This window comes from Methylobacterium organophilum (assembly GCF_022179465.1).
Classification (GTDB): domain Bacteria; phylum Pseudomonadota; class Alphaproteobacteria; order Rhizobiales; family Beijerinckiaceae; genus Methylobacterium; species Methylobacterium organophilum.
In genome coordinates this window covers 114275-228465 of the sequence record NZ_BPQV01000008.1, presented here as the reverse complement: position 1 = coordinate 228465, position 114191 = coordinate 114275, and the positions used below count along the sequence as shown (strand labels likewise).

Genomic DNA, 114191 nt, shown 5'->3' with positions numbered 1-114191 from the left:
CATGCCGCAGGCGACGACGCCTCCCCTCCGCTTCGGGATCTGGGCCCCCGTCCACGGCTCGCGCGCCGCCCGCCACGATCCCGACGAGCCGCACGACGCCTCCTGGGCGCGCAACCGCGCCCTCGTGCTGGAAGCGGAGGCGCTGGGCTACGATTCCGTGCTCGTCGCCCAGCACACGGTGAACCCCTACGACGAGACCCGCGATCAGCTGGAAGCCTGGACGGCCTGCGCCGCCCTCGCCGCCGTGACGCGGCGGATCGAGATCATCGGCGCCATCAAGCCGGGGCTCTACCACCCGGTCGTGCTCGCCAAGATGGCGCTCCAGATCGAGCATGTCAGCGCCGGCCGCTTCGGCCTGAACCTCGTCAATGCCTGGAACCGTGCCGAATTCGAGCGGGCCGGCCTGCCGTTCCCGGACCATGACGAGCGCTATGCCTATGGCCGCGAATGGATCGCCCTGGTCGACCGGCTGATGCGCGGCGAGCGCGTGCGCTTCGAGGGGCGGCATTTCCGGGTGGAGGACTATCAGCTCAAGCCCGCCGGCACCTATCGGGCGCGGCCCACGATCTATGTCGGGGGCGAATCCGAGCCGGCCCGCGCGCTGGTGGCCGATCACGGCGACGTCTGGTTCATCAACGGCCAGCCCCTCGAGGCGGTCGCCGACCTCATCGCCGACCTGGCGCGGCGGCCGGCGGCGGCGGGCCGCCTGCGCTACGGCCTCTCGGCCTTCGTGATCGCGCGGGAGACGGACGAGGCGGCACAGGCCGAGTTCGCCCGGCTGCTGGCTCTCAGCCGCCGCGACGAGGGCCTGCGGGCCGAGACCCGGGCGCGAACCGATGCGGCGAGCGTGATGTTCGCCAAGACGGATGCGGCGGCCGCCCACCATGTCGGCACCAATGGCGGCACCGCCGCCGGGCTGGTGGGCAGCTACGCGGCGGTGGCCGCGCGCATCCGCGCCTTTCACGCGGCGGGGATCGAGCTGTTCATGCTGCAGTTCCAGCCCTTCGAGGCCGAGATGCGCCGCTTCGCCGCCGAGGTGCTTCCGCGGGTGCGGGGCTGAGGCGGCGGGAAGGGCCGGATCCGATCGTGGCCTTCGGCGCGAGACCCCGCGCCCTCAGGCCGTGCCGACGCGGTACTCGCGGGGCGGCCGGGTGCCGTTGAGGGCGAAGGCACCGACGCTGCGCTCGCGGTAGATCCGCGGGTTGTGCGAGGTCAGCGTGCGGGCGTTGCGCCAGTGGCGGTCGAGCCCGTGCTCGGCCTTCACGGCGGAGGCGCCGAGCGCGTCGAACAGCACGGTGGTGGCTTCCAGGACGAGGTTCGTCACCACGGTGACGGCCTGGTTGACCTCGATATCGGCCAGGGCAGCGGCCGGTTCGGCCGCGTCCCGCCCCTGGGCCTGGGCCGCCTCGAAGGCGCGCTGCACGCTCTCGGCCGCCTTCAGCACGATGGCGCCCGCGGCGTAGGCGTTCCCGCGCACCCGGCCGACCACCGCCTGCACCTGCGGGTCGTCGGCCGTGCGCCCGGCATTGCCGTGACTGTAGACCCGGGTCCGGGCCGCGACGAGCCGGGCCGCATCCTCCGCCGCCGCCCGGCCGATCCCGGTCAGCGTGGCCAGATGCACGAGCTGGAAGAAGGCCATCGCGTAGGGAAAGCGCGCCGCCTCCGGCTTGATCAGCTCCGGCGCCAGCACGACGCCCTCGAAGCGGGCGGTGCCGCTCGCGGTGAGCGCCTGTCCGAAGCCGTCCCAGTCGTCTTCGATGGTGACGCCGGGGGCGCGGGTCGGCACCGCCGCGACCACGGGCGCGCCGTCCTCGTCCTGCGCCGACAGGTGGATCCAGTCGGCAAACAGCGAGCCCGTCGTGTAGAATTTCCTGCCGTCCAGCACCCGCTCGCCGCCGCGGTGGCGCAGGACCGTGTCGAACTGCCCGACCTTGGCCGGTCCCGTCTCCGACACGCCGCTGCCGACCGTGTCGCCCGCCGCGAGCCGGGCGATCCAGCGGGTCCGCCATTCGGGCGAGGCGGCGGTCAGCACGTCCTCGGTGAAGCCGAAATGCGCGCGCAGCGCGTTGGTGACGTTGGAATCGGCCGCCGAGAGTTCGATCAGCAGATTGAAGAGTTCGGGCAGGCTCGCGCCGATCCCGCCCGCTTCGGCGGGGACGCGCAGGGTGGTGAAGCCAGCTTCCTTGAGCCAGCCGAGCTCGGCATGGGGCCGGCGACGCTCGGCGTCCCGTGCGACGGCGCCGGCGCGGATCTCGGCGAAGACCGGCCGGAAGCGCGCCGCGAGCTCCTCGTAGCGTCCGCTCGGGCCGGCCCCCCAGCCCGCATCGATCTGCGACATCGTCCGGTTGTCCTCTGCTGCCCGCCCGAACCGCCAGGGCGGCCATCGGGCGCGGAAGGGCAACGAAATCGGCAATTCTCGCCGCAAGCTCAAGACAAACCATCCGGATTGCGGCGCACGCACGCGATTTTGAAAGATCTTTCTTTGGTGGGAGATCGATGAAGTTTGTTGTCCTTTTTCATCAGGATCAACGAAAACGACATTCTCGGTGCCGCCTCTCTTCAAAGGAAGAGCTTCGAGAAGGCACGGACCCGGCCGAGGCTGCGCGCCTCGGCTCTTCCTCAGACGCGATGCGGCGCCGCGGCGGTGTTGCCCCTTCAACGTGCCGCCCAGGCAGGCATTCGATGGTTGCGATCCGGAGCGGAGAAGCAAACCTGCGAAATCGTCTGCGTGTTCGAATGCATGTTCCGCATGAGCCGAAATATAAGGTAAATATTTCTATTGACTGAAATTCGCGCGGCCGAGATTATTGCTCAAGCTTTCTCCAGAATATCGTATGCAGATCCAAGCATCGGTTGAAACGATGCTTGTCAGTCCTCTGCACGACGAGCCGGCCGCGTCGCTTCGTGCGCGCGGATGCGGCGGCCGGAAAGCGCCGTGACAGGCCGCTCGGGATGCGCGGTCCGTGAAGGTGGAGACCTCTCAAGTGACAAGCCGCCGTCATCGCTCGATGCCCGATTTCGAGGACCGGAAGGTCGTCGACCGCTACATGGACCGGCTCGATACGCGGGGCGTGTCGCGCCGCGACTTCCTGGCCCTCGCCTCGGCCGGCCTGTCGGCCGGCGCCGCGGCGACGGCCCTCGGCCTGCCGAGCGTCGCGGTGGCCGATCCCTCCGGCAAGATCGCCTATCTCGCCTGGAGTGCCAGCACCGAATACAACCAGCTCGTCAGCAAGGGCGCCGAAGCCGCCTCGAAGGCGCTCGGCCAGAATTACGTCTTCCTCGACGGCCAGATCGACAGCACCCGCCAACTCAACCAGTTCGAGCAGCTGACGACGACCCGCGCCGCCGGTGGCTTCTTCAACATCCTCGACGGCAGTGCGCTGCGCCGGGTCTCGAAGGTCGCCGAGGACACGAAGACCTATTTCGGCGCGATCTGGGACAGCGTGGCCTGGTACACGCCGTTCGACGCGGGCGATTACTACACGCTCTACGCCGTGCCCGAGGAGGACGACGCGCATCGGCGCGTCTCGGCAGAGGTTCTGAAGGCGGTCACCGAAAAATTCGGCGGCGGCGACGTCGTGGCCCTCACCGGCACGCCGGGCAATTGGTGCGAGGCGGCGCGCAACCGCGGGCGCGACGACGCCTTCAAGGATTTCCCGAAGACCAGGCTCGTCGACACGCTTCCCGGCAAGTGGCTGCGGGAGGAATCCCTGCGGGCGACGGAGGATCTGCTGTCGCGCAACAAGAACATCGTCGGCATCATCACGCAGAACGACGACGAGGCGCAGGGGGCGCTCGCGGCCCTGCGCAATGCCGGCATCAAGCCGGGCAAGGATATCTTCGTCGGCGGTGCCGACGGGACCTCGCTCGGCTCACAGGCGATCAAGCGCGGCCTGCAGACCGCCACGAGCGGCAACAGCCCGGTCTATACCGGCGCGCTCTTCGCCGCCCGCATCTTCGACGTGACCCATGGCTGGCAGCCGCGGGCGGCCGAGCGGCAGCTCTACTGGCGCGCGCTCACGGTCACCCGGGACAATATCGACAGTTATATCGACCGCTACGTCGACAACAAGGATGTCGAGCCGTTCGACTATCGCAAGCTGTCGCATGTCCTGCACCCGAACGACTGGGATCCGCAGGCCGATCTCTACCCGATCGACGTGGAGCACCATTGGCGCGGCTATCCCAAGCCCGACGGCTGGACGCTGCCCAAGGCCTATGCCGAGGCCAAGGCGCGGGGCGAGCTGGAGGCGGTGAAGGCGGAGTATGCCGACCGCAACAAGATCAAGTTCGACGGCCCCTCGCCCAACCGCAAGGCCTGACCGCCGCCCGGGGACGGGCCTCTGACCGGAACCCCGAGGCGCGCGATGGGCTCGGGACGTGAGCGGCGCTCGAACGACAGGAAGACGACGGGATCATGAACGATCGACGCGCCGGGCCGCTGTTCGAGGCTCGGGGGCTTTCCATGCGCTACGGGCCCGTTCCGGTGCTCGACGGCATCGAATTCGATATCCCGCGCAACGCGGTCGTGACCTTCGTGGGCGAGAACGGCGCCGGCAAGTCGACGCTGTTCAACATCCTGAGCGGGATCACCGCCGCCCAGCACGGGACGATGCGCCTCGCCGGCCTCCCCTACGCACCGCGGGATTACGGCCGGGCCGCCCGGCTCGGCGTATCCCGCGTGTTCCAGGAGCAGTCGCTCGTCCTCAACGTGCCGGTCTACGAGAACCTGCTCCTCGGTTGGGAGGCGGGCTTCGCACGGGCCGGCCAATTCCTCGACCGGGGCGCGATGATCGCCGCGGCCGAACGGATCGCCGAGGAGGCGGATCTCGACATCGATGTCCGCCGCCGCACCGGCGCCTACGATTTCTCGAAGCGCCAGTCGATCGAGATCGCGCGGGCCTGCTTGGCGGGCCGTCTTCTCGGCGGGGTCGAGACGCCCCTGGTCCTCCTCGACGAGCCGACCTCCGCCCTCGACCGCCGCGACGAGGAGGCGTTCTTCCGCCTCGTCGATCGCGTCCGGAAGCGCGGCTCGCTGCTCTTCGTGTCCCACCGGCTGACCGAGGTGCTCGGCGTCTCCGACATCATCTACGTCCTCAAGGACGGGAAGCTGGTGGCGAAACGCGATCCCCGCGCGACGAGCGAGGCCGAACTGCACAGCCTGATGGTCGGGCGGGCGCGGGTGGCCGACTATTATCACGAGCACCGCCAGCGGGTGGTTTCGGAGGCGGAGAAGCCGGTTCTCACGGTGCGGGCGCTCGAACGGGCCGGCGCCTTCGCGCCCATCGACCTGCGGGTCCGCCCGGGCGAGGTCGTCGGCATCGGCGGCCTGCTCGATTCCGGGAAGGGTGCGCTTGGCAAGGCGATCGCCGGTATCGATTCGGCCGATGCGGGCACCGTCGCGCTCGGGGACGCGCCCGCCAGCGCGGCGGAGATCGGGCGCTTCGTCCGTGACGGCCTCGGCTACGTCCCGGCGGAGCGGCTGGTGGAGGGGATCATCCCCTCGGCGAGCGTGGCCTGGAACATCTCGCTCGCGAGCGGGGGCGATCTCTTCGCCAATGCCCTCGGCTGGTGGCGGCGCCGCCGGGAGGTGGAGACGGCGCAGCGGCATGTGCGCGGCCTCGCCATCCGCTCCGCCACGCCGGATGCCAGGACCGCGAGCCTCTCCGGCGGCAACCAGCAGAAGGTCGTGCTCGCCCGCTGGCTCTGCCGCTCCCTCAAGGTGCTGGTGCTCGACAATCCGACCCGCGGCGTCGATGCCGGCGCCAAGGAGGAGATCTACCGGCTGATCCGGGATCTCGCCGAGCGCGGTGTCGGGATCGTGCTGATCACCGACGAACTGCTCGAACTGATCGGGCTGTCGAACCGCATCCTGATCCTGCAGCGCGGGCGGCTCGTCGCCGACCTGCCGGCCCCGGCCGAGGCCAAGCCCCGGGAGCAGGATCTCGTCGCGCTGATGCTGCCGCAGAGCGGCGACGCGCCCGCCTTCGCCGCCTGACACCGGCTGATCCGGAGACCCATGATGACCGCCGAGACCGTCCGTCTGACTGCGCCCGCGTCCCGGAGGTGGCTGTCCCTTCCAAAGGTCGACAGGAGCGTGGGGCTGCCGATCGCCGTGGTCGTGCTGCTCGTGACTTTCTTCTCCCTCGCGACCGAATCCTTCGCGACCTGGCGCAACTTCACCGCGCTGAGTGGTCAGGCCGGCGCCCTGCTGATCGTCTGCCTCGGGGGCAGCTTCATCATCCTGATGGGCAGCATCGACCTTTCGGTCGGCGCGATCGTGCTGTTCGTCGCCGCCGCCAGCGTGCAGATCCTCAACCACACCGAGATCGGCGGCGGGATCTTCTTCGTCGCCGCCGCCATCGGCGCGGGTCTCGGCCTCGTCAACGGCCTCGTCTACGCGGTCGGCCGGGTTCCGTCCTTCGTCGTGACCCTCGGCACGTTGTCGATCTTCAGCGGGCTTGCCCTGCAGATCCTCCAGGGCCGCGCCATCCAGTTCGATCTGCCGGGTTTCGAGGAGATCGCCATCGGCCAGCTCGTCCCGCGCCTGCCCAACATCGCCCTGTGCGCGCTGCTCGCCTGGGGCGGCGCGGTCCTGGTCGCGAACCGCACGCGCTTCGGCCGCTACATGGCCCTGATCGGCGGCGGCGAGACGGTGGCGCGCATTGCCGGCATCCCGGTGCGGCGCTACAAGATCTACGCCTTCGCCCTGGCGGGCCTGCTCACCGGCATCGGCGCGATCCTGATCGTGGCCCGCCTCGGCGCCGCCGGTCCCTCGGTCGGGCAGGATCTGCTGCTGAGCAGTCTCGCGGCGATCGTGGTCGGCGGCACCTCGCTGGCGGGGGGCGTCGGCGGCCCGCACCGCACCCTGATCGGCGTGCTCATCATCACCATCATCGACAACGGCCTCAACCTGATGGGGGTGAGCCAGTATTCGCAGATGGTCGTGAAGGGCGCTGTCGTCATCGCCGCGGTGCTGGTGAGCCGCGAGCGCTCCCTGGCCGCCCTCGTGAAGTGAGGCGACCCGCCATGACCAAGCGCCTCATCCTCAACGGCTTCTCGATGAACGCCGTCTCCCACGTCTATCACGGCCTCTGGCGCCGCGAGGACACGCGCCAGACCGCGTTCAACGATCTCGCTCCTTGGGTCGAACTCGCCAAGCTCCTGGAGAAGGGCCGCTTCGACGCCTTGTTCGTGGCCGACGTGATCGGCGTCGATCCGGCCTACAAGGGCAGCTGGGACACCTATCTCGAAGAGGCGGTGCAGATCCCGATCAACGATTCCGGCGCTCTCATCGCCGCCCTGATCGGGGCGACGGAGCATCTCGGGCTGACCTTCACCAGCTCGATCCTTCAGGAGCACCCGTTCAACTTCGCCCACAAGGTCTCGACCCTCGACCATCTCAGCCGCGGCCGCATCGGCTGGAACATCGTCACCAGCGTCAGCCACAACGCGGCGCAGAATTACGGCTTCGACCGCATCGTCCCGCATGACGAGCGCTACCGCTGGGCCGACGAATATGTCGACGTCGCCTACAAGCTCTGGGAGGGCTCCTGGGACGACGATGCGGTGCTCAACGACAGGAAGGGCGGCCGCTACGCCGATCCGAGCCGGGTTCACCGCATCCACCATGAGAGCGCGCGCTACCGGGTGCTCGGCCCGCACCTGTCGCAGCCCTCGCGCCAGCGCACGCCGGTGCTGTTCCAGGCCGGCTCGTCCCAGGCGGGCCGCGCCTTCGCCGCGCGCAACGCCGAGGGCACCTTCATCGCCAGCCTCACGCCGGAGGGTGCGCGGCGGCTGGTGCAGGAGATGCGCGCCCAGGTCGCCGCCGCCGGGCGCGACCCGAGCGACCTCCTGTTCATCCAGGGCCTGTCCTTCGTCGTCGGCAGCACCGAGGCGGAGGCGCAGCGCAAGGCGCGCGACCTCGACGCGTATCGCAGCACCGACGGCCTGCTCGCCCATATCAGCCGCGACCTCGGCATCGATCTCGGGCTGCTGCCGCCCGACAAGCCGGTCGACGAACTCGACATTCAGGGCGTCCAGGGGCTGGTGCGCTTCTTCGAGGAGGCCAATCCCGGCAAGCGGGCGACGGTGGCCGATCTCGGCAATGCCTATGCCTACAACACCCGCATCGTCGGCACGCCAGAGAGCATCGCCGACGATCTCGCCCGCTGGCAGGCGGCGGGCATCGATGGGGTCAACGTCATCTATCAGACGACGCCGGGCTCGTTCGTCGACTTCATCGAACACGTCGTGCCGGTGCTGCAGGCCCGTGGCTTGGCTCAGACCGAGTACGGCCCCGGCACTTACCGCGAGCGCCTCTTTCCCGGGCGCGGCCCGCGCCTCAACGCACGCCACCCGGCCGCGCGCTATCGCGGGGCTTTTGGTGATCGAAAGGGCGAATCGACTTAGGCGGAATTGAGAAAAATAAAAATATTGGATGATGTATATATTCAGATGTCGTCTTCATCGACGGGAAAATTTTCAATTTTATCTATAGAATGATTTGCAATAATTTATTTTGCCTTCGAGCAGATGGCCGATGATAGCCCCTCAGGACGCCGCATCCGTTGAGGGACTCTCGTCAAGCAGGTTCGGCTCGTGTCGCTGACCGATGCCTGCGAGCGCCTCGAGGACGGGAGGTGCCATGACAACGAGGATCGATCGCATACGGCCCTGGGCGGCTTGGCGCTTCGAGCCTTCGCCAACCCGTCTGTCACAGCCCGGGAACTGGCATGGGCCGTGGACCGCAAGCCGGGTCGAATTCAAGAGCGGTGACGCGGCGGTCGCATGGCGCCCATCGCAGGGTCACGCACGCGTCATTCACGGTCGGACAGATGATCATGCGCTGGCGGGCAGGGCGCCCATATCAGTTTTCAACGCTTCGATGATCGCCTCACGCCTGCTCGGTGTCATAATCATGCGAATGGCCAGCGGGGCATCCCAAAACACGGTGACTTCCTTCTCTGTCAGCACCGCCCAGAACGTCACTTTTGCGGCGCGGACCTCGAGTACCCGATCCGAGAGCCAGGTGGCCGCGGGTCGCCCGGGTATGAGGACGTGCGAAAGCCGCTCCTCCCATGAGGCGGTATGCGGGGCGAGCCGGGCGTCGATGAGGGCACGTCGGTCACAACCAACCGGCCATGCGACAGGCAGGCGGCACAGAATTTCCCGGCTCAAATCCTGCCTCCCGGGCGACGGGTCATGACCCGTCCCAGGCGCCTTTCGAGACCCAGCCATAGTCCTGCCGTTGCCAGGGTCCCGACGGCGACGACCCCGATGGCCGACAGGCCGGCATAGACGCAGGCGCCGATCAGCACAGTGTTGAGGGCGACGGTCATCGACTTGACCGACGTCTCCTCGCCCTCCGTCCGTCGCACGAAGGCGACGATCTCGCAGAGCCGGGCGAGGTCCGGTCCCGGCAGGCCGATCTGCGCCTTGCTGTCGGCGAGAGCGGCCGGACCGACCGCGATGGGCACGTCGGACTTGGCATGGGGCTCGGCCCCGTGCACGGCATGCAAATGGATGACCCGGTGACCGAGAAGTCGCTGCTGGGCGAGATAGCTCGCGGGCGTGTGCACCGCGCTGCGGACGAAGTGGCGCGAGGCGCCGATGCGTATGGCGAGGTCGTCCCGCCCCTCGTCCCGCGCCGGGCGGAAGAGGACGGTCTCGCGCAGTCCGAGTTTGGCCATGCGCTGTCCGAACTCGCCGGGGCCGAGGCCGGACGTGTCCCACTCCACCCCGTCGTCGAGCAGGATCTCGTCGGCCTCGCGAATCTCGAGAAGCGCACGGAAGTTGCGCACCACGATGCCCTGATCGGCCAGGCGTAGAACGATCTCGGCCGCGGCGATGCGCCGATGCACCAGCACCGGGCTAAAGAAATCCGGCCGCAGCACCGCCTGTGCCAACGGCGCACCCCCCGAGAATGCGGCCGAGGCGCCGACGCACAGCATCAGCGGAGTGCTCGCATCCGCAAAGGCCGTGGCCGCCTTGGACCGCGGCGCTTCGGAGAAAACCGTCACTGCCGCTTCGGCCGCTCCCCGGAGGGCGGTCCGGTCCCCGCCCAAGGCGACGGCGAGGCGCTCGAACAGGGCGACCTCCGTCCGGCACAGGTTGCGGCGGGTCAACTTGTCCCAGACCCGGAATAGCCACAACATCAGCGCGGCGGGCAGGTGATCGCCGTTGATGAGGGCGAGCGCAGACAGGATCGTCAGGATTGCTGTCGCGTCTGCCCTCCGCTGCCTGAGCTGCCGGAGAGCCTGGCGCGCCGTCGGCCAGGAGGCCGCCGCCAGTACCACGGCACTGATCGGCATAAGCGCCGGGACCATTGCCGCCCCGATGGCGAAAGCGAGATTGGCGTTGATGAGCAGGCCCTTGACCTCCGGGTTGGAGAAGGGCGTGACCACGCGCCGCCGCAGGATGGCCTCGATCGACTCGGCCTCCGCCACGAGGTGGGGAAGGCCGCTCGGGTCGCAGCGCAGGTCGAGGAAGCCACGCGTGGCCGAGTGCCGGTCCACTGCGATCACGGCGCCGCGCCGTTTGAGGAAGCTCGCGACGATCGCAAGCGCAGTCCGGTCGCGCAGCACCCCGTGGCTCAACCGGACCCGGCCGCTGCCAAGATGATGCACGCGCCACGTCGAGAGCGATGGGCCAGACCGCCACAGGGTGACAGGCTCTTCCCAGATGCGCTCCGAGACGTGCCGGAGGAAGGCCGCGCTGCGCAGGCTCTCCCGTTGGCCGGCCTCCCGCATGATCCGGGCAAGATGGTGCATGTCCTCGCCCGAGGCTGCGACCGGACCGGAGAACCGCAATTCGATCCGCGCCGCCGTGAGATCGAAGCGCAGCCCCTCCAGCCGCTCGATCCGAAGGCAGCGGTTCAGGAAGTTTGGCAGGGCCGGGCCACAGGCGAGGCGGCCCGTGAGCGGCCCGGTCAGGATGAGGCTGGCCCCCGCCACGCGGACAGAGAGCGGGGCGACGGCGGGGGCGCCGCGGGTCGGCCAAGTCGTCGGCACGGCGGTCGTCATCTCAGATGAAGGCGACGACGAGGGCGGCCAAGCCGAGAAATTTCATGCTCTGGTTCTCGTCGATGTTGATGAGGCCCATCGTCGAGTCGAGCAAGAACGACACCTCTGCAGAGAGCTGCCCGCAATACTCACGCAGGGAGGTGATATCCTTGCCGATGAGCTTAAGCTGGGCCACCGTGTCGGGGCCGGCCCAGTGCCGCCCGTTCGCGATGATGAACGGGATGAGTGTCGACAGCGTCACCGCGGAATCGCGCAGATTGGCGACCAGCGCGTTGCGCCGGCCGAGACGCTGCACGATGCCCTTCAGGTCCCGGAAGCTGGTCTTGCCACGGAGGCCCATGGGCCGGGCGAAGCCGTTGCGGGGATGCGCCGTATCGGAAAAGATCTCGGTCGTCAGGGCGTTGAGGTCCTGTTCGACCGTCCGCAGGGTGCTCGCGAGCTGGCCGACGATGGTGTCGAAGAGCTCGACGAGCATGTCGGCCGAGTTGTTGACCCGGGGCAGGCCGCTGCGCCGACGCGGCTCGGCATAGCTGCGGAAGGCTGGGAAATTCCCCTGCCGCATGCTGATCAGGCGCTCGTGGTCGGCGATCAGGCCAACGGGCAAATTCACCGCCACGTCACCCTCGAAGGACGGCAGCCAGCAGATCAGGTTGAGGTCATCCTGCTCCACGAAGATGCGGCTCGATTCCTCGATCTCGTGCAACTCGTCCGGGCTGAACAGCTCGACGTTCAGCACCGACGAGACGAGGGCCCTCTCCTCCGGAGTGGCGGCCAAGAGATCGACCCAAAGGGATTGAGCGAGTCGCTGACGCCTCTTCTCCTCCGAAAAGTGATCGAGGGGCTGCAGACAAGTCTCGCCGCGGGCGAAGGTCAGGATCACGACGCGTCGGTCCTCTCGGGTAAAGGGATGTCTGCCCCGGCAGGGGCATTATCGAAGCAGGTTCATCACTCCCGCTGCGCCCGCCCGGCGCTGAAGCGGCCGCAGGGAGTTGCCGAGGGCGCCGAGCGCTGAGGCGTTGTTGAAGAACACCGAGTGCCAGATATTGAAACCGGCCAGGAACACGCCGGCGATGCAGATGCCGTTGGCGCCCCGGATCAGGTTCCAGCTCTGACCGACATTCGTGTGCAGCTCGCGGGCGATCGAGAACATCTCTCCCATCCGGCGCAGGTTGCCCTCCAGGAAGACCACCTGCGCGGTGTCGGTGGCGATCCCCGCCGCGCCGCTGAGGGAGACCGAGACGTCGGCTTGGCGAAGGGCGAGGGCGTCGTTGATGCCGTCCCCGACGAAGCAGACGCGGCGTCCCTCCCGCTGGAGTCCGGCGATCACCGCCGCCTTGTCCTCCGGAAGGACCTCGGCGAAGTAACGCTCCATTCCGAGCTGGTTGGCGAGCTGACGCGTCGGCCTGTCATGGTCCCCCGACAGGATGATGAGTTCCTTGATACCTCCCGCGCGCAGGCTCTCCACGGCATCCGCCGCCTCGGGACGCTGCGACGGACGCAGGTCGATGAGGCCGGCGGGCTCATCGTCGAGGCCCATATAGATCAAGGTGTGACCGGCATCGCGCCGAGGCGCCATGGCGTGATCGAAGGATTCCGGGAAGACGAGGCCCTCCCGGTCCATGAAGCGGCGGCTGCCAAGCCGGACGCGACGGCCCTCGATGATCACCGTGAGGCCGAAGCCAAGGGCGTATTGCGAGGCATCGAGCACCGGCAGAGGCGCACCGTCCGTGGCCTGGTAGCGATCGACGATGGCCCGCGCGATCGGGTGCGAGAAGTTCTGTTCGGCCGCGGCCGCGAGACGCAGCATCTCGGTGGGCGCGTGGGCGCCGCAGGACACCACCTCCCCGACCTCGGGCACCGAGCGGGTGAGCGTCCCGGTCTTGTCGAACACCACCGTATCGATCTGCGGCAGGGTCTCCAGGGCGCGGCCCTGCTTCACCAGGATGCCGGAGCGGATGCAGGCCGAGAGCGAAGTCACGACGGCGAGGGGCGCCGCCATGCGGATGCCGGTGCCGAGATCCGAATTGATGACAGCGAGCGCCGCGCTCGGCCCGATCATCGCCCCGGCGAGCGCCGAAACGCCGAGCGCCGGCACCACGATCGAATCGGCCAGGGACTCGCCGCGCGACTGGAGTTTCAGCTTGTGCGAGACGGTCTCGCGGAGAATGTCGGCGATCTTGCCAGCCGTGGTGTCCTTGCCTGCCCGCTCGACCCGCACCCGGATCTGGCCGGCGACCAGCAGGGTCGCGGCGAGTACGGAATCTTCGGCGGCGCGCTCGACGGGCGCCGCCTCGCCGGTCAGGGCCTGCTGGTCCAGCATGCCCTCGCCGGACTGGACGACCCCATCGACGGGAACCGCCTCGCCGGTATGGACGACGACCACGTCGCCCGCCTTCACGTCCTCGATCCGCACCTCGGCCGTCGAGCCGTCCGCCCGTTCGAGGCGCACGATGCTGGGCTGTCGGCCCAAGGCGTCGACGAGGAGCCGCGCCGACTGTGCCTGGGTCTTGCGCAGCAGGGTCCGCCCGACGCTCAGGAAGAAGGAAGTCATCGCACCGGCAAAGATCTCGCCGGTGAACAGGCAGGTGGTGAAGATGATGCTGTCGAGGACGTCGACGCCCAAGCGCCGCTCCTGGACCAAGACCTGGATCGCCCTGTGGTAGCTCGGCACGGCCGTGGCGAGCATGAGGGCGGTGCCGACCGGCAGGAGGGCGGGGGCTACGAAGGTCGCTCCCCCCGAGAGCGCGAGCGAAGCGGTGGCGACCGGCAGATCGAGCCGATGCAGGATGGGGCGGACGGCGTCTCTGCTCTTGTCTTGAACCGCCCGGTGCAACCCGTGCACGATTTGCTGCGCATGGATCAGCGCCGGGTCGAACCGGATGGTCAGGCTTCCACCAAGCCCGTCCACGCGAAAGGCGACGATCCCGAGCAAATCATCCAGCGCCTTGGACACCCTGTCCCAGGCCGCCGGACGACACCGCAGGCCCGGATGACGCAGCCGAAGGAGGCCGGGCTTTTCATCCTGGCGGATCCAGTCGCTGATGAGGCGGCCGTAGCGGAAGAACGAGGTCCGGCGATGGGGCGCGGCTTCCGCATCCTCAAGGTCGACGTCGAGTTCGGGCAGGTCCGCAGGCCGCGCGCGGTAGGTGGCGACCACCTTCCTCCGGGCGCCCGGCTCGTGCCGGACATCCACCTCATGGCGCTGCCGGTCGATCGTGACCGACCGGACCGATGGCGCGGCCAGCGTCACGCGCAGAAACTCGGCCAGGCGGCTGGCCGAGGAGAACCACTGGCCTCCCCCCACAACGAACCGGTCCGGCCCGACGACCCGGACCGAGAAGCAGACGGCTCCCGGATCCGCGAGAGAGCTCGTGAAGAGGGAGGACATCGTGTCGGACCGCTTCGTTGGGTGTTTTTGCAGCCACGCCCGATCACAGCACGATCGGGTGTGGCTGCAACGCACTGATAGGAAATGATTTTTCGTTCTGAACTTCGCGTCCCTTCGCGGGCGATGCGTTCAGTGTTCTCCGTCGAACTTGCCCGCGAGAGCATCGACATGCTGCCGGGTGTCGCTGTGCACGGGGTGATCGTGCGCCTCGTGCCCGGCATGGACGTCCGCGCGCGGAGCAAGCGTGCTCGTCGGCGCCTGCTTCAGCAGGTGGCGGCGAGAGCGGGACGAGAGGGCATCATCGCTGCCGTCGGACAGGCCGCGCTGGACCGCACTGCCTTCCGGCAACAGGTCATGCACGTAAGTGGCGGCGAAGACCGCGCCATAAGCGAGGGCGTAGCTGACCGAATACACGCCCGAGCCCACGACCCGCTTGGTCGTCGCTGCGGCTCGGTGCGCGGATTCGCGCGCATGGACGGTCGGAGCGTCGAGGGCGCCGGCAGCAGTCTCGAGCGTCTCCCCGAGAATCGTGAAGGGGTCCTCGGCGGTGGCAGTCGACGAACTCATCAGTGGTCCTATCCCAGGTGGTGGAGGTCCCGAGCGACATCGCTCAGGCGAGGAGGGCTCCGAAGAGCCATTCCGTGAGCGCGAGAGCCGCGCCGGCTATCAGGGCGGCCGAGGCGGCGGTAAGAAGCAATCCGGCGGCAATCAGCAGCCCATCCCGCCGGATCAGGCCGATCGCCAGGATGAAGACCGTGAGCGACAAGGGCGCGTTCGTGCCGGGAATCGGCAGGGCGATCAGCAGCGCTAAGATGATGACGGCGACACCCACCATGCGCTGGCCGGCCTTGCCGTGGAAGATCGCGCCCCGCGGTCGCGTGAAGCCGTCGATCCTGCGAAGCAGCGGCAGCATGGCCCTCACCGCGCGCTTGAGCGGCTTAGCCTGGATACGCCTGTCGAGAAGCGATTCCGGCAGCCAGACGCGGTCTCGGGCGGTGACCATCTGAGCGCCTATCATCGCGGTGGGAATGGCGATGACGAGGGACAGGCCGGGAATCGGGACCGGGATAATCTCGGGAACGGCCAGGGCGGCAAGGGGAATCCCGAAGGCAGATGTCTCCAGCCCACCGAGCAACTCGCGGACCGTGAGGGTTTCCAAATCGCCCCGGCGCAGGACGGCCTCGAAAAGCTTCGTCAGCTCGCTCGCCTGAACGGGGCTACGCGATGAAGCCGTACGCAGAGCCGGCGGTGCAAAATCAGCAGTTGCAAGTGCTGGCCCCATACTAAGTCCTAATAGAGAGCGATTTGGCACGCAAATGCGTGTATAAGCGCAAACCTCTCATCTATCGATCAAAATATTTTTACGTCTCGGCGAGGCTCGGACAAGCCTAAGAGCGGGTAAATTATGACATTTTTATAACAAATAGTTGGGGCGAATTCTTTTGTACTAGAGGTTGTTGCGGGCCTGGGGGCGCCCGCTTTGCCGGTTCCCGGGCGCGTCTGTGAAAAGCGCTGATCGGACGCTCACCGCTCCAGTGAGCGTGCGGCCCACTGATCGGCGGGTCGAGCTTCATGCTGTCATGGGACGTGTTCGATGCGACGCTGCGGCCTGCGGGCGGAAGAGTCTTCGCCGAGCGAGTCCTCCGCCCGTCTCCCAGTTCCATCACACCCAGCTTCAAGCCGGATTGTCGATGCGCGTTGAGCGTTCGCAGCGACTTGGCAGGGAGATGGTGGGCCCGGCAGGACTCGAACCTGCAACCAGACCGTTATGAGCGGTCGGCTCTAACCATTGAGCTACAGGCCCTTTGGGTTCCTTCTCAAGGCCTTGGCGCCGAGACCGGGGGTCGGCGGCGAGGTCGGCGACGGAAACGGCGACGGGAACCGGGTTCGTGGTAGCCCGTGTGCCCGGCGCCGGCAAGGGACGGATCGCCCGCCGGGGGCCTCCCGTCAGCGCTGGCCGAAGGCGCTGTCGGTGAAGAGGTGCTTCAGGCCGTGCGGCTGGGAGCGCCAGTATTGCTTGGGCGCGCGCACCTGCGCCCCGAGTTCGGCCGCCGCGTGCCAGGGCCAGCGCAGGTCGTAGAGCAGGGCGCGGGCGAGGGAGACCGCATCCGCCTGGCCGTTCTGCAGGATCGCCTCGGCCTGGGCGGGTTGCGTGATCAGGCCCACGGCGATGGTGGGAAGCCCGGTCTCGGCCTTGATGCGCGCCGCGAAGGGCACCTGGTAGCCCGGCCCCACGGGGATTGTCTGCGCCGTCGAGAGGCCGCCGGAGGAGACGTGGATCGCCGCGGCGCCCCGGGCCTTCAGGGCCTCGGCCAGGGCGAGGGTGCCCTCGAGGTCCCAGCCGCCCTCGACCCAGTCCGTGGCCGAGACGCGCATCCAGACCGGGCGTCCCGCCGGCACCGCGTCGCGCACCGCCTCGAAGCATTCGAGGGGGAAGCGCATCCGGTTCTCCAGGGCGCCGCCATAGGCGTCGCCGCGGGTGTTGGCGAGCGGCGAGAGGAATTGGTGCAGCAGGTAGCCATGGGCCCCGTGCAGCTCCACCCCGTCGATCCCGAGGCGCATCGCCCGCCGGGCGGTGGCGACGAAGCCGTCGCGGATGCGCTTGAGGTCGGAGAGGTCGAGGGCGTGCGGGGCCACCTCGCCCGCCCCGTGGGGGATCGCCGAGGGCGCCTCCGTGCGCCAGCCCTGGGGATGCTCGGGCGGGATCTGCGCGCCCCCGTCCCAGGGGGCCCGGCTCGAGGCCTTGCGCCCGGCATGGGCGATCTGGAGGGCGACGGGCACGGGCGCGTATTCCCGCACCGCGCCGAGCACCCGGGCGAGCGCCCGCTCGGTGGCGTCGTCGTAGAGGCCGAGATCCCAGGCGGTGATGCGCGCCTCGGGGCTGATCGCCGTCGCCTCCAGGGTCAGGAGCCCGGCCCCCGAGGCGGCGAGCTGGCCGAGATGCATCACATGCCAATCGGTCGCCGCCCCGTCCCGGGCGGAGTACTGGCACATCGGCGCGACGAGGATGCGGTTCTCGAGCACGAGATCGTCGAGCCGCAGGGGCTCGAACAGGCGCGGGGCGGACATGGCGGCTCCATCCTGAGGAGTTTAGGCGGTGTATGGGGGTATCTGGGGAAGTGCGCGCAGAGCTTCCAGTTCGGCGGCAACAAAACCGGATGAGAACGAGCTTTTGGATAAGGTCGAATCAAGTGGCGAAAAATTAGCTCACAATTTCTGTAAATATCAATTAATGTCTTATCGCGATTAAGTAGAATGTGTGCCAATTATAAATCAAAATAAATAAATATCTTAGACAACTATTTCCATAATAGTAAAAACCTTGCCAAATAAACAAATATATTTATGGCTATTTTTCAAATGATTTCAGATCTGGTTCCTGCTCGCAAAATTCAATTGGGATTAAGCGGCGCTGTTGCTACGTTTCCCGTTCTAGAATATGCTGTCGATAGAAGGGGGATGGACTTGTGGCCTCAAACAGGTGTGGATCACTTTTCAGAGGTAGCGTGTCCGCTGTTTTCCGGTATGAAATTATGTCACGAATCAAAAATGATGGGCAATTTCTGGGGGTATCGTGGGTGCTCCGTTCAAGCTCGCGTCAAGCGAGGAGCGTTTTAGGCTAATTCATGCTGATGTGCTTCGTGGACTTAAGCAAGTAGAGGGAATACCTTTCAATTTAATTATAACATCTCCGCCATACAATATAGGAAAGTCTTACGAAAGGGATAGCAGAAGATCTGTTGAGGAGTATATTGATTGGCAGTCCAAAATCGCTGAAACTCTCGTTTCCATGCTTGCTGAAGATGGAAGTTTGTGCTGGCAGGTCGGAAATTGGACAAATAAAAATCAAGAGGTGATACCTCTAGATTGCATGTTTTATGACATTTTTAGAAAATTTGGATTAAAGCTCAGAAACAGAATTATTTGGCGTTTCAATTTCGGTCGAAATGCCGTGCATAGATTCTCAGGAAGATACGAGACTTTATTGTGGTTCACCAAGTCCGATAAATACGTATTCAATCTTGATGATGTCCGTGTGCCTCAGATTTATCCAGGCAAACGTAATTCATCAAGGAAAGGTGAGGGTAAGGCTGGATTGCCCAGCGGCAACCCGCTTGGGAAGAATCCATCTGATTTTTGGGAATTTTCTCCAAAAAAAGATTTTTTAGAGAATCCGATCTGGGAGATCCCAAATGTAAAAGCAAACCATGTGGAAAAAACTTTGCATCCATGCCAATTTCCGGTGGAGTTGGCTGAGCGGTGTGTGCTTGCGTTTACAAAACAAGATGATCTTATTTTGGATCCGTTCGTTGGAACTGGAGCTAGTATTATAGCCGCCACCAAATGTGGGCGACGTGGTGTTGGCATTGATCACGATGCTGAGTTCATCCAGTTATCAAACCAACGGCTTACTGCTCTGGAGCGAGGTGAGCTTCGTTTAAGGCCTTTAGGAAAACCCATATATGAACCAGGTCGTTCAGGAAGAGTATCTCGTGTGCCGGAAGAGTGGACAGCCATAAAAGTGTGATAGGGAGAGGGCTGCTGTGAGTATCCAAAAAAAATCTGCAAAAACAAAAAAAGCTAAACTTACTCCTCAGCAGAAAAAAGATAAAGCCCGTCAACGTGAGCATATTCGGCAAATTCGACAGGTCTTTCGCAATGCCGGCTTTTCACATATCCCTGAAATGGAAGGAAAAATTCTAAAATTTGAAGATGCAGAAACTGATTTCGATGATTTTTTTGTGCATGAAAATGTAATCGTGTTGATTGAGTACACTACTAGTAATGAAAGTCATGTCGCAGATCATCTTCTAAAAAAGAATTATCCCTTTAGCAAAATAAATAAATCACAAGAAAAATTTGTAGCTTATCTGCGATACCAATTCTCCCATGTAAAAGCGTATTTTCATGAAAAATATGACAATCATCATTTTAAGGTTGTTATTCTGTACGCGTCGCGTAACGAACTTAAGCCGACGGCTAAGCAGAAATGCACATCTGTGATATACTTCGATTACGAGTATTTAAAGTACTTTTTGAGTGTGTCTGGGACTGTAAAGCGATCATCAAAATATGAGCTTTTAGAGTTCATGGGGGTGCAAGCCAAAGAATTTGGCGAGCGCGCTATTAAGCCTGGGAGTATTTCAACTTCGGCATTCCAAGGCTCCATCCTTCCGGAGCCTAATTCACATTTTCCAGTTGGATACAAGGTGGTGTCGTTTTATGTTGACCCAGAAACTCTTTTAGAGCGCGCATATGTGCTCAGGCGCAACGGATGGAGATCCGAGGGAAATATCTATCAAAGGATGATAAGCAGGGCAAAAGTTGAGGCCATCCGAAGGCATCTGTTGGATAAAAAGGGTGTTTTCATAAATAATATTATTGTTACTCTTCCTGATAATACTAATCTCTTAGATGCCAATGGAAAAACTATTGATGTGTCTTCTATAAAAAAGACAGAACCAGCGACAGTTTCTATCAGTTCCGGCTATAATTCCATTGGATTGGTCGATGGGCAGCATCGAGTCTTTTCTTACTATGAAGGAGGGCCTGAAGAAGCAAAAATTGCAACTCTTCGGCAGCAACAAAATTTGCTTGCTACCGGTATATTATTTCCGCTGGGCACTTCAGATGAAGACAAGGCGATTTTTGAAGCCAGGCTTTTTCTTGATATCAACTCTAATCAATCAAGTGCCAAAGCAGAATTGAAACAAGAAATTGGGTTAATACTCCGGCCATCGTCGGCTGAGTCGATTGCCAGATCTGTGCTTAATAAAATAAATAACAGCAATGGACCTCTGGCAAAAGAATTTCAGAAATATTTCTGGGAGAATAATAAGATAAAGACAACAACTGTTGTCAGCTATGGCCTGAGGCCTCTTGTTCGCATAAAATCAGAAGATGGATTTTATGCTAATTGGGCGCACGAATCAAAAGATAAGATAACTGAAGATAAATTTGATAGAGCTGTTCTTGATGAATATATTGCCCATTGTGTTGCAGAAATAAATATGTTTATAAGTGCTGCTAAGTATAATCTGCCGAGCGATAAATGGACGGCTGATAAAAAAATCGATGGAAGACTACTTACTACTACGGTTGTAAATGGAATGATCTCTTGTATTCGACAGCTAGTCGCGCACAATAAAACCGGTAATTTTGAGTATTACAAAAATAAACTTAATGGCATCTCAAAATTTGAGTTCCGAAAATATAAATCCAGTGGCTATAATGCAATGGGCGTAGATCTTTCTAGGGAATATTTTGGAATAAATGGCCAAGATCAAATTAAATAGTAAGATTTGTCAGATCTCCTCAGTTTGCTGATTGACAATCCCCCGCTCCTTCAAGCTCGCCCCAATCTCCTCCAAAGCCGCCGGATCATCGATCGTCGGCGGCATGGAAAAATCCTGGCCGTCGGCGATGCGCTTCATGGTGGCCCTGAGAATCTTGCCGGAGCGGGTCTTGGGGAGGCGGCCCACGGTGACGGCGAGCTTGAAGGCGGCCACGGGGCCGATCTCGTCGCGGACGCGGGCGACGAGTTCTTGCTCGATCGCCTCCGGGCTCTTCCGCACGCCGGATTTCAGCACCACGAAGCCGCAGGGGGCCTCGCCCTTGAGGGCGTCGCGGATGCCGATCACCGCGCATTCGGCCACGTCCGGATGGGCGGCGAGCACCGCCTCCATGCCCCCGGTGGAGAGGCGGTGGCCGGCCACGTTGATGATGTCGTCGGTCCGCCCCAGCACGGTGACGTAGCCCTCCGCGTCGACCACGCCGGCATCCGCCGTGTCGTAGTAGCCGGGATAGGTGGCGAGGTAGCTCCGGCGGAAGCGCTCGTCGGAGCCCCACAGGGTCGGCAGGCAGCCCGGGGGCAGGGGCAGCTTGAGGGCGATGGTGCCCATGGTGCCCGGGGGCACGGGCTTGCCGGCCTCGTCGAGCACGTGCAGGTCGTAGCCCGGCATCGGCAGGGCGGTGGAGCCGTATTTCACCGGCAGGGGCTCGATGCCGAGCGGGTTGCCGGCGATGGCCCAGCCGGTCTCGGTCTGCCACCAATGGTCGATGACCGGGCGGCCGAGGGCCTTTTCCGCCCAGGCCACCGTGTCCGGGTCGGCCCGCTCGCCGGCCAGGAACAGGGCACGGAAGCCGGAGAGGTCGTAATCCTTCAGCCGCTCGGCGCGGGGGTCTTCCTTCTTGATCGCGCGGAGCGCCGTCGGCGCGGTGAAGAGCACGGCGGCCTTGTGCTCCGCGACCAGACGCCAGAAGGCGCCGGCATCGGGCGTGCCCACCGGCTTGCCCTCGTAGAGCACGGTGGTGCAGCCGTGCAGGAGCGGCGCGTAGACGATGTAGGAATGGCCGACCACCCAGCCGATGTCGGAGGCGCAGGCATAGACCTCGCCGGGCCTGACCCCGTAGAGATGGGCCATCGACCAGGTCAGCGCGACGCAATAGCCGCCGGTGTCGCGCACCACGCCCTTGGGGCGGCCGGTCGTGCCCGAGGTGTAGAGGATGTAGAGCGGGTCGGTGGCGGCCACGCTCACCGGCGCGGCCCGGCGGGTCTGGGCGGCGATTGTTGCCTGCCAGTCGTGGTCGCGGCCCTCCGTCATCGCCGCCTCGGCCTGCGGGCGCTGCAGGATCAGGCAGGCCTCCGGCTTGTGGGCGGAGCGGGCCAGCGCCGCGTCGAGGAGCGGCTTGTAGGGGACGACGCGGCTCGGTTCGATGCCGCAGGAGGCGGCGAGAATCAGCCTGGGCGCCGCATCCTCGATTCGCGCCGCGAGCTCGTTGGCGGCGAAGCCCCCGAACACCACCGAATGGATCGCCCCGAGTCGCGCGCAGGCGAGCATGCCGAACAGGGCCTCGGGCACCATCGGCATGTAGAGCACGACCCGGTCGCCTTTCTCGACGCCGAAATCCTCCAGCACCGCGGCGAGGCGGGCGACCTCGTTCTGCAACTCGGCATAGGTGATGCGGCGCTTGCTGCCCGTGACGGGCGAGTCGTAGAGAATCGCCGCCTGGTCGCCGCGGCCGTTCGCGACGTGGCGGTCGACGGCGTTGGTGCAGGCATTCAGGCGGCTTCGCGGGAACCATCGGCCGGCCTCGGAGCCTCGGGCCGCGGCCTCGGAGCCGGCTTCGAGGCCTTCCGAGGCGTAGGCGCGGGTCGGGCGCTCGTCCCAGTCGAGCGCCTCGGCGGCCTTCAACCAGAAGCTCTCCGGATCGGCGAGCGCGGCGGCCTGGACGGACCGGTAGGAGCGGGGCTCCGGCGTCATCGTGTTTCCTCCGTGGAGGGCCGGTCGGCGCCGGCCTCTTGCCGCGGAATGTAGCGCCTTCGCGCCCGCTTCCCAACGAAAACGCCGCGCCGGGGAGGGCCCGGGCGCGGCGCGCGATACGCTCTATGCCGTTGAAGACGCTAGTGAAGTGTCTGGCTCGCGGGCCTGAGCCGCTCGATCTCGTCCTTCAGGAACAGCTTCTTGCGCTTGAGCTCGGCGACGCGGAGGTCGTCGATGGACGGGGCTTGCTGGGCGTCGTGAATCTCTTTTTCGAGAGCTTCGTGCTTCGCTTCGAGCTGGCTCAGATGCGTCTGCAAGGACATGAGTGGCGTCTCCTGTCATCGTTTCCGACGCCCCCAGAGTGCCACGGATTCGCTTTCCTGTCGAAATCAATCCGCCGCGAGACTGAGATTTCCGTTACACGAACGGCGCGTCTTTTCGGCAACGCTTCGGGCCGCCCAAGGCCGCGTCATCGTCGTGGGGTAAGCCCCTGTCCCGCCTTGCTCCGGGCGAGGCCTTGCCGCATGGTCGCCCCGTCCGGCGACCCCTGAGAGAGCCCTGCTTGTGAACATCATGGTTGAGGTTGCGAACGATGGCGGCCCCGATCTTGAAGCCGAGCTGAACCGACTCCGCGAGGAGCACCGGGATCTCGACGACGCGATCGAGGCGCTGATGCTCAGCGTCGCCGGGGATCAGCTGCAGATCCAGCGGCTGAAGAAGCGCAAGCTCGTGCTGCGCGACCGCATCACCCATCTCGAGGACCAGCTCACGCCCGACATCATCGCGTGAGGGGAGGGGGCGCGGACCGCCCCCTCGGAGCGTTCACTTCGCCAGATAGGCGGTCACGCTGGAGAGCCGCGTGCCGACCATGCGGACGGCCTTGCGCAGGCGCTCGTCGCTGACGCCCAGGGTCTCGGCCCAGTGGCTGCGCGACTTCGCGTCGTAGATGTCGATGTGGATGGCTTTCGGGGCGGTCTGGGGCTGGCCGTGGCTCGGCATTGTGTAGGGTTCCATGGAGGGTGCGCGGCCGCACAGGCGGGCCGTTTGCTCCACAACGCGGCAGGCTGCGCCCGGCTCCGTGCCGGCGCGCGCCGGCCACGAAAAAATCGCCGCCTTGCGGCCCGGGCGCGGCCCCTGTATCCGGCGCCTTTGGTCCGGCCCCGCGACAACCGGCGGTCCGGGCTTCCTCGAACCGAAGGCATCGACGAGGATGACGGGAGCGGTCCCGGTCGCGATCATCATGGGCAGCCAGTCCGACTGGGCGACCATGCGGCACGCCGCGGAGACGCTGGAGGCGCTGCAGGTTCCCTACGACGCGCGCATCGTCTCCGCCCACCGCACGCCGGACCGGCTCGTCGCCTTCGCGAAGGGGGCGCGGGCGGCGGGCTTCAAGGTGGTGATCGCCGGGGCCGGCGGCGCGGCCCATCTGCCGGGCATGGCGGCGGCGATGACGCCCCTGCCGGTCTTCGGCGTCCCGGTCGAGTCGAAGGCGCTCTCGGGCCAGGACAGCCTGCTCTCGATCGTGCAGATGCCCGCCGGTATCCCCGTCGGGACGCTCGCGATCGGTCGGGCCGGGGCGGTCAACGCCGCCCTGATGGCCGTCGCCGTGCTCGCCCTGACCGATCCAGCCCTGGCCGAGCGCCTCGATTCCTGGCGCGCCCGGCAGAGCGAGAGCGTCGCCGAGCGTCCCGACACCTCGGTCGTGTGAGGCCGGACAAGAACTGACTGACGGCACGGACATGAGCAGCGACAGCACCCCGGCGGTGAGGCCCGGCGGCACGATCGGCATCATCGGAGGCGGCCAGCTCGGCCGCATGATCGCCCTGGCGGCCGCGAATTATGGCCTGAAGGCGCATATCTACGCCCCCGATGCCGACAGCCCCGCCTTCGACGTGGCCGCGGCCCGCACGATCGCGGCCTATGACGATGCGCAGGCGCTCGCCGCCTTCGCCGATGCGGTCGACGTCGTCACCTACGAGTTCGAGAACATCCCGCACGAGACCGCCGCTGTGCTGGAAGAGCACGCGCCGGTGCGGCCGAGCGCCAGGGCCCTGTTCACCACCCAGGATCGGCTCACGGAGAAGACCTTCGTGAACGGGCTCGGCATCGCCACGGCCCCATTCCGGGCGGTGGACACCGTCGCGGATCTCGAGGCGGCGCTCGCGGCCCTCGGCCGGCCGGCCGTGCTCAAGACGCGCCGCTTCGGCTATGACGGCAAGGGGCAGCGCACGATCCGCGCCGGCGAGGACGCGGCCGATATCCTTGCCGCGTTCAAGGGCGCGCCCTGCATCCTGGAGGGCTTCGTGCCTTTCCGCCGGGAGATCTCGGTGGTGGCCGCCCGCGGCGTCGATGGGGCCTTCGCGGCCTTCGCCCCGGTCGCCAACGAGCATCGCAACCACATCCTGGCGGTGACGCAGGCGCCGGCGCCGGGGCTCGATCCCGAGACGACCCGGGCCGCTCTGGAGATCGCCAAAGCCATCGCCGAGGCCCTCGACTATGTCGGCGTGCTCGCGGTGGAGCTGTTCGAGGTGGAGGGGCCGGCCGGCCGCGACCGGCTCGTCGTCAACGAGATCGCGCCCCGCGTGCACAATTCCGGGCATTGGACCATCGAGGGTGCGCAGACCTCCCAGTTCGCCCAGGCTGTCCGTGCGGTCTGTGGCTGGCCGCTCGGCGGCACGGCCATTCCCGCCGGGCACCGGGTCGAGATGCACAATCTGATCGGGGACGAGGCCGAGACCTGGGCCACCCTGCTCGCCGAGCCGGGCGCCGCCCTGCATCTCTACGGCAAGGGCGAGGCCCGTCCCGGCCGCAAGATGGGCCATGTGACCCGGCTGATCCGGGAAGGCTGAACCCGCTGGGCGACCGCCCCGCTCAATAATGCGGTGGCGGCGGCTCGGGCAGGCCTGAGGGCGCGCGGATCGCAGCCTCTTCCAGTTGCTCGGTCAGCTTCTGCACCTGCCGCACCAGCAGATCGATCTTCCGCCACTGCGCGGTAATCGTAGCGTTGAGATCGTCGATGACCGCCTCCTGCTCGGTCAGGCGGATCTCCAGGCGGTCGAGGCGGCTCTCGGTGTCGGTCGGCATGGATGGGCTTCTAGATCCGTGTCCGATCGCGTTGCAATCGGGCACGCCTCTCGATCGCGATTCCGACGCGCACTCTGCCGAAGGGACAGGCCGCGTGGGGAATCAAGCCGGCTTGGCGGGCGTTTCGGTTTGAGAGGGGGCGATCGCGGCTCGGGTCTGCGGTGCATCCAGCACGTGGTCGCTCTCGTCCTTCAGGTTCACGCCCGAGAGGCCACGGGCGAAAGCCTGGGTGAGCAGCCAGTTCAGCTTGAACGCGGCGAGGTCGAAGGACAGCCCGGCGGGCCGCACATTCGAGATGCAGTTGCGCTCCGCGTCCGAGCGTCCGGGTCTCGGGCCGAAGGTAAGATAGAGGCCGAGGCTGTCGGGCGAAGACAGGCCCGGCCGTTCGCCGATCATCACCACGACCGCCCTGGCCTTCAGGGCCGCGCCGATATCGTCCCCGAGCGCGACCCGCGCCTGCACGGCGATCACGACGGGGGCGAGGCGCCAGCCGGCCTTGTCGAGATAGGGCTTGAGCGCCGCGAGCATCTTGGCGGCTCCCTCGTGCACGGCACGGGCGGAGAGCCCATCGGCGACGACGAGGGCGAGATCGACCGTTTCCGTCGCCGTGAGCGCCCTGCGGTCGTCCGGGGCAAGCCGCCGGCCGTAATCGGGCCGGCGCAGATAGGTCGGACGGTCCTGGGCGGAGGAGGCCGCCTGCACCGTCGGAAAGCCGAGAGCTGCGATCGCATCGGCCACGGCCTGTGCGTCGAGAGGCGTGTGCACCGCGTCCCGCGCCTGGGCGTGGGCGAGCCCGAAGCGCAGCACTTCCCGTGTCGGCAGGCCGCTTCCGACCCGGCCGAGCCCGATCCGCGCCGGTGTGAGGCGGGCGAGCCGTTGCCAGAGATCCTCGTCGCTCATCGCAGGCCCCTCACGCCGCGAGGTCGGGCACGGCGGCGAGCAGCCGCGGGCCGGCGCCGCCGGGCAGCAGCTTGCCCTCCGCGTCGGTGAGTCCGATGCGCTGCAGCCATTCCTCGAACTCGGGGGCCCGCTTCAGGCCCAGCACCTCGCGCAGGTAAAGGGAATCGTGGAACGAGGTGGACTGGTAGTTCAGCATCACGTCGTCAGCCCCGGGAATGCCCATGACGTAGGTGCAGCCCGCTGCGCCGAGGAGCGTCAGCAGGGTGTCCATGTCGTCCTGATCGGCCTCGGCATGGTTGGTGTAGCAGACGTCGCAGCCGAGCGGCACGCCCATCAGCTTGCCGCAGAAGTGGTCCTCCAGCCCGGCGCGGATGATCTCCTTGCCGTCGTAGAGATATTCCGGGCCGATGAAGCCGACCACGGTGTTGACGAGGAGCGGACGGAAGACGCGAGCCACGGCATAGGCGCGCGCTTCCAGGGTCTGCTGGTCGATGCCGTGATGGGCGTCCGCCGAGAGGGCCGAGCCCTGGCCGGTCTCGAAATACATCACGTTGTCCCCGAGCGTTCCCCGCTTGAGGGCAAGCGCGGCCTCGTGCGCCTCCTTCAGGATGTCCAGGGTGACGCCGAAGCTCGCATTCGCCTTCTGCGTGCCCGCGATCGACTGAAACACGAGATCCACCGGCAGGCCGCGATTCATCGCCTCCAGCGTCGTGGTGACATGGGTGAGGACGCAGCCCTGGGTCGGGATCCCGAGCCGCGTGATGATGTCGTCGAACAGCCGCAGCAGCCCGGACAGCGTCTGCACGGAATCGGAGACCGGGTTGATGCCGATCACGGCGTCGCCGCAGCCGTAGGACAGTCCGTCGAGGATCGAGGCGGTGACGCCGGCCGCATCGTCCGTCGGGTGGTTCGGCTGCAGCCGCACGGCCATGGTGCCGGGGAGCCCGATCGTGTTGCGGAAACGGGTGACCACCCGGGCCTTCCGGGCGACCAGGATCAGGTCCTGGTTGCGCATGATCTTCGACACGGCCGCCGCCATTTCCGGCGTCACGCCCGAGGCGATGCGGGCCAGCGTCTCCGACGAGGCGGTGAGCAGGAACTCGCGGAAGTCCCCGACCGTGAGGTGGGCGATCTCGGCGAAGGCGGCAGCGTCATGCCCGTCGAGGATCAGCCGGGTGACGTCGTCTTCCTCGTAAGGGACCAGCGGACGGGCCAGGATCTCCTTCAGCGGCACCTCGGCGAGGCACCAGCGGGCCGCCATGTTCTCCTCGGCCGATTCCGCGGCGATGCCGGCGAGGCAATCTCCGGAGCGGATCGGGCTCGCCTTGGCCATCAGGGTGCCGAGATCGGCGAAGACGTGAGCGTGGGACCCGACGACGTGGCGATAGGGCATAGCGGCGCTTCTCCTTGGATCACGGAATCACAGGATCCCGTCACCCGATGCAACCTCGGCGATCCATTGCCGGGAGACCGCCGACGGCATAACTGGACCTCACAACATCACGAGTCGAGCCGGCGCTCGACGCCAACCTGCCGACCCGGCAAGGTGGCGCCCTTTCTTGAGGAAAGGGGATGTGGCCGTTCCGGCAACCAACGGGAACTCTGCATCCGCGTCGCTTGGCTCCCACTCTGGAAGGCGCCGCCGTGAGGGATTCGACTGCCCAGCAATTCGCAAGCGACAACTATGCCGGAATCTGTCCGGAGGCCTGGGCAGCCATGGCCGAGGCGAATGTGGGCCACGCTCCCGCTTATGGTGCCGATCCCTGGACGCAGCGGGCGACCGATGGCTTCCGAACGCTGTTCGAGACGGATTGCGAGGTCTTCTTCGTCTTCAACGGCACCGCGGCGAATTCGCTGGCGCTCGCCGCGCTCTGCCAGTCCTACCACAGCGTGATTTGCGCCGAATCCGCCCATGTCGAAACCGACGAATGCGGTGCGCCGGAATTCTTCTCCAACGGTTCGAAGCTCCTCGTTGCCCCCGTGAGCGAGGGCAAGCTCACGCCTGATGGCGTGCGGGGCATCGCCGGGAAGCGCAGCGACATCCACTTTCCGAAGCCCCGTGCCGTCACGATCACCCAATCGACCGAAACCGGCCGCGTCTACAGCGTGCAAGAGGTGGCGGCGCTCTCGGAGACCTGCCGCAGCCTCGGACTCAATCTGCACATGGACGGCGCCCGGTTCGCCAATGCCTGCGCCGCGCTCGAGGCGAGCCCGGCGGAGCTGACCTGGAAGGCGGGGGTCGACGTGCTGTGTTTCGGCGGCACCAAGAACGGCATGGGGATGGGCGAGGCGGTAATCTTCTTCGACCGCCGGCGCGCCGAGGATTTCGACTATCGCTGCAAGCAATCAGGCCAACTCGCGTCCAAGATGCGCTATCTCGCGGCGCCCTGGGTCGGGATGCTGGAAAGCGGGGCCTGGCTCGCTCATGCGCGCCACGCCAATGCCTGTGCCCGCCGCCTCGCCGACGCGGTGGCAGGCATTCCGGGAGTCGAACTTGCCGCCCCCGTCGAGGCGAACGGTGTCTTCCTCCACCTACACGAGACGGTTCAGGCTGCCCTGCGAGAACGGGGCTGGCATTTCTATGGCTTCATCGGCGGCGCGGCCCGCTTCATGTTCGCCTGGGACGCCGATCCCGTCCGGGTCGATGCCCTGGCCCGCGACATCCGCGATTGCGTCCTGCCGACGGCGGCCTGAGCGAGGGGAAGAGGTCCTGCCGGTCACGGTCATCGGGACGGTGATGACACCGAGTTTCCTGCGACCGTCCTCGTGTGCACGCTTCAGCTGCCCAAAGCCTGCGCAGCATGGCTGGCCATATCTCTTCGGATACGGCCTCGCTTGGCTTGCCGTGCTCGCGACGAACGGGCGATCAGACCAGATACCCGATCGTCGCGACGACCGCGGTGGCGACTGTGGCGAAGGCGATAGTCGTGGGGGTCAGGAACAGCGAGGGCCGGGACAGGGGCTCGGCCTCCACCGGACAGCCGAAGGCTTCGCCGGCCGCCTGCTCGAAGCGCAGCAGCGAGAGGTGACGCGCATGTGCGGCGGCGGAGGTCATGGCTGAATCTCCCTGGCTGGCGGGCCGGCCGCAAGCTTAAGCATTGGAGATTCAACGCGCAAACACCTGAGAGGTTCCTGAACGCCCCCGCTCGGCAACCTTTCGTTAGCCATGCCCTGCGCCATTCCGGACATGAGACCCTACGGTGTCCGGGGCCGCATCGGACCACGACATCCGCACGGTCTGCCGCTCGACTCCGCGGGGGGGATCGCGAGACGACTCCCGGTTCGAGTTGTCATCTTAGATTGCCGTTAACTCCCGCAATGCACGATAATTTGCATTATCTCTTTACGAATGGTTCACGATGAAGGTCTCGCTGAAGCAGAGTCTAATTGGGCTCTTCGCGATCATGCTCGTGCTGTCGGTGGCGCAGGGTGTGATGGCGCTGGTGAAGCTGGAGGCGATCGGCGGCCAGACGACGGCACTCCTCGACAACACCATCCCTTCGATGAACGAGGCGAACGCCATCAACATCCTCGTCGTGCGCACGCGCCTCTGGCAGTTCCGCTACATGACGGCGCTGGACGAGAGCGGGAAAACGCAGAGTGCGGCCAAAGTCACCGACATGATCCGCGAGCGCAATGCCAAGGTCGACGGTTACCGCGCGCTCATCGTCTCGCCCGAGGAACAGGCGATCTACGAGGACCTGCAGATCAAGCTGAACGCCGTCAAAACGGATTGGGATGAGCTGCGCGCCTTCCCTGCGGATCGCCAAGCCGAGGCGATGGCCTTCTTCACCGGGCCGATGCAGGTCCGTTACCTCGCCGTCACCGCTGCGGCTGCGAAGCTCGTCGAGATCAACCTCGCGGCGAGCCGCGCCGCGGATGCCGCGATCCGCTCGGAGCAGGCCTCCGCCTGGCGCACGACGCTGATCATGCTCTCCCTTGCTCTCCTGACGGCGCTCAGCGCCGCGGCCTATTCCTTCACGGGCGTGTCCCGTCCGATCGGTCGGATGACGGTGGCGATGCGGCGGCTGGCGGGCGGCGACACCGCGTTCGACATCCCCTACGGTCAACGCAGGGACGAGATCGGCGAGATGTCCGCCGCCATCCGGGTCTTTCGTGAGAACCTCCTCCATACCAGGCAGCTGGAGGCCGAGACCGTGTCGGCCCGCGCTTCGGCCGAAGAGCAGCGCAAGGCCGGGATGAGACAACTTGCGGACGGCTTCGAAGCGGCCGTGGGCGGAATCGTGGCGCGCCTCGGAGCCGCTGCTGGGGATCTGCAGGGCACCGCCCAGACCATGAGCGCCACGGCGGGGGAGACGGCGGCGCAATCGACCAGCGTCGCGGCCGCCGCGGAAGAGGCCGCCACCAACGTCAACGCGGTGGCCGCGGCGGCGGAGGAACTCGGCACCTCCGTCGATGAGATCGGCCGCCAGGTCGGCAGCTCCGCCGATCTCGCCCGGATCGCCGTGGGCGAGGCCAACCAGACCGCGCAGCTCGTGCAGGACTTGTCCCAGGCCGCCGCCCGCATCGGCGACGTGGTCAGCCTGATCTCGACCATCGCCGGCCAGACCAACCTGCTGGCGCTGAACGCCACGATCGAGGCGGCCCGGGCCGGGGAGGCGGGGCGCGGCTTCGCGGTGGTCGCCGCCGAGGTCAAGGAGCTCGCGAGCCAGACCGGCCGCGCCACGGAGGAGATCGGCCGCCAGATCGCGCAGATCCAGGGCTCGACCGACCAGGCGGTGGAGGCGATCGGCGGGATTGCCGGGCGCATCCGCGAGATCAGCAGCGTGGCGACCACCATCGCCGCCGCGGTGGAGCAGCAGGGCGCGGCGACGCAGGAGATCGTGCGCAACGTTGCCCAGGCGGCCATGGGGGCCGGCGAGGTGACGCACAACATCGCGGGCGTCGCGGGCGCGGCCGAGGAGACCGGGTCCGCCGCCACCCAGGTCCTGGCCTCGGCCTCCGCGCTGGCGCAGCAGGCCGAGCATCTCGGTGCCGAGATGACACGCTTCCTCGGGAGCGTCCGCGCCGCCTGAGGCGCGGCGCCCCGAAACCGCATCCGGCCCATGTGTTCCCCTGCCTGGGCCGGGTCCGGCGCCGTGATATGAGACGGCGTTCGAGCGAGCACCGGATCTGCCCTCCCGAGGGGAGCGCGGACGAGGTCCGAGACGATGACAAGCTCCGCCTCCCCCGGCGGAGGTCTTTTTGTTTCCGGTTTGTTCCGGTACAAGAAGAAGGATGAAGGCGCATGCAGCACGATCGACCCGAGATGCCCGGAGACCGCGCGTGAGCGACCCCGCCCGCGATCTGTTCGGCGCCGGCAAGGCGCCGGCCGACATGTCGGCGCAGGACAGGATCTCCGACCCGGCGGCCGAGCGGCGGCGCAAGCTCGCCCCCGTGCCGGCTGCGCCCGAATCGGCCGAAGCCGGCTACGACGCCTCGGCCATCGAGGTGCTGGAGGGGCTGGAGCCGGTGCGGCGCCGGCCGGGCATGTATATCGGCGGCACCGACGAGCGGGCGCTCCACCACCTCTTCGCCGAGGTGATCGACAATTCCATGGACGAGGCGGTGGCGGGCCATGCCAGCTTCATCGAGGTGGAGCTGGAGGAGAGCGGCACCCTCGTCGTCACCGACAATGGCCGCGGCATCCCCGTGGACCCGCACCCGAAATTCCCCGGCAAGTCGGCGCTCGAGGTCATCATGACCACGCTGCATGCCGGCGGTAAGTTCGATTCGAAGGTCTACGAGACCTCCGGCGGCCTGCACGGCGTCGGCATCTCCGTGGTGAACGCCCTCTCCGACGTGCTGGAGGTCGAGGTCGCCCGCAACCAGACCCTCTACCGCCAGTGCTTCTCCCGCGGCCACGTCCAGGGCCCGCTGGAGACGGTGGGCCGGGTGCAGAACCGCCGCGGCACGCGGGTGCGCTTCCACCCGGATGCGCAGATCTTCGGCTCGCTGAAGTTCGACCCCCGCCGCCTGTTCAAGATGGCCCGCTCCAAGGCCTATCTGTTCGGCGGCGTCGAGATCCGCTGGCGCTGCGCCCCCGCCCTCCTCGAAGGCCTGGAGGACGTGCCCGCCGAGGCCGTGCACCGCTTCCCCGGCGGCCTGCGCGACTATCTCGCCCGCGACATCGAGGGCAAGGAGCTCGTCACAGACGCGATCTTTGCCGGCAAGGTGACCAAGCCCGGCTCCCACGGCTCCCTCGAATGGGCCGTGGCCTGGATGGTGGCCGAGGACGGCGTCTCGCATTCCTACTGCAACACGATCCCGACGCCCGAGGGCGGCACCCACGAGAGCGGCCTGCGCGTCGCCCTGCTGCGGGCGCTGCGCGAGCATGCCGAGCGCGTGAACCAGGCCAAGCGCATGACGGCCGTGACCACCGACGACGTGATGGCGACCTGCGCCTCCATGCTCTCGGTCTTCATCCGCGAACCGGAATTCCAGGGCCAGACCAAGGACAAGCTCGCCACGGTGGAGGCCTCGCGCATCGTCGAGACCGCTGTGCGCGACGCCTTCGACCATTGGCTCGCCGCCTCGCCGGCCCAGGCCAACAAGCTGCTCGACTGGGTGATCGACCGGGCCGAGGAGCGCCTGCGCCGCCGCCAGGAGAAGGAGGTCGCCCGCAAATCCGCAACCCGGAAGCTGCGGCTTCCCGGCAAGCTCGCCGATTGCTCGGCCGCCGGCACCGCCGGCTCGGAGATCTTCATCGTCGAGGGCGACTCGGCCGGCGGCTCCGCCAAGCAGGCCCGCGACCGCGCCACCCAGGCGATCCTGCCCCTGCGCGGCAAGATCCTGAACGTGGCCTCGGCCTCCCGCGACAAGCTCGGCGCCAACCAGCTCATCTCCGACCTGACCCTGGCGCTCGGCTGCGGCACGGGGGCGAATTTCCGCGATGCGGACCTTCGCTACGAGAAGGTGATCATCATGACGGATGCCGACGTGGACGGCGCCCACATCGCCTCGCTCCTGATCACCTTCTTCTATCGGCAGATGCCAAAGCTGATCGACAAGGGCCACCTCTATCTCGCGATCCCGCCGCTCTACCGCCTGCAGCAGGGCACCAAGACGGCCTATGCCCGCGACGACGCCCACAAGGATCAGCTCATCAAGACCGTGTTCAAGAACGGCAAGGTCGAGATCGGCCGCTTCAAGGGCCTGGGCGAGATGATGCCCGCGCAGCTCAAGGAGACGACGATGGACCCGAAGAAGCGCACGCTGCTGCGCGTCGCGGTCCTCGACGAGGCCCGGGAATCCACCGGCGACACGGTGGACCGCCTGATGGGCAACAAGCCGGAAGCCCGCTTCGCCTTCATCCAGGAGCGGGCCGCGTTCGCGGACGGGGCGGAGCTGGATATCTGAGACGGCTCAGGCCCTACCCCTTCCCCACGCTCACCACCGGCGTGGCCTCGCGGTCGCCGACGATCATGATCAGCATGGTCTGGGCCATGCTGGCGCGGCCCTGCTCGTCGAAGGAGATGCCGGGGCGGCCGTCCTCCGGCTGCTCCAGGCGGGCGATGGTGTCGCGCACGATGCCGACCGCGCCCTCCACGATCTGGCGGCGGGCCGCGATGATGGCGCCCGCCTGCTGGCGCTTGAGCATGGCGCCGGCGATCTCCGGCGCATAGGCGAGATGGGTGAGCCGCACGTCCTCGACGATGACGCCCGCCACGCCGACCCGCTGGCCGAGCTTGCCGATCAGGTCGGCATGGATGGCGTCGCGATCGGCCCGCAGGGAGGCGACCCGGGTTGCTTTCTCCGCGAGCCGGCGCTTGGCGTCGCCGGCCTCCTGGCCGAGATTCTCCGCCTCCTCGTGGTCGTAGGGCCGGGTCGAGGCGATGTTGCGCAGGGCCGCCTCCGCCTGGAGCGAGACGAAGTCCCGGTAGCTGCCGACATCGAAGGTGGCCCGCGCCGCGTCCTGCACGCGCCAGATCGCGGCGGCCGCGATGGTGATCGGGTTGCCCATCAGGTCGTTGACCGTGATGATCTTGGTCTCCTGCGCTTCCGTCGCCAGGGAGACCTTGGCGACCGCGGTGAGCGGGTTGCGCCACCAGAAGCCGTCCCGGGCGATGGTGCCGTGATAGCGCCCGAACAGGGTGAGCACCGCGGCCTGGCGGGGCTTCAGGGTGATGAGCCCGGCGAGCAGCACCAGGCCGGTGAGGCCGGCGAGCACGGCGACCCCGAGGAAGGCCACGCCACCGCTGCCTCGCCCGAGCAGCGTGCCGAGGCCGCCGAGGAAGAACAGGGCGCCGAAGGCCAGGCAGGGCAGGGACAGCAGGAGCGCCCACCAGCCGTTGAGTGCGCGATAGGGCACGTCCTGCGTGGCGCGGGGCGCGGTGGCGGGGCCTGTCATGCGGGTCTCCCTACGGGTCTCGGGACGGAAATCGGTCAGGGCGGGGCCGCATCATGACCCGGCCGGCGCAGGTCTGCCGTGCGTGGGCGCGCCCGCGGCCCCGGTTGGCCAGCCGCCTTTCGCGCAACATATCGGAAGTCTCGAAGCGATCGGGACGCCGGAGGCCAGCGTGAACTCAAGCCCTCAGCGAAAGAGACTGCATCTCGGCGCCTTCATGCGCCCTATCGGCATCCACACCGCCTGGTGGCGCTATCCCGGCGGCTTCCCGGACGCGAACTTCAACCTCGAGCATCTGGTGCGCTTCGCGCGCAAGCTGGAATCGGGCAAGTTCGACGCCTTCTTCATGGCCGACCACCTCGCCGTGATGAACATGCCGATCGAGGCCCTGAAGCGCTCGGCGACCGTCACCTCCTTCGATCCGCTGACCCTGCTGCCGGCGCTGGCCATGGTGACGGAGCGGATCGGGCTGATCGCCACCGCCTCCACCACCTACAACGAGCCCTATCACATCGCCCGCAAGTTCGCCTCGCTCGACCATATCTCGAAGGGCCGCGCGGGCTGGAACCTCGTCACCTCCGGCAATCCGGACGAGGCGCTGAATTTCGGGCGCGACGCCCATCTCGACCACGCCACCCGCTACCAGCGCGCCCGCGAGTTCTTCGACGTGGTGACCGGCCTGTGGGATTCCTGGGCCGACGACGCCTTCCTGCGGGATGTGGAGCAGGGGCTCTATTTCGACCCCGACAGGCTCCACACCCTCGACCACAAGGGCGCATTCCTCAAGGTGAAGGGGCCGCTCAACGTGGCCCGGCCGGTCCAGGGCTGGCCGGTGATCGTGCAGGCGGGGGCCTCCGAGGCCGGGCGGCAGATCGCGGCGGAGACCGCGGAGATGGTGTTCGGCTCGGCCTCGCGGCTGGAGGCGGGGCAGGAATACTACGCCGACGTGAAGGGCCGCATGGCCCGGGCCGGGCGCGACCCGGCCCATCTCAAGATCCTGCCCGGCGCCTTCGTGGTGGTGGGCGTGAGCGAGGCGGAGGCCCAGGAGAAGAAGGCCCGCCTCGACGCCCTGGTACCGGTGGAGAGCGGGCTCGCCAATCTCTCGGTGCGGCTCGGGACCGATGCCTCCGGCTTCGACCTCGACGCGCCGCTGCCGGAGATTCCGGAGACGAATGCGAGCAAGAGCGGTCAGGCCCAGATCGTGGCCTATGCCCGCAAGACCGGCGCCACCGTGCGCGAGCTCGCCCAGCGCGTGGGTGGCTATGGTGGGCTCAGCTTCGTCGGCACCCCCGCCCAGATCGCCGACCACATGCAGGAATGGCTGGAGGGCGAGGCCTGCGACGGCTTCAACGTGATGTTCCCCTTCGTGCCGGAGGGGCTCGACGCCTTCGTCGATCAGGTCGTGCCGGAACTGCAGCGCCGCGGCCTGTTCCGGACGGCATACGAGGGCCACACGCTGCGCGAGCATCTCGGCCTGCCGCGCCCGGCGAACCGGTTCTTCCCGCCGGGCGCGTGAGCGAGGCCCGAATCCGCTTCGGGGGCGAGGCGGATCAGCGGCGGTTGGCGAGCCCGTAGAGGGCGAAGCCGGCCAGACCCGCGATCGCCAGGGCCAGCACCGGCACGCCGCCGAGGGTGCCGGCCGCCTCGCCGCCGCGATGCCGCACGGTCTCCAGGATCTCGGAGCCCCTCAGGATGCGGGCGGCGCGCCGCCGGTTCTCCGGCCGCACCGGGATCGAGACGACGAGCTCCTCCTCGTCCCGCTCGATCGTGATGCTGTTGCGGGCGAACCCCGACCGGACGAGCCGGTCGCGGGCCGCATGCGCGGCCTCAAGGGTCGGGAATTCCGCCGAGACTCCGACCGTCTCCTCGGACATCGTTTCCTCCGTTTTCGTTTCCGACGGTCGGAGGAAGCTCGGGGCGGGCCGCCCGGTTCCGGCAAAGGCCGCCTTAGGCGGCCTCCGCTTCCGCCTCGCAGGCATCGACGCGCACGGCGCCGGCCCCGGTCAGCGAGCAGATGATCTCGGTGCCGTCATCCAGCGCGAAGGCATGGAACAGGTGCCGCTCCAGCGCTTCCAGTCCTTCTCCAGGCAGTTCCGCAATCGCGTCTCGGGCCCGTTCTTCGAGATCGGGGAGATCACCGCGGCCTTCGACCAGTTCCTGGGCGGACTGCGTGAAGATCACTTCGAAAGACATCGCCGTCTCCTCGCAACGACCTTGCATGAGCTGCGGAAGACAGGCCCGGCTTGCGACTTTTTTGGGGCAGATGACTTTCGTGTGTCATTTCAGTGACTTGCGGAGACGCGGTTGAACGCTGCCAGGAACGCTTCCGCTTCCGGCCCCGTCAAGCCGCTGATGCAGAGATCTTCGTCCACGAAGACGGTCCAGATTCCGTCGGAGGTGACCTGCGTGCGGATGCGCATGGCGGCGGTCCCGGCGCGGTGCGGCGTCGTGAGGACAAGTCGCCCGCGGGAAACATGTTGCACGAAGCGTGCCGGTGCGCCTCGAGAAGCGTCGGACACCGCTCCGGATCCGTCCGCGGTGGTGTGACGCAGGAACGGATGGCCGAAAGACAGGGGCCGTGCGGGCGCTTTGCCGGTTATCCTGCAACGGACCGTGGTGGCAGGCGCCTCTTCGGAACGATCTCGCCGAAGAGGATGAGAGCCGCATGATGAATTCGATCCTCGTCGTCGCCCTGGTCTGCGCCGCCTCCGTCCAGGCTCCCGACTGCTCGCGCGAGACGGCCCTCGACGTCATCACGGGGCCGGCGCACTCGCTTCAGGAATGCCTGATCCAGGGCCCCGTGCTCGCGGCCAGCGCGGGCCATGGCGAGGACAAGACGACCTACGTGAAAACCCGCTGCGAACAGCGCCGCTGAGCCCCGGATCCTCCGCGATGTCCTCCGACGAGATCGGCCTCGACAAGGCCGCAGCCATCCGCCTGCGCGCCCGCCTCGCCGTGGTGGAGCGCGCCGCCTGGTTCGGCTTCGTGCAGGCGATGCGGGTCGCCGGACCGGAGACCGAGGCCGCCATCGAGGCGGAGCGGGCGCGCTGTCAGGAGGGGTTCGCCAGTGGCCGTTGGGCCACGGACCTGACCGGGGCGGAGCAGATCATGCTCGGCGAGGAGGTCGATGCCGGCCTCGCCCGTCTCGTCGCCGACGCCAAGGCGGAGATCGCCGGCGACGAGGGCTGAGCGCGCGTGCTCCTTCGGACGGTTCCGCGCCGGCGCTCCGGCGCCCGGGACAGGGGCGGCCGGAGCCTCTGCGGAAATGCTCCCGTGACTCGGGGCCGCCCGCACCGTATGAGGGCCCAAACGGGGCGGCTTTCGCGGCCCGGGCATCCAGATCGAACCTTTCTGAGCGATGAGCGGCGTCAACGAGATCCGGTCGACCTTCCTCGACTACTTCGGCAAGGCCGGCCACACGGTGGTTCCCTCGTCCTCGCTGGTGCCGAAGAACGACCCCACCCTGATGTTCACGAACGCCGGTATGGTGCAGTTCAAGAACGTCTTCACGGGGATCGAGAAGCGCCCCTACGTCAAGGCGACCTCCTCGCAGAAATGCGTGCGCGCCGGCGGCAAGCACAACGACCTCGACAATGTCGGCTACACCGCCCGCCACCACACCTTCTTCGAGATGCTGGGGAATTTCTCCTTCGGCGACTACTTCAAGGCCGATGCGATCGAGTTCGCCTGGACGCTGATCACCAAGGAATTCGCCCTGTCCCCGGAGCGCCTGCTCGTCACCGTCTACGCGGACGACGACGAGGCCGCCGGCCTCTGGCGGAAGATCGCCGGCTTCTCCGACGGCAAGATCATCCGGATCGGGACGTCGGACAATTTCTGGCAGATGGGCGATACCGGCCCCTGCGGCCCCTGCTCGGAGATCTTCATCGATCAGGGCCCGGCGCTGGCCGGCGGCCCGCCCGGCTCCCCGGACGAGGACGGCGACCGCTTCCTGGAGTTCTGGAACCTCGTCTTCATGCAGTACGATCAGGTCGAGCCGGGGGTGCGCAATCCCCTGCCGCGGCCTTCGATCGACACCGGCATGGGCCTGGAGCGCATGGCCGCGATCCTCCAGGGCGTGCATTCCAACTACGACACCGACCTGTTCCGCGCGCTGATCGACGCCGTCGCCCATGCGGTGTCCCGGGCGCCGGATCCGGCCACGGTGGCTTCCTACCGCGTGGTCGCCGACCACCTGCGCTCGACCTCGTTCCTGATCGCCGACGGCGTCCTGCCCTCCAACGAGGGCCGCGGCTACGTGCTGCGCCGGATCATGCGCCGGGCCATGCGCCACCTCGAACTGCTCGGCGCCCGCGAGCCGGTGATGTACCGCCTCGTCCCGACCCTGGTGCGCGAGATGGGTCAGGCCTTCCCCGAGCTGGCCCGTGCGGAATCCCTCGTCTCCGAGACCCTTCGCCTGGAGGAGAGCCGCTTCCGCAAGACGCTGGAGCGCGGCCTGTCGATCCTCGACGCGGAGAGCCGCGATCTCACCGCCGGCCAGAACCTGTCCGGCGAGACCGCCTTCACCCTCTACGACACCTACGGCTTCCCCCTCGACCTGACCCAGGACGCGCTCAAGTCCCGTGGCATCGGCGTGGACACGGAGGCGTTCTCGGCCGCGATGCAGCGCCAGAAGGCCGCCGCCCGCGCCGCCTGGGCCGGCTCCGGCGAGGCGGCCACCGAGACGGTCTGGTACGGCATCAAAGAGCGTACCGGCGCCACCGAGTTCCTCGGCTACGAGAGCGAGGAGGCCGAGGGCGTGGTCGGTGCGCTGATCCGCGAGGGGGCCGAGGTGGAGGCGCTGCGGGCCGGCGAGACCGGGCTCGTGGTCGTCAACCAGACCCCGTTCTACGGCGAGTCCGGCGGCCAGGTCGGCGATACCGGCACGATCGGCGCACCCGGCCTGAAGGCGCGGGTGACCGCCACCGAGAAGAAGCTCGGCGACCTGTTCGTGCATCACGTCACGGTGGATGAGGGCATGCTCTCCCTGGGCGATGTGGTCGAGCTGAAGGTCGATCACGGCCGCCGCGCCGCGATCCGCGCCAACCACTCGGCGACGCACCTCCTGCACGAGGCCCTGCGCCAGGTGCTCGGCGACCACGTCGCCCAGAAGGGCTCGCTCGTCGCGCCCGAGCGCCTGCGCTTCGACATCAGCCATCCCAAGCCGATCGAGCCGGCGGAACTCGCCCGGGTCGAGGAGATCGCCAACGCGGTCCTCCTGCAGAACGCCCCGGTGGTGACCAAGCTGATGGCGGTGGACGAGGCGATCGAGTCCGGTGCCCGCGCCCTGTTCGGCGAGAAATACGGCGACGAGGTTCGCGTGGTTTCCATGGGCAAGCCGGTGGACGACGACGGGGCGCTCGTGGAAGGCGGCCGCCTGCCGAACTTCTCCATCGAGCTCTGCGGCGGCACGCATGTGAGCCGCACCGGCGATATCGGCCAGATCACCGTGCTCGGCGAGAGCGCCGTGGGCGCCGGTGTGCGCCGCATCGAGGCGATGACCGGCAACGCCGCCCGCCGCCACCGGGCGGAGGAATCCCGCGCGCTCGCCGCGCTCGCCGGCCAGCTCAAGGCCCCGGTCGCCGACGTCTCGGACCGTCTCGCCGCCCTGATCGAGGAGCGGCGCCGACTGGAGCGCGAACTCGCGGATGCGCGCAAGAAGCTCGCCATGGGCGGCGGCGCCGGAGAGGGCGATGCCGCGCGCGAGGTCAACGGCGTGAAGCTGATGGCCCGGGTGGTCGAGGGCGTAGAGATGCGCGACCTGAAGGGCCTCGCCGACGAGGGCAAGAGCCGCCTCGGCTCCGGCATCGTCGCCATCGTCGGCGTCGCGCCGGACGGCAAGGCCGGCCTCGTGGTCGGCGTCACCGAGGATCTGACGGAGCGCTACGACGCGGTCGGACTGGTCCGCGCGGGCGCCGGTCATCTCGGTGGCAAGGGCGGCGGCGGGCGCCGCGACATGGCCCAGGCCGGCGGCCCCAACGGCGCCGGGGCCAGTGCGGCCCTCGACGCCATCGCGGAGGCGCTGGCCGCGGCCTGAACGCCCCGGCCGAGGCTTACCGCACCCGGGTCCAGGTCTGGCGCTTGCAGAGCACGCCGAGCACGCAGCCCGCCACCTCGATGGTGTCGGGTCCCTTGGGTGTGAGGCTGCCCGAATAGGTCTTCCCGTCCTTCGGGTTGTAGAGGCTGCCCTCGTAGCTGCCCGAGGCGGGGGTGCGCGCGTCGAGGATCTGGATGCCGACGAGCTTGCGGCTGCGCAGCGCCGGATCCGGGTTGTTCACGTCGAGCTCGCCGCCGCCGATGCTGGCCAGCGTGCCGCAATAGCCCGCGCCGCAGGGGGCGATCTTCACCCGCGAGCCCTTGGTCTCGGTGAGCCAGAGGCCGCTGGGATCCGCTGCCTTCTGCGCGAGGGCGGATCCCGCCGAGAGGCCGAGGCAGAGGGCGACGGCGGTGGAACGGACAAGGCCGACGGTTCCGGCGCGGCGGGCCATGGTGCATCCTCCCTCGAGGCCGGCCTTGTTGAAACGTGGTCGCCGGCTCGCCACCGGATAGACCGCCGAGCTTCCGGCCCGCAAGGCTGGGCCGGCCGCGTGCCGGAACCGCTGTGCCTTGACTTCGCCCGCTTTGGGGCGATCAAGGGCAGTGGGTGCGGTGCATCATCGGGGGGCGGATCGCCGGCCCGGCACGGCCTGATGCGGCAACGCTGAGCGAGAGAGCAATCTATTGCGCGTCATCGAGACTGAGATTCCCGCGGTGAAGCGGGTCATCCCGAAGCGCTTCGGTGACGATCGCGGCTGGTTCTCCGAGACGTTCAGGGTCGATCAGCTCGCCGAGGCCGGCATTCACAACGTCTTCGTTCAGGACAATCAGTCCTTCTCCGCGCCGCGCGGCACGGTCAGGGGCCTGCACTTCCAGACGCCGCCCGCCGCCCAGGCCAAACTGGTCCGCGTCTTGGCCGGCAGCATTCTCGACGTGGTCGTCGACATCCGGAGCAAGTCCGAGACGTTCGGCCGCTATGTGGCGGTGCGCCTCGACGCGGAGAGTGGCGAACAGCTCTTCGTGCCAGCCGGTTTCGCGCACGGCTTCTGCACCCTGGAGCCGAACACGATGGTCGCCTATAAGGTGGATGCTTACTACAGCCCCGAGAACGACCGGAATCTCTTCTGGAACGATCCCGAGATCGGCATCGACTGGCCGGTCTCCGAAGCGGAGGCGATCCTCTCGGGCAAAGACAAGGTCGCGCCGCGGCTCGCCGCGCTCGGAACCGTGTTCTAGGCCGGTGATCGCCCGCCGGTACGGCGACGGGGCCAGCGCGATTTCAGGGGGGAAAGAGAGCGATGCGTATCATCGTGACAGGCGGTTGCGGCTTCATCGGCTCGGCTCTGGTGCTGCACCTGGTGCAGGATCTCGGGCATGAGGTCGCCACCCTCGACGCCCTGACCTATGCGGCCAATCCGATCTCCCTGAAGCCGCTCGAGGGCAGCTCCCATCACCGTTTGGTGGAGGGCGACATCTGCGATCCGGCGACCGTCCATGCTCTCTATGCCGACTTCAAGCCGGACGCGGTGATGCATCTGGCCGCCGAGAGCCATGTCGACCGCTCGATCACCGACCCGGGCGCCTTCGTGCGCACCAACGTGATCGGCACCCAGGTGATGCTCGACGGCGCCCGCACCTACTGGGAGGGCCTGACCGGCGAGGCGAAGGCGGCCTTCCGGTTTCTTCATGTGTCGACGGACGAGGTCTACGGCTCGCTGCCGCCTGGGGGCTTCTTCACGGAGGACAGCCGTTACGACCCGCGCTCCCCCTACTCGGCTTCGAAGGCGGCTTCGGACCATCTCGCGCGGGCCTGGCACGAGACCTACGGCCTGCCGGTGCTGGTGACGAACTGCTCCAACAATTACGGGCCGCGCCACTTCCCCGAGAAGCTGATCCCGCTGATGATCCTCAACGCCCTGGAGGGCAAGAGCCTGCCGGTCTACGGCGACGGCCTGAACGAGCGCGACTGGATCCATGTCGAGGATCACGCCCGCGGCCTCGTCGCGGTGCTCGAGCGCGGCCGGCTCGGCGCGACCTACCTGCTCGGCGGCCGTTCGGTGCGCAACAACCTCGCCGTGGTGAAGGCGCTCTGCGCGGCCTTCGACCGGCTGCGCCCCGAGCACGGGCCGCACGAGCGCCTGATCGCCTTCGTCGCCGACCGCCCGGGCCATGACCGGCGCTACGCGATCGACCCCTCCAAGGCCGAGGCCGAGGTCGGCTGGGCGCCCACGAAGGTGTTCGAGGAGGCGCTGGTCGACACGGTGCAATGGTACCTCGACAACGAGGATTGGTGGCGCCCGATCCGCGAGGGCCGCTATTCCGGCGAGCGCCTCGGCCTCGCCCCGGCCCGCAAGAGCGCCTGACGCGACGCCCATGGAGATCCTGATCCTCGGCGGTGCGGGCCAAGTCGGCACCGAACTCCAGGCCTTTCCCTGGCCGGAGGGCGTGCGCCTCTCGGCCCCGGACCGGGCCAGCCTCGACATCACCGACGAGGCGGCGGTCGCGGCGACCGTGGCCGAGCGGCCCTGGGCGGCGGTGATCAACACAGCGGCCTACACGGCGGTCGACAAGGCCGAGAGCGAGGTCGGGGCGGCCTGGCGCCTCAACGCCCTGGCTCCGGCCTATCTGGCGGCGGCGACGGCCCGGGCCGGCATCCCCCTGGTCCATGTCTCGACCGACTACGTCTTCGACGGAGCGGGGGAGGGGGCCTATGCCCCGGACGCGCCGATCGGCCCGCGCAGCGTCTACGGTGCCAGCAAGGCCGCGGGCGAGATGGCGGTGCGCAGCGCCCATCCGCGCCACGCCATCGTGCGCACGGCCTGGGTGGTGAGCCCGCATCGCGGCAACTTCGTCAAGACGATGCTGCGGCTCGCCGGCGAGCGCGACACGCTCACCGTGGTCGCCGACCAGCATGGCTGCCCGACCTCCGCGGCCGATCTCGCCGCGGCGCTCGCCACCATCGCCCTGCGCCTCGCCCGGGACCCGCAGGCGCCGACCGGCACCTTCCACTGCGTCAACGACGGCGTGACCACTTGGCACGGCTTCGCCCAGGCCATCGTCGCGGGCAGCGCCCGGCGGGGCGGCCGGTCTATCCCCGTCGAGGGGATCCCGACCAGCGCCTATCCGACACCCGCCCGGCGTCCCGCCAATTCGCAGCTCTCGACGGCGAGCCTGACCGAGGCCTACGGCATCCAGCCGCGGCCCTGGCAGAGCGCCCTCGACGACATTCTCGACCGGCTCGTGGGGCCGGCCCGCTGACCCGCTTCAAGGAGCCACCACGTATGAAGGGTATCGTCCTGGCCGGCGGCTCCGGCACGCGGCTGCACCCGGCCACGCTCGCCATCAACAAGCAGCTGCTGCCGGTCTACGACAAGCCGATGATCTACTATCCGATCTCGGTGCTGATGCTCGCCGGCATCCGCGAGATCCTGATCATCTCCTCCCCCGAGCATCTCGGCAATTATCAGCGCCTTCTCGGCAGCGGCGAGCAGTTCGGCCTGAACTTCACCTACGCGGTGCAGCCGCGGCCCGAGGGCTTGGCCCAGGCCTTCCTGATCGGGCGCGACTTCGTCGGGACCGACGACGTCGCCCTGGTGCTCGGCGACAACCTGTTCTTCGGCAACGGCATGACCGCGATGCTGCAGCGCGCCCGCGCCCGCACGAGCGGCGCCACGGTCTTCGCCTATCACGTGGACCATCCCGAGGCCTATGGCGTCGTGACCCTGGACAAGGACGGCAAGCCGCTGCGCCTCGTCGAGAAGCCGAAGACGCCCGAGAGCCCCTGGGCCGTCACCGGCCTGTATTTCTACGACAATCAGGTGCTCGACATCGCCGCGGCGGTCAAACCCTCCGATCGTGGCGAGCTGGAGATCACCAGCGTGAACCAGGCCTATCTCGAGCGCGGCCAGCTGCATGTCGAGCGCATGGCCCGCGGCTTCGCCTGGCTCGACACGGGCACGCACGACAATCTGCTGGAGGCGGCGGAGTTCGTGCGGACGCTTCAGCACCGCCAGGGGCTTCAGGTGGCCTGCCTCGAGGAGATCGCCTATCTGCGCGGCTTCATCGACCGGCAGCAGCTCATCGCCCGGGGCGAACTCTTCGCCAAGACGCATTACGGCCAGAACCTGCTGCGGCTGGCGCGGGACGGTGCGGCGGCGGACAGCCTGGTCTGAGAAGAGCTGGTCCGCGAAAGTCAGCCGGCTCGACAAATGGATTTCGCGGATCCGCGACCCATCCAGAATAATCCTGCCATGGGATGCACCGGGCACGGCGATGTGAAGTCTTTCAGGAGTATTGTGCAAGATAAGGAATTTATTGCCGGTGGCCTAACGGATCGATTCAATTTATGGACGTATGCCGAGGATCGTCAGCGCAGAGGGCGGAGCCCGCAACAGTATGGTAGCAGGTAAGGACATCGGAAGCGCTGTCAGGACGATCGCCACAAAAACGCTGAGACGGGGGCGGGCGGCCCTCCGGAACGGTGCGAAGGCCCCGCCGAGGGGTGAAGCGGCGCAGGCGGACGAGGCGCTCCACCTCGATTTCTATCGTAGCTACTATCCCGACCTCGCTAGCAAATCCGACGACGAACTCCGGCAGCACTACCGGAACTTCGGGCGCGCGGAGGGACGTTTCGCCAGCGAGACGCAGGCCCTTCTCCGCCTGCACCGGGATCCCCGCCTGCCGTCCGATTTCTCCGTCGAGAGCTATCTTCGGCTCAATCCCGACGTGAAACGGGCGACCCGATGGCCGTCGGAAGCGATCGCCCACTTTCTCGAGAAGGGGCGCACGGAGGGACGCGCCTATCAGCGCGAGGGGCTGAGCGAGCCGCTTCCGCCCGTGACGACCTACGATCCGGCCATTCTGCGCAAATACCCGGCCGCGCTCCAGTCGGAGGAAAGCCGGCAGTTCTTCAAGAGAAGGGCCGAGGACATCGCTCTTCTGCCGAGCGACTTCAATCTCGCAAGCTATCTCGCCCTGCATCAGGACGTGTGCAAGTCGATCCAGCATCCCCACGAAGGGCTGGCGCATTACCTCGACCATGGCAGGCCGGAGAACCGCTCCTACGCGCCGATGCGGGTGAGCCGGCCTTTCGTGATGGAAGTCTACGGCGTGGATGCCGGGCTGAGCATGCCGGCGGCCCTCGTGCTGTCGGAAATCCGGTTCAAGCACGGCTTCTCCGCGGAGCACCTCGTCTATCTGTCGGAGGAGGAGCTTTTCCATGGCCACGGCATCGTCAACCCCGTGTGCCTGGAACTCTTCAATCACGAATACTACGCCCTCGCCGCCGGAGACGCGGTCGATCTCTCGGCAAGGCGCTCCGAATGTCTGTTCCACTTCTGCAAGGTGGGACAGCAGCAGGGGTTGAACGTCTCGGACCGGGCGCGGTTCGATCCGGATTTCTACCGCAAGGAATATTTCTCGGACTGGTCCGATGAGGCTGCTCCCGGCTCGGAAGAGGCGCGCCTGAGGCGGCTCGAACTCTTCCGGGATTGGCTCGGATCCCCGGCCGAGAGCAATCGGCTGCCGAATCTCCGGGCGTGGTTTCAGAAGACCTACGAGTTTTCCATTCCGGATGCGGTCGTTCGCCAGCTGACCGCCTACCGCAATCTGGTCCCCGATCTTCGAGGCGCCAGCCTCACCGAGGCGGCCCGCCATCTCGTCGCCTGCGGTACCCCCGACATTCGGCTGATCGAGATCGCGGACGTCTCCGTAGCGGAGTTCTTCGAGAGCATCGCCAACGCCTTCTCCCTCGAGGAGGAGTTCGAGAAGGCGGATATCGTCTACCACTACCTACAACAGCGTATGCCGGGCTATGGCCCCGCTGATCATCACCGTGCCGATCATGCCTTCCGGCGCGGCGACTATTACACCTCCGCGCAGATCCGCGCGCGGATCTGCGCGGCCGGCAAAGGGACACGTTGGGCCTACCGGATGCTCGGCGAGAGCTTGAGCCGACTCGGCGATCATGCCGAGGCGGCCCAGGTGCTGTCGCGCGGCGTGCAGCTCTATCCCGACGACGTCGACATGCGGGACAAGCTGCGGCAAACGCAGCGCACCTCCTTCGAGAGCCTGTGGGGGCGATCCGCGCACAGGGCGCTGGCGCTCGACTATGCCGAAGTCCAGAACGAGCTGCGCGCCGCGCTGGCATCGAGCACCCCCGTTCTCGTCAATCCGCGCGAGCAGCGGACCATCCGGCGCGTGGCGATCCTGGGCGGATACGACCTGCCGCAATGCCGGTACTACCGGATCGATCAGAAACTCGAGCAGCTCGGCGAGGCGGGTTTCGCGGTCAGCGCCTACAACTACGCGACCGAGCTCGATATGTTTCTCGGGGATCTCCTGAAGACGGATCTGGTGATCTTCTATCGCCTGCCGGCCTTCCCGAATGTGATCGAAGCGATCGCCCGGACGCGTCAGCTCGGATTGCCGACGATCTACGACGTCGACGATCTCGTCTTCTCGGCGCAGCATTTTCCGCCGTCGCTCGCCTCCTACGCGCAGCAGATCAGCGCCTTCGAGCATGCGGCGATCGCCTGCGGCGTGCCCCTGTTCGAGCATGCGATGACGCTGTGCGAATACGGCATGGCCTCCACGCGCGCCCTCGCCCACCATGTCGAGCAGCGCGTGGGGACCGGCATCGCCTTCGTGTATCCGAACGCGCTGGGAAAGATCCGCTTCGACCGGGCCGAAAGGTCCACCGCGGCGGACCGGCCGGTCACGGTCTTCTACGGCTCGGGCACGAAGGCCCACAAGCAGGACTTCCGGGAGATCATCGAGCCCGCAATCGCCAAGCTCGCCAAGAAGTTCGGCAAGCGTGTCCGCTTCCTCCTGATGGGGCACATCGTCCTGTCCGACAGCCTCCTGCCCTACAAGGAGCGCATCCGCGTCCTCGAACCGGTCAAGGCGCTTGAAGACTATTGGGAGTTCCTGGCCGAGGCCGACATCAATCTCTCGGTGCTGTCCGACTCGGTGTTCGACGGCTGCAAGAGCGAGATCAAATGGCTCGAAGCCGCGGTGATGGGGATCCCCTCCGTGGTGAGCCGGACGGCCACGCATGAGGACGTGATCGAGGACGGCCGGACCGGCCTGCTCTGCGACACGAGCGACGACTTCTACCGGGCGATCGAACGCCTCGTCGCCGATGCCGCCCTGCGCACCGCCATCGGGACGGCGGCGCGGGAGCGGGCCCTCGAGCGCTATTCCTGCGAGGCGCAGGCCGAGACCTTCAAGGCGATCGTCGGCAGCATCGAGGCGCGGATGCCGAAGATCCGCAAGCGGCTGCTCGTGGTCAACGTGTTCTATCCGCCCCAGGCGATCGGCGGGGCCACCCGGGTGGTGCACGACAACGTGCGCGACCTCAAGGAGGCGCTCGGCGACGACTGGCAGATCGACGTGATCTGCACCCTCGAAGGCGGCCCCAAGCCCTACGCGATCGACTGGTATGTCGAGGACGGCATCCGCGTCTTCGCGATCACCGCCGCGGACCGGCCCGACATCGACCACATCCTCGAAGACCGGCAGATGGCCGCTGCCTTCGCGACCTGCTTCGACATCATCCGGCCCGACCTGGTGCATTTCCACTGCATCCAGCGGCTCACGACCTCCATCGTCGACGTCACGATCGAGAAGCGCGTGCCCTACCTGATCACCATGCATGACGGCTGGTGGATCTCGCCGCTGCAGTTCCTGATCGACGAGCATGACGACGTTCAGCTCTACGACCTCGATCACGTCGTTCCGGACGGGGCCGGCGGCGCTCTTCTGCCGCCCCGGGCCCGCCGGCTGCGGCGCTATCTCCGCTCGGCGAAGCTGATCACGACGGTGTCGGAGGGGTTCGCGGAGGTCTGTCGTTCCGCGGGGCTCAGGGATGTCCGGGTGGTGGAGAACGGCGTCTCGCGCATCCCCAAGCCCCTGCGGACCCCGCGCAGCGAGGGGCGGGTGCGGCTCGCCCATATCGGCGGCCTGTCGCGCCACAAGGGCTATCATCACGTCACGAACATCTTCCAGACGCAGGATTTCGCGAATCTGGAACTGCTCGTCGTCGACCATTCCCTCCCGTCCGACATGCGGCGCGAGGAGATCTGGGGGAACACGCCGGTGGTGATCCAGGGCAAGACGCCCCAGCGCCGGGTGGACGAGATGTACGGGCAGATCGACGTGCTGCTCGCGCCCTCGGTCTGGCCGGAGAGCTATGGCCTCGTGACGCGGGAAGCGCTCGCGGCGGGCTGCTGGGTCGTGGCCTCGGACAGGGGCGCGATCGGCGGCTGCGTCACGCCGGGCGAGAACGGCTTCATCGTCGACGTGTCCTCGCCCCGCGGCCTGCTCGACGCCCTGCGCGCGATCGATGCGGATCCGCAGCGCTACCGCACCTCGCCGGCCGCCGCGCCGAGCATCCGGCCGGCCTCCGATCAGGCGGCGGAGCTGGCCGCGATCTATCGCGGCCTCGTCGGGGAGGGCGGGGCGACCTGAGCCCGCGGGGAGGGCGCCTGGTGCCCTCCCGCCCGACGGCACGCGAAAAAGCCGCCCGGTCGGGGCGGCATTCGACGGAGACGATCAGAAGAAGGGCGCGCGACGCTCGCCGTCAGAGGCGAAGATCCTGGTGGGGGAAGTAGGACTCGAACCTACGAAGCTTACGCAGCGGATTTACAGTCCGCCCCCTTTGCCGCTCGGGACATTCCCCCAGCACCAGCCGGCGCCCGGCTGAACGAGGCCCTTATGGTGGGGCGGATGAGGGGTGTCAACCGCACAGATCGCGTTCCGGCACGCTCGTCCCCGCCCGGCCCCGTCAGCCCGTCCGGCCGGCATCGAGGACTCGGGCGAGGCGGACGAAGCCGGCAACGGAAATCTCCTCCGCGCGGGCCGTCTCCGGCAGATCGGCGGCGGCGAGCAGGGCGGCGGGATCGGGGGTCGCCGCCTTGAGGCTCTGGCGCAGCATCTTCCGGCGCTGGCCGAAGGCGGCGCGGGTCACCGCTTCCAGAGCGCCGAGGCGGCAGGGCAGGGGATCGGGCCGCGGACGCAGCTGCACGATGCTCGACGTGACCTTGGGCGGCGGCACGAAGGCGGAGGGGGCCACGTCGAACAGGATGTCGGCCTGGGTGCGCCAGCCGCAGAGCACGCCGAGCCGGCCGTAATTGGCCCGGTCGCCCTCGTCGGCCACGATCCGGTCGGCGACCTCCCGCTGGAACATCAGCGTGGCGCTCTCCCACCAGGGCGGCCAAGCCTCCTCCGCGGCCTCGCCGGCGATCCAGCCGGTCAGCAGGGCGGTGCCGACATTGTAGGGGAGGTTGGCGACGATCCGCACCGGCCCGTCGCCGATCAGCGGCCGCGGGTCGAAGGCGAGGGCGTCGGCATCGACGACCTCGAGGCGGCCGGGATAATGCGCCGCGATCTCCGCCAGCGCCGGCAGCGCCCTCGGATCGCGCTCGATGGCGATGACCCGGCCCGCCCCCTCGGCGAGCAGCGCCCGGGTCAGTCCGCCGGGGCCGGGGCCGACCTCGACCACGGTGACGCCGTCGAGCGGTCCGGCGGCCCGCGCGATCCGGCCGGTCAGGTTGAGGTCGTAGAGGAAGTTCTGCCCCAGCGACTTCTTCGGCTCCAGGCCGTGCCGGCGCACGACTTCGCGCAACGGCGGCAGGCCGTCGGCACTGACGGATTCGGCATTCATGGAAGGCGGGTCACCGGCGGGTCGGGAAGGGGGTCACGTTATCCGCCGGCGGCCGGGTGGCCAGGCGCCGGGCGAGGCGCAGGGCCGCGATCAGGCTGTCGGGTCGGGCGATGCCTTTGCCGGCGATGTCGAAGGCCGTGCCATGGTCCGGCGAGGTGCGCACGAAGGGCAGGCCCAGGGTCACGTTCACGCCCTCGTCGAAGGCGAGGGTCTTGATCGGGATCAGCGCCTGATCGTGGGTCGGGGCCAGGGCCACGTCGTAGCCCGCCCGCGCCCGCTCGTGGAACAGGGTGTCGGCGGGCAGCGGGCCGCGGATGTCGATCCCCGCGGCGCGCAGGGCCGCGACGGCGGGGGCGAGCACCTCGCGATCCTCCGAGCCCATGGTGCCGTTCTCGCCTGCATGCGGGTTGAGGCCGGCGAGCACGAGGCGCGGCGCCGGCATCCCGAAGCGGCTCTTCAGGTCGGCCGCGACGATCCGGGCCGTGCGCTCCACGAGGTCCTGCGTCAGCAAGTCGGGCACCCGCCGCAGGGCGACGTGGATGGTGACCGGCACGACGGCCAGCGCCTCGCTCCAGATCATCATCACGGGCAGCGGGGGCGCCCGCCCGGGCTCCGCGGCCAGGGCGGCCAGGAACTCGGTATGCCCCGGATGGGCGAAGCCGACATGGGTCAGCACGAACTTGGCGATCGGGTTGGTGACGATCGCGGCGGCGCGGCCGCTGCGCACGAGATCGACCGCGGCGGTGATCGATTCGATGATCGCGCCGGCATTGCCGGAATCCGGCGTGCCCGGGGTCGCGGACACCGTCGTTCCGCCCGGTAGGGGCAGCACCGGCAGCGCCCGGGGAAACACCTCCTCGGCATATTCCGGATCGATCTCGGCGACCGGCACGGACAGGCCGAGCCGATAGGCGGTCCGCTCCAGGAAATCCGGGTCGCCGACCATCACGAAGGGCGGCACGCCCCGCTCGCTCCGCGACAGCCACGCGGCGAGCGCGATCTCGGGGCCGATGCCGGAGGGGTCGCCGAGGGTGAGGGCGAGGGGGACGGTGGACATGGGCGGGATCATACAGCGATCCCGTCCGCTTTGTGAGGTCGCCCCGCGCTGAGGCGCGCCATGCGCCTCAGCGCACGGTCGCGATGCCGTCCGCGGCGGTGGTCGAGCTGACGTTCTGGCGCAGATCGGCCTCGCCGAGCGTCTTCAGCTCGACGCGCAGCAGCACGGTCTGGTTGCGCTCGCGGGTGCCGATCGCCGTGGCGATGGGCGAGACGATGTAGTTGAGCGAGACGGTTGTGCACTCGTCCTGATAGCCGCCGCCCAGGCTCATGCCCGTGAGGTAGAACTTGCCCGGGTTCGAATAGACCGGCGCCGTCGTGCTCGACCCCGACAGGAAGGCGGCATAGGCGTCGATGAAGTTGTCGCGCACGTCCAGGTAGTGGGTCAGGTCGACGAGGGCCGAGCCGGTCACGAACCAGTTCGGCGTGATGTGGTAGGTCGCGGTGGCGGTGATGCCTTCGCGGCGATGGCTGAAGCCGAGCAGCGGCTGCGCCTCGTAATAGGAGTAGAACAGCGAGGTATCGAGGGGCAGGAACGGCGAGAACCGTGCGGTCAGGCCCGTTTCGAAGCGGTTGGTGCTCAGGTCGTTCTGGGCCAGCCGGAAGCGGCTGATGAAGCTGATGTTCTGGTTCGGCGAGAGCTGGAAGCGCCCGACGAAGTCCGAGAGCTGGTTCTCGAGGCCGGAATCGAGGCCGACATTGGCGATGTCGCCGCGGCGGAACGAGTTCACGCCGGCCACCTGGATCGACTCGCCGAAGAGCAGGTTCGCGTACCAGCCGGAGGGCGTGACCACGGAGTACTGGCCGCCCAGATTGGCGCGCACGCCGCCTTCGACCCGGTCGTAGCCCGAGAACTTGTCCCACGCGAACAGGGAGGTGTCGTCGAAGACGAGACTCTGCGCGTCCTCGTTGGGCAGGCGGCCGATGCGGGTCTCGGAGGGACGGGCGATCACCTGGGCGATCGGCTCGATGGTGTGGACGCCGAGCGCGCCGAAATCGCTCACGAAGGGATAGCGGTATTCCAGCCCGATCGCCGGCATCACGCGGCCGGAATAGCCGTCGTCGACCGTGGTGATGTTGTTGACGAGCTGGTTCTGGTAGCCCGACAGGCTCGGATTCACGAAGAAGGTGTCCGCCCGCAGATAGGCGAAGGGCGTGATGACCTGCCCGAAATCGTCGATGAAGGTGCGGCGCCAGGAGACTTGCGCCGAGAGGCGCGTGTCGGTGCCGCCGAGGCCGCGCACGAGGCAGGTGCTGCGCGTGAAGGTCGTGCAGGTCTCGTAGAGCGGGTAGTTGATCCCGTTGATGCTCGGCGAGAACAGGTAGCTGCCGGTGCGCGGCAGACCCTGGAAGTCGGTCGCTTCCCGCGACAGGCTCGTTACGTTGGCCTCGAAGCGCACCTCGCCGCCGAGCACGCCCGGGCCGTCGATGCGCTTGTCGTAGTCGATCACCGGGGCGACGACGGGCTGCTCCTTCTGCCAGTCGAAGCTCGACAGGGCCTTGAAGTAGTAGCCGCGCGCCTCGAACCAGGAGCGGTCGCCCTGTCCGATCAGGTAGCCGGTCGAGACCGCCTCGCGGAAATAGTCGGTGGTGATGTTCTGGTTGCGGATCCGGTAGTTGTCGAGGAACCACTTGTCGGTCACGCCGACGATGTCCCAGCCGGTGCGCCAGCGGTCGTTGATGTAGAAGCGCCCGCGCGACTCGATCGAGCCGCGGAAGTCGCGGTCGGCGGCGCCGAGGGGGCCGGGCAGGAAGGCGCTCGGCGTCGATTGCGAGATGCCCGACAGGCGGATGTTGTAGGAGCCGTTGTCGAGCCGCTGGCGGAACTCCGCCTGGCCGAGCACGCCCTGGCGGCTGATGAAGGCCGGCGACAGGGTCAGGTCGTAGCTCGGGTCGAGGTTGATGAAGAACGGGGTCGCGACGCCGGTGCCGAGGGCCGTCGACGTGATGAAGCGCGGCGTCAGGAAGCCGGTCTGCCGCTTCACCGTCGGGTCGGCCGACTCGAAATAGGGCAGGTAGGCGACGGGGATGCCGGCGAGTTCGAGGGTCGAATCCTCGTACGAGATCGTGTGCGTCTCGTTGTTGTGGATGATCTTGGCCGCCTTGATCTGCCAGAGCGGCGGCCTCTCGGGATGGTTCTTGCAGGGCTCGCAGGCGGTGTAGGTGGCGTAGTCGAAGCTCGACTGCTCGCCGCCGATCCGCTCGGCGCGGGGGGCCGAGATGCGGGTGCGCACCGGCTCGCCCTTGATCTCGGCGGTCTGCTGGATGCGCAGCGAATCGATGAAGCCGGTCTTGAAGTCGTCGGTCAGTTCCATGCGCTCGCCGGTGACGACGGCGCCCGTCTCGTCGGTGAGGCGCACATTGCCTTCCGCGAAGACGCGGCCGCTGCCGCGGTCGTAGCGGACGCGGTCGGCCTGGAGTGTGCGGGGACCGTAATGCAGCTCCGCATTGCCGCGGGCCGACACGGTGTTCCTGTCGTTGTCGTAGACGAGCTCGTCCGCCTCCACGAGCAGACGCTCGTTCTTGGCACCCGGCTTGCTGCCGCCGGAGGCCAAGCGCTCCACGGCGCTCTGCGCGCGCGCGGGCGCTGCGACGAGGTTCACCCCCGCCGTGACCAGCAGAACCATGCCCGCGACGACCGCGATGTCGGCGACCCTACGCAACGCGTGTCCCAACTCCTGTCCCGGTCTCCCGCCGATTCCTCCGAGAGGCCACGGCATCAGCCGTCCTCCTGGTAAAGAAGCGTGAGCGTACCGAGAAGACTCCCTACCACGGCCGGGAACCACGCCGCCACCGTCGGCGCGACGATCCCCGACGCACCGAGGCCCTCCATGAGCTGGCGGACGACGTAGAGCAGGAACCCGGCTGCAACGCCGCCGAGCACCAGCTTCCCGACACCACCAAAGCGGAAGAATCTTAAGGAAACCGTTGCCGCCACGAGCACCATCGCCAGGAAGAGGAGCGGCCGAGCCATGAGCACATCATATTGGAGCCGGTAGCGCGTGGCATCCAATCCCGCCCGCTCGTTGCGCGCGATCGTCTCCGGCAGTTGCCAGAAAGGCACGGATTCCGGGGGGGTGAAGCGCTGGCGGATCTGCCCTGGATCGAGATTCGAGGCGATCAGATAGGCGTCGTGGCTCTCCGGCGGCTGATCCTCCACGAGGAGCCGCGCGTCCTGCAATTCCCACCACCCGTCGTGCAAAATCGCACGCGCCGCTTCGATCTGCGCGAGAAAGTGCCCGGCATCGTCGAAGGTGTAGGCGCTCACCCCCGCGAGCGTGGTCGTCCCCTCGATCGCCGTCTCCGCCCGGAGGATGGCCTGGCCGTCGAGGCTGCGCTGGCTGATCCACAGGTCCTTGCCCGAGGAGGCCTTGGTGGATTTGGCGAAGATCTTCGCCTCGATCTCGGTGGAGCGCTGCTTCAGGAGCGCCGAGACCGGGTTGTAGACGCCGATCGCCAGCGCCCCGATCCCGAGCGCCACGAAGACGCCCGGCTGCAGGAACTGCCAGGCGGAGATGCCGGCGGCCCGCGCCACCACGAGCTCGAGCTTGCGCGAGAGCTGCAGCAGAGCGGCCATCGAGCCGAACAGGATCGCGAAGGGCAGCACGCCCTCGGCCACGGCGGGGGTGCGGTAGAGGGAGAGCTGCGCCATCAGCCCGGTGGTGGCGTTCTCAGCCTCGCCCGCCCGGCGCACCAGCTCGACGAAGTCGAGGGTGTAGACCAGGGCGAAGACGGTGAGGAACACGCCGAGGATGGTGCGCAGGAAGCGCCAGGCGAAGTAGCGCCCGAGGGTCGCGCCGATCAGCATGGCGGCCTCAGCTCGTGCCGAGCCGCGGGCGGCGGGCGAACCCGTCGGTCAGGGACCGGAGGCGGCGGCCGAGGGTGGCGTTGGCGTGGCGCATCCGCGCCCCGTGGAAGATGAGCAGGCTCGACAGGGCGATGGCGAGGAGCGGCGTGGCGTAGACGAAGAACACCGCGCCCTGGCTGCGGGCGGCGGCGCTGCTCGCGGCGAAGCCCGCGATGCGCAGCACCACCACGGCCACGACGGCGCCGGCCACGGAGAGGCCGCGCCCGGAGCGGGTGGTCCGCGGGTCGCCCAGGGCCGCGAAGGCGATGAAGGCGAAGGCGAGGGGATAGAGCCAGGAGGAGAGCCTGTCGTGCAGCTCCGCCCGGAAGCGGCCCTTCTGCAGCTTGAAGTACAGCTCCTCCCGGTCGGGGAAGAAGAGCTGGCTCGTGGAGCGCTCCCGCGGCTTGTAGATCGTATCCGAATCGGGCGGCGTGAACGCCGCGAGGTCGACGGCGTAGCGCGCGAAGGTCACGATCGAGGAATCGCGGGAATCCTTCTGCTGGCGGTGCACGCTGCCCTTCTCCAGCACGAGATAGGTCTGCCCCTCGATCTCCGTGACCATGCCGCGTTCGGCGAGATAGACCACGGTCTTTCCCGGTTCGCGCTTGTCCTGGATGAAGAGGCCGTTGAGGCCCCCGTTCGGCCCGCGCTCGCGGAAATGGAAGGTGATGCCGTTGTCGAGGGTGGTGAACTGGCCCTCCTTGACGATGTTCGCGACGAAATCCCCCCGCACCCGGGTGAGCACGTCGCGCAGCTCCTGGAACGAGGACGGCATCACCTGGATCGTCAGGAAGGCGACCATGAAGCTCACCGCGAGCGCCAGGGTGAAGAAGGGCTTGAACAGCCGCCGCGGCGGCATGCCCGCCGCCGACATCACGATCAGCTCGGAATCGCCGTTGAGCTTGTTCAGGGCGTGGATCACGGCGATGAACAGCGCCATGGGCGCGATCACCGTGATCAGGGTCGGCAGCGACAGGCCGGTGATGAACAGGAAGATCAGGATCGTCTGACCCTTGGCGGTAATCAGATCGAGCTCGCGCAGGGCCTGCGTCACCCAGATCGTGCCGGTCAGCCCCAGGAGGCAGGCGAGGAAGGCCCCGAGCGCGATCCGGAATATGTAGCGCTGGATCTGCGTCATCCGCCGTCGGGTCCGGCCTTCATCGAAGCCTCGGGCGGATGCGCGAGGGGACGCGCGGCCGCCAGGCTGTTGCGGTCGCCCCCCGCTTCAACGCCCCCGGCTTGTCCCGCGAAATGGGCCGTTTCGCGGCAAGTGCCCGCGTTGCGTTCTTCGCCTCAGGGGGTACACAGAAGCGGCGCCCGCGGCATGTCAAATGGATAGCCGGGCAGCCGGCGCATCGAAGGGTGGACAACTTTTCCCATGGCGGACGGTATCGACATCGCTTTCCAGACGCTGTCCTCGCGCGGGCACGGCGACCTCGTGGTCTTCGTGGGCGACGACCTCGCCCTGTCGCAGCCCGCGGTCGAGGCGATCGGGCGCCCGGGGGCCGATCTCGTGGCCAAGGCGGCGGCGAGCGAGCGCTTCAAGGGGAAGTCGCAGAGCGCGATGACGCTGGCCGCTCCCGCCGGGGTCGAGGCCGACCGGCTGGTGGTGGTCGGACTCGGCGCGGAGAAGGACCGCGCCAAGATCGACTGGACGCTCCTCGGCGGCTTCACCGCCGGCAAGGTGGCGGGCCGTGACGCCCGCGCCGTGCTCGACTGGCCGGGGATCGCCGCCAGCGCCCGCGACCTCGCCGATTTCTCCCTCGGCGCCCGCCTGCGCGCCTACAGCTTCGACCGCTACAAGACCAAGAAGAAGCCCGAGGCCGAGGACGACCGCCGCACGGCACTGACCCTGCTCGTGGTCGATCCCGGCGCCGCCGAGAAGGCCGCCACCGAGGCGGCCGCGGTGGCCGAGGGCGTGATTCTCGCCCGCAACCTCATCAACGAGCCGCCGAACGTCCTCTATCCCGAGGAATATGCCCGCCGCGTCTCCGAGCTGACGAAGCTCGGCGTCGAGGTCGAGATCCTCGACGTGGCGAAGATGAAGGCGCTCGGCATGGGCGCCCTGCTCGCCGTGGCCCAGGGTTCGGCCCGGGAGCCGCGCCTCGTGATCATGCGCTGGAACGGCGCCGAGGACAGGAGCGCCCCACCCGTGGCCCTGATCGGCAAGGGCGTCGTGTTCGATTCCGGCGGCGTCTCGATCAAGTCGGCCGGCGGCATGGAGGACATGAAGGGCGACATGGGCGGCTCGGCCGCGGTCGTCGGCACGCTCCACGCCCTCGCCGCGCGCAAGGCCAAGGTGAACGTGGTCGGCGCCATCGGCATCGTCGAGAACATGCCGGACGGAAATTCCTACCGCCCCAGCGACATCGTCACCTCGATGTCGGGCCAGACCATCGAGGTCATCAACACGGACGCGGAGGGTCGCCTCGTGCTCGCCGACGTGATCTGGCACGTGCAATCGGCCTACAAGCCGAAGCTGATGATCGACCTCGCCACGCTCACAGGGGCGATCATCGTGGCCCTGGGCCAGGACATCGCCGGCCTGTTCTCGAACGACGACGATCTCGCCGCCAAGATCACCGCCGCCGGCGAGGCCGCGGGCGAGAAGGTCTGGCGCATGCCGCTGATCCCGGCCTTCGACAAGGCGATCGACTCGAAGTTCGCCGACATGAAGAACACCGGCGGCCGCCACGGCGGCGCGGCCACCGCCGCGGCCTTCATCAAGCGCTTCGTCAACGACGTGCCCTGGGCGCATCTCGACATTGCCGGCGTCGGCATGAGCTCCTCGCCGAGCGAGATCAACCGCAGCTGGGGCGCGGGCTGGGGCGTGCGCCTGCTCGACCGCCTCGTGCGCGACAACTACGAAGCGTGAGCCCGGCCGCGCTCCGGATCGCCGCGGCGCCTCCCGCCGCGGCGCTCGCCGTCCTGGCCCTCGTCTTCCTGACGGGATTCGATCAGCACGCGGCCTTGCCGCCTCTGCTCGGGCGCCACTTCTACGGCTTCTTCCTCGATCGCTACCCGCTCTTCGCCTTCGCGATTCCCTACGGGATCGCGCGCATCCTCGCCGCCGCCTGCGAGCCGGGCCCGGCCTCTATTCTCCGACGGGGGACCGGGGGCCTGGTCGCCCTGGGGCTGCTGCTCGCCCTCAGCCTCTATCCGACCTTCGGCGGCCTCGTCCTGCGGGCGGGCTTCATGCCGGGGGGCGTCGCCTTCCTGAACGGCATCCCGCTGAACCTCGCCTATCTCCTCGGGGCCGCGATGGCGGCGGTGGTGTTCCTGATTCCGACCGAACTCGGCGCGACCCTCGCCGCCGGGCGCTGGCCGGCGCGGGGCCGCCGACTCCGGGCCTTCGGCGCCCGGATCCTCGGCCTCGTCCTGCTGTTCCTGGCGCTCTGGTTCGCTGCGGCCGTGATCGGCCTCGCCCGCGACCTCGGCTTCGGTCCCTGGCCGCGCCGGCCCCTCGACGGACGGGACGCGGCGCTCGCGACGGGCCTGATCCTGCTCGCCTGTCTTCCGCACACCCTACTGGTGGCGCGGCGCCATCTGTAACGAGTCCCGCTTGATCCAGGGCGAGCGCAGCGATTAAGCCGGTCAGCCTAAGGGTGATCGAGGGATTCCTCGAGCAAACGCCCAGGGAGGATGGGATGCTCGATGACCGCTTCGCGGCGCGCCCGTGGCTGTCTGCCTACCCGGTGGGCGTCCCGCCCGAGATCGACGCCGATCGGCTGGGCACCCTGGTCGACCTGTTCGACCGCAGCGTCACGGATTTCGCCGAGCGTCCCGTCCTTCAGTGCTTTGGCGCGCGGCTGAGCTATCGCGACTTCGGAGCCGCGTCGGCGGCGGTGGCGGCCTGGCTCGCGGCAGAAGGCCTCGGCAAGGGCGACCGCGTCGCGATGATGATGCCGAACGTGCCGGCCTACCCGATCGCCCTGTTCGGCGCCCTGATCGCCGGCTGCACCATCGTCAACGTCAACCCGCTCTACACCCCGCGCGAGCTGACGCTGCAGCTCGCCGATTCCGGCGCGAAGGCGCTGTTCGTGCTGGAGAACTTCGCGCATACGGTCGCCACGGCCCTGCCCCAGCTCGACGCCTTGGAGCGGGTGGTGATCGTCACGCCCGGCGCCTGCCTGGGCATGAAGGGCCGGCTCATCGACGTCGCCTCCCGCCATCTCAAGAAGGCCGTGCCGCCTTTCCGGCTGCCGCCGAACGTCGCCGTCCCCTTCGAGGCCGTGCTGCGGGCCGGCCGCGGGCGGCCGCGCCCCGCCGTCTCCGTGACGCCGGACGACCTCGCCTTCCTGCAATACACGGGCGGCACCACCGGCATCGCCAAGGCGGCGATGCTGACCCACCGCAACATCATGGCGAACGTGGAGCAGGCCCGGCTCTGGTTCCAGGTCGCGGGCGAGGATCCGGACCGGCGGGTGATGATCACGGCGCTGCCGCTCTATCACATCTTCGCCCTGACGGCCTGTTTCTTCTTCTTCGTGAAGATCGGCGGCTGCTGCCTGCTCGTGCCCAACCCGCGCGACGCGGACGGTTTCGTGAAGACGCTGGCGAAGAACCGCTTCACCCATCTCGCCGGGGTGAACACGCTGTTCAACCTCCTGAACAACCATCCGAAATTCGGCAGCGTCGACTTCTCCGGCGTCCATTACGTCATCGGCGGCGGCATGGCGGTGCAGGCGGCGGTCGCCCAGAGATGGCAGGCGATCACCGGCACCAGCATCGTCGAGGGCTACGGCCTCTCGGAAACCTCGCCGGTCGTCAGCATCAACCTCGTCGGCCCCGATGCCTGGACGGGGACGATCGGCTATCCGATGCCCTCGACCATCGTCTCGATCCGCGACGCGTCCGGCCGTCCGCTGCCCTATGGCGAGGCGGGCGAGCTCTGCGTGAAGGGTCCCCAGGTCATGGCCGGCTACTGGAGGCGGCCGGACGAGACCGCCCGCGCCACCACCCCGGACGGTTTCTTCCGCACCGGCGACGTGGCCGTGATGGAGCCGAGCGGGCGCCTCCGCATCGTCGACCGGATGAAGGACATGATCCTGGTCTCCGGCTTCAACGTCTATCCGAACGAGGTCGAGGACGTGCTGGCGGCCCATCCGGCGGTGCTCGAATGCGCGGTGGTCGGCGCCCCGAACGCCGAGAGCGGCGAGATGGTGGTCGCCCATCTCGTGCTGAAGGACCCCAGCGTCACCTGCGAGGTCCTGACCGCCCATGCCCGCGCCCAGCTCACCGGCTACAAGGTGCCCCGCCGGATCGTGCTGCACGACAGCTTGCCGAAGACCAATGTCGGCAAGGTGCTCCGCCGCGCCCTCCGCGACGAAACAACACCCCCGGCCTGAGGCTGTAACCGGACGACGCTTCCCGCCGTATGATGCGTGAGAGAGACACGCATCGAAGCGGCGGAGCGGATTCATGCAGATCAGGCACAGGCGCGGCTGGGAGATCCCCGAGCGGCTCGCGACCCCGGAATCGGTCTTCCTCGACCGGCGCAGCCTGCTCGGCGGGGCGGCCGGCCTCTCCCTCGCCGCCTGGCTCGGCGACGGCGCGGCCCGGGCCGCCACGGATCCGGCATCCGCCTATCCGGCGCCCCGCAACGGGGTCTATGCCCTCGACCGTGCCGTGACGCCGGAGCGCTACAGCGGCGATTACAACAACTTCTATGAATTCGGCACCTCGAAATCGGTGCTGCCCGCCGCCGACCGGCTCAAGACCCGGCCCTGGACGATCCAGATCGACGGGCTCGTCGAGAAGCCCTTCACCATCGGCATCGACGAGCTCGTCGGGAAGATGGGGCTGGAGGAGCGCCTCTACCGCCACCGCTGCGTCGAGGCCTGGTCCATGGCCGTGCCCTGGACCGGCTTCCCCCTGGCCAAGCTCGTGGCCCTCGCCAAGCCGCTCTCCGGGGCGAAATACGTGGCGATGCAGACCTTTCTCGACCGTTCGATGGCGCCGGGGCAGCGCATGTTCTACCCCTGGCCCTATCTCGAGGCGGTGACCATGGCGGAGGCCGCCAACGACCTCGCCTTCGTGGCCACGGGCGTCTACGGCAAGCCGCTGCCCAACCAGTTCGGCGCGCCGATCCGGCTCGCTCTGCCCTGGAAGTACGGCTTCAAGTCGATCAAATCGATCGTGAAGGTCTCCTTCGTGGCCGAGCGGCCGAAGACCTTCTGGGAGGGGCTGGGCCCGACCGAATACGGCTTCTGGGCGAACGTGAACCCGGCGGTGCCCCATCCCCGCTGGAGCCAGGCGACCGAGCGGGTCCTCGGCACCGACGAGCGCGTCAAGACGCTGATCTACAACGGCTACGGCGAGCAGGTCGCCGGCCTCTACAAGGGGCTGGAGGGCGAGCCGCTGTTCATGTGAGGGCGGTTTCCTGCCCCTCCGGGGCGGGCGCGAAGCGGCCGGCGGGGACGGCGCCGGGGGTTCCAGGGGATCGGGGGGATGCGCACACCCCCAACGCGATCATCCGGAACGCTGCGCGCCTACGGGCAGCCGCGGGCGCGTTCGAAGGCTCTCAGCTCGGCCACGGCGCTGCGCTGGCGGGGGGAGAGGGGCACGTCGAGGAGGTTGTCGTAGCGGCAGCCGGCATTGCCGAAGGCGCGGATCGCCTTCGGCGTGGTGAAGCAGTAGCCCGCGTCCTTGTAGATCAGGTTGCGCTGGTACCAGGCCTCGTCGCAGCTCTGCGCGACGGCGCCCGTGGTCCCGAGGGCGAGGAAGCAGGCGAAGCCGGTCGCGATTCGCATGGGCTGATATTTCTCCCGTTCACCCGCCCCCGCCCACCGGGCGGCGGCGTCGAGGCGCGACGCCTCAGAAGGTCCAGCGCTGGGCCTTGGCCACCAGGAAGTCGCGGAAGGCCTGGACGCGGGCCACGGAGCGCATCTCCTCGGCATAGACGAGGTAGCTCTCCATGGTCGGCATCTCGCTCTCGCGCAGCACCTGGACGAGGTTCTCGCCGCCATCGACCGCGTAGTCGGGCAGGATGCCGACGCCGGCGCCGAACTCGATCGCCTCGTGCAGGGCGGCGACGTTGTTCACGGTGAGGCCGACCGGCCGACGTTCCTTGCCCTCGCGCCCGATGGTCGCGATGTAGTGGGTGGCGAGCAGGTAGGACGGCTCGTTGCCGCCGAAGGTGACGAGGCGGTGGTTGTCGAGATCCTCGATGGATTGCGGCTCGCCGAAGCGCTTCACGTAATCCTGGCTCGCGAAGGCGTGATAGTGGACCGTGAACAGCCGGCGCTGGATCAGGTCCGGCTGGGCCGGCCGGCGCATGCGCACGGCCACGTCCGCCTCGCGCATGGCGAGGTCGAGCTCCTCGTTGGTGAGGATCAGCTCGATGCGGACCTCCGGGTAGAGGTCGAGGAATTCCGGGATGCGCTGGGCGAGCCAGGAGGTGCCGAGCCCTACCGTGGTGGTCACCCGCAGGTCGCCGGAGGGGCGCTCGCTCGTCTCGACCAGGCGGGCCTTGGTGTTCTCCAGCCGGAGCTTCATGTCCCGCGCGGCGCGGAACAGCAGGTCGCCCTGCTCGGTGAGGATGAGGCCGCGGGCGTGGCGGTGGAAGAGCGGCGCTTTCAGCTCCCGCTCTAAGGCACTGATCTGTCGACTGACGGCGGATTGGCTGAGGCCGATGTCGTCGCCGGCGCGTGTGAAGCTCCCCGCCTCGGCGACGTTGAGGAAAATCCGGATCTTGTCCCAATCCACGGCCGTCACTCCCGTACGCACAGCCGGGCCAGTCGGACCGGATGAGCGGTTCCGCGAGCCTTCGCCTCAAACCTTTCCGGCCCCTCGGCCGGGCCGGCCCATGGATCGCCGAAGCACCCCATGGTTTCGCCGGCTCGGATGCCTGTCCCGCGAAGCTGCCTCACGCCGGCAGAGTTCACCCTAGGATTACAGGCTTGCGATTTGGTTTCGAGCGGCCGCGTGTCACCTTGCGGTCACTTGGTTACTCGGCTGCGGCCTGCTTCGGAAGCTCTCCCACCTCGAGATTCGCAAGAAACTTTTCCGCTTCGAGTGCGGCCATGCATCCCATCCCCGCCGCGGTGATGGCTTGGCGGTAGACGTCGTCGGTCACGTCGCCGGCGGCGAAGACGCCCGGGATCTCGGTCTGGGTGGTGCCCGGGGTCACGTTCAGGTAGCCGCCGTGGCGCATCGGCAACTGCCCCTCGAAGATCGCCGTGGCCGGCTGGTGGCCGATCGCCACGAACACGCCGTCGGTGGCGTGCTCGACGATCGCGCCGCTGCGGGTGTCCTTGAGGCGCAGATGGGTCACCGAGGGGGCGGGCTCCTTGGTGCCGCAGATCTCCTCGATGGCGTGGTGCCACGTCACGGTGACGTTCGGGTGCTTGAACAGGCGCTCCTGCAGGATGCGCTCGGCCCGGAACTCCCCGCGGCGATGCACGACGGTGACCGACTTGGCGAGGTTGGCGAGATAGAGCGCCTCCTCCACGGCGGTGTTGCCGCCGCCCACCACGGTCACGTCCTTGCCGCGGAAGAAGAAACCGTCGCAGGTGGCGCAGGCCGAGACGCCGAAGCCCTGGAAGGCCGCCTCGGAGGGCAGGCCCAGCCACTTCGCCTGGGCGCCGGTGGCGATGATGAGCGCGTCGCAGGAATAGGTCTCGCCGGAATCCGCCTCCAGCCGGAAGGGCCGCGTCTTCAGGTCGACCTTGGTGATGTATTCCGAGACGATCGTGGTGCCGACATGCTCGGCCTGGAGGCGCATCTGCTCCATCAGCCAGGGGCCCTGGATCGCCTCGGCGAAGCCCGGATAGTTCTCGACATCCGTGGTGATCATGAGCTGGCCGCCCGGCTGGAAGCCGGAGATCAGGAGCGGCTCGACCATCGCCCGGGCCGCGTAGATCGCGGCGGTGTAGCCGGCGGGGCCGGACCCGATGATCACGAGCTTCGCGTGGGTATGCGCCATGGTGTCCGGTCTCCTTGCTTCGCCCGTCCGTCCCGGCCCCTGCCGGCTTCGGGCGGGCGCCCGTGTCGCTGTCAGAATCCCCCGGTCCGGTTCGGGCCGCCGGCGGGACTGTCCGTCGTGCCGGGCGCGCCGGCAAGGCGCCCCCTGTGCCGGGCGAAGCTCGCCGCCAGCGCCGAAGCGATCTCCGGCGTCGCGTCGAGCGGCGCGTAATGCAATTCCTCCAGCCGGCCGATGAACGGCTTCAGGGCTCCCGCCATGGCGAGGCCCGCGAACATCCGCCGGTGCCGGATATAGGTCTTCGGCAGGTCGAACAGCAGGAGGGGCACGCCGGTGCTCGCCGCTTCCCCGACCATGTTCGCCGAATCGGAGGTGACCACGATCTGATCGGCGAGCGCCAGCATGCCGATATAGGGATTGTCGCCGGTCCCGTCCCAGAAGAAGCCGCCATGGGTTTTCGCCAGGGCCTGGAGCGCCGTGCGCAGGGCCGGCGGCGTGCGCCGCGACACGGTGAGCATCAGCGAGCAGCCGCCTTCGGCGAGCTTGGTGAGATCCGCCACGAGCCGCTGCATGTCGGCCTGGCCGTAGCTCAGGTGCCGGCTGTTGCCACCGACCAGCACGGCGATGCGCGGCCAGGGCAGGGCGGCGAGGCGCGGATCCGGCGCCCGGCGGGCGGCCTGCAGGCGCGCCTGCGAGACCGGGTGGGGCGCCGTTAGGGTGGTGAAGACGTTGGGGCCGCGCAGGTCGTCGTAATCCGGCACCCAGATGAAGTCCGCCGTGTCGTGGCCGGTGCGCGGATCCTTGAGGAAGGCCGTGAAGGTGCGGTTCCCCGAGGCGCGGCGGATCGCGCGCAGATAGGGCACCGCGCGGCGGCCGGAGGCGATCAGGAGGTCCGGCATGGCGCCCGCGAGCAGGCCGCCGGCGCGGCCCGGCGCGTCCCGCGGGTCGATGGGCCCCCAGGGCGCGGTCCAGACCAGGGGGCGGCCCCTCGGGATGCGCCGGATCTCCGCCTTGAGCGACAGGCTCTCGGCGATGCCAATGCACTGGTTCTCGTCGCCGGCCTTCCCGTCGGTCAGGATCCAGGCGGAGAAGCGGGAGAGGTCGGGCGGGGTGCCGCCGGCGCCCTCGGGCGCGGGGTGGGAACGGTCCACGGGGTTCGGTCCTGGAGCGCGGCCGGCCTCAGTCCAGCGGCAGGCTGCGGCGCAGCCACTGCGCGTAATGCTCGGCGATGGCGCCGACGCGCCGCCGTTCGGAGGCCGGATCGTACCAGGCGCCGCCCGAGCTCGCCGGCAGGGCCGAGAGCTGCGGATGCCGGGCCAGGATCTCGCCCCGCCGGCCGACGAGGAGGGCCTCGCCGTCGAGATAGTCGGTCTGGCTGCCCCCTCCGAGGCCGCTGCGCGCGGCGCCGCCCGCGCCCCCGGCGATCGGGTTGAGGGAGAGGCTGTTGACGAGGACGACGAGGGTCGGGCCGCCGGCGCCGATGCGGTCGGCGAAGCTCGCCCGCAGGGCCGCCAGCAGGTCCTGGCGCAGCGCCTCCGCCTGCGGGCCGCCTCCCCGGGCGAGCACCGGCCGGACGTCGACGCGGATGCCGGAGAAGCGGTCGTAGCCCTGCGCCCGCGCCCCGCCCGCCGCCGCGAGCACGACGAGGCTAAGGCCGAGCCGGACGGCGAGGCGCCGTCCCGCCCCGAGCCGCGCGGAGCCGGTCACGGTGTCAGGCGCTCCAGCGGACGGCGACGACCTCGTAGGACTTGCCGCCGCCCGGCGTCGTCACCTCCACGGTGTCGCCGACGCCCTTGCCGATCAGGGCGCGGGCGATGGGGGAGGAGATCGAGACGCGGCCCGAGCGCACATCCGCCTCCGGCTCGCCGACGATCTGGTAGGTCTTCTCTTCCTCGGTGTCCTCGTCGACGAGCTGCACCGTGGCGCCGAACTTGATCTTGCTGCCCGAGAGCTTGGAGGTGTCGATGATCTCGGCGCGGGCGATCATGCTCTCCAGCTCCAGCACCCGGCCCTCGTTGTGCGACTGCGCTTCCTTGGCGGCGTGGTACTCCGCGTTCTCCGAGAGATCGCCCAGGGCGCGCGCTTCGGCGATCGCCTGGATGATGCGGGGCCGCTCGACCTGCTGGCGCTGTTTCAGCTCCTCTTCGAGGGCTGCGAAGCCGCGGGCGGTGATCGGAAGCTTCTCTATGCTCATCGCAAATGCGCCACAATGAATAGGCCCGGCCGGAGCGGGGACGCTCCTTCCGGGCCGGAGAGGATGGGTGACGGGACCCCTGACGCCGCGGCCCCGCTTCGTGCTTCAGGCCGCGAAGTATTCCTGCAAGGCGCGCACGCGAAGATCGCCCTCGAGATAGGCTTTGATCCCCTCGGCTGCCGCCATCGCACCGGCGAGAGTGGTGTAGTACGGCACTTTATGCAAGAGGGCCGCGCGCCGGAGCGAGCGCGAGTCCGAGAGCGCGCCGGCCCCTTCCGTGGTGTTCACCACGAGGCTGATCTCGCCGTTCTTGATCGCATCCACGATGTGCGGACGCCCCTCCAGCACCTTGTTGATGCGCTGGGCCGGGATGCCCTCGTCCACGAGGTAGCGCTGGGTGCCGCTGGTGGCGAGCACGGTGAAGCCGAGCTCGTGCAGCAGCCGCATGGTCGGCAGGATGCGCGGCTTGTCCTCGTCGCGCACGGAGACGAACACCGTGCCCGAGCGCGGCACCGCGGTGCCCGAGCCGAGCTGGCTCTTGGCGAAGGCCACGCCGAAGCCGGTATCGAGCCCGATCACCTCGCCGGTGGAGCGCATCTCCGGCCCGAGCAGCACGTCGACGCCGGGGAAGCGGGCGAAGGGGAACACCGCCTCCTTCACCGCGATGTGGTCGAGGCGCTTGGGCTTCAGGCCGAAGCCCGCCAGCGGCTCGCCGGCCATGACGCGGGCGGCGATCTTGGCGATGGGCTCGCCGATCACCTTGGCGACGAAGGGCACGGTGCGCGAGGCGCGCGGGTTCACCTCCAGCACGTAGATCGTGCCGTCCTTGATCGCGTACTGGACGTTCATCAGGCCGCCGACCTTGAGGGCCAGCGCCATGGCCTTGGTCTGGCGCTCCAGCTCGGCCACGATCTCCGGCGACAGGGTGCGCGGCGGCAGGGAGCAGGCGGAATCGCCGGAATGGATGCCGGCCTCCTCGATGTGCTCCATGATGCCGGCGATGAACACGTCCTTGCCGTCGCAGACCGCGTCGACATCCACCTCGGTGGCGTCGGACAGGTAGCGGTCGAACAGGAGCGGGTTCTTGCCCAGCACCGTGTTGATCTGCCCCGTCTTGTCGTTGGGGTAGCGGGCGACGACGTCCGACGGGATCAGGCTCGGCAGGGTGCCGAGCAGGTAATCGGCGAATTCCTTCTCGTCGCGGATGATCGCCATGGCCCGGCCGCCGAGCACATAGCTCGGGCGCACCACGAAGGGCAGGCCGAGCTCGGCCGCCACCAGCCGGCTCTGCTCCACCGAATAGGCGATGCCGTTCTTCGGCTGCTTCATGCCGAGCTTGTCGAGCAGCCGCTTGAACTGGTCGCGGTCCTCGGCGAGGTCGATCGCGTCCGGCGAGGTGCCGAGGATCGGCACGCCGGCGGCTTCCAGCGCCCGGGCGAGCTTGAGCGGGGTCTGGCCGCCGAACTGCACGATGACGCCGTGCAGCGTGCCGGCCTGCCGCTCGGTCTCGATGATCTCCAGCACGTCCTCGGCGGTCAGCGGCTCGAAATAGAGCCGGTCCGAGGTGTCGTAGTCGGTCGAGACCGTCTCCGGGTTGCAGTTGACCATGATGGTCTCGTAGCCGGCCTCCGCGAGCGCGAAGCAGGCGTGGCAGCAGCAATAGTCGAACTCGATGCCCTGGCCGATCCGGTTCGGGCCGCCGCCGAGGATGACGACCTTCTTCTTGTCCGAGGGCAGGGCCTCGTCGACGACGGTGCCCGCGAAGGGCGCCACGTAGGTCGAGTACATGTAGGCGGTCGGCGCCTTGAACTCGGCGGCGCAGGTGTCGATGCGCTTGAAGACCGGCCGCACCTCCAGGGCGCGGCGCTTGGCGCGGACCTCCGCCTCCTCGAGGCCCGTCAGCACGGCGAGGCGGGCATCCGAGAAGCCCGCCGCCTTGAGCTGGCGGAAGGCGCCGGGGGTGGCCGGCAGGCCATGCGCCTTCACCCGGTTCTCCAGATCCACGATGGCCTGGAGCTGCTCCAGGAACCACGGGTCGATCTTGCAGGAGGCGTGGATCTCCTCGTGGCCGATGCCGAGCCGCATGGCCTGGCCGACCTTGAGCAGCCGGTCCGGGGTCGGCGTGCCGAGGGCCGCCTTGATGGCGTTGCGGTCGTCGCCCTTGCCGAGCCCCTCGATCTCGATGTCGTCGAGGCCGGTCAGCCCGGTTTCGAGGGAGCGCAGGGCCTTCTGCAGCGATTCGGCGAAGCAGCGGCCGATCGCCATGGCCTCGCCCACCGACTTCATGGCGGTGGTCAGCGTCGGCTCGGCGCCCGGGAACTTCTCGAAGGCGAAGCGCGGGATCTTGGTGACGACGTAGTCGATGGTCGGCTCGAACGAGGCCGGGGTCGCGCCGCCGGTGATGTCGTTGGCGATCTCGTCGAGGGTGTAGCCGATGGCGAGCTTGGCGGCGACCTTGGCGATGGGGAAGCCCGTGGCCTTCGACGCCAGGGCGGAGGAGCGCGAGACGCGCGGGTTCATCTCGATCACGATCATGCGCCCGTTCTCGGGGTTGATCGCGAACTGCACGTTGGAGCCGCCGGTCTCGACGCCGATCTCGCGGAGCACCGCGAGGGAGGCGTCGCGCATCACTTGGTATTCCTTGTCGGTGAGCGTGAGGGCCGGGGCGACGGTGATCGAATCACCGGTATGGACGCCCATCGGGTCCACGTTCTCGATGGAGCAGACGATGATGCAGTTGTCCGCCTTGTCGCGGACGACCTCCATCTCGTACTCCTTCCAGCCGAGCACGCTCTCCTCGATCAGCACCTCGTTGGTGGGCGAGGCGTCGATGCCCCGCTCGACGATGTCGAGGAATTCCTCCCGGTTGTAGGCGATGCCGCCGCCGGTGCCGCCCATGGTGAAGGAGGGGCGGATGATCGCGGGCAGGCCGACCTCGGCCAGGGCGGTCAGGGCCTGGCCCAGGGCATGCTCGATGTAGCGCTTGCGCCGCTCGCCTTCGCCCGACTGCCAGGCCCGGTCGAATTCCTCCACCGCCGCGGCGCGCACGGCCGGATCGCCGTTGGCCTGCTCGATCCGCGCCTTCTCGGCGAGGTACTTCTCCCGGTCGGCCTTCTTGGCGGCCGAGGCATTGGCCAGCGCCGATTTCGGCGTCTCCAGGCCGATCTTGGTCATGGCGTCGCGGAAGAGATGCCGGTCCTCGGCCTTGTCGATGGCCTCCGCGGTGGCGCCGATCATCTGCACGCCGAACTTGTCGAGCACGCCCATGCGCTTGAGCGAGAGCGCACAGTTCAGCGCGGTCTGGCCGCCCATGGTGGGCAGCAGCGCGTCCGGGCGCTCCTTCTCGATGATCTTGGCGACGATCTCCGGCGTGATCGGCTCGACATAGGTGGCGTCGGCCATGTCCGGGTCGGTCATGATCGTGGCCGGGTTCGAATTGACCAGCACGATCCGGTAGCCCTCCTCGCGGAGGGCCTTGCAGGCCTGGGTGCCGGAATAATCGAACTCGCAGGCCTGGCCGATGATGATGGGCCCCGCGCCGATGATCAGGATCGACGCGATATCGGTACGCTTGGGCATCTCGGGCCTTGTCACGGCCGCGCGCGCTCGGCCGCGCCCGGCCTTTGAGAAACGGCGGATCGGCGGCGAGCGTGCGGGCATAGATGGTCGTTGAGCCCCGCGTTTACACGCAGGCGTCCCGGTTTGAAAGTCCGCCGGATCCGCCTGTCCCGGGTCGAAGCCCCCGGGGCTGCGGGCTTCCAAGACCAAGGATTTGCTGAATATAGAATTGATAAAACTAAGAAGTGTTTATTCGTTTGCTTGCGATGTTCCGTTTTTATACGAGCATTTTATCAGCGAATCCGCTGATTTAAGTCATAACAATTCTGAGGAAAGCATGTCACTCAGCAGGGCTTTTGCGGCCGCCGCGCTCGTCGTGGCGGGCTCCGTCGGCGCGGCCTCGGCCGCCGAGATCGTGGTGAAGACGCTCAACAGCGGGCCGGGCGGATCGATGGTGTTCGACCCGTCCTTCGTGAAGATCGCCCCGGGCGACAGCATCAAGTTCGTGCCGCAGGACAAGGGGCACAATGTCGAGTCGATCAAGGGCATGGCCCCGGAGGGCGCCGACTATGTCAAGACGACGGTCGGCCAGGAGGCGGTCGTGACCTTCCCCAAGGAGGGGATCTACGGCTTCAAGTGCTCGCCGCATTACCTGATGGGCATGGTCGCCCTGGTCCAGGTCGGCGACAAGCACGAGAATCTGGAGCAGGCCAAGGCCGTGCAGCACGGCAAGCTCGCCCAGAAGCGCTTCGACCCGCTCTTCGAGAAGGTGCAGTGACCGGACGCTGAGGGCCGACGCGGCGACGAACGCGCGACGCCCGGGCCGTCGGGGACCCGGGCGTTGCCTTCAGGAAGAAAGAGCGTGGCGTCAGAAGCCGACCGAGAGGGCGGCGACGGCGCGGTCGATCGAGAGGTAGAACACGCCGAAGGCGACGAGAGCCGCCGCGGCGAATTCCGCCGCCTGATTCGGCAGGGTGCGGAACTGGCGCATGACCTCGCGGCCGAAGAAGACCGAGAGCCAGGCGAGCGTCAGCACGGCGGGCATGGCGAAGAGATAGGAGCCGGTGCTCTCGATCCGGTCGAGGGCGCGGGCGGGGTCGATCAGGGCGCGGATGTTGTGCACCCACGGCGCGTGCGCGGCGGAATAGAGCGCGGTGAGCCAGGACAGGCCCACGGCCACGCCGAGATGGAAGGTGAAGAGCCGGTGCAGCCGGGAGAACTCGTCCCGCGCCTGGTCGAACGTCATCCCGCAAACCCCCAAAGCGATCCCAGTGTCGACGGCCCGCCGGCGCTGGTTCGCTCGCGTCGGTTCGGGCCGCCTGATCAGGGCGGATTGCCGGGGAAGCTGGGGTTTTTTGTGGCTGAGCACGTCCGGACCGCCCGCGGCGGCCCGGTGTGGTTGCAAAGCCGCTATGCGTTGCCGCGGGAGGTCCGCGGATTGTCCTTCATCAGGGCCACGAAGCGCTCGAACAGGTAATGACTGTCCCGCGGGCCGGGGGAGGCCTCCGGGTGGTGCTGCACCGAGAAGGCGGGCCGGTCGGTCAGGGACAGGCCGCAATTCGAGCCGTCGAACAGGGAGACATGGGTCTCCACCGCCGTCTCCGGCAGGCTGTCCGGGTCGACGGCGAAGCCATGGTTCATCGACACGATCTCGACCTTGCCGGTGGTGTGGTCCTTCACCGGATGGTTCGCGCCGTGATGGCCCTGCCCCATCTTCACGGTGCGGCCGCCGAGGGCGAGGCCCATGAGCTGGTGGCCGAGGCAGATGCCGAAGGTCGGCACCTTCTCCTCCAGCAGCCGGCGGATCACCGGCACGGCATAGGCGCCGGTGGCCGCCGGGTCGCCGGGGCCGTTCGAGAGGAAGACGCCGTCGGGCTGGAGCGCCAGGATGTCCTCGGCAGGGGTGGTGGCGGGCACGACGGTGACGTCGCAGCCGGCCTCGGCGAGGAGGCGCAGGATGTTGCGCTTCACGCCGTAATCGATCGCGACCACCTTGAAGCCGGCGCCGGGGGCGCGGGAGCCGTAGCCGCCCTTCACCGCCCAGGTCGTCTCGCTCCAGGTCGAGCGCTCGCGGCTCGTCACCGGCGGCACGAGGTCGAGGCCCTCCATCGGCGCGAGGGCGGCGGCGCGGGCCTTCAGGGCCTCGCGGTCGAAAGTCCCGTTCGGATCGTTGGCGATCACGGCGTTCGGCATGCCGTGGTCGCGGATCAGGGCGGTGAGCGCCCGGGTGTCGACGCCGGTGATGCCGACGATGCCGCGGGCCTTCAGCCAGCCGTCGAGATGCGAGGAGGAGCGCCAGTTCGAGGGCTTGGTCACCGCCGAGGCGATCACGGCGCCGCGCACGCCCGAGGCCGGGGCCTGGTCGAGGCTCTCCAGATCCTCGTCGTTGGTGCCGACATTGCCGATATGCGGGAAGGTGAAGGTGACGATCTGCCCGGCATAGGAGGGATCCGTCAGGATCTCCTGATAGCCGGTCATCGCCGTGTTGAAGCAGACCTCGCCGTCGGCGATCCCGGTCTGGCCGATGCCGAAGCCTTCCAGCACGGTGCCGTCGGCGAGCACCAGCAGGGCGGTGGCGACCGGCTCGGCCCAGGGCTCTGGCTGGCCGCCCGCGGGTTGCGTGCGCGGCAGGGCGCTCTCGTCTTGCAGCATCGATGCGATCCAGATTATCTCCGCCGCCTTCCCGGCGCCCGGCTGGCGGGGCGCGTCGGGCATGGCAGGGCGGCAGCGTCTTCCGGCGCTCATACCGACCCGGCCGCGCCGGGGTCAACGTGGCCACCGTCGCGCCGCTGTTCAAGCCGGGGCAGGCCAGCCCCGGCCCACCGAAAGCCCTCAGGAGACCGTCCGATGCTGCGCGAGCGCCTCACCGCCGAGATGAAGGAGGCCATGAAGGCCGGCGAGAAGCAGAAGCTCTCGACCATCCGCATGATCCAGGCGGCCCTCAAGGACAAGGACATCGAGGCCCGCGGCGCCGGCAAGGGCCAGTCGAGCGAGGAGGAGGTGCTGGCGCTCCTCCAGAAGATGATCAAGCAGCGCAACGAGGCGGCGGGCGTCTACGAGCAGGGCGGCCGGCCGGAGCTCGCCGAGAGCGAGCGGGCCGAGGCGGCGATCATCGCCGGCTTCCTGCCCCAGCAGATGGACGAGGCCGAGACCCGCGCCGCCATCGCCGATGCCATCGCCGAGACCGGCGCGGCCGGCCCCAAGGACATGGGCAAGGTGATCGGCGCCCTGAAGGGCAAATATGCCGGCCGCATGGATTTCGGCCGGGCGAGCGGCCTCGTGAAGGACGCACTCGCCGGCAAGTAGGATTTCGAATCGGGCTGTAGCTGGCGGTTGCGCCGGCGGCGGCGCGCGGCGATCCTCCCGTCGAGCGATTCGGGAGGACGCCGATGCCGCGGGCCGAGATCATCCCCTACCTGTTCTACCGCGACGTGCCGACGGCGCTGGACTGGCTCGCCCGGGCCTTCGGCTTCATCGAGGAGAGCCGGCACCCCACGCCGAGCGGCGGCCTGCATGCGGAGATGCGGCTGGAGGGCTGCCGGATCATGATGGGGCAGGCGGCGGGGCAGGGGACCGGTGCCGAGCGGATCGGCCCGCCCGCGCCGGGCGGGCGCGCCACGCAGGGCGTCTTCGTCTACCTGCCCGACCTCACCGCGCATTTCGCCGCGGCGAAGGCCGCGGGCGCCGAGATCCCGGCGGAGCCGGCGGATCACGGCTACGGCCTCACCTACACGGCCTACGACCTCGACGGGCATCCCTGGTACTTCACGCAGATGTCCGGCTGACGAATCCGCGCCGCCGGTGTCGGAGGCTGCCGCGGGCGGTGTGAGCCGGGCCACCGCCGTACCCAGCGATCCACAGGCCGACCCGCGGGACTCCGGGCAGCGATCTGCGGTATCGTCGGCGTTTGACGGATCGATCCGGACCCCGCCCCAGCCCGTGCGCTACCCGCCCCACATCCTCGACGAGATCCGCGTCCGGCTGCCGCTCTCCGAGGTGGTCGGGCGCCGGGTCCGGCTGAAGAAGGCCGGCCGCGAATGGCGCGGCCTGTCGCCGTTCAACGCGGAGAAGACTCCCTCCTTCTACGTGAACGATCAGAAGCAGTTCTACCACTGCTTCTCATCGGGCAAGCACGGCGACGCCTTCACCTTCCTGATGGAGACCGAGGGCGTCAGCTTCCCGGAGGCGGTCGAGCGCCTCGCCTCCGAGGCGGGGGTGAGCCTGCCCAAGCTCTCCCCGGAGACCGAGCAGGCCGAGAGCCGCCGCAAGGGCGCCCTCGAGGTGATGGAGCTCGCCACGGTCTTCTTCGAGGAGCAGCTGCGCGGGCGCTCCGGCACGGAGGCGCGCCACTATCTCGACCGGCGCGGGCTCGGCCCCGAGACCCGGGCCCGCTTCCGCCTCGGCTACGCGCCGGGCGACCGCTACGCCCTGCGCGACCATCTCGCCGGCAAGGGCATCGACAAGGAGACCATGTCGGAGCTCGGCCTGCTGGTGGCTGGCGAGGGCATCTCCGTGCCCTATGACCGCTTCCGCGACCGGGTGATCTTCCCGATCCTCGACATCCGCGGCCGGGTCATCGCCTTCGGCGGCCGGGCCATGCAGGCGGATGCCCGGGCGAAGTACCTCAATTCCCCGGACACGCCGCTCTTCCACAAGGGGCAGGTGCTCTACAACCTGCACGCGGCCCGCAAGGCGGCGCACGAGCGCAGCACCATCATCGCCGTCGAGGGCTATGTCGACGTGATCGCGATGACGCTGGCCGGCCATCCCAACGCCGTGGCGCCGCTCGGCACGGCGCTGACCGAGGAGCAGCTCGGCCTGCTCTGGCGCCAGGCGGCGGAGCCGATCCTGTGCTTCGACGGCGACGGGGCGGGCCGCCGCGCCGCCTACCGCGCCCTCGACGTGGCCCTGCCCCTGCTGGAGCCGGGCAAGTCCCTGCGCTTCGCCCTGCTGCCCCAGGGCCAGGACCCGGACGACCTGCTGCGCTCCGGCGGCGCCTCGGCCATCGACAAGGTGCTGGAGGGCGCCCGGCCCCTCGTGGAGATGCTGTGGGCGCGGGAGACCGAGGCCGCGCCCCTGGACACCCCCGAGCGGCGCGCCGGCCTCGCCCGCACCCTGCGCGAGACCGTCTCCGGCATCCGCGACGAGACCGTGCGGCGTTTCTACCGCGACGAGATCGAGGGCCGGCTGCGCGACCTCTCCGGCCCCCGCGCCCGGGGCGGGGGCGAGCGTGCGCCCTTCGAGCGCTTCGCCCCGCGGGGTGGCGGGCCGGGTCGCTCCCGCTTCGGCGAGCCGGCCTCGCCGCGGCTCACCGCCAAGTTCAGCCCGCTCCTGGCCTCCGCCGCCGCCCCCGCGCCGGGGGGCGCCTTCAGCGAGCGCGAGGCGATGATCGTCTCCTGCCTGCTCGTCCATCCCGAGCTTCTCGTCATCGAGGAGGAGGATCTCGCGCAGCTCGACCTGCACAATCCGGATGCGGATGCCCTGCGCTCGGCTCTGCTTGACCATGCAGCGGAAGCGGGGCACGGGGAGCAGGAACTCCTGCAGAGTCGCCTCGACCGGCAGGGACTCGGCGAGGCCGCGGCCCGACTCGCCGCCCTGGTGCGGCCCGGGGACCGTTGGGCGCTGGATTTGCATGCGGATCCGCAGCGCCTGGAGCATACCGTGCGTCAGGCCGTGATCTTGCACCGCAAGGCGGGAGCGCTACATAGCGAACTTCTTCAGGCGGAACGGGCGCTTGCCGAAGACGAATCCGAGGCCAATTTCGCGTGGCTCTGCGACGTCAAGGCGCGACAGGCCGTCGTTGCCGCTGCGGAGGTCGAGAAAGAGCCGTCGGACGGAAGCGATTTTTCGGGGCCGTGACCCGCGGGAGATACCCTTCAGGTGAGCGCATGGTTAACGCTCGGTCAAGCACCGTAAGCGCATAGCAACGATTGACAAGATGGGCGGCCATTCGCGAAGGGCCGCAGCGGGAAGTGATCACGGTGCCGTCGATGCGGAGCTTTCGCGGCTCCCCACGGCATCGGTTCTGGAACAATAGGCTGGGCATGGCAACGAAGGCAACCGAGCGGGACGAGGCTGACGTCGCTCAGGAACAGCAGTCCGATGGGCCGCTGCTCGATCTGACCGATGCCGCCGTCAAGCGCATGGTGAAGCTCGCGAAGAAGCGCGGCTACGTGACCTACGAAGAGGTCAACGAGGTACTGCCCGACGGCCAGGTCGACGGCGACCAGATCGAGGACGTCCTCGCCCAGCTCGACGACATGGGCATCCGCGTCGTCGAGGCGGAGGAGACCGAGGACACCCCGGCCGAGCGTCCCGCCAACGGCGAGGCCGCCGAGGAGGAGGAGACCGCCGAGGGCGGCGAGGTCGCCGAGGCCTCCCCGTCCCGCGCCGTCGCGGTCGCGACCACCACCACCCGCGAGCCGGCCGACCGCACGGACGATCCCGTGCGCATGTACCTGCGCGAGATGGGCTCGGTGGAGCTCCTGTCCCGCGAGGGCGAGATCGCCATCGCCAAGCGCATCGAGGCCGGCCGCGAGGCGATGATCGCGGGCCTCTGCGAGAGCCCGCTCACCTTCCAGGCGATCATCATCTGGCGCGACGAGCTGATCGAGGGGAAGGTTCTCCTGCGCGACATCATCGACCTGGAGGCGACCTATGCCGGTCCCGACGGTCGCAATGCGCCCCAGGTCGCCGAAGGCGAGGGTGAGGAAGGCGAGGACGCCGAAGGCCCGACGCCGCCCGAGGGCGGCGACGAAGAAGACGACATGGAGAACAACGTCTCGCTCGCGGCGATGGAAGCCGAGATCAAGCCGCGCGTTCTCGAGACCTTCGACAACATCGCCAACAACTACCGCAAGCTGCGCAAGCTCCAGAACGAGGAGGCCGCGCTCAAGGCCTCCGGCGGCGCCTCGGCCCCCGGCCAGGACAAGAAGCAGGCCGAGCTGAAGGACATCGTCGTCGGCGAGGTGAAGTCACTCTCGCTCAACGCCAACCGCATCGAGGCGCTGGTCGAGCAGCTCTACGACATCAACAAGCGCCTCATCAGCCACGAGGGTCGGCTGATGCGCGCCGCCGAGAGCCACGGCGTCGCCCGCGACGAGTTCCTGCGCCACTACCAGGGCTGGGAGCTCGATCCGAACTGGATGGAACGCGTCGGCACGCTGGGCGGCAAGGGCTGGAAGAACTTCGTCGAGAAGGGCGGCCGGCAGGTCGCGGATCTGCGCGAGCAGATCCTGACGCTCGCCTCCGAGACCGGGCTTCAGATCGGCGAGTACCGCAAGATCGTGAACATGGTCCAGAAGGGCGAGCGCGAAGCCCGGCAGGCCAAGAAGGAGATGATCGAGGCGAACCTCCGCCTCGTGATCTCGATCGCCAAGAAGTACACGAACCGCGGCCTGCAGTTCCTGGACCTGATCCAGGAGGGCAACATCGGCCTGATGAAGGCGGTCGACAAGTTCGAGTACCGCCGCGGCTACAAGTTCTCGACCTACGCCACCTGGTGGATCCGGCAGGCGATCACCCGCTCGATCGCCGACCAGGCCCGCACGATCCGCATCCCGGTGCACATGATCGAGACGATCAACAAGATCGTCCGCACCTCGCGCCAGATGCTGCACGAGATCGGCCGCGAGCCGACCCCGGAGGAGCTGGCCGAGAAGCTGGCGATGCCGCTGGAGAAGGTGCGCAAGGTCCTCAAGATCGCCAAGGAGCCGATCTCGCTGGAAACCCCGATCGGCGACGAGGAGGATTCGCATCTCGGCGACTTCATCGAGGACAAGAACGTCGTCCTGCCGATCGATGCGGCGATCCAGTCGAACCTGCGCGAGACGACGACCCGGGTGCTGGCCTCGCTCACGCCGCGCGAGGAGCGCGTGCTGCGCATGCGCTTCGGCATCGGCATGAACACCGACCACACCCTTGAGGAGGTCGGCCAGCAATTCTCGGTGACCCGCGAGCGCATCCGCCAGATCGAGGCCAAGGCCCTGCGCAAGCTCAAGCACCCGAGCCGCTCGCGCAAGCTCCGGAGCTTCCTCGACAACTGAGCGGAGCGCCCGGCGCTCCCGTTCCGACGAGACCAGCCGGCCGTGCCCCCTGGCGGGGCGCGGCCGGTTTCTTTTGCGTCAGGAGGCGGCGGGCGCGACGAGCAGGCCGACGATGCGCCGGACCAGCGGCATGACCAGCAGCAGGGTCGGGAAGGCCACGACCCAGGAGATGGCCCAGGCGCCGGGCCAGGTCTGCAGGAAGGCCGCGCTGAAGCCGAGGCTCTTCAGGGTCGCGATCCCTGAGACGACGAAGGTCATCATCAGGCTGAGCACGAAGGGCATGAGGATGGCGGCATAGCGCGCCGGCAGCCGCCGCAGGGCGAGAGAGTTCTGAGAATTCGGCATGGAAACGTCTTTTGTCGAAGGGTCATCGTCAGGTTTCGGGAAAGGACGCCGCGCAACCGGTTCGACGAACCCGGAGGGAGCGTTGCCTGACGTGAGACGCTTACGGCCCGGCCTGATGGCACGGAACGACGCAGAATTAATGAGTGTCACGGAGGAAGCCAAGCCGTTCCGGTGGACGGCTGGCGAAGTTTTTTCGTGCCGGATACGCGTACGGCGCTAGATTCCGATCGAATGCGCGCAGAAGGATTTCGCGCTTCGGCCCGACCATTGCGGTGCTCCGCCGCCGAACCCACCTTGGCCATATGCTCGACGAGGACATTCCCCACCCTCCGCCGACGGCCCTCGCCGACGGCTCGGAAGCCGAGGACGTGCCCTTCGGCGCGATCCAGCCCAGCGTCGCGATTCGCGACTGGCTGCTGAGCGAGGGCGCGCGCCTGCCCAAGGCGGACGACCTGCTGGCCGGGCTCGCCGAGCGCCTCAACGCCATCGGCGTGCCCGTGGACCGGGCCTCGACGGCGATCGACACCCTGCATTCGGAGTATTCCGGCGTCGGCCGCGTCTGGAACCGGGAGACCGGCTCCACCGTGCGGCTGTTCCCGCACGGGGAGGCCTCCGAGGCGGCCTACCGGGCGAGCCCGTTCCACGCGGTGCACCAGTCCGGCGAGTGGATGATCCTCGACCTCGCCGAGACCGAGGAGACGCGCTTCGAGATCATCCCGGAGCTGAAGGCGGGCGGCTACACCACCTATGTCGTCGTGCCGGTGTTCTTCACCAACGGCACCCATAACGGCATCACCTTCGCCACGCGGTCGGCGGAGGGCTTCCGCGACGACCACATCGCGATCCTGCGCTTCATCATGCCGGCGCTGGCCGCGGTGATGGAGATGCGCATCGTCAACAAACAGCTCGACCAGGTGCTGCGCATCTATGTCGGGGACGAGCCGCACCGGGCGATCCTGGCCGGCGACATCCGCCGGGGGCAGGTGCGGCGGATCCGCTCCGCGATCCTGTTCGCGGACATGCGCGACTACACCCAGCTTTCCGCCGACCTCACGCCTGAGGAGGCGGTCGATCTCCTCAACGTGTTCTTCGACTGCCTCGTGCCGGCCATCGAGCGGGAGGGCGGCGAGGTGCTGAAATATCTCGGCGACGGCCTGCTCGCGATCTTCCGCGAGCCGGGCGACGATCTCGGCGGGGCCGCCAAGAGCGCGCTGACCGCGGCGCAGGACGGCTTGCGCGCCCTCGACGAGGCCAATGCCGTGCAGCGCTTCGGCGCGCAGCCGGTGGCCGCGGGCATCGCCCTCCACCACGGCGAGGCGGCCTACGGCAATGTCGGCTCCGGCACGCGGCTCGACTTCACCGTGATCGGCCGCGACGTGAACCTCGCGAGCCGCCTCGCGCGGCTCAACCGGCCGCTGGGCGAGCCGCTGCTGATGTCGAAGCCTTTCGTCGACTTCCTGTGGGGCGACCCCGAGCCCCTCGGCGAGCATCCCCTCGACGGATTCCGGGACAAGATGGCGGTCTACCGCCCGGGCCGGAAGCCGGCCCCCGCCCTCGATGTCGGCCGCCGCCCGGCGCGGGAGGCGGCGGAGGCCTGACTGGCCTCAGCTGCGCAGGGTCAACCGCCCGCCGGCGATGTTGAAATCGTGCAGGCGGCGCAGGAAGGACATCCCGAGCAGGTTCATGTGGAGGCGCCCGCGGGGCACCACCACCGCCTCGACGTCGCGCACGCTCACCGCCCCGATCCGGACCTGGTTCAGCCGCACGGGGGCGACCCGGATCACGCCGTTGGCCGTCGCGACCTCCTGGCGGAATTCCGACGGGCTAGGCCGCAGGCCGATGCGCTCCGCATCTTCCTCCATGATCACGCAGGCGCTCGCGCCGGTATCGACCACCATGCGCAGGCTGCGCCCGTCCACCACGGCCTCGGTCAGGAAATGGCCTCGCTCGTCCGCGTTCAGCGTGATCGCGTTGGGCGCCGTGGTCACCACCGGCGTCACGGCCCCTCCCGGCGCGGCGACGGCCGCGGTCTCGACGGGCGCTGCGGGCTTCCGCCCGATCCGCGTCGAGGCGACGCCGCCGACGAGGCAGCACACGCCGAGTGCCAGGATGATCTGCCGCATGGGAAGGCCTTCGCCCGGGATCCTTAGGCGACGAGCCTGCCCCGGCGCGGGTGAAGGCCGCGTCGCCGGACCGCGCCGGGAAGGGCCGGGGAGAAGGATTTTCGCGATTGCGGTTGAGAAACCCTCGCCACCAACGAGCGAATCCGACGCGGGCAGGGGGATTGACCCCGGCGGCCCGTGGGGCCAAATCGGGGATGTTCCAGGGAGATCCCCGGCAAGGGGCTGAGACACCGCTGGGCTCGTGACGAGCGGCGCGGAAATCCTTCGAACCTGATCCGGCTCATACCGGCGTAGGGATTGGACCTTGGGCTCCGCGAGAGCCCGCTTCACCGGAAGCGACAGGCACCAGTTCCTGCGGGCCACCGCGGAGTTCTCGCTTGTCGGACGTCCTGGCCTCCCCCTTCGGTCTGCGCCGCCTCTCCGGCGTGCGCCCCCGCCCCGCCGCCCTGCCGGAGCGGGCCGATGTCGTCGTGGTCGGCGGCGGCATCATCGGCCTGTCGATCGCCTGGCGCCTGGCGGAGGGCGGCCGCTCGGTCGTCGTGATCGAGCGCGAGAGCGTCGGAGCCGGGGCGAGCCTCGCCGCCACCGGCATGCTGGCGCCGGCCGCCGAGCACGAGCCGGGCTCCGACATCCTGCTGCCCCTCGCCCTGGAGAGCCTGCGCCGCTGGCCGGGCTTCCGCGACGCGCTCCAGGCGGCCTCGGGCCAGGACATCGATTACCGGGAGGAGGGGACCCTGGTCCTCGCCATCGGCCGGGACGAGGTCGACCGCCTGCGCTTCCGCCACGACCTGCAGCGGCGCTCCGGGGTCGCCGCGCAATGGCTCTCCGGCGCCGAGGTGCGCGTCCGCGAGCCGCTGCTGCGCCCCAACGTCACCGCCGGCATCCTCTGTCCCCTCGACCATCAGGTCGATCCCCGCCTCGTCATGGCGGCGCTGGTGCGCGCCTGCGAGGGCGCCGGCGTCGCCATCGTCGAGAACCGCGGCGTCGATGCCCTCGACCGGGAGGGGGGACGCGTCACCGGCATCCGGGCCGGGTCCGACCGGGTCGCGGCGCAGACCGTGATCCTCGCCGCCGGCGCCTGGAGCGGCGAGGCCGGGCTCCTGCCCTGGGCGCTGCCGGTGCGCCCGCTCAAGGGCCAGTCCCTCGCCCTGCGCACGACGAAGCGCACGGGCACGCTGTCCCACATGGTCTGGACCGAGCAGGTGCACATGGCCCCTAAGGGCGACGGCCACCTCATCGTCGGGGCGACGGTGGAGGATTGCGGCTTCAAGGCCGGCGTGACGGCGGGCGGCCTGTTCGCCCTGCTCGAAGGCGCCCGCCGCGTGCTGCCGGGAATCGAGGAGATGGAGATCGAGGCGGTCTGGTCGGGCTTCCGCCCGACCTCGGACGACGACGCCCCGATCCTCGACACGCCCATGCCCGGCCTCGTCGTGGCCACGGGCCATCATCGCAACGGCTACCTGCTGATGCCCGCCACCGCCGACGCGGTCGCCGCGCTGCTCGCCACGGGCGCGCTGCCGGATTTCGCCCGCGGCTTCGGGCTCGACCGGTTCGGGCAGGACGAAAACCAGGAGGGGAGGGCGGTCGCGTGACGGTGACCATCAACGGAGAGCGCCGCGAGCACGCGGCGGAGACTTTGGCGTCCCTGTTCGCGGTCGAGGCGGAGGAGCGCGGCATCGAGAGCCCGGAGGGCATCGCCATGGCCCTCAACGGCCGGGTCGTGCGCCGGAGCGAGTGGAGCGTGACGCCGCTCCGGGACGGCGACCGCGTCGAGATCGTGCGCGCCATGCAGGGAGGCTGAGGATGAGCCATCACGACACCGCGCTGACGGCCGAGGCCGCCGAGGACGTTCTGGAGATCGCCGGGGTGCGGCTCGCCTCGCGCCTGTTCATCGGCACCGCCGGCTATCCGAGCCAGAGCATCATGGCCGAGGCGGTGCGCGCCTCCGGCGCCGACGTGGTCACCGCCTCGATCCGCCGCGTCTCGCTGCAGGGTCACGGCTCGGACACCTTCCAGCGCCTCAAGGGCAAGCATTTCCTGCCCAACACCGCCGGCTGCGAGACCGCCCGGGACGCGATCCTGACCGCGGAGCTCGCCCGGGAGGCGCTCGGCACCAACTGGATCAAGGTCGAGGTGATCGGCGACCGCGAATCGCTCTACCCCGATGTGATGGAGTTGATGGAGGCCTGCCGCCACCTCGTCGAGGACGGTTTCGTCGTGCTGCCCTATTGCAACGACGATCCCGTCATCTGCGAGCGGCTGGCCGATCTCGGCTGCGCGGCGGTGATGCCGATGGGCTCGCTGATCGGCTCCGGCATGGGCGTCGCCAACCCGGCCAATCTCGAGATGATCTGCCGCCGGGCCAAGGTGCCGGTGATCGTCGATGCCGGCATCGGCACGGCCTCGGACGCGGTGATCGCCATGGAGCTCGGGGCGGCGGCCTGCCTCATCAACACGGCCGTGGCCAAGGCGGACGATCCGGTGCGGATGGCCAGGGCCATGCGCCATGCGGTCGAGGCCGGGCGCCACGCCTTCCGGGCCGGCCGGATTCCGCGCCGGGGCCGGGCCGAGCCGTCGAGCCCGCAGCTCGGTCTCGTCGGTTCGTGAGAAATCCGCTCCCGTCGCGGCTCCTCGTCGTGACGGACCGGCTGGGGGCGCGGCGTCCCCTGGCCGAGACGGTCCGGGCCGTCCTCGAAGGCGGCGGGCGCTGGATCTGGCTGCGCGAGCGCGATCTCGACGCGCCGGTGCGCCGGGATCTCGCCCGCGACCTCCTGGGGATCGTGCGGGGAGCCGGGGGGCGGCTCGTCGTCGGAGCGGATCCGGATCTCTGCGCGGCGATCGGCGCCGACGGCGTCCACCTGCCCGGCGCCACCACGGCGCCGGAGGTGGCGGCGGCGCGGCGCCGCCTCGGCCCCGCGGCCCTGATCGGCGTCTCGGCCCATGGCGCCGCCGACCTCGCCGAGGCCGCGGAGGCGGATTACGTCACCTTGAGTCCGATCTTCGCGAGTGCGAGCAAGCCCGGCTACGGACCGGCCCTCGGCCTCGACGGCCTGCGGGCCGGTTGCGCCGCCGGGATCCCGGTGATCGCCCTCGGCGGCATCGCGCCCGAGGCGGCGCCCGCCTGCCGCGCGGCCGGCGCAGCGGGGGTGGCCGTCATGGGCGGCCTGATGCGCGCGCAGGATCCTGCCGCCGCCGCCCGCACGTTCCTGGACGCTGTGGCGGGATCCGGAAGGATCCTGCGCGGGTGACGCGGTCGCTCGCGCCCCTGCGCCGTCGTGACGGGTGATCCCGGGAAATTGCTCTTGCTGCACTGCAATGCCATGCTTAGAGCCGTGCCGGATTGAGCCGGGTCACGTATGCGTTTCGAGATCGAGCGGAAGTTCTTGGTGGTGGGCGAGAGCTGGAAGGCGGCGGCCACGGACAGCCGTCTGCTCCGGGACGGCCTGATCGGACGATTCGGGACCGGCAAGGTCCGCATCCGCATGGATCCCGAGCGCGCCTGGATCACGGTCAAGGGCGCCCGCATGGGCTTCTCCCGGCCGGAATTCGAGTACGAGATCCCGCAAAAGGATGCCGCGGCGATGCTCGACGCGGTCTGCGTCGGCCCGATCATCGAGAAGACCCGCTACACGGTCCCCCATGACGGGATGCTCTGGGTGGTGGACGTGTTCGAGGGGCCGTTGAAGGACGTGACCATCGCCGAAATCGAGCTGGAGCGGGAGGACCAGATCTTCTCCTGCCCGCCCTGGATCGGCGAGGAGGTGACCGGCGACGTGCGCTTCCGGCAGACCACGCTCCTCGAGCTCTGTGCCCGCGGGCGCCGCTCGATCTCCCTCGACGACATCTTCGCCCTGCCCAAACTGGCCTGACCGTCGCGCGCGGAGGCCCTGCGGGCCGGGTGACGGCGCGTCCGCCCCGTTCGCGCCGCCGCAGCGGGAGGGGCGGCCCTGCCGGGGAGCCCGGTTACGCCCCCGGCATGGCAGGTTCGGCGAAAAGCGCCTATGTGCCGGGTCTTCCAGGGAAAGCGCGGCGCCCCTCCGGCGCGCGACGATGCGATGAGCTACGCGGTCAAGGAACTCTTCCACACGCTGCAGGGCGAGGGCGCCCGTGCGGGCCGGGCGGCCGTGTTCTGCCGCTTCAGCGGCTGCAATCTCTGGTCCGGCCGTGAGGCGGACCGGGCGAGCGCGGCCTGCCGCTTCTGCGACACGGACTTCGTCGGCATGGACGGGGAGGGCGGCGGCCGCTTCGCAGAGGCCGAGGATCTCGCCGCTGCCATCGCCGATACCTGGGAGGGCGGGCCCGCGAGCCGCTACGTCGTCTTCACCGGCGGCGAGCCGCTGCTCCAGCTCGACGCGGCCCTGATCGCGGCGGTGCATGCCCGCGGCTTCGAGATCGCGGTCGAGACGAACGGCACGATCCCCGCCCCGCCCGGCATCGACTGGATCTGCGTCAGCCCCAAGGGGAGCAATCCCCTGCGGCAGACCAGCGGCCACGAGCTGAAGCTCGTCTACCCGCAGGCGGATGCGCCGCCCGAAGCCTTCGCCGACCTCGCCTTCGCCCATCATTACCTGCAGCCGATGGACGGGCCGGAGCGGCTCGCCCATACCGAGGCCGCGGTCGCCTATTGCCGGAAGGACGCGCGCTGGCGGCTCTCGCTCCAGACGCACAAGCTCATCGGCATCCCCTGAGGGCTCTCGCCGGTCCGCCGCGCCGGCGGCCCGCCCGAGAGCCGACGTTTCACGAAGATCACGCCATGAAGATCACGCAAGCCTTCACCTTCGAGGCGGCCCACCGCCTGCCCAACGTCCCCGAGACGCATCGCTGCCACCGCATGCACGGCCATTCCTACCGGGTGGAGCTGCAGCTCTCCGGGGCGGTCGATGCGCGGACGGGCTGGGTCGTCGACTTCTTCGACGTGGAGAGCGCCTTCGCGCCGCTGCTCGCCCGGCTCGACCACCATTGCCTCAACGAGGTCGAGGGGTTGGAGAACCCGACCGCCGAGAACATCGCGGCCTGGATCTGGCATCGGGCCAAGCCGGCGCTCCCGGCCTTGTCCCAGGTGAAGGTGTACGAGACGCCGATGTCCTGGGCCGAGTACGACGGCGACTGAGGAGAAGCGAGGCATGGAGGACGGCGCGCTGGTTCTGTTCTCGGGCGGCCAGGATTCGACCACCTGCCTCGCCTGGGCCCTGGAGCGGTTCCCCCACGTCGAGACGCTGGGCTTCGATTACGGCCAGCGCCACGTCGTGGAGCTCGAATGCCGGGCGCATCTGCGCGCCGCGCTGACCGCCCTCGACGCGACCTGGGCGCGCCGGCTTGGCCCCGACCACACCGTGGACCTCGCCGCCCTCGGCGCGATCTCGGAGACGGCCCTGACCCGCGACAGCGCCATCGCCTTCGAGGCGAACGGCCTGCCCAACACCTTCGTGCCGGGCCGCAACCTCGTCTTCCTCACCTTCGCCGCCGCGCTCGCCTATCGCCGGGGCCTGCGCCACATCGTCGGCGGCATGTGTGAGACCGATTATTCCGGCTATCCGGATTGCCGGGACGACACCATCAAGGCGCTGCAGGTCGCGCTCAATCTCGGCATGGAGCGCCGCTTCGTCCTGCACACGCCGCTGATGTGGATCGACAAGGCCCAGACCTGGGCGCTCGCCCAGGAGACCGGCGGCAAGCCGCTGGTCGACCTCATCGTCGAGGGTACCCACACCTGCTATCTCGGCGAGCGCGGCACGCGCCACGACTGGGGCTATGGCTGTGGCACCTGCCCGGCCTGCACCCTGCGCGCCCAGGGATTCTCACGGTTTTGTGAGACGGAAGATGGGGATGCGGCATCGGCGCCGTGAGCGGGGCCGGTCCCGATCCGACACAGCGCCCGGGGCCGGGCCTCCGCGGCCCGCGGCCGGGATCGAAGGACGGCTCCGAAACCGAAACAAAATGAGACGAAGTGTTCATTTTTGAAATGAACGCTCCTGTTTACCAAGGCCGGTAATCTGATTTGAATTGAGAAAGGCGGTATTTTAAAAGAAATCATCCAAATAAGAGGTGGCCCGGATGATTTCGCTCGAAGATATTCGCGAGGTGGTCGGTAGCCTCGAGGCGATGGCCGGACTGGTCGAGGGGCTCGGCCCCGACGCGGACCTGTTCGAGAAGGGCCTGACCTCCTTCGGCTCGGTCCAGCTCATGCTGGCCCTGGAGGAGCGCTTCGAGATCGAGTTCCCCGATTCGCTCCTCAACCGCCGGTCGTTCTCGACCCTCAAGGCGATCCGCGACACCGTCGCCTCGCTGACATCGGCGGAAGCCGCATGAGCACGCTCGTCGCCCGCGCCCGGCGCGTCGCAGCCGTCGCCGCGCTCCATGCCGAGGATGTCGACCGGGAAGGACGTTTCCCGGCCGAGGCGGTCGCCGCCCTGCGCGAGGAGCGCCTGCTCGGGATCCAGATCCCGCGCCAGCTCGGGGGCGAGGGCGCCGGGATGATCGAGATCGCCGATGTCTGCACCCTGCTCGGGCAGGTCTGCACGGCGGCGGCGATGGTCTTCGCCATGCACCAGATCAAGGTCGCGAGCCTCGTCAGCCACGGCCTGGACAGCGCCTGGCATCGCGGCCTGATGGAGCGCATCGCCGCCGGGCAGCTCCTCGTCGCCTCCTCGACCACCGAGGGGGGCATCGGCGGCGACCTCCGCAACAGCCTCTGCGCCGTCGTGACCTCGGGCGAGGTCTTCTCCCTGGAGAAGGACGCGACCGTCATCTCCTACGGCGCCCATGCCGACCTCATCCTGGCGACCGCTCGCCGGCACCCCGAGGCGGCGACCTCCGACCAGGTTCTCGTCGCCCTGATGCGGGATCAGATCTCCCTGGAGCGGACCAGCCGCTGGGACACGCTCGGCATGCGCGGCACCTGCAGCGACGGCTTCAAGCTGGTCGTCCGGGACGTGCCCGTCGCCCAGATCCTGCCCAAGCCCTTCGCCGAGATCGCGGCGCAGTCGATGCTCGCCGCCTCGCATCTCCTCTGGAGCAGCGTCTGGTACGGCATCGCCAGCTTCGCGGTCGACCGGGCCCGGGCCTATGTCCAGGGCGAGGCCCGGCGCCGGCCCGGCCACGTGCCCCCGGGCGCCCTGCGGCTCGCGGAGGCCTCCAACGCCCTCCAGGCCCTGCGCGGCAGCGTGGTCGTGGCGCTGCGCCACTTCGAGAACGCGCAGGGCGATGCCGATGCGCTGGGCTCGATCGGCTTCTCGGTGATGCTCAACAACCTCAAGACCACGGCCTCCGCCACGGCGGTCGACGTCGTGCAGCGGGCGCTCGGGATCGTCGGCCTGTCCGGCTACAAGAACGGCACCCCCTTCAGCCTGGGCCGGGCCCTCCGCGACGTGCTCTCCGCGCCGCTGATGATCGGCAACGACCGCATCCTCTCCAACACCGCCAACCTCCTGCTCGTGCAGAAGGGCAGCGGCCAGCTCCTGAGCGCGTGATGGACCAGCTTGCTTCCTTCGAGATCCCGGCCCTCGCGACGGACGAGGCGACCGAGCCCCGCAGCTTCCTCGACCGGCTGTTCGATCACGGCCTGCTCGTGCGCACCGGCGTCGACGGCCTCTATGGCCGCAGCGGCGCCTTCGAGAGCGTGGTCGAGGCGATCGACCGGCTCGCGACCGAGCTCGGCGCCGCCGATGGCGCCGAGGCGATGCGCTTCCCCCCGGGCATGAGCCGGGCGAGCTTCGAGCGCAGCGGCTACCTCAAGGGCTTCCCGCACCTCGCCGGCACCGTGCACTGCTTCTGCGGCAACGAGGCGGACCATGCCCGCCTCCTGGCCTGCCTCGAGGCCGGGGACGACTGGACGGCCAAGCAGGCGGCGAGCGAGGTCGTGCTGACCCCGGCGGCCTGCTACCCGCTCTACCCCGTCGCCGCCGCCCGCGGGAACCTGCCCGAGAACGGCCTGCTCTTCGATCTGCAATCCTACTGCTTCCGGCACGAGCCCTCGCTGGAGCCGACCCGCATGCAGATGTTCCGCATGCGCGAATACGTCCGCATGGGTACGCCGGAGCAGGTGATCGCCTTCCGCGAGACCTGGCTGGAGCGCGGTACGGCCATGATGCGCGAGCTCGGCCTGCCCCTCGCCGTCGACCCCGCCAACGATCCGTTCTTCGGCCGGGCCGGGCGCATGCTCGCCAACAACCAGCGCGACCAGGGCCTGAAGTTCGAGCTGAACGTCCCGGTCAACAGCGTGGACAAGCCCACCGCCTGCCTGTCCTTCAACTACCATCAGGACCATTTCGGCGAGGTCTGGGGCATCCGGCAGGCCGATGGTTCGGTCGCCCACACGGCCTGCGTCGGCTTCGGCCTGGAGCGGATCACCCTGGCGCTCCTGCGCCATCACGGGCTCGACCTCGCCGCATGGCCCGAGGCCGTGCGCGCCCGGCTCTGGGGCTGACGCGCATGTCCGCCGCCCTCGCCCTGATGCCGGAGCCCGCGGCTCCGGCCGGCCACGCCGCGCATCCCCTGCACGCCTTCGACCGCATCTGGCCGGAGTCGAACTGCTACGTCGATCTTTGGATCGAACTCCTGCATGCCCGCGGCCTCGTGCCGGAGGCGATGCTCGGCTTCACCCTGCGCCAGGACTTCGAAGGCGACCAGTTCACCTTCTTCAAGCCCTTCGCCGCCGATCTCGAACGGCTCTACGGCCTGGAGATCCAGGAACTCGCGATCTACGACAGCCTGGAGAGCCAGGCCGCCGTGCAGGTCGCCCGCGGCAACCCGGTCCTCGTCGAGGTCGACGGCTTCCACCTGCCCGACACCGTCGGCACGACCTATGGCATCGAGCACCACAAGACCACGATCGCGATCCTCGGCCTCGACCGGGCCGGCCGCCGCCTGGACTATCTCCACAACGGCGGCCGCTACCGGCTGGAGGGCGCGGATTACGCGGGCCTCTTCGCCCCCGCGCTCCTGTTCCCCTATGCCGAGTTCGTGAAGACGAGCGGCTCCGCCCTCCCGGCTTCCGCGCTGCCCGAGGTCGCCCTCGCATTGCTGCGGGCCCACCGGGCCAAGGCGCCGCGGGCGAACCCGATCGCCGCCTTCCGGGACAGCGTCGCCGCCTGGGAGGATGGCTTCCTGCGCCGGCCGCTCTGCGCGTTCCACGCCTACGGCTTCAACACGACGCGCCAGCTTGGAGCGAATTTCGAACTCCTCGCCAGCCATCTCGACTGGCTCGGGGCCGCGACGGGCCGCGATTTCGGCGAGGCCTCCGCCGCCTGCCGGATTCTGGCGCAGGAGGCCAAGACCTTCCAGTTCCAGATTGCCCGCGCTTTCGCCCGCGGTGGGGCGGTGGGGCTCGCCACCCGGCTCGACCGGGCGGAGGCCGCCTACGCGACGGTCTTCGCCGCCCTCGACCGCAGCCTGGACTGAGCGGGACAGGCCATGGCCCGTGTCCTCTCGGTGGACGGCCGGGCGCCCGAGCCGCTCAGCGGCCCGTGGGAATTGCTGCTGACCGCGCCGGAGGCCTGCCCCGGCCCCGGCGATCTCGCTGGCCGGGAGGGCTGGATCCCGGCCCTCGTGCCCGGCACCGCCGCCGCGGCGCTGAAGGCCGCCGGGCTCTGGTCCGCGGCCGCGCCGACGCCGCTGCACGAATCCGACATCTGGTACCGGACCCGCTTCGCGGGCAGCGGCCGCGCCTGCCTGCGCTTCGAGGGTCTCGCCACCCTGGCCGAGGTCTGGCTGAACGGCGTGCTCGTGCTGTCGAGCCGCTCGATGTTCCTCGCCCACGCGGTCGAGGTGGATCTCGCCGGCGACAACACCCTCGCGATCCGCTTCCGCGCGCTTTCCGTCGAACTCGCCAAGCCGCACAAGCGCGGCCGCTGGCGCCCGCGGCTCGCCACCCCCGGCTCCCTGCGCCATGTCCGCACCAGCCTGCTCGGCTTCATGCCGGGCTGGTGCCCCTCGGTCGACGCGGTCGGCCCCTACCGGCCCGTCACCCTCGAAGCGCTTTCCGACCGAGGCCCGCGCGTCCTCTCGGCGGATCTGCGCAGCGATCTCGACGGGGAGACGGGGCGCCTGAGCCTGCGCCTCGCCGTGGCGAACGCGTCCGGCCCCGCTCTCCTGCGCTGTGCCGGGCACGCGGCGCCGCTGCGGGCGGTCGCCCCCGGGCTCTACGAGGCCGACCTGGCGCTGCCGGGCGTCGCGGCCTGGTGGCCGCATACCCATGGCGAGCCCGTCCTCCACGCCGTCGAGGCGGAGATCGGCGGGGTGCGGATCGATCTCGGCCGCACCGGCTTCCGCCGCCTCGTCATCGACCGCACCGGCGACGGCTTCGCCCTGCGCATCAACGGCGTGCCGGTGTTCTGCCGCGGCGCCTGCTGGACGCCGCCGGATCTCGTCGGCCTGTCCGGCACGGAGGCGGCCTATCGCCCGGTTCTCGACCTCGTCCGCGCCGCCGGCATGAACATGCTGCGGGTCGGCGGCACCATGCTCTACGAGGCGGCGGCCTTCCACGATCTCTGCGACGCCCTCGGCATCCTGGTCTGGCAGGACCTGATGCTCGCGAATTTCGACTACCCGACCGACGATCCCGCCTTCCGCGACCAGCTCACCCGCGAGGTGGTGCAGCTTCTCGACCGCACGCAGATGTCGCCCTCCCTCTGCGTGGTGGGCGGGGGCAGCGAGGTCTGGCAGCAGGCGGCGATGCTCGGCTTCCCGCGCGAGGCGTGGTCCGGTGGCTTCGTCGAGGAGAGCCTGCCCGGTCTCGTCGCCGCGTCGCGGCCGGATCTCGCCAGCGTGCCGAACTCGCCGTCGGGCGGCGACGTGCCGTTCGCGGCCGAGGCGGGGGTGGCGCATTACTACGGCGTCGGCGCCTATCTGCGCCCCCTGGAGGATGCGCGCCGCGCCGGTGTGCGCTTCGCCACCGAATGCCTCGCCTTCGCTCATGTGCCGGAGCCGGCGAGTCTCGCCCGCGCCGGGCTGACCGACCCCGAGGATCCGCGCTGGGCGGCGGGCGTGCCCCGCGACCGCGGCGCCGACTGGGATTTCGAGGGCGTGCGCGACCATTATGTCGGCCTGCTCTTCGGGGCCGATCCGGGCCGCCTGCGCCGCGAGGCGCCGGAGCGCTACCTCGCGCTGGGCCGCGCGGCGGCGGTGGAGGTGATCGAGGCGACCTTCGCCGAGTGGCGGCGGGCGGCCTCGCCCACGGCCGGCGGCCTCGTCTGGCTGCTGAAGGATCTCGCCCCCGGCGCGGGCTGGGGCGCGATCGACCACGAGGGTGCCCCGAAAGCCGCTTGGTACGCGCTGCGCCGCGCCTTCAGCCCGGTCCAGATCTGCCTGACCGACGAGGGCCTGAACGGCCTGCATGTCCATGTCCACAACGAGACGCCGCGGCCCCGGGATCTCGTCCTGCGTCTCGCCTTCACCGACGCGAAGGGCAAGGCCGTCGCCGCCGCGGAACGGGCGCTGACCGTCGCACCGCGCAGCGGGCAGCGATTCACCTCCGCCGCCCTGCTCGGGCGCTTCTTCGACGTCACCGACGCCTATCGCTTCGGTGCCCCGGCCCATGCGCTCGGCCATGCCGAACTCTGCGACGCGGCCACCGGTGCGGTGCTGGCCGAGGCCTTCCACCATCCCCTCGGCCGCGATGTCGCGCCGGGCGAGACTGGCCTTTCCGCCCGGCTGATCCGCGACGGTGCGGGCTGGGCGCTGGAAATCGCCGCCGGGCGGCACGCTTTCGGCGTGGCCATCGACCTCGACGGGGCGACCGCCGCCTCGCGGCCCGAGGACAACCACTTTCACCTGGCGCCGGGCCGGACGCGGACGATCCCGCTTCTCGGCCGGCCGGAAACGGCGCCGCGCGGCCGGGTCGTCGCGCTGAATGCCCTGGAAACTTGCAGCTTCGGAGGCGAGGATGCCTGAGACGGAAACCGTGCCCGCCCAGCCCGTCGCCTTCGAGGGGCTGTTCGGCTGGCACAGCCCGGGCCGCACCGGGCGCGGCGTGATCCTGTGCGGGACGCACGGCTACGAGCAGCTCTCGGCCCATCGCGGCTGGCGGGCGCTCGCCGAGCGGATCGCCGGCACGGGCTGCACGGTCCTGCGCTTCGACTATCCCGGCCAGGGCGATTCCGGCGACGTCGCCGTGGAGCGGCTGGAGGATGCCCTCGGCGCGATCCGCGCGGCGATCCGCTTCCTGCGGGCGGATCCGGGCATCGAGGAGATCGCCCTCGTCGGCCTGCGCCTGGGCGGCACGCTCGCGGCGCAGGTGGCGGCGGAAACGGGCGGGGTCGATCGCCTCGTCCTGATCGCGCCCTTTGCCGCCGGCCGCACCTTCCTGCGGGAGATGAAGATCCTGTCGCGCACCACCGGCGTCCTGCCGGACGGTACGCCCCTGCCGCAGGAGCCGGAGGGCCTCACCGTCGCGGCTTTCCGCATCGGCCCGGCGCTCTCGGAGGATCTCGGCGGCCTCGACCTCGCCAAGCTGACTCGGGCGCCCGCGCCGCGCATCCTGCTGCTCGGGGGTGAGGGGGGCGCCCTGCCGAAGCGCTTGGCCGCCCTCGGCGCGCAGGTCGAGACACGCCCCTTCCCCGAGCTGCCCGACCTCGTCTCGAACCCCCTCTACGCCAAGGTGCCGGAAGCGGCCTTCGCCGCGGTGGCCGCCTTCCTGTCGGAGGGCGCCGCGCCGCGCCTGCGCCCGGCTGCGCCGGCCCGCGAGGCCGTCCTGGCCGGCCCCGGCTGGTCCGAGCGGCCGGCGCGGTTCGGGCCGGGGCTGTTCGGCCTCGCCTGCGCGCCCGAGACGCCCCTGCCGCGGGCGCCGGTGGTGCTGTTCGTGAATGCCGGCACCAACGTCCATTCCGGCTGGGGCCGCTCGACGACGCGCCTCGCCCGGCGCCTCGCCGGAATCGGCGTCGCCTCCCTGCGGATGGATCTCGGCGGCATCGGCGACAGCGCCCCGCGCGCCAGCGGCATCTTCCCGATCTATGCCGACGAGACCCTGGACGACGTGACGGCCGCCCTCGACCATCTCGGCCGGCCGGCGGTGATCTTCGGGGCCTGCAGCGGCGCCAATCTCGGCTTCCATGCGACCTGCCGGGATCCGCGGATCGCGGCGGCGATCCTCGTCAACCTGCAGCGCTTCGACTGGGACAAGACCCAGGACATCGAGGTCGCGATGCGGAATGTCTACCGCAGCACCGGCACCTATGCCGCCATGCTGAAGCAGGGCGCGGCCTGGAAGCGGCTGGTGCGCGGCGAGGTGCGCGTGGGGCCGATCCTCGCCTCCCTTGCCCGGCGCGGGTTCGAAGCCGTGCAGCGGCGCATCGCCCCGCTCGTGAATCCGCCGCCCGGCGGCTCGGTGAAGCGGCGCGTGGCGGCCATCCGGCGGCGGGGCAGCCTGATCCAGCTCGTCTACAGCCAGGGCGACGTGGGGCTGGCGGACCTCGCCCTGCAGCTCGGCCGGCAGGCGGATGCCCGCCTCGGCCGCCCCGTCACCGTGATCCCGGAGGCCGATCACGACCTCAGCACGCGCGCCGCCCAGGAGACGCTCTACGGCGTGGTGAGCGGCCTGCTGCGGGATCTCGCGGCCGCCCCGCTCCCGTCGAGCGAGGGCGCGCGCGGAGCGGCACCCGTCGCCTACGGCCGGGTCGCGCCCGCGCGCTGAGGCCGAGGCCCCCGGGTCAGGCCCGGTGGGTGGCCTCTTGCGGCGGCTTGCCGGGTTCCTTGCCGGCGTCCTTCTCCGTCTCCGGGCCGCCCGCGACGCCGCGGGTGCGCCACAGGCTGTAGGTGACGCCCGCCGCGAGCAGCACCAGGGTGACGAGCAGCGAGACCCACGGCGGCACGTGCACCAGGTCGAAGGTGTCGGCCACGACGATCTTGGCGCCGATGAACAGCAGGATCAGGGCGAGCGCCGTCTTCAGATAGGCGAAGCGGTCGACCATGGCGGCAAGCGCGAAATAGAGCGCGCGCAGGCCCAGGATCGCGAAGATGTTCGAGGTGTAGACGATGAACGGGTCGGTGGTGATGGCGAAGATCGCCGGCACGCTGTCGACCGCGAAGATCACGTCGGCGATGTTCACGAGCACCAGGGCGAGGGCCAGCGGCGTCAGCCAGAGCACCGGCTTGCCGTCCCGGCGGCGCGGCTCGCGCACCACGAAATGCTGGCCGCGGGGCTTGTCGGTGATGCGCAGGTGCTTGCGCAGGAAGCGCAGGCTCGCGCTCTCGTTCACGTCCTGCGCGTCCTCCTCCTTGGAGAACAGCATCTTGAGGCCGGCATAGATCAGGAAGGCGGCGAAGAGCGAGAGCACCCAATGCGCCTGCTGCACCAGGGCGGCGCCGAGCCCGATCATCAGCCCGCGCAGGAGGACGGCGGCGAGGATGCCCCAGACCAGCACCCGGTGCTGGGCGGCGCGGGGCACGCCGAGGGCCGTGAGGATGACCGCGATGACGAAGACGTTGTCCATCGACAGCGACTTCTCGATCACGAGGCCGGTCACGTATTCCTGGCCCGCCTGGGGCCCGAGGTACCACCAGACCCAGCCGCCGAAGACGAGGCCGAGGCTGAAATAGAAGGCGGTGAGGAGAAGGCTCTCCTTCACGCCGATCTCGTGGTCCTTGTCGCGGTGGAGCAGGCCGAGATCGAAGGCGAGCAGGGCGGCGATGAGGGCGTGGAAGCCCAGCCACATCCAGACGGGCTTGCCCAGCCACGCATGGGTGAGGAAATCGGCGGTCAAAAGGTCGGACATGTCGGGACGCGGGGATGCCTCGGGGAAGAGAGCATCGGCTCCGACATCACGTGGCGCAGGAGAACCTGCGCCCCGCCAGAGGGGCCCGCAGCCGATGGCGGGCAGTTATTCCCGGATTCGTGCTGAATCAAGGCCGGTCCCCGGCGCCGCGTGACAGCCCGGCCGGCGGTTTCGCCTTGACAGGCGCGCCGTCCTGCGGCCTCCCGCCGCCATGGCTGATGACGGGGACGATCGGATCGCGGTGGTGGGGGGCGGCCCGGCGGGGCTCGCCGCCGCCGAGCTGCTGGCCGGGGCGGGCCTTCCCGTCACGGTCTACGAGCGGATGCCGTCGCTCGGCCGCAAGTTGCTGATCGCCGGGCGCGGCGGCCTCAACCTCACCCACAGCGAGGCGCTGCCTGCCTTCCTCGCCCGCTACCACCCGGCCGAGCCCCGCCTCGCCGCGGCGATCGAGGCCTTCCCGCCCGAGGCCCTGCGGGACTGGTGCGAGGGTCTCGGGCAGCCGACCTTCGTCGGGTCGAGCGGACGCGTCTTCCCGCGGAGCTTCAAGGCCTCGCCGCTGCTGCGGGCCTGGCTCGCCCGGCTCGCCGGCCTCGGTGTGTCCCTGCGCCCGCGCCACCGCCTGGTGGCCTGGGACGCGGAAGCGCTCACTTTCGCGACCCCGGAGGGAGCGATCGCCTGCCGCCCCCGGGCCGTGCTTCTGGCGCTGGGCGGGGCGAGCTGGCCCCGGCTCGGCTCGGACGGGGCCTGGGTGCCGCTCCTGGAAGAGGGTGGCGTGCCCGTCTCTCCCCTCACGCCGGCCAATGTCGGCTTCACGGTCCCCTGGTCCGCCCACATGGCCGAGCGCTTCGCCGGGGCGCCGCTCAAGCGGGTCGGCTTCGCCTTCGAAGGCACCCGCCTGCTCGGCGAGGCGGTGGTGACGGCCGAGGGCATCGAGGGCGGGGCGATCTACGCCCTGTCCCGCCCGATCCGGGAGGCGATCGCCCGCGAGGGGGCGGCTTGCCTCACCCTCGATCTGCGGCCGGATCTCGACCGCGACACCCTCGCGGCCCGGCTCGCCGCGGGCAAGGCGGGGCAATCCGCGAGCAACCGGCTGCGCAAGGGCGCCGGCCTCGATCCCGTGGCGGCCGCCCTGCTGCGCGAGGCGCATGGCGTGGCGCTGCCCTCCGAGGCGAAAGCACTCGCCCGCTGCATCAAGGCGGCGCCCCTGCGCCTCACCGGCCCGCGCCCGATCGCGCGGGCGATCTCCACGGCGGGCGGCGTCGCCTTCGCCGGGCTCGACGCCCGCTTCATGCTGCGGAGCCGGCCGGGCACCTTCGTGGCCGGCGAGATGCTCGACTGGGAGGCCCCGACCGGCGGCTACCTGCTCCAGGCTTCCTTCGCCACCGGCCGCGCGGCGGCGGCGGGCCTGATCGGGTGGCTCGGGGAGCGGGGGTGGTCCCGCAATCCATCGATGACGGAGCGTTGAGCGGCGCCCCCTCTCCCCGCAAGCGGGGCGAGGGGATGCGCGGAGACCGAAGTATTCGAGTTCGGCCGCTTCAGGGCTTCGTGCAGATCCCGACCATGCCGGCGCTGTCGCCGGGGCAGCGCGCGCCGGCGCCGCCCTCGCCGAAGACCGGGCTGCCGCTCCGCAGGCAATGGGCTGAGGCGAGGATCTCGCCGCTCTCGCAGGTGACCTCGCAGCCGCCCTGGGAGCAGCTCTCCTTGCGCAGGACGCGCAGGAGCGTCGCGGCGGGGGGCGCCTCCGCCTTCTCCCCGGCCGGTCCCGGCTCGCCCTTCGTGCCCGGTTCGCCCTTCGGCCCCGCCTCACCCGCGGGGCCGGGCGGACCGGCCGGTCCCGGGGCGCCGGCCGGTCCGGCCTCGCCCTGCGGTCCCTTCTCGCCGGGCAGGCCCTGCGGGCCGGTCGGCCCCGGCTCGCCCTTCGGCCCGGCCTGGCCTTCCGGGGCGCAATTGGCGATCACGGCCTCGCGCTCGTCCTCCTCCGCCTTCAGCGTGGCGACGCAGGTCGCGGGCCGGTAGGGCAGCTTGAACAGGAAGCGGCCGCGGCTGTCGGCCATGACCGAGATGTCCTCGTCGAGCACCACCACGATCCCGCCCTTGCGCACGCTGCCGGAGATGCGCAGGTCCCCCGCCTCGATGCGGGCGTCGTAGACCATGATGGGCTGGGCCGGCGTCTGCGGCCGCCGCCGGGCCGGCTTCGCGGAGGCGGCTGGGCTCGGCTGCGGGGCCTCGGCGACAGACGTCTGCGCGGCCGGCGTCTGGGCGGAAGCGCCGCTTGCGGGAAGCGCGAGGGAGAGGGCGCCGACCATCACCGCTACGATCCTGGTGGCCGTCCTGGCACGCATCCGCTCGTCTCCTCCGGGGCGCCGTCGGGGCTGTCGGCGCGGCGGGCCGGACCTTGTGGTCCCGCTTGCGCCAGGGTCAAGCCCGGCCGGCCGGCCGAGCCGCGCCCCCGCACATCCGCTCGACTTCGCACGAAGCGGGAGTAAATGTGCCGCCATGTCGCGCCCCGTCCTCGCCCTGCTCTGCCTTCTCTGCGCCGTTTCGGCCCTCGCCCCGGCCGCGCGCGCCGACGAATGCGACGGGCTCGCCCAGCGGATCGCCGCGGCGACGGGGGCGCGCAAGGTCGGCAAAAGGGTCGGCCCGAGCATCGACGTGCGGGCCGCGAGCGGGGTCAGGCTCGACCTGACCTGCCGGGCCGAGCCGATCGTGCAGGCCTCCTCCGGCGATCCGGCGCCCTCGGCCGAGTTCTTCCGCGAGCTGACCATCGCCGGGGAGCTCGTGGTCGGCGAGCCCGCGGCCGCCGTGCAGGCGGCCCTGGTCAAGGCCTACGAGACGGCGCTGGCCGAGCGCCGCAAGTCCTTCATCCAGCAGAACGGCTGGTCGGCGAGCTGCTACACCGACAGCGCCGGGGCTCTGCGCACGCTCTGCTCGGTCGGCCGCATCCCGCGCGGCTGAGACGATCCGCGCCGCCCGGCCCCAGACAGAAGAAACGACGCCATGGCCAACCACCTGTTCGACCTCGTCCGCACCCATCTGCCGGAGGACCCCGCGGCGCGGACGGTGATCGAGACGCCGGACGGGCGCCGCTGGTCCTATGCCGACCTGATCGCCCGCTCCGGCGCCTATGCCGCCGCCCTGGCGGCCCTCGGCGTGACGCCCGGCGCCCGCGTCGCCGTGCAGGTCGAGAAGAGCCCGGAGGTGATCTTCCTCTATCTCGGCGCCGTGCGGGCGGGGGCGGTCTTCCTGCCCCTCAACACCGCCTATACCGGGCCGGAGATCGCCTATTTCCTCGGCGATGCCGAGCCGGCCCTGTTCGTGTGCGATCCCGCCCGGCTGGAGGCCTTGTCCGAGGTCGCCCGGCAGGCGGGCGTCCCGGTGGTCCGCACCCTCGACGCCGCGGGCCGCGGCAGCCTCGCCGAGGCGGCGGATGCGGCGGACGGCGATGTCGCGGACGTGCCCCGCGGGCCGGACGATCTCGCGGCGATCCTCTACACCTCGGGCACGACCGGGCGCTCCAAGGGCGCCATGCTGAGCCACGACAACCTCGCCTCGAACGCGCTGACGCTCGCCCAGTACTGGCGCTTCACCGCCGGGGACGTGCTGATCCACGCGCTTCCGGTCTTCCACACCCACGGCCTGTTCGTGGCGACGAACACGGTGCTCGCCACCGGCGGCTCGATGCTGTTCCTGCCGAAGCTCGACCCGAAGCAGATCCTCGCGGTGATGCCGCGGGCCACGGCGATGATGGGCGTGCCGACCTTCTACACCCGCCTCCTCAAGGAGCCCGGCCTGACCCGGGAGGCCACGGCCCATATGCGCCTGTTCGTCTCCGGCTCGGCGCCGCTTCTGGCCGAGACGCATCGGGAGTGGTCGGAGCGGACGGGCCACGCCATCCTCGAGCGCTACGGCATGACCGAGACCAACATGAACACCTCGAACCCCTACGAGGGGGCGCGGGTGCCGGGCACGGTCGGCTTCCCCCTGCCGGGCGTCGCCCTGCGGGTGGTCGACCCGGAGACCGGCGAGGCCAAGGGCGAGGGCGCCGTCGGCATGATCGAGGTGAAGGGGCCGAACGTGTTCAAGGGCTACTGGCGCCTGCCCGAGAAGACCGCCGCCGAGTTCAAGACCGACGGCTACTTCATCACCGGCGATCTCGGGCTGATCGACCGGGACGGCTATGTCCACATCGTCGGGCGCGGCAAGGACCTCATCATCACCGGGGGCTACAACGTCTATCCGAAGGAGGTCGAGACCGAGATCGACGCCCTGCCGGGGGTGGTCGAATCCGCGGTGATCGGCCTGCCGCATGCGGATTTCGGCGAGGGCGTCACCGCCGTCGTCGTGGCCGGCGAGAACGCCCCCGACGAGGCGGCTCTGCTGCGGGCTCTGGAGGGACGACTCGCCCGCTTCAAGGTGCCCAAGCGGGTGCTCTTCGCCCGCGAATTGCCGCGCAACACCATGGGCAAGGTGCAGAAGAACCTCCTGCGCGAGCAACACAAAGACCTCTACAGCCAATAATTGGGCCGTTGCCAGGGTCCCGGCCGCGGAGCGCTGGAACGGCCAAGCCTGGGCCACGTTGAGTTGCGCCGCCCGGATCCGGGTGGTGACCTCTCGCCGACCGCCCGATGCCGCCCTCCGCGCCCCCGCCTTCCGATCCCGCCGGCCAGCCCCCCGGCTCCGTCCTCTGGACCCTGCTCCTCGGCGCCGCCGTGATCGGCCTGGCGCTCGCGCCGAGGCGCGCGGCCGGGGAGGCGCCCGAGCCGGCCCCCCCGCCGGAGCAGGGCCGCGAGAAGAATGGCGGCGCCCATTCGCACGAGGGCAAGGCCGCGCGCTGGGTCGCCGCCACGCAGGGCGACCGGGGCCGCTTCGCCAACCACCCGACCGAGATCCCCGCGCCGGGCTGGAAGGACATCCTGTTCCGCGTCTACCAGGAGTTCAACAAGGACCGGGTGCTCTCGGTGGCGGCGGGCGTCACCTTCTACACCCTGCTCTCGCTGTTCCCGGCGGTCGCCGCCCTGGTGACCTGCTACGGCCTCGTCGCCGACGTCAGCACGATCAACCAGCACCTCACGGCGATGCAGGGCGTGCTGCCGCAGAGCGCCATCGACATCATCGGCGAGCAGGTGAAGCGCATCGCGGCCAAGCCCGGCGGCACCCTGGGGCTCACCTTCTTCACGAGCCTGACGCTGTCGCTGTGGAGCGCCAACGCCGCGATGAAGGCGATGTTCGACGCGCTCAACGTCGTCTACGAGGAGGAGGAGAAGCGGAACTTCTTCTGGCTCAACATCCGCTCGCTCACCTTCACCATCGGTGCCCTGGTCTTCGTGATCGTCGCGCTCTCGGCCATCGTGGTGCTGCCGGTGGTGTTCAACTTCGTCGGGCTGGGGGACGGCGCCTGGCTCATCGCCATGGCGCGCTGGCCGGTCCTGCTCCTGGTGGTGCTGGGCGGGCTGGCCGTGCTCTACCGCTACGGCCCGAGCCGGGAGCGGGCGCGCTGGCGCTGGGTCGGGGCGGGCAGCGTGGTGGCGGCGCTGCTCTGGCTCGCCGCCTCGATCCTGTTCTCCTGGTACGTCGCCAATTTCGGCAATTACAACGAGACCTACGGCTCCCTCGGCGCCGTGATCGGCTTCATGACCTGGATCTGGATCTCCGCCACGATCGTGCTGCTCGGCGGCGAGATCAACGCCGAGATCGAGCACCAGACCGCGCGCGATTCCACGACGAGCCCGGAGCAGCCCCTGGGCCGGCGCGGCGCGCGCATGGCGGATACGGTGGGCGCGGCAGCCTGATCCGGCCCGCGAGGCTCGTGTCCGGTCGCGGGGGCTGGTATACCAGCCGCGACAACCAAAAAACGAGGAACGTCCCAATGGCTGCAACCGAAGCGAGCGTCGCCCCGGAGGCGCGCAGCGACGCCGAATGGCGCGAGGCGCTGACGCCGGAACAGTACCGGGTGCTGCGCGAGCACGGCACGGAGCGGGCGGGCACGAGCTGCCTCAACGCCGAGAAGCGTCCCGGCACCTTCTTCTGCGCGGGCTGCGGTGCGCCGCTCTTCGAGACCCAGACCAAGTACGAATCCGGCAGCGGCTGGCCGAGCTTCTTCGCGCCGCTGGAGGGGGCGGTCGAGACCACCTCCGATCGCAGCTTCGGGATGGTGCGCACCGAGGTCCATTGCGCCCGCTGCCAGGGCCATCTCGGCCACGTCTTCAACGACGGGCCGGCTCCGACCGGCCTGCGCTACTGCATGAACGGCGTGGCGCTGACCTTCGAGCCGGAGACACCTTGAGCCCGAACTTCGCCCTCGGAGGACCACCTTTGGTGGTAAAACGACGGTAACGTTGCCCATGGCGGTTGAGACCTGGCCGCCATGGTCTTGATTTTGGCACCTTTTCGCTTACCCGATGCCCGGGTCGCCTCTTCGTCGGTATCGTCGCGCCGGTCTTGCCGGGAGCCGATCGGCTTTGAGGAGGTGCTCCTCCGGCGCGTCTTCGCCGCCGGTTCGCAGAACGATTGCCGGGCCGGTGCCTTCGTGAGGCGCCGCTCCGGCCGTCCGGGGTCGCCGCCTCATGCGGACGAGCCTGGCTTCCGGGAGGTCGACGCGTATGAGTGTGGTTCGCCGTTTCCTGATCGCCCCGTCGCTGGTGCGCCTGCTGCGCAAGGAGCGCGGCGGCACCCGCACGACGGAGGGTTTCTTCGCGCCCCAGGGCGGCCGCACCTCGATGGTGCGGATCGAGGGGCAGGAATGCCACCTGATCCTCGCCGTGCCGGGCGCGCCCGAGGAGCGCACCGTGGTGCCCCGCGCCCATGGCGACGCGCTTCTCGACGTCTGCCCCGGCAAGGCGATCTACGAGCGCACCACCATCCCCCTCGGCAATGGCCGCGAGGCCCAGATCGATCGCTACACCACGCCGGCCGGGCTCGATATGGTCGGGGTTCGCTTCGACAACGAGGATCAGGCCAGGGGCTTCCTGCCGCCGGTCTGGTTCGGCCAGGAGGTCTCGAGCGACGCGGCCTACGAGCGTTCCGCCATCGCCCTCCAGGGCCCGCCGAGACCCGGCGAGGTGAGCCTGAGCAACGCCGCCCTCGAGGCGGTGCTCGACCTGATCGAGCCGCGCTTCGGCCTGCGGCCGCCGCCCGCTCCGCCCCCGTCCGCCCCGCCCAAGCCTCCGGAATCCACGCGGCCGTTCGAAGCGCCGAAGCCGGCGGAAGCCAAGGCTGCGGAACTGGCCAGTGCCGTCCCGCCGGCACCCGAGCCGCCCCAGCCCGCGGAGGCGGCTGCCGCGGCGCCGGAGCCCGCCGAGGCGGCGCCGCCGGAACCGGTGACCGTCGCCGAGGAGGCCGCTCCCGAGGCGCCGAAGCCGGACGAGGCCCCGAAGGCGCTGGAGGGCGACAACGCGGTCGATGCCCTCAAGCGGATGGTCGAGCAGAATGGCGCCTCCGCCGAGGCGAAGGGCGAGGCCAGGCCGGCGAACCCCAACGGCAGCCAGGATGCGCGCATCGACGACGTGATCGAGAGCCTGTCCCAGGCCCTCGGCGCAGCTCTGCAGCAGCCCCGCTCGCCCGAGCCGCCCCCGGCGGAGGACGACGTCGCCGCCTCCTTCGAGCGCTGGACCGTGCGTCCCCGCCGCACGCAGGGCTGATCCCCGGGGCTCTGTCCCGGATCACGACCGGTCTGGGCTCAGGCCGGGAGGAAGCCGCGCCCGGGCGATCGTCCGGGCCGGCTCAGGCACAGTCGGCCGGCCCCGCCAGCGAGGCCCGCCCGCCACCGGACAGCGCACGCGCCTCAAGCGACCCGCTTGGCCCGGCGCCGGTCCAGGCCCGTGCATCCCCCGGCGCAATGAGGCGTTCGGGTGCGTATCCCGCGGTCTCGCCCGTCCTGCCCCTCTCCTGCGCGCCGCGAGCGATTGTGGCGCAAAGGAGGCGCCTGCCCGTTCTCGACAGACAAGTGGGCGTGACCTTCAAGTCAAACCACCGAGCAACCGTTGAGCGGTCGTGGCAAAGCCGCTAGCGTCCAAGTCGCCTTGGGAATAAGGGCGGCGCCTCAAGCGTGCCACGGCGAGGAAACATGACCCAATCCCTAACGCACGACGCCGCGCCCGCGCCGGCGGCACCTCTTCCTTGGTATCGGGTCCTCTACATCCAGGTTCTGATCGCGATCGTGCTGGGCGTTCTCGTCGGCTGGTTGTATCCGGATCAGGGCAAGGCCCTGAAGTGGCTCGGCGATGCCTTCATCGCGCTCATCAAGATGATGATCGCGCCGATCATCTTCTGCACCATCGTCCACGGCATCGCCTCGATCGGCGACCTCAAGAAGGTCGGCCGCGTCGGCTTGAAGGCCCTGATCTATTTCGAGGTGGTCTCGAGCGTCGCGCTGCTCATCGGCATCATCGTCGGCGAGGTGATCCAGCCGGGCGCCGGCTTCGCCGCCGATCCGACCAAGCTCGATGCCAAGGCGGTCGAGGGCTACGCCAGCAAGGCGGCCGCCGATTCCACGGTCGCCCACATCCTGGCGATCATCCCGAAGAGCTTCTTCGACGCCTTCGCCAGCGGCGACCTGCTGCAGGTGCTGCTGATCGCGATCCTGACGGGCGTCGTGCTGACCGGCATGGGCGAGAAGGGCGCCGGCATTACCCGCGGCATCGACGCCGCGGGGCAGGTCTTCTTCCGCATCATCGGCATCGTGGTGAAGCTCGCGCCGCTGGGCGCCTTCGGCGCCATGGCCTTCACCATCGGCCAGTACGGCATCGGCAAGGTCATCGACCTCGCCTGGCTGGTGGGCACCTTCTACACCACCTCGCTGCTGTTCATCTTCGTGGTGCTCGGCGCTATTGCGGCCTTCTCTGGCTTCTCGATCTTCAAGTTCCTCGCCTACATCAAGGACGAGCTCCTGATCGTGCTCGGCACCTCGTCCTCCGAGACGGTGCTGCCGCACATGATGACCAAGATGAAGCGCCTGGGCGCCTCGGATTCGGTCGTCGGCCTCGTCATCCCGACCGGCTACTCGTTCAATCTCGACGGCACCAACATCTACATGACGCTCACCACCCTGTTCCTGGCGCAGGCGGTGGGGGCGGACCTCAGCTTCGGCCAGTACGCGACGATCTTCCTCGTCGCCATGCTGACCTCGAAGGGCGCCTCGGGGGTCACGGGCGCGGGCTTCATCACGCTCGCCGCCACGCTCGCCGCGATCCCGGGCAATCCCGTCCCGGTCGCCGCGATGACGCTGGTGCTGGGCGTGGACAAGTTCATGTCCGAGTGCCGCGCCCTCACCAACCTCATCGGCAACGGCGTCGCCACGGTGGTGGTGTCGCGCTGGGAGGGCGAGCTCGACAAGGCCAAGCTCAACGAGGTGATGGCCCATCCCCTCGCCATCGGCACCGACATCTCGGACCACGCCCCCGAGGCGCCGGCCGACGAGCGCACCGCGCCGAAGGTGGTCGCGGCGCAGTGAGCCGCGCGGACGGGGCGGCTCGGAGCCGCCCCTTTTCACCCGTGACGATGGCGGTGGTGCAGGTCCGGGTAATGGGCATGGGCGTGCCGTAGGGGCTCGTGCCGGTGCCAGTGGCTGTGCGGCTCGGTCACCGGCCCGTCATGCGTGTGCTGGTGATGGGCGTCGTGCACATGGGCGTGCTCGTGCTCCATCGCCTCGTGCGCGTGCAGGTGGGCGTGCCGCTCGGTGAGATGGAGCCAGAGGCCGAGCCCCATCAGCAGCCCCGCGGCGACGAGCTGCGGCGTCGCCGGCTCGCGCAGCCAGGCCAGGGCCACCAGCGCGCCGATGAAGGGCGCCAGGGCGAAATAGGCCCCGGCCCGGGCGGCGCCGAGATGGCGCAGGGCGTGCACGAACAGCACCAGGCTCACCCCGATCCCGAGGAAGCCGACGAGGCCCGCCGCCGCGATGCCCCCGGGGGAGGGCAGGGCGGCGCCGCGGGCGAGGGCGCATCCGAGATTGACGAGGCCCGCCACGAGCCCCTTCACCAGGGCGATGGCCACGGGATCGGCCGCGGAGAGCTTGCGCGTCAGGTTGTTGTCGAGGCCCCAGGCGAGGCAGGCGGCGGCGACGAGGAGGCCGCCCGTGTCGGGCTCGATCCCGGTCCCCTGCCAGGAGAGCAGCAGAGCCCCGGCCAGGATCGCCGCCGCGCCGACGAGGAGCCGCCGGTCGACATTCTCCCGGTAGACGATCCAGGCGATGGCGAGCGTCGCCAGACTCTCGAGGTTCAGCAGCAGCGAGCCGGAGGCGGCGGAGGTGCGGGCGAGCCCGAGCATCAGCAGGAGCGGCCCGGCCACGCCGCCCGCGAGCACGATCGCCGCGAGCCAGGGCCCGTCCGCGCGCCGCAGGGGCGCCTCGCGGGCCGGTCCCCCGCGCCGGTGCCGCAGGACGGCCAGGGCGGCCAGCCCGAGGCCCGCCCCGAGATAGAGCAGGCCCGCGAGCGCCTGCGGATCCGTCGTGGCGAGCAGGCTCTTCGAGAACGGCGCCGCCGCCCCGAACAGCAGGGCGGCGGCGAGCGCCAGGGGCACGCCTGGCCAGAGGGGGGAGCGGGCGGATTCCGTCATGCCCGCGATCATAGGCCGCTTTCACGGCCCTGGGAGGCCGGCTCGGAGGCGGCCTTCCCCTGCTTCGGGATCAGATCACCGGGCCGGTATAGGCCTGCCCGTAGAGGAGGGCGTGGCCGGCATAGTAGAGCGCCAGGAAGGTCGCCAGCGCCGAGCCGTAGCCGATCGGTGTGAGCAGGGCATGGCGCAGGCGCACCGGCTGGCGGAGATCGTCGGCGGCGATGGCGATCAGCACGACGATGATGCCCGAATGGCCGATCGCGTCGATGCGGCCGAACTCGCCGATCGCCGAGAGGAAGACCGCGGCGAGGATGATCGCGGAGGCCCGGCGCACCAGGGGCGTCCAGATCAGGGCGAAGGCGAGGGTGAACTCGATCACGCCGGCGGCCCGCATGAACGTCTCGGCGCTCGCCCCCATGGTCATGCCCGGCTTGGCCGCGAGCAGCGGGTCGGTCCATTGCGGGTAGGCCCATTTCTCGACCGAGGCCCACATCAGGGTCACGGCGGCGGCGTAGCGCACCACGTCGATCGGGCGCAGGCCGAACAGGTCGCGGTCGAGCCCGACCAGGGCGAGATAGGCGGCGATGCCGAGGAAGATCGGGTAATCGGCGAGGTGGAAGACGCCGTAATGCCAGACGGCGAAGCCGAACAGGAAGACGATGCCGGCCGCGGCCAGGGGCAGGGTCCGCTTCCAGATCAGCGTGCCCGCGATCGCGAGCTGCAGCCACGGGATCCAGTCGGCCTCGGTGGTCAGCTCGGGGGTGAGGATCACGCCGTCGAGGTTCCACAGCGAGACGAAGAAGAAGCCGCAGCCGGCGCGGACGAGCAGACTCGTATCGGCCCGGACCCGCGCCGTCACCCGGTCGAGGGCATCGAGCAGGGCGTGGCCGATCGCGGTCCCCTCCATCAGGCAGCCCGCCATCAGGCAGGTGAGGGCGAGGGCGCAGAGCTTCTCGAAATCGCCGCAGAGCACCTGCTCCAGCCCCCGGGGCTGGCCCGCCACGTCGAAGGCGCAGAACCATTTGACGTGGGCCTCGGCCGCGCCGCTGCCCAGGAGGCCGAAGGGAAGCGCGAGCCCCACCGCACGAAGTGACGGAACCCGTAACCGACCCCAACGACGCATGGCGAGACTCTAGCTTGGTGCACAGGTTGATGACCTGCGAACCCATCTTCGTAGACTCCGTGTACGGATGCGAACGGATTGTTAACCTGTCTTACGAAATGGTTAATCCGGTCCGGCAAATGCTCCGATTGCCGGCCCTCCGTGGTCGGTGGAAGGGGAGAGGCGGGCGCTCGCGCGGGTGCTTTTCGGGAGCGGATCGTGATCGGCGCGGAGCCGGGACGGCGGGGGTCTCGAGCGCAACCTTTCGTCTTCGTCAGCCATTTTGGCATGTACGAGCGGTTGTCTGCCCGGAAAGGCAGTGTTCGCTTAAGCGTTCGGCGAGTAGGCTTCCAATCCAGGCCGCAGCATCGCGGGGGAAGGCATGACGGCAACACTCAGCGCGATGAGCCTCTGCCTCGGCGTGGCCCTGGCCGGCTACGCGCCGCGATCCAAGGCGCGAGCGGAAACCTTTGAAACCTGTGGTGGTATTCTGCTCGTGGCCGGCCTCGCCCTGCTCGGGGCCGGGCTGCCTCTGTTCCGTTAAAAGAGGGGCTTTCAGGGCCAACAGGTCCTGCCCGGCGCGGCTCCGTTCCCTCCACAGCCTGTGGATGAGGTCAGGGCCGGGGCGGCTGCGGGCCGAGGATACCCAGCGCCGGGTGGGACTCCGCCGGTCCGCTGAGCGTGTCGAGGAAGGCGAGGAGGTCGGCCTTCTCCGGTGCGGTCAGGCCCAGGGGGCGGATGTCCCGGGACCGGCTCGGCCGGTCGATGCCGCCGCGGTCGTAGAGGTCGATCACCTCGGACAGGGTCGCGAGCGAGCCGTCATGCATGTAGGCCCCCCGGCGGGCCACGTCGCGCAGGGTCGGCGTCTTGAAGGCGAAGCGCAGGGCGGGCGCGTTCGGGAAGAAGCGGCCGCGGCCGATCCCCTCCCCCGAGGCCGTGCCGATGTCGTGGAAGGAGCCGTCGGTGAAGGACGAGCCGCTGTGGCAGGCGGCGCAATGGGCCTTGCCGGTGAAGAGGCCGAAGCCGCGCTTGGCCGCGTCGCTGATGGCGCCGGCATCGCCCGCGACCCAGGCATCGAAGGGGGCACGGCCGGAGACGATCAACCGCTCGAAGGTGGCCAGCGCCTCCTCCACGGTCTTTCGAGCGATGGCGGGCCGGGCGTCCGGGAAGGCCGCGGCGAAGGCCTCCGTGTAGTCTGGCCGGGCCGCGAGCCGGTCGAGCAGGGCGGCCTCGGAGAGGTTCATGTTCGTCGGCGCGGTGATCGGCGCGAAGGCGACCGTCTCAAGGCTCGGGAACTTCCCGTCCCAGCCGAGCGGGCCGTCCGCGAAGGCGATGTCGAGGAGGGACGGCGTGTGTAGCGCCATCTCGCCCGCATCGGACCGGGCCGCGCGGGCGCGCCCGTCGCTCCAGGCGAGCCCCGGCTGATGGCAACTCGCGCAACTGCGGTCGCCCGAGCCCGAGAGCAGGGGATCGAAGAACAGGCTGCGGCCGAGCTCGGCCTTGGCCTGCGAATAGGGGTTGCTGTCCGGGAAGGGAATCGCGTCCGGGCGACGGTACTCTGCCGGGATCGCGGGGCGCTCTTCGGGCAGGCAGGGGCCCGCGAGGCCGGCCAAGCCCGCGGCCAGCAGGAGCGCCGCGGCTCTCTGTCCGAATATCCACGCCATTGCCGACCCCGATACGCCTACAGGTTGTCGGGAATGTCTTGAGACTTTGTAAAGACGTCAAGAGATGGGGATCGCCCCTCGACTGGGTCTGTGCTCGCCACGAAAAAGTATTTTCAGGTATCTTGCATACAGGCTTCCGGAATTATTTTACCTGTACGGCGAGCTTCATGCGCGGGTGGATCCCGCACATCACGGTGAACTGACCCGCCTTCGGGAACACGATGACGCTGCGGCTGCCGGGCTCCTGGTCCCCGGTGTCGAAGCTGAAGGCGGGGTCGTCGAGATAGACGTGATGCAGGAGGTCGCCGTCGTCGTTGACGAAGGTGAGCGCCTCGCCCCGGGCGATCGAAAGGCTCCCCGGATCGAATCGGCGCCCCTTCTGGGAGACGAGATGCTCTGCTCCGGCGCCGGCCGCCGCGGCGAGTCCCGCGGTGAGGAGGGCCGCGCCCGCGGCCAGGGCGACGGGCCGGGCGCGGGCGCCGACCGGGAAAGCCAGGAAGGAAGGCGCCTTGCGCATGGTCGTATCCGGTTCGGCGCCACGGTATGGGCGCGGTCCTCAGGATGCCGAGGCCCGGTTGTCGGGCGCTTAACGTTCTCGCGGCGAAATTCGTCCCGTCGGCCGGCGCGATTTCGATGAAGTCTGTCTTAACCGATTGCGTGCAACTCTAGACGGATCGGCCTCGAGCGGGCAGGCATGACGATTTCCAAGACGACGGGACGGACGGGCTCTGCCTTGCGCGCGGTCTTGCGGGCCGCGTCCTCGATCCGCGGGCGCATCCTGGTCGCGTTCCTCACGCTCAGCGTCATCACCGCCGGGCTCGGCGCCTTCGGGGCATCGAGCCTCAAGACCACGGGCGATCTCGTCAACAAGACCTTCGACCGCTCCCTGATGTCGATCAACTACGCCCGGGCGGCGGCCACCGATTTCGCCAATATCCGGCTCGCCTTCACCCGGCGCCTGCGAAGCGCCAGCCCACCGGAGCGGGAAGAGCTCGACGCCCAGATCGCGGACCTCCTGAAAGCCTTCGGCGAGGATCTGGATGTCGCGGCGGAGCGTGCGCAATCCGAGCGGGCCGCCCGGGAGGCCGGGCTCGTCCGCAGGGCGGTCTCCGATTGGGTCGCCGCGCGGCGTGCCTCCCTGGAGGGACAGGAGGCGACGGGCCTCGACGGCTTCGCGGCCAAGGCCGAGCAGCATCTCGATCTCCTGATCAACTACACCGCCGGTGACGGCTTCACCTATCGCCAGCGCGCCCGGGCCCTGGTCACCGAAGCGGTCGAGATCAGCTTCGCGGCCACCGTTCTGGCGATCGTCCTGTCTGGCCTCGTGACCTGGCTGCTCTCGCGCCAGATCATCCGGCCGGTGGCCGAGGCTTCCCGCGTCGCCGCGCAGATCGCCGCTGGCGATCTCGGCGTCGCGATCCCCGAGCGGCACGGCGACGAGGTCGGCGAACTCCTGAGAGCCATGGACAGCATGCGCGGCAACATCGCCGTGATGATGGCCCGGGAAGTGGACCAGCGCCGCTCGGCGCAGGTGCTGCTCGCCGACGCCATCCAGGGGCTCGGCGAGGGCGTCGTCGTCACGGATGCCCGGTGCCGCGTGATCCTGGCCAATGACCGGGCCGCCGATCTTCTGGAGCTCGGCGGCGACGGGCCGGGCGGCAGTGAGCAGCACGCTCAGGCCAAGGCCTTCCTGCGGACCTTGCCCGGCAGCCCGGAGGAGACCTTCGACACCCAGCTCGCCGATGGCCGCTGGCTCCGGGTCAGCCGGAGCGCGACCCGGGAGGGCGGCATCGTCGCCGTCTGCAGCGACATCAGCCTGCTCAAGCTGCAGGAGGCGCGCCTGCGGGCGATCAATCTCCGCCTCGACGCCGCCCTCGACAACATGTCCCAGGGGCTCTGCCTCTACGACGAGCAGGACCGCCTGCTGGTGGTCAACCGGCGCTTCGCTGACATCTTCGGCATCTCCCTCGATGCCCTGCCGCCGGGGACCAGCTTCGAGGAGGTCCGCGCCATCGTGAGCGGCCCTGCGGCGGGCGAGGCCCCGGCCGCGGACGCGCTCTTCGCGGCGCAGGCCGAGCTTCTCGCGCGCGGGGGCGGCGGCACGACCTGCCAAGCGATCAACTCGGCCTGCGTCGTCGCGGTCGATCAGAAGCGCACGAGCGAGGGCGGCTGGATCGCGACCTACGAGGACGTGACCGAGCGCTACGAGGCCGAGGCCCGAATCGTCAGCCTGGCGCGCAGCGACGCCCTCACGGGGCTCGCCAACCGCATGGTGTTCAACGAGCGCCTGAACGAGGCGGCGCACCGGCTTCCCTCGGGCCGGGGCTTCGCCGCCCTCTGCCTCGATCTCGACCGCTTCAAGGAAGTCAACGACACCTTCGGCCATCCCGTGGGCGACGGCCTCCTGAGAGGCGTCGCTGAGCGCCTGTGCCTGTGCGTGCGCAGCGGGGACACGGTGGCACGGCTCGGCGGCGACGAATTCGCGATCCTTCAGGCGGAGTCCGGCACGGCCTCCGATGCGGTCAGCCTCGCCCGTCACATCGCCGCTGCCTTCGAGACCCCTTTCCTGATCGACGGGCACGCCGTCAGCGTCGGGGTGAGCATCGGCATCGTGCTGGCTCCGGAGCACGGGAGCGAGCCCGAGAAACTCCTGAAGAGCGCCGACATGGCGCTCTACCGCGCGAAATCGGATCAGGCCGGGGCCTGGCGCCTGTTCGCGCCGGAGATGGACATCGAATTGCAGAAGCGGCGCGCCCTGGAGGCCGATCTGCGCCAGGCGCTGGCCAGGAACGAGTTCGAGCTGCTCTACCAGCCGATCGTCGACATCGCCCATGGAGGCCCGGTCAGCTGCGAAGCGCTGCTGCGCTGGCACCATCCCCGCCGCGGGTCGGTCTCGCCGGCGGAATTCGTGCCGCTCGCCGAGGAGATCGGCCTGATCGGCGAGATCGGGCAATGGGTGCTGCGCCGGGCCTGCACCGAGGCGCGCCGGTTGCCCTCCGGCGTCTCGGTCGCGGTCAACGTCTCCGCGGTGCAGTTCCGCAATGCCGATCTCGTGCGCTCCGTGACGGCGGCCCTGGCCGAGAGCGGGCTGGCGCCGAACCGCCTGGAACTGGAGATCACCGAATCGGTGCTCCTGACCAACAGCGTCGGCACCCTCGCCACGCTGCACGCGATCAAGCGCCTCGGCGTGCGCATCGCGATGGACGATTTCGGCACCGGATATTCCTCGCTGAGCTACCTGCAGAGCTTCCCCTTCGACAAGATCAAGATCGACCAGAGCTTCGTGCAGAATCTCGACGGCGCGGAGAGCTCGCGCCTCATCGTCGGGGCGATCGTCAGCCTGGGGCGCAGCCTCGGCATGCGCGTGACCGCCGAGGGCGTCGAGACGCCGGTCCAGCTCGCCCATCTGCGCGAGGAGGGCTGCACCGAGGCGCAGGGCTACCTGTTCAGCCGGCCGATCTCCTTCGCGAAGGTGATGGCGTTCTGTGCCGGGCGGGAGCGCAAGTCGGCCTGAGGGGAGGGCCGGGCGTGGGCTCGGTGCGGCGCCGGACTCTGTCGGGAAAAGGCTTTGTCCGGGCCGGAACCGGGGGGATATGCCCAAGATTGCCGGGGGATGCGCGGATTCGCCTTGCTCTCGCCACGGAGGATTCGTTGATGATCGGGATCCTCCGGCGGGTTCGCCTTCTCCGCCCGCTGGCCTTTCCTGCTCCACCGAGACGGTCCCGATGCTGAACCGCGTGATTCGACGGCTGATCGGCGGCATGGCCGCCCTGGCGGCGCTCGCCGGCTCCGCCCAGGCGGTGACGGCGCCGATCCTCGTGGTCGAGGTCGATTCCGGCAAGGTGCTCTACAGCCAGGCCGCGACCGATCCCTGGTATCCGGCCTCGATCACCAAGCTGATGACCACCTACGTGGCGCTCGACCTCGTGCGCCAGGGCAAGGTCTCCCTCGACAGCCTGCTCACCATCTCCCCGGCCGCGGCGGCCGAGCCGCCCTCGAAGATGGGCTTCAAGCCGGGCACCCAGCTGACCCTCGACAACGCCCTGAAGATCATCATGGTCAAGTCGGCCAACGACGTGGCCTGGGCGATCGGCGAGAATCTCGGCGGCAGCATCGACGGCTTCGCCGACATGATGAACGAGACGGCGCATCGCATCGGCATGCGCGAGAGCCGCTGGTACAACCCGAACGGCCTGCCCGAGCCGCGGCAATGGACCTCCGCCCGCGACATGGCGATCCTGGCCCGCGCCCTGATGCGCGACTTCCCGGAATCCCGCGACCTCTTCTCGATCTCGGCGATCCAGTACGGCAAGGCCGTGATGGCCAACCATAACGGCCTGCTCGGGCGCTATGCCGGCGCCGACGGGATGAAGACCGGCTTCATCTGCTCGGGCGGCTTCAACGTGGTGGCGAGCGCGACCCGCAACGGCCGGCGCATCATCACCGTGGTGATGGGCCAGCCGAGCGCCCGCGAGCGCGACCTCAAAGCCGCCGACCTGTTCGATTACGGCTTCGGCCAGCAGGCGGGCTGGACGGCGCCGACGCTGGAGGGCCTGCCCGCCTCCAGCGTCGCCGAGCCGCCGGACATGCGGCCCTATATCTGCGACCGTCGCAAGCCGATGCCCATCGACGAGGGCCAGGGCGCCATCGCCGCGGCCGGGACCGACCCGGCGGCGAACCAGCTCCTCGGCGCCACCCAGCCGAGCGGCACGCCGCTCGCCTTCGCCACCCTGAACGGCGCGGCCCTGCGCGGCCGCTCCCTGCCGCCGCGGGCGCCCCTGCAGCCGATCGCGGTCTGGACCGGCCGCAGCCAGGCCGAGAGCGCCGCCCTGCTCGCCGCCGAGGAGGAGCAGGCCAAGGCCGCCCGCACCGCCAAGGTCGAGGCGGCGCGCCAGAAGCGCGAGGCGGCCCGCGAGGCCGCCCGGCAGGCCAAGGCCGAGAAGGCGGCCAAGGTCCGGGCCGCGGCGGTGACGGACCCCAAGGTCGCCAGGAAGATCGCTGAGAAGAAGCCCGCCGTGCCGGCGACGACCAGCGCCTACGCCTCGGTCGACCACGGCCATGCCGCCAAGCCGGGCGCGTCCAAGAAGCCCGCCGCCGAGAAGGCCGCGACGAAGCCGCAGCCCAAGAAGAAGGCCGAGAAGAAGACCGAGGCCTCCGCGCAATAGGCCGGTCGCCGGCTGCGCCGGCGGCCTTTGCGTTCGCCCCCATCGGGCTTACCTGAACGTCTCGCCGGCGAAGACGTCGCCGCAGCGGCAGGAAGCCCGATGACTGACACCCCCGCCGGCCGCCCGGCGTCGATCCCGCTCACCATCCTCACCGGCTTTCTCGGGGCCGGCAAGACCACCCTCCTGAACCGGCTGCTCGCCGATCC

99 protein-coding genes, 2 tRNA genes and 2 riboswitches (1 of these 103 cut by a window edge) are annotated in these 114191 nt (G+C 69.1%); of the genes, 57 read left to right on the top strand and 44 right to left on the bottom strand.

The features are described from left to right. The first annotated feature begins 1 nt into the window (after nt 1). The gene (locus tag MFF21_RS15015; protein ID WP_238311931.1) at nt 2-1060 is read left to right on the top strand and encodes an LLM class flavin-dependent oxidoreductase; all 1059 of its coding nucleotides are present in this window, start codon (nt 2-4) and stop codon (nt 1058-1060) included. Between the two features lie 54 nt (nt 1061-1114). Here the strand turns inward: MFF21_RS15015 and MFF21_RS15010 are convergent, their stop codons facing one another. After that, nucleotides 1115-2338: an acyl-CoA dehydrogenase family protein gene (locus MFF21_RS15010; RefSeq protein WP_238311930.1), complete on the bottom strand. Its 1224-nt coding sequence runs from the start codon at nt 2336-2338 to the stop codon at nt 1115-1117. 646 nt (nt 2339-2984) lie between these two features. On the opposite strand from MFF21_RS15010, the gene MFF21_RS15005 reads away from it, so the two are divergent. The 4 genes from MFF21_RS15005 to MFF21_RS14990 all read left to right on the top strand — a co-directional run bounded on the left by MFF21_RS15005 (nt 2985) and on the right by MFF21_RS14990 (nt 8412). Beyond that, nucleotides 2985-4322: a sugar ABC transporter substrate-binding protein gene (locus MFF21_RS15005; protein ID WP_238311929.1), complete on the top strand. Its 1338-nt coding sequence runs from the start codon at nt 2985-2987 to the stop codon at nt 4320-4322. A gap of 95 nt (nt 4323-4417) precedes the next feature. Then, nucleotides 4418-5998: a sugar ABC transporter ATP-binding protein gene (locus MFF21_RS15000; RefSeq protein ID WP_238311928.1), complete on the top strand. Its 1581-nt coding sequence runs from the start codon at nt 4418-4420 to the stop codon at nt 5996-5998. Between the two features lie 99 nt (nt 5999-6097). Further along, nucleotides 6098-7018: an ABC transporter permease gene (locus MFF21_RS14995; protein WP_238311927.1), complete on the top strand. Its 921-nt coding sequence runs from the start codon at nt 6098-6100 to the stop codon at nt 7016-7018. Between the two features lie 11 nt (nt 7019-7029). Further along, complete coding sequence (locus MFF21_RS14990) at nt 7030-8412, top strand: LLM class flavin-dependent oxidoreductase (protein ID WP_238311926.1); 1383 nt, start codon at nt 7030-7032, stop codon at nt 8410-8412. A 429-nt stretch (nt 8413-8841) separates the two neighbouring features. Here MFF21_RS14990 and MFF21_RS14985 read toward each other — a convergent pair whose 3' ends face one another. The 8 genes from MFF21_RS14985 to MFF21_RS14950 form a co-directional block, all read right to left on the bottom strand. After that, nucleotides 8842-9180, bottom strand: a complete 339-nt coding sequence (locus MFF21_RS14985; protein WP_238311925.1) for a hypothetical protein — start codon at nt 9178-9180, stop codon at nt 8842-8844. Further along, nucleotides 9177-11024, bottom strand: a complete 1848-nt coding sequence (locus MFF21_RS14980) for a hypothetical protein (protein WP_238311924.1) — start codon at nt 11022-11024, stop codon at nt 9177-9179. Before MFF21_RS14980 ends, MFF21_RS14985 begins: the two co-directional genes overlap by 4 nt. A gap of 1 nt (nt 11025) precedes the next feature. After that, entirely contained in the window at nt 11026-11904 is an 879-nt protein-coding gene (locus MFF21_RS14975; protein WP_238311923.1) for a CorA family divalent cation transporter, read from the bottom strand. A 48-nt stretch (nt 11905-11952) separates the two neighbouring features. Continuing rightward, the gene (locus tag MFF21_RS14970; protein ID WP_238311922.1) at nt 11953-14412 is read right to left on the bottom strand and encodes a heavy metal translocating P-type ATPase; all 2460 of its coding nucleotides are present in this window, start codon (nt 14410-14412) and stop codon (nt 11953-11955) included. Between the two features lie 129 nt (nt 14413-14541). Then, the gene (locus MFF21_RS14965; protein ID WP_238311921.1) at nt 14542-14979 is read right to left on the bottom strand and encodes a hypothetical protein; all 438 of its coding nucleotides are present in this window, start codon (nt 14977-14979) and stop codon (nt 14542-14544) included. A gap of 43 nt (nt 14980-15022) precedes the next feature. Then, nucleotides 15023-15694, bottom strand: coding sequence for an exopolysaccharide biosynthesis protein (locus MFF21_RS14960; protein WP_238311920.1), 672 nt, complete (start codon nt 15692-15694; stop codon nt 15023-15025). 446 nt (nt 15695-16140) lie between these two features. Further along, nucleotides 16141-16216 (bottom strand) — tRNA-Ile (locus tag MFF21_RS14955). Nucleotides 16217-16359: 143 nt separating this feature from the next. Next, entirely contained in the window at nt 16360-17481 is a 1122-nt protein-coding gene (locus tag MFF21_RS14950; RefSeq protein WP_238311919.1) for an NADH:flavin oxidoreductase/NADH oxidase, read from the bottom strand. 505 nt (nt 17482-17986) lie between these two features. On the opposite strand from MFF21_RS14950, the gene MFF21_RS14945 reads away from it, so the two are divergent. Beyond that, nucleotides 17987-18940 (top strand): DNA-methyltransferase, encoded by a 954-nt coding sequence (locus MFF21_RS14945; RefSeq protein ID WP_238311918.1) that lies wholly within the window; start codon nt 17987-17989, stop codon nt 18938-18940. A 16-nt stretch (nt 18941-18956) separates the two neighbouring features. Further along, complete coding sequence (locus tag MFF21_RS14940; RefSeq protein ID WP_238311917.1) at nt 18957-20708, top strand: DGQHR domain-containing protein; 1752 nt, start codon at nt 18957-18959, stop codon at nt 20706-20708. A gap of 9 nt (nt 20709-20717) precedes the next feature. Here MFF21_RS14940 and MFF21_RS14935 read toward each other — a convergent pair whose 3' ends face one another. Together MFF21_RS14935 and MFF21_RS14930 are read right to left on the bottom strand one after the other, a co-directional pair. Continuing rightward, nucleotides 20718-22676, bottom strand: coding sequence for a propionyl-CoA synthetase (locus MFF21_RS14935; protein ID WP_238311916.1), 1959 nt, complete (start codon nt 22674-22676; stop codon nt 20718-20720). Nucleotides 22677-22816: 140 nt separating this feature from the next. Then, nucleotides 22817-22999, bottom strand: coding sequence for a YdcH family protein (locus tag MFF21_RS14930; RefSeq protein ID WP_238311915.1), 183 nt, complete (start codon nt 22997-22999; stop codon nt 22817-22819). Between the two features lie 250 nt (nt 23000-23249). Here MFF21_RS14930 and MFF21_RS14925 point away from each other — a divergent pair, with 250 nt between their 5' ends. After that, on the top strand, nt 23250-23465 hold the full coding sequence (locus MFF21_RS14925; protein ID WP_238311914.1) for a YdcH family protein: 216 nt from the start codon (nt 23250-23252) through the stop codon (nt 23463-23465). 33 nt (nt 23466-23498) lie between these two features. Here the strand turns inward: MFF21_RS14925 and MFF21_RS14920 are convergent, their stop codons facing one another. Next, nucleotides 23499-23675, bottom strand: a complete 177-nt coding sequence (locus MFF21_RS14920) for a DUF3606 domain-containing protein (protein ID WP_308445686.1) — start codon at nt 23673-23675, stop codon at nt 23499-23501. A 211-nt stretch (nt 23676-23886) separates the two neighbouring features. Here MFF21_RS14920 and purE point away from each other — a divergent pair, with 211 nt between their 5' ends. Both purE and MFF21_RS14910 read left to right on the top strand, forming a co-directional pair. Continuing rightward, on the top strand, nt 23887-24384 hold the full coding sequence (purE, locus tag MFF21_RS14915) for a 5-(carboxyamino)imidazole ribonucleotide mutase (RefSeq protein ID WP_238311912.1): 498 nt from the start codon (nt 23887-23889) through the stop codon (nt 24382-24384). Nucleotides 24385-24415: 31 nt separating this feature from the next. Beyond that, nucleotides 24416-25525 (top strand): 5-(carboxyamino)imidazole ribonucleotide synthase, encoded by a 1110-nt coding sequence (locus MFF21_RS14910; RefSeq protein ID WP_238311911.1) that lies wholly within the window; start codon nt 24416-24418, stop codon nt 25523-25525. 22 nt (nt 25526-25547) lie between these two features. Here the strand turns inward: MFF21_RS14910 and MFF21_RS14905 are convergent, their stop codons facing one another. The 3 genes from MFF21_RS14905 to MFF21_RS14895 all read right to left on the bottom strand — a co-directional run bounded on the left by MFF21_RS14905 (nt 25548) and on the right by MFF21_RS14895 (nt 28053). After that, the gene (locus tag MFF21_RS14905; protein WP_238311910.1) at nt 25548-25760 is read right to left on the bottom strand and encodes a SlyX family protein; all 213 of its coding nucleotides are present in this window, start codon (nt 25758-25760) and stop codon (nt 25548-25550) included. Nucleotides 25761-25862: 102 nt separating this feature from the next. Beyond that, on the bottom strand, nt 25863-26660 hold the full coding sequence (eutC, locus tag MFF21_RS14900; protein ID WP_238311909.1) for an ethanolamine ammonia-lyase subunit EutC: 798 nt from the start codon (nt 26658-26660) through the stop codon (nt 25863-25865). Nucleotides 26661-26670: 10 nt separating this feature from the next. Then, entirely contained in the window at nt 26671-28053 is a 1383-nt protein-coding gene (locus MFF21_RS14895) for an ethanolamine ammonia-lyase subunit EutB (RefSeq protein WP_238311908.1), read from the bottom strand. Between the two features lie 99 nt (nt 28054-28152). Continuing rightward, nucleotides 28153-28264, top strand: a riboswitch (SAM-I-IV-variant riboswitch). A 40-nt stretch (nt 28265-28304) separates the two neighbouring features. On the opposite strand from MFF21_RS14895, the gene MFF21_RS14890 reads away from it, so the two are divergent. Then, nucleotides 28305-29354 carry a threonine aldolase family protein gene (locus MFF21_RS14890; protein WP_283206536.1) on the top strand — a complete coding sequence of 350 codons (1050 nt, stop codon included), beginning with the start codon at nt 28305-28307 and terminating at the stop codon, nt 29352-29354. A gap of 172 nt (nt 29355-29526) precedes the next feature. Here the strand turns inward: MFF21_RS14890 and MFF21_RS14885 are convergent, their stop codons facing one another. After that, the gene (locus MFF21_RS14885; RefSeq protein ID WP_238311906.1) at nt 29527-29715 is read right to left on the bottom strand and encodes a hypothetical protein; all 189 of its coding nucleotides are present in this window, start codon (nt 29713-29715) and stop codon (nt 29527-29529) included. A 304-nt stretch (nt 29716-30019) separates the two neighbouring features. On the opposite strand from MFF21_RS14885, the gene MFF21_RS14880 reads away from it, so the two are divergent. Together MFF21_RS14880 and parE are read left to right on the top strand one after the other, a co-directional pair. Continuing rightward, nucleotides 30020-31696 carry a methyl-accepting chemotaxis protein gene (locus MFF21_RS14880; RefSeq protein ID WP_238311905.1) on the top strand — a complete coding sequence of 559 codons (1677 nt, stop codon included), beginning with the start codon at nt 30020-30022 and terminating at the stop codon, nt 31694-31696. Between the two features lie 250 nt (nt 31697-31946). Further along, nucleotides 31947-34019 carry a DNA topoisomerase IV subunit B gene (gene parE / locus MFF21_RS14875; RefSeq protein WP_373325025.1) on the top strand — a complete coding sequence of 691 codons (2073 nt, stop codon included), beginning with the start codon at nt 31947-31949 and terminating at the stop codon, nt 34017-34019. A gap of 13 nt (nt 34020-34032) precedes the next feature. Here the strand turns inward: parE and MFF21_RS14870 are convergent, their stop codons facing one another. Further along, nucleotides 34033-35010, bottom strand: coding sequence for an SPFH domain-containing protein (locus MFF21_RS14870; protein ID WP_238311904.1), 978 nt, complete (start codon nt 35008-35010; stop codon nt 34033-34035). 214 nt (nt 35011-35224) lie between these two features. Between MFF21_RS14870 and MFF21_RS14865 the strand changes: the two genes are divergently transcribed. After that, nucleotides 35225-36523, top strand: coding sequence for an LLM class flavin-dependent oxidoreductase (locus MFF21_RS14865; protein WP_238311903.1), 1299 nt, complete (start codon nt 35225-35227; stop codon nt 36521-36523). Between the two features lie 34 nt (nt 36524-36557). Here MFF21_RS14865 and MFF21_RS14860 read toward each other — a convergent pair whose 3' ends face one another. The 3 genes from MFF21_RS14860 to MFF21_RS14850 all read right to left on the bottom strand — a co-directional run bounded on the left by MFF21_RS14860 (nt 36558) and on the right by MFF21_RS14850 (nt 37427). Next, on the bottom strand, nt 36558-36881 hold the full coding sequence (locus MFF21_RS14860; RefSeq protein ID WP_238311902.1) for a hypothetical protein: 324 nt from the start codon (nt 36879-36881) through the stop codon (nt 36558-36560). Nucleotides 36882-36954: 73 nt separating this feature from the next. Continuing rightward, nucleotides 36955-37200: a hypothetical protein gene (locus MFF21_RS14855; RefSeq protein ID WP_238311901.1), complete on the bottom strand. Its 246-nt coding sequence runs from the start codon at nt 37198-37200 to the stop codon at nt 36955-36957. Nucleotides 37201-37289: 89 nt separating this feature from the next. Beyond that, nucleotides 37290-37427 carry a hypothetical protein gene (locus MFF21_RS14850; protein WP_238311900.1) on the bottom strand — a complete coding sequence of 46 codons (138 nt, stop codon included), beginning with the start codon at nt 37425-37427 and terminating at the stop codon, nt 37290-37292. A 248-nt stretch (nt 37428-37675) separates the two neighbouring features. Here MFF21_RS14850 and MFF21_RS14845 point away from each other — a divergent pair, with 248 nt between their 5' ends. The 3 genes from MFF21_RS14845 to alaS all read left to right on the top strand — a co-directional run bounded on the left by MFF21_RS14845 (nt 37676) and on the right by alaS (nt 41044). Beyond that, entirely contained in the window at nt 37676-37882 is a 207-nt protein-coding gene (locus MFF21_RS14845; RefSeq protein ID WP_238311985.1) for a hypothetical protein, read from the top strand. Between the two features lie 17 nt (nt 37883-37899). Further along, on the top strand, nt 37900-38196 hold the full coding sequence (locus MFF21_RS14840; protein WP_238311899.1) for a hypothetical protein: 297 nt from the start codon (nt 37900-37902) through the stop codon (nt 38194-38196). Nucleotides 38197-38365: 169 nt separating this feature from the next. Beyond that, nucleotides 38366-41044 (top strand): alanine--tRNA ligase, encoded by a 2679-nt coding sequence (gene alaS / locus MFF21_RS14835; protein WP_238311898.1) that lies wholly within the window; start codon nt 38366-38368, stop codon nt 41042-41044. A 16-nt stretch (nt 41045-41060) separates the two neighbouring features. Here the strand turns inward: alaS and MFF21_RS14830 are convergent, their stop codons facing one another. Continuing rightward, on the bottom strand, nt 41061-41495 hold the full coding sequence (locus MFF21_RS14830) for a DUF2147 domain-containing protein (protein ID WP_238311897.1): 435 nt from the start codon (nt 41493-41495) through the stop codon (nt 41061-41063). Nucleotides 41496-41727: 232 nt separating this feature from the next. Between MFF21_RS14830 and rfbC the strand changes: the two genes are divergently transcribed. The 5 genes from rfbC to MFF21_RS14805 all read left to right on the top strand — a co-directional run bounded on the left by rfbC (nt 41728) and on the right by MFF21_RS14805 (nt 49512). Beyond that, complete coding sequence (gene rfbC, locus MFF21_RS14825; protein WP_238311896.1) at nt 41728-42279, top strand: dTDP-4-dehydrorhamnose 3,5-epimerase; 552 nt, start codon at nt 41728-41730, stop codon at nt 42277-42279. A 62-nt stretch (nt 42280-42341) separates the two neighbouring features. Then, a complete protein-coding gene (gene rfbB, locus MFF21_RS14820; protein WP_238311895.1) occupies nt 42342-43406 on the top strand; it encodes a dTDP-glucose 4,6-dehydratase in 1065 nt (354 codons plus the stop codon). A 10-nt stretch (nt 43407-43416) separates the two neighbouring features. After that, entirely contained in the window at nt 43417-44301 is an 885-nt protein-coding gene (gene rfbD, locus MFF21_RS14815; protein WP_238311894.1) for a dTDP-4-dehydrorhamnose reductase, read from the top strand. A 23-nt stretch (nt 44302-44324) separates the two neighbouring features. Continuing rightward, on the top strand, nt 44325-45215 hold the full coding sequence (gene rfbA / locus MFF21_RS14810) for a glucose-1-phosphate thymidylyltransferase RfbA (RefSeq protein ID WP_238311893.1): 891 nt from the start codon (nt 44325-44327) through the stop codon (nt 45213-45215). 223 nt (nt 45216-45438) lie between these two features. Further along, entirely contained in the window at nt 45439-49512 is a 4074-nt protein-coding gene (locus MFF21_RS14805) for a glycosyltransferase (RefSeq protein ID WP_238311892.1), read from the top strand. A gap of 128 nt (nt 49513-49640) precedes the next feature. Here the strand turns inward: MFF21_RS14805 and MFF21_RS14800 are convergent. The 6 genes from MFF21_RS14800 to lptF all read right to left on the bottom strand — a co-directional run bounded on the left by MFF21_RS14800 (nt 49641) and on the right by lptF (nt 56748). After that, a tRNA-Tyr gene (locus MFF21_RS14800) sits at nt 49641-49724 on the bottom strand. A 104-nt stretch (nt 49725-49828) separates the two neighbouring features. Continuing rightward, on the bottom strand, nt 49829-50707 hold the full coding sequence (rsmA, locus tag MFF21_RS14795; protein ID WP_238311891.1) for a 16S rRNA (adenine(1518)-N(6)/adenine(1519)-N(6))-dimethyltransferase RsmA: 879 nt from the start codon (nt 50705-50707) through the stop codon (nt 49829-49831). 10 nt (nt 50708-50717) lie between these two features. Then, nucleotides 50718-51764: a 4-hydroxythreonine-4-phosphate dehydrogenase PdxA gene (pdxA, locus tag MFF21_RS14790; RefSeq protein ID WP_238311890.1), complete on the bottom strand. Its 1047-nt coding sequence runs from the start codon at nt 51762-51764 to the stop codon at nt 50718-50720. A gap of 67 nt (nt 51765-51831) precedes the next feature. After that, nucleotides 51832-54483, bottom strand: a complete 2652-nt coding sequence (locus tag MFF21_RS14785; RefSeq protein WP_238311889.1) for an LPS-assembly protein LptD — start codon at nt 54481-54483, stop codon at nt 51832-51834. Then, complete coding sequence (lptG, locus tag MFF21_RS14780) at nt 54483-55571, bottom strand: LPS export ABC transporter permease LptG (RefSeq protein WP_238311888.1); 1089 nt, start codon at nt 55569-55571, stop codon at nt 54483-54485. The genes MFF21_RS14785 and lptG overlap by 1 nt, the downstream gene beginning before the upstream one ends. A gap of 7 nt (nt 55572-55578) precedes the next feature. Then, on the bottom strand, nt 55579-56748 hold the full coding sequence (gene lptF, locus MFF21_RS14775) for an LPS export ABC transporter permease LptF (RefSeq protein WP_238311887.1): 1170 nt from the start codon (nt 56746-56748) through the stop codon (nt 55579-55581). 240 nt (nt 56749-56988) lie between these two features. On the opposite strand from lptF, the gene MFF21_RS14770 reads away from it, so the two are divergent. The 4 genes from MFF21_RS14770 to msrP all read left to right on the top strand — a co-directional run bounded on the left by MFF21_RS14770 (nt 56989) and on the right by msrP (nt 61982). Next, entirely contained in the window at nt 56989-58485 is a 1497-nt protein-coding gene (locus tag MFF21_RS14770) for a leucyl aminopeptidase (RefSeq protein WP_238311886.1), read from the top strand. Beyond that, the gene (locus tag MFF21_RS14765; protein ID WP_238311885.1) at nt 58482-59162 is read left to right on the top strand and encodes a hypothetical protein; all 681 of its coding nucleotides are present in this window, start codon (nt 58482-58484) and stop codon (nt 59160-59162) included. Before MFF21_RS14770 ends, MFF21_RS14765 begins: the two co-directional genes overlap by 4 nt. 95 nt (nt 59163-59257) lie before the next feature. Next, on the top strand, nt 59258-60958 hold the full coding sequence (locus MFF21_RS14760; protein WP_238311884.1) for an AMP-binding protein: 1701 nt from the start codon (nt 59258-59260) through the stop codon (nt 60956-60958). A gap of 73 nt (nt 60959-61031) precedes the next feature. Continuing rightward, a complete protein-coding gene (gene msrP, locus MFF21_RS14755; RefSeq protein ID WP_238311883.1) occupies nt 61032-61982 on the top strand; it encodes a protein-methionine-sulfoxide reductase catalytic subunit MsrP in 951 nt (316 codons plus the stop codon). A gap of 119 nt (nt 61983-62101) precedes the next feature. Here the strand turns inward: msrP and MFF21_RS14750 are convergent, their stop codons facing one another. The 7 genes from MFF21_RS14750 to carB all read right to left on the bottom strand — a co-directional run bounded on the left by MFF21_RS14750 (nt 62102) and on the right by carB (nt 70306). Continuing rightward, nucleotides 62102-62362 (bottom strand): YARHG domain-containing protein, encoded by a 261-nt coding sequence (locus tag MFF21_RS14750; RefSeq protein WP_238311882.1) that lies wholly within the window; start codon nt 62360-62362, stop codon nt 62102-62104. Nucleotides 62363-62426: 64 nt separating this feature from the next. Then, complete coding sequence (locus MFF21_RS14745; RefSeq protein ID WP_238311881.1) at nt 62427-63317, bottom strand: LysR family transcriptional regulator; 891 nt, start codon at nt 63315-63317, stop codon at nt 62427-62429. A gap of 241 nt (nt 63318-63558) precedes the next feature. Next, nucleotides 63559-64536, bottom strand: a complete 978-nt coding sequence (gene trxB / locus MFF21_RS14740) for a thioredoxin-disulfide reductase (protein WP_238311880.1) — start codon at nt 64534-64536, stop codon at nt 63559-63561. 71 nt (nt 64537-64607) lie between these two features. Next, nucleotides 64608-65684 carry a mitochondrial fission ELM1 family protein gene (locus MFF21_RS14735; protein ID WP_238311879.1) on the bottom strand — a complete coding sequence of 359 codons (1077 nt, stop codon included), beginning with the start codon at nt 65682-65684 and terminating at the stop codon, nt 64608-64610. Nucleotides 65685-65712: 28 nt separating this feature from the next. Beyond that, entirely contained in the window at nt 65713-66240 is a 528-nt protein-coding gene (locus MFF21_RS14730) for a hypothetical protein (RefSeq protein WP_373325024.1), read from the bottom strand. Between the two features lie 4 nt (nt 66241-66244). After that, nucleotides 66245-66721 (bottom strand): transcription elongation factor GreA, encoded by a 477-nt coding sequence (greA, locus tag MFF21_RS14725; RefSeq protein WP_238311982.1) that lies wholly within the window; start codon nt 66719-66721, stop codon nt 66245-66247. A 111-nt stretch (nt 66722-66832) separates the two neighbouring features. After that, on the bottom strand, nt 66833-70306 hold the full coding sequence (gene carB / locus MFF21_RS14720; RefSeq protein WP_238311878.1) for a carbamoyl-phosphate synthase large subunit: 3474 nt from the start codon (nt 70304-70306) through the stop codon (nt 66833-66835). A 316-nt stretch (nt 70307-70622) separates the two neighbouring features. On the opposite strand from carB, the gene MFF21_RS14715 reads away from it, so the two are divergent. Further along, nucleotides 70623-71063: a pseudoazurin gene (locus tag MFF21_RS14715; protein ID WP_238311877.1), complete on the top strand. Its 441-nt coding sequence runs from the start codon at nt 70623-70625 to the stop codon at nt 71061-71063. A gap of 90 nt (nt 71064-71153) precedes the next feature. Here the strand turns inward: MFF21_RS14715 and MFF21_RS14710 are convergent, their stop codons facing one another. Both MFF21_RS14710 and carA read right to left on the bottom strand, forming a co-directional pair. Further along, the gene (locus tag MFF21_RS14710) at nt 71154-71531 is read right to left on the bottom strand and encodes a hypothetical protein (protein WP_238311876.1); all 378 of its coding nucleotides are present in this window, start codon (nt 71529-71531) and stop codon (nt 71154-71156) included. 164 nt (nt 71532-71695) lie between these two features. Then, nucleotides 71696-72937, bottom strand: a complete 1242-nt coding sequence (gene carA, locus MFF21_RS14705; protein WP_238311875.1) for a glutamine-hydrolyzing carbamoyl-phosphate synthase small subunit — start codon at nt 72935-72937, stop codon at nt 71696-71698. A 195-nt stretch (nt 72938-73132) separates the two neighbouring features. Here carA and MFF21_RS14700 point away from each other — a divergent pair, with 195 nt between their 5' ends. The 4 genes from MFF21_RS14700 to rpoD all read left to right on the top strand — a co-directional run bounded on the left by MFF21_RS14700 (nt 73133) and on the right by rpoD (nt 78330). Then, complete coding sequence (locus tag MFF21_RS14700; protein WP_238311874.1) at nt 73133-73591, top strand: GatB/YqeY domain-containing protein; 459 nt, start codon at nt 73133-73135, stop codon at nt 73589-73591. Nucleotides 73592-73674: 83 nt separating this feature from the next. Beyond that, nucleotides 73675-74070: a VOC family protein gene (locus MFF21_RS14695; protein ID WP_238311873.1), complete on the top strand. Its 396-nt coding sequence runs from the start codon at nt 73675-73677 to the stop codon at nt 74068-74070. Nucleotides 74071-74224: 154 nt separating this feature from the next. Beyond that, nucleotides 74225-76144, top strand: coding sequence for a DNA primase (gene dnaG / locus MFF21_RS14690; protein ID WP_238311872.1), 1920 nt, complete (start codon nt 74225-74227; stop codon nt 76142-76144). 185 nt (nt 76145-76329) lie between these two features. Further along, entirely contained in the window at nt 76330-78330 is a 2001-nt protein-coding gene (gene rpoD / locus MFF21_RS14685; protein ID WP_238311871.1) for an RNA polymerase sigma factor RpoD, read from the top strand. Between the two features lie 78 nt (nt 78331-78408). On the opposite strand, the gene MFF21_RS14680 is transcribed toward rpoD, so the two are convergent. Beyond that, the gene (locus tag MFF21_RS14680; RefSeq protein ID WP_238311870.1) at nt 78409-78675 is read right to left on the bottom strand and encodes a DUF2798 domain-containing protein; all 267 of its coding nucleotides are present in this window, start codon (nt 78673-78675) and stop codon (nt 78409-78411) included. 302 nt (nt 78676-78977) lie between these two features. Here MFF21_RS14680 and MFF21_RS14675 point away from each other — a divergent pair, with 302 nt between their 5' ends. After that, nucleotides 78978-80273: an adenylate/guanylate cyclase domain-containing protein gene (locus MFF21_RS14675; protein WP_238311981.1), complete on the top strand. Its 1296-nt coding sequence runs from the start codon at nt 78978-78980 to the stop codon at nt 80271-80273. A 6-nt stretch (nt 80274-80279) separates the two neighbouring features. Here MFF21_RS14675 and MFF21_RS14670 read toward each other — a convergent pair whose 3' ends face one another. Next, a complete protein-coding gene (locus MFF21_RS14670; protein WP_238311869.1) occupies nt 80280-80798 on the bottom strand; it encodes a retropepsin-like aspartic protease family protein in 519 nt (172 codons plus the stop codon). A gap of 192 nt (nt 80799-80990) precedes the next feature. Beyond that, nucleotides 80991-81113, top strand: a riboswitch (TPP riboswitch). Between the two features lie 62 nt (nt 81114-81175). On the opposite strand from MFF21_RS14670, the gene thiO reads away from it, so the two are divergent. The 14 genes from thiO to MFF21_RS14600 all read left to right on the top strand — a co-directional run bounded on the left by thiO (nt 81176) and on the right by MFF21_RS14600 (nt 94425). Then, on the top strand, nt 81176-82390 hold the full coding sequence (gene thiO, locus MFF21_RS14665) for a glycine oxidase ThiO (protein ID WP_238311868.1): 1215 nt from the start codon (nt 81176-81178) through the stop codon (nt 82388-82390). Next, on the top strand, nt 82387-82599 hold the full coding sequence (thiS, locus tag MFF21_RS14660; RefSeq protein ID WP_238311867.1) for a sulfur carrier protein ThiS: 213 nt from the start codon (nt 82387-82389) through the stop codon (nt 82597-82599). The genes thiO and thiS overlap by 4 nt, the downstream gene beginning before the upstream one ends. A 2-nt stretch (nt 82600-82601) precedes the next feature. After that, entirely contained in the window at nt 82602-83405 is an 804-nt protein-coding gene (locus MFF21_RS14655; protein WP_238311866.1) for a thiazole synthase, read from the top strand. Further along, entirely contained in the window at nt 83402-84046 is a 645-nt protein-coding gene (locus MFF21_RS14650; protein ID WP_238311865.1) for a thiamine phosphate synthase, read from the top strand. Before MFF21_RS14655 ends, MFF21_RS14650 begins: the two co-directional genes overlap by 4 nt. A gap of 108 nt (nt 84047-84154) precedes the next feature. Beyond that, a complete protein-coding gene (locus MFF21_RS14645; RefSeq protein ID WP_238311864.1) occupies nt 84155-84667 on the top strand; it encodes a CYTH domain-containing protein in 513 nt (170 codons plus the stop codon). A 186-nt stretch (nt 84668-84853) separates the two neighbouring features. Next, the gene (gene queE / locus MFF21_RS14640; RefSeq protein ID WP_238311863.1) at nt 84854-85486 is read left to right on the top strand and encodes a 7-carboxy-7-deazaguanine synthase; all 633 of its coding nucleotides are present in this window, start codon (nt 84854-84856) and stop codon (nt 85484-85486) included. A 65-nt stretch (nt 85487-85551) separates the two neighbouring features. Then, entirely contained in the window at nt 85552-85908 is a 357-nt protein-coding gene (gene queD / locus MFF21_RS14635; RefSeq protein ID WP_238311862.1) for a 6-carboxytetrahydropterin synthase QueD, read from the top strand. A gap of 13 nt (nt 85909-85921) precedes the next feature. After that, nucleotides 85922-86644, top strand: a complete 723-nt coding sequence (gene queC, locus MFF21_RS14630) for a 7-cyano-7-deazaguanine synthase QueC (RefSeq protein WP_238311861.1) — start codon at nt 85922-85924, stop codon at nt 86642-86644. A 208-nt stretch (nt 86645-86852) separates the two neighbouring features. Continuing rightward, complete coding sequence (locus tag MFF21_RS14625; protein WP_238311860.1) at nt 86853-87107, top strand: acyl carrier protein; 255 nt, start codon at nt 86853-86855, stop codon at nt 87105-87107. Further along, nucleotides 87104-88267: an acyl-CoA dehydrogenase family protein gene (locus tag MFF21_RS14620; protein ID WP_238311859.1), complete on the top strand. Its 1164-nt coding sequence runs from the start codon at nt 87104-87106 to the stop codon at nt 88265-88267. Before MFF21_RS14625 ends, MFF21_RS14620 begins: the two co-directional genes overlap by 4 nt. After that, nucleotides 88267-89223 carry an amino acid--[acyl-carrier-protein] ligase gene (locus MFF21_RS14615; RefSeq protein WP_238311858.1) on the top strand — a complete coding sequence of 319 codons (957 nt, stop codon included), beginning with the start codon at nt 88267-88269 and terminating at the stop codon, nt 89221-89223. Before MFF21_RS14620 ends, MFF21_RS14615 begins: the two co-directional genes overlap by 1 nt. 5 nt (nt 89224-89228) lie before the next feature. Beyond that, nucleotides 89229-90197 (top strand): DUF1839 family protein, encoded by a 969-nt coding sequence (locus MFF21_RS14610; RefSeq protein WP_238311857.1) that lies wholly within the window; start codon nt 89229-89231, stop codon nt 90195-90197. Nucleotides 90198-90209: 12 nt separating this feature from the next. Next, the gene (locus tag MFF21_RS14605; protein WP_238311856.1) at nt 90210-92687 is read left to right on the top strand and encodes a glycoside hydrolase family 2 protein; all 2478 of its coding nucleotides are present in this window, start codon (nt 90210-90212) and stop codon (nt 92685-92687) included. After that, complete coding sequence (locus MFF21_RS14600) at nt 92680-94425, top strand: alpha/beta fold hydrolase (RefSeq protein WP_238311855.1); 1746 nt, start codon at nt 92680-92682, stop codon at nt 94423-94425. The genes MFF21_RS14605 and MFF21_RS14600 overlap by 8 nt, the downstream gene beginning before the upstream one ends. Nucleotides 94426-94441: 16 nt before the next feature. Here the strand turns inward: MFF21_RS14600 and MFF21_RS14595 are convergent, their stop codons facing one another. Next, nucleotides 94442-95506 carry a TerC family protein gene (locus MFF21_RS14595; protein WP_238311854.1) on the bottom strand — a complete coding sequence of 355 codons (1065 nt, stop codon included), beginning with the start codon at nt 95504-95506 and terminating at the stop codon, nt 94442-94444. 211 nt (nt 95507-95717) lie between these two features. Here MFF21_RS14595 and MFF21_RS14590 point away from each other — a divergent pair, with 211 nt between their 5' ends. Further along, nucleotides 95718-96971, top strand: coding sequence for a TIGR03862 family flavoprotein (locus tag MFF21_RS14590; protein WP_238311853.1), 1254 nt, complete (start codon nt 95718-95720; stop codon nt 96969-96971). A 70-nt stretch (nt 96972-97041) separates the two neighbouring features. Here the strand turns inward: MFF21_RS14590 and MFF21_RS14585 are convergent, their stop codons facing one another. Beyond that, a complete protein-coding gene (locus MFF21_RS14585; protein ID WP_238311852.1) occupies nt 97042-97848 on the bottom strand; it encodes a collagen-like protein in 807 nt (268 codons plus the stop codon). Nucleotides 97849-98002: 154 nt separating this feature from the next. Between MFF21_RS14585 and MFF21_RS14580 the strand changes: the two genes are divergently transcribed. The 6 genes from MFF21_RS14580 (at nt 98003) to MFF21_RS14555 (ending at nt 104954) form a co-directional block, all read left to right on the top strand. Beyond that, nucleotides 98003-98461, top strand: coding sequence for a hypothetical protein (locus MFF21_RS14580; protein WP_238311851.1), 459 nt, complete (start codon nt 98003-98005; stop codon nt 98459-98461). A gap of 42 nt (nt 98462-98503) precedes the next feature. Next, nucleotides 98504-100024, top strand: a complete 1521-nt coding sequence (locus MFF21_RS14575) for a malonate--CoA ligase (protein ID WP_238311850.1) — start codon at nt 98504-98506, stop codon at nt 100022-100024. A gap of 107 nt (nt 100025-100131) precedes the next feature. After that, nucleotides 100132-101295: a YihY/virulence factor BrkB family protein gene (locus MFF21_RS14570; protein WP_238311849.1), complete on the top strand. Its 1164-nt coding sequence runs from the start codon at nt 100132-100134 to the stop codon at nt 101293-101295. Nucleotides 101296-101372: 77 nt separating this feature from the next. Further along, the gene (gene msrB / locus MFF21_RS14565) at nt 101373-101789 is read left to right on the top strand and encodes a peptide-methionine (R)-S-oxide reductase MsrB (protein ID WP_238311848.1); all 417 of its coding nucleotides are present in this window, start codon (nt 101373-101375) and stop codon (nt 101787-101789) included. Between the two features lie 316 nt (nt 101790-102105). Then, complete coding sequence (locus tag MFF21_RS14560; RefSeq protein WP_238311847.1) at nt 102106-103143, top strand: CYTH domain-containing protein; 1038 nt, start codon at nt 102106-102108, stop codon at nt 103141-103143. A gap of 425 nt (nt 103144-103568) precedes the next feature. Further along, entirely contained in the window at nt 103569-104954 is a 1386-nt protein-coding gene (locus MFF21_RS14555) for a dicarboxylate/amino acid:cation symporter (protein ID WP_238311846.1), read from the top strand. 35 nt (nt 104955-104989) lie between these two features. Here MFF21_RS14555 and MFF21_RS14550 read toward each other — a convergent pair whose 3' ends face one another. Together MFF21_RS14550 and MFF21_RS14545 are read right to left on the bottom strand one after the other, a co-directional pair. Beyond that, entirely contained in the window at nt 104990-106054 is a 1065-nt protein-coding gene (locus tag MFF21_RS14550; protein ID WP_238311845.1) for a DMT family transporter, read from the bottom strand. Between the two features lie 70 nt (nt 106055-106124). After that, complete coding sequence (locus MFF21_RS14545) at nt 106125-107177, bottom strand: hypothetical protein (RefSeq protein WP_238311844.1); 1053 nt, start codon at nt 107175-107177, stop codon at nt 106125-106127. A gap of 361 nt (nt 107178-107538) precedes the next feature. Here MFF21_RS14545 and MFF21_RS14540 point away from each other — a divergent pair, with 361 nt between their 5' ends. Beyond that, nucleotides 107539-107700 (top strand): hypothetical protein, encoded by a 162-nt coding sequence (locus MFF21_RS14540; RefSeq protein ID WP_238311843.1) that lies wholly within the window; start codon nt 107539-107541, stop codon nt 107698-107700. A 70-nt stretch (nt 107701-107770) separates the two neighbouring features. Here MFF21_RS14540 and MFF21_RS14535 read toward each other — a convergent pair whose 3' ends face one another. Next, nucleotides 107771-108820, bottom strand: a complete 1050-nt coding sequence (locus MFF21_RS14535) for a cytochrome-c peroxidase (protein ID WP_238311842.1) — start codon at nt 108818-108820, stop codon at nt 107771-107773. 142 nt (nt 108821-108962) lie between these two features. Continuing rightward, nucleotides 108963-109337 carry a cupredoxin domain-containing protein gene (locus MFF21_RS14530; RefSeq protein ID WP_238311841.1) on the bottom strand — a complete coding sequence of 125 codons (375 nt, stop codon included), beginning with the start codon at nt 109335-109337 and terminating at the stop codon, nt 108963-108965. A 177-nt stretch (nt 109338-109514) separates the two neighbouring features. Here MFF21_RS14530 and MFF21_RS14525 point away from each other — a divergent pair, with 177 nt between their 5' ends. From MFF21_RS14525 to MFF21_RS14515, 3 genes are all read left to right on the top strand, one after another. Beyond that, nucleotides 109515-112334 carry an EAL domain-containing protein gene (locus MFF21_RS14525; RefSeq protein WP_373325023.1) on the top strand — a complete coding sequence of 940 codons (2820 nt, stop codon included), beginning with the start codon at nt 109515-109517 and terminating at the stop codon, nt 112332-112334. Nucleotides 112335-112545: 211 nt separating this feature from the next. Continuing rightward, entirely contained in the window at nt 112546-113985 is a 1440-nt protein-coding gene (locus MFF21_RS14520; RefSeq protein ID WP_238311839.1) for a D-alanyl-D-alanine carboxypeptidase family protein, read from the top strand. Nucleotides 113986-114084: 99 nt separating this feature from the next. Then, on the top strand, nt 114085-114191 hold the start of the coding sequence (locus MFF21_RS14515) for a CobW family GTP-binding protein (RefSeq protein WP_238311838.1). 1030 nt of this gene lie beyond the right edge of the window; only the first 107 of its 1137 coding nucleotides appear in the window; it begins with the start codon at nt 114085-114087; the stop codon falls past the right edge of the window.

Coding starts and splice junctions, on each gene's coding strand:
- MFF21_RS14750 (WP_238311882.1), bottom strand. CDS start 62,362: ATGCGAATCGCGACCGGCTTCGCCTGCTTCCTCGCCCTCGGGACCACG.
- MFF21_RS14925 (WP_238311914.1), top strand. CDS start 23,250: ATGGTTGAGGTTGCGAACGATGGCGGCCCCGATCTTGAAGCCGAGCTG.
- MFF21_RS14525 (WP_373325023.1), top strand. CDS start 109,515: ATGACGATTTCCAAGACGACGGGACGGACGGGCTCTGCCTTGCGCGCG.
- MFF21_RS14855 (WP_238311901.1), bottom strand. CDS start 37,200: ATGTCTTTCGAAGTGATCTTCACGCAGTCCGCCCAGGAACTGGTCGAA.
- MFF21_RS14860 (WP_238311902.1), bottom strand. CDS start 36,881: ATGTCCGAGGAGACGGTCGGAGTCTCGGCGGAATTCCCGACCCTTGAG.
- alaS (WP_238311898.1), top strand. CDS start 38,366: ATGAGCGGCGTCAACGAGATCCGGTCGACCTTCCTCGACTACTTCGGC.
- MFF21_RS14605 (WP_238311856.1), top strand. CDS start 90,210: ATGGCCCGTGTCCTCTCGGTGGACGGCCGGGCGCCCGAGCCGCTCAGC.
- carA (WP_238311875.1), bottom strand. CDS start 72,937: ATGCTGCAAGACGAGAGCGCCCTGCCGCGCACGCAACCCGCGGGCGGC.
- MFF21_RS14615 (WP_238311858.1), top strand. CDS start 88,267: ATGGACCAGCTTGCTTCCTTCGAGATCCCGGCCCTCGCGACGGACGAG.
- queC (WP_238311861.1), top strand. CDS start 85,922: ATGGAGGACGGCGCGCTGGTTCTGTTCTCGGGCGGCCAGGATTCGACC.
- MFF21_RS14585 (WP_238311852.1), bottom strand. CDS start 97,848: ATGCGTGCCAGGACGGCCACCAGGATCGTAGCGGTGATGGTCGGCGCC.
- MFF21_RS14530 (WP_238311841.1), bottom strand. CDS start 109,337: ATGCGCAAGGCGCCTTCCTTCCTGGCTTTCCCGGTCGGCGCCCGCGCC.
- MFF21_RS14675 (WP_238311981.1), top strand. CDS start 78,978: ATGCTCGACGAGGACATTCCCCACCCTCCGCCGACGGCCCTCGCCGAC.
- pdxA (WP_238311890.1), bottom strand. CDS start 51,764: ATGTCCACCGTCCCCCTCGCCCTCACCCTCGGCGACCCCTCCGGCATC.
- MFF21_RS15010 (WP_238311930.1), bottom strand. CDS start 2,338: ATGTCGCAGATCGATGCGGGCTGGGGGGCCGGCCCGAGCGGACGCTAC.
- MFF21_RS14655 (WP_238311866.1), top strand. CDS start 82,602: ATGAGCCATCACGACACCGCGCTGACGGCCGAGGCCGCCGAGGACGTT.
- trxB (WP_238311880.1), bottom strand. CDS start 64,536: ATGGCGCATACCCACGCGAAGCTCGTGATCATCGGGTCCGGCCCCGCC.
- MFF21_RS14920 (WP_308445686.1), bottom strand. CDS start 23,675: ATGCCGAGCCACGGCCAGCCCCAGACCGCCCCGAAAGCCATCCACATC.
- queE (WP_238311863.1), top strand. CDS start 84,854: ATGAGCTACGCGGTCAAGGAACTCTTCCACACGCTGCAGGGCGAGGGC.
- MFF21_RS14850 (WP_238311900.1), bottom strand. CDS start 37,427: ATGCGCATCCGCACGCAGGTCACCTCCGACGGAATCTGGACCGTCTTC.
- MFF21_RS14550 (WP_238311845.1), bottom strand. CDS start 106,054: ATGACGGAATCCGCCCGCTCCCCCCTCTGGCCAGGCGTGCCCCTGGCG.
- MFF21_RS14670 (WP_238311869.1), bottom strand. CDS start 80,798: ATGCGGCAGATCATCCTGGCACTCGGCGTGTGCTGCCTCGTCGGCGGC.
- lptF (WP_238311887.1), bottom strand. CDS start 56,748: ATGACGCAGATCCAGCGCTACATATTCCGGATCGCGCTCGGGGCCTTC.
- MFF21_RS14575 (WP_238311850.1), top strand. CDS start 98,504: ATGGCCAACCACCTGTTCGACCTCGTCCGCACCCATCTGCCGGAGGAC.
- MFF21_RS14560 (WP_238311847.1), top strand. CDS start 102,106: ATGAGTGTGGTTCGCCGTTTCCTGATCGCCCCGTCGCTGGTGCGCCTG.
- queD (WP_238311862.1), top strand. CDS start 85,552: ATGAAGATCACGCAAGCCTTCACCTTCGAGGCGGCCCACCGCCTGCCC.
- MFF21_RS14845 (WP_238311985.1), top strand. CDS start 37,676: ATGAATTCGATCCTCGTCGTCGCCCTGGTCTGCGCCGCCTCCGTCCAG.
- carB (WP_238311878.1), bottom strand. CDS start 70,306: ATGCCCAAGCGTACCGATATCGCGTCGATCCTGATCATCGGCGCGGGG.
- rfbB (WP_238311895.1), top strand. CDS start 42,342: ATGCGTATCATCGTGACAGGCGGTTGCGGCTTCATCGGCTCGGCTCTG.
- MFF21_RS14970 (WP_238311922.1), bottom strand. CDS start 14,412: ATGTCCTCCCTCTTCACGAGCTCTCTCGCGGATCCGGGAGCCGTCTGC.
- MFF21_RS14785 (WP_238311889.1), bottom strand. CDS start 54,483: ATGCCGTGGCCTCTCGGAGGAATCGGCGGGAGACCGGGACAGGAGTTG.
- MFF21_RS14885 (WP_238311906.1), bottom strand. CDS start 29,715: ATGACCTCCGCCGCCGCACATGCGCGTCACCTCTCGCTGCTGCGCTTC.
- MFF21_RS14645 (WP_238311864.1), top strand. CDS start 84,155: ATGCGTTTCGAGATCGAGCGGAAGTTCTTGGTGGTGGGCGAGAGCTGG.
- rfbD (WP_238311894.1), top strand. CDS start 43,417: ATGGAGATCCTGATCCTCGGCGGTGCGGGCCAAGTCGGCACCGAACTC.
- MFF21_RS14910 (WP_238311911.1), top strand. CDS start 24,416: ATGAGCAGCGACAGCACCCCGGCGGTGAGGCCCGGCGGCACGATCGGC.
- MFF21_RS14935 (WP_238311916.1), bottom strand. CDS start 22,676: ATGACGCCGGAGCCCCGCTCCTACCGGTCCGTCCAGGCCGCCGCGCTC.
- purE (WP_238311912.1), top strand. CDS start 23,887: ATGACGGGAGCGGTCCCGGTCGCGATCATCATGGGCAGCCAGTCCGAC.
- MFF21_RS14590 (WP_238311853.1), top strand. CDS start 95,718: ATGGCTGATGACGGGGACGATCGGATCGCGGTGGTGGGGGGCGGCCCG.
- MFF21_RS14990 (WP_238311926.1), top strand. CDS start 7,030: ATGACCAAGCGCCTCATCCTCAACGGCTTCTCGATGAACGCCGTCTCC.
- MFF21_RS15000 (WP_238311928.1), top strand. CDS start 4,418: ATGAACGATCGACGCGCCGGGCCGCTGTTCGAGGCTCGGGGGCTTTCC.
- MFF21_RS14715 (WP_238311877.1), top strand. CDS start 70,623: ATGTCACTCAGCAGGGCTTTTGCGGCCGCCGCGCTCGTCGTGGCGGGC.
- MFF21_RS14540 (WP_238311843.1), top strand. CDS start 107,539: ATGACGGCAACACTCAGCGCGATGAGCCTCTGCCTCGGCGTGGCCCTG.
- MFF21_RS14535 (WP_238311842.1), bottom strand. CDS start 108,820: ATGGCGTGGATATTCGGACAGAGAGCCGCGGCGCTCCTGCTGGCCGCG.
- MFF21_RS14880 (WP_238311905.1), top strand. CDS start 30,020: ATGAAGGTCTCGCTGAAGCAGAGTCTAATTGGGCTCTTCGCGATCATG.
- MFF21_RS15015 (WP_238311931.1), top strand. CDS start 2: ATGCCGCAGGCGACGACGCCTCCCCTCCGCTTCGGGATCTGGGCCCCC.
- MFF21_RS14960 (WP_238311920.1), bottom strand. CDS start 15,694: ATGGGGCCAGCACTTGCAACTGCTGATTTTGCACCGCCGGCTCTGCGT.
- MFF21_RS14520 (WP_238311839.1), top strand. CDS start 112,546: ATGCTGAACCGCGTGATTCGACGGCTGATCGGCGGCATGGCCGCCCTG.
- MFF21_RS14595 (WP_238311854.1), bottom strand. CDS start 95,506: ATGTCCGACCTTTTGACCGCCGATTTCCTCACCCATGCGTGGCTGGGC.
- MFF21_RS14865 (WP_238311903.1), top strand. CDS start 35,225: ATGCGCCCTATCGGCATCCACACCGCCTGGTGGCGCTATCCCGGCGGC.
- MFF21_RS14830 (WP_238311897.1), bottom strand. CDS start 41,495: ATGGCCCGCCGCGCCGGAACCGTCGGCCTTGTCCGTTCCACCGCCGTC.
- MFF21_RS14555 (WP_238311846.1), top strand. CDS start 103,569: ATGACCCAATCCCTAACGCACGACGCCGCGCCCGCGCCGGCGGCACCT.
- MFF21_RS14620 (WP_238311859.1), top strand. CDS start 87,104: ATGAGCACGCTCGTCGCCCGCGCCCGGCGCGTCGCAGCCGTCGCCGCG.
- MFF21_RS14710 (WP_238311876.1), bottom strand. CDS start 71,531: ATGACGTTCGACCAGGCGCGGGACGAGTTCTCCCGGCTGCACCGGCTC.
- MFF21_RS14760 (WP_238311884.1), top strand. CDS start 59,258: ATGCTCGATGACCGCTTCGCGGCGCGCCCGTGGCTGTCTGCCTACCCG.
- lptG (WP_238311888.1), bottom strand. CDS start 55,571: ATGCTGATCGGCGCGACCCTCGGGCGCTACTTCGCCTGGCGCTTCCTG.
- MFF21_RS14680 (WP_238311870.1), bottom strand. CDS start 78,675: ATGCCGAATTCTCAGAACTCTCTCGCCCTGCGGCGGCTGCCGGCGCGC.
- MFF21_RS14950 (WP_238311919.1), bottom strand. CDS start 17,481: ATGTCCGCCCCGCGCCTGTTCGAGCCCCTGCGGCTCGACGATCTCGTG.
- MFF21_RS14770 (WP_238311886.1), top strand. CDS start 56,989: ATGGCGGACGGTATCGACATCGCTTTCCAGACGCTGTCCTCGCGCGGG.
- rpoD (WP_238311871.1), top strand. CDS start 76,330: ATGGCAACGAAGGCAACCGAGCGGGACGAGGCTGACGTCGCTCAGGAA.
- MFF21_RS14805 (WP_238311892.1), top strand. CDS start 45,439: ATGGTAGCAGGTAAGGACATCGGAAGCGCTGTCAGGACGATCGCCACA.
- MFF21_RS14700 (WP_238311874.1), top strand. CDS start 73,133: ATGCTGCGCGAGCGCCTCACCGCCGAGATGAAGGAGGCCATGAAGGCC.
- MFF21_RS14625 (WP_238311860.1), top strand. CDS start 86,853: ATGATTTCGCTCGAAGATATTCGCGAGGTGGTCGGTAGCCTCGAGGCG.
- MFF21_RS14980 (WP_238311924.1), bottom strand. CDS start 11,024: ATGACGACCGCCGTGCCGACGACTTGGCCGACCCGCGGCGCCCCCGCC.
- MFF21_RS14695 (WP_238311873.1), top strand. CDS start 73,675: ATGCCGCGGGCCGAGATCATCCCCTACCTGTTCTACCGCGACGTGCCG.
- MFF21_RS14580 (WP_238311851.1), top strand. CDS start 98,003: ATGTCGCGCCCCGTCCTCGCCCTGCTCTGCCTTCTCTGCGCCGTTTCG.
- msrB (WP_238311848.1), top strand. CDS start 101,373: ATGGCTGCAACCGAAGCGAGCGTCGCCCCGGAGGCGCGCAGCGACGCC.
- rsmA (WP_238311891.1), bottom strand. CDS start 50,707: ATGAATGCCGAATCCGTCAGTGCCGACGGCCTGCCGCCGTTGCGCGAA.
- MFF21_RS14930 (WP_238311915.1), bottom strand. CDS start 22,999: ATGTCCTTGCAGACGCATCTGAGCCAGCTCGAAGCGAAGCACGAAGCT.
- MFF21_RS14840 (WP_238311899.1), top strand. CDS start 37,900: ATGTCCTCCGACGAGATCGGCCTCGACAAGGCCGCAGCCATCCGCCTG.
- MFF21_RS14545 (WP_238311844.1), bottom strand. CDS start 107,177: ATGCGTCGTTGGGGTCGGTTACGGGTTCCGTCACTTCGTGCGGTGGGG.
- eutC (WP_238311909.1), bottom strand. CDS start 26,660: ATGAGCGACGAGGATCTCTGGCAACGGCTCGCCCGCCTCACACCGGCG.
- MFF21_RS14610 (WP_238311857.1), top strand. CDS start 89,229: ATGTCCGCCGCCCTCGCCCTGATGCCGGAGCCCGCGGCTCCGGCCGGC.
- MFF21_RS14600 (WP_238311855.1), top strand. CDS start 92,680: ATGCCTGAGACGGAAACCGTGCCCGCCCAGCCCGTCGCCTTCGAGGGG.
- rfbA (WP_238311893.1), top strand. CDS start 44,325: ATGAAGGGTATCGTCCTGGCCGGCGGCTCCGGCACGCGGCTGCACCCG.
- MFF21_RS14870 (WP_238311904.1), bottom strand. CDS start 35,010: ATGACAGGCCCCGCCACCGCGCCCCGCGCCACGCAGGACGTGCCCTAT.
- MFF21_RS14895 (WP_238311908.1), bottom strand. CDS start 28,053: ATGCCCTATCGCCACGTCGTCGGGTCCCACGCTCACGTCTTCGCCGAT.
- MFF21_RS14570 (WP_238311849.1), top strand. CDS start 100,132: ATGCCGCCCTCCGCGCCCCCGCCTTCCGATCCCGCCGGCCAGCCCCCC.
- msrP (WP_238311883.1), top strand. CDS start 61,032: ATGCAGATCAGGCACAGGCGCGGCTGGGAGATCCCCGAGCGGCTCGCG.
- MFF21_RS14965 (WP_238311921.1), bottom strand. CDS start 14,979: ATGAGTTCGTCGACTGCCACCGCCGAGGACCCCTTCACGATTCTCGGG.
- MFF21_RS14905 (WP_238311910.1), bottom strand. CDS start 25,760: ATGCCGACCGACACCGAGAGCCGCCTCGACCGCCTGGAGATCCGCCTG.